Annotated in this window: 129 protein-coding genes and 2 riboswitches (2 of these 131 only partly in view); of the genes, 99 read left to right on the forward strand and 30 right to left on the reverse strand. The window is 43.2% G+C overall.

Annotated features, from left to right (window positions below):
- Positions 1–896, reverse strand: the 5' portion of a protein-coding gene (gene comGA / locus H0266_RS01760; RefSeq protein ID WP_425484288.1) for a competence type IV pilus ATPase ComGA. It extends 118 nt beyond the left edge of the window; the window shows 896 of its 1,014 coding nt (coding positions 1–896); its start codon is at positions 894–896; its stop codon lies beyond the left edge, outside the window.
- Between the two features lie 103 nt (positions 897–999).
- Between comGA and H0266_RS01765 the strand changes: the two genes are divergently transcribed.
- On the forward strand, positions 1,000–1,485 hold the full coding sequence (locus H0266_RS01765; RefSeq protein ID WP_181470662.1) for a shikimate kinase: 486 nt from the start codon (positions 1,000–1,002) through the stop codon (positions 1,483–1,485).
- A 47-nt stretch (positions 1,486–1,532) separates the two neighbouring features.
- Complete coding sequence (locus tag H0266_RS01770) at positions 1,533–1,715, forward strand: YqzE family protein (protein WP_181470663.1); 183 nt, start codon at positions 1,533–1,535, stop codon at positions 1,713–1,715.
- 104 nt (positions 1,716–1,819) lie between these two features.
- Here the strand turns inward: H0266_RS01770 and H0266_RS01775 are convergent, their stop codons facing one another.
- Together H0266_RS01775 and H0266_RS01780 are read right to left on the reverse strand one after the other, a co-directional pair.
- The gene (locus tag H0266_RS01775) at positions 1,820–2,587 is read right to left on the reverse strand and encodes a YqhG family protein (RefSeq protein WP_343063186.1); all 768 of its coding nucleotides are present in this window, start codon (positions 2,585–2,587) and stop codon (positions 1,820–1,822) included.
- 20 nt (positions 2,588–2,607) lie between these two features.
- The gene (locus H0266_RS01780; RefSeq protein ID WP_181470665.1) at positions 2,608–4,251 is read right to left on the reverse strand and encodes a DEAD/DEAH box helicase; all 1,644 of its coding nucleotides are present in this window, start codon (positions 4,249–4,251) and stop codon (positions 2,608–2,610) included.
- Between the two features lie 170 nt (positions 4,252–4,421).
- Positions 4,422–4,511, forward strand: a riboswitch (glycine riboswitch).
- A gap of 3 nt (positions 4,512–4,514) precedes the next feature.
- A riboswitch (glycine riboswitch) is annotated at positions 4,515–4,608 on the forward strand.
- 72 nt (positions 4,609–4,680) lie between these two features.
- Here H0266_RS01780 and gcvT point away from each other — a divergent pair.
- From gcvT to gcvPB, 3 genes are read left to right on the forward strand one after another with little or no spacing between them, the layout of a single operon-like run.
- On the forward strand, positions 4,681–5,781 hold the full coding sequence (gcvT, locus tag H0266_RS01785) for a glycine cleavage system aminomethyltransferase GcvT (RefSeq protein ID WP_181470666.1): 1,101 nt from the start codon (positions 4,681–4,683) through the stop codon (positions 5,779–5,781).
- A 20-nt stretch (positions 5,782–5,801) separates the two neighbouring features.
- Positions 5,802–7,151 (forward strand): aminomethyl-transferring glycine dehydrogenase subunit GcvPA, encoded by a 1,350-nt coding sequence (gene gcvPA / locus H0266_RS01790; protein ID WP_181470667.1) that lies wholly within the window; start codon positions 5,802–5,804, stop codon positions 7,149–7,151.
- Positions 7,144–8,601, forward strand: coding sequence for an aminomethyl-transferring glycine dehydrogenase subunit GcvPB (gene gcvPB / locus H0266_RS01795; protein ID WP_181470668.1), 1,458 nt, complete (start codon positions 7,144–7,146; stop codon positions 8,599–8,601). Before gcvPA ends, gcvPB begins: the two co-directional genes overlap by 8 nt.
- A gap of 88 nt (positions 8,602–8,689) precedes the next feature.
- Here the strand turns inward: gcvPB and opp3b are convergent, their stop codons facing one another.
- Both opp3b and H0266_RS01805 read right to left on the reverse strand, forming a co-directional pair.
- Positions 8,690–9,607: an oligopeptide ABC transporter permease gene (gene opp3b, locus H0266_RS01800; RefSeq protein ID WP_181470669.1), complete on the reverse strand. Its 918-nt coding sequence runs from the start codon at positions 9,605–9,607 to the stop codon at positions 8,690–8,692.
- A 210-nt stretch (positions 9,608–9,817) separates the two neighbouring features.
- Positions 9,818–10,198, reverse strand: coding sequence for a rhodanese-like domain-containing protein (locus H0266_RS01805; protein WP_181470670.1), 381 nt, complete (start codon positions 10,196–10,198; stop codon positions 9,818–9,820).
- A gap of 361 nt (positions 10,199–10,559) precedes the next feature.
- Between H0266_RS01805 and H0266_RS01810 the strand changes: the two genes are divergently transcribed.
- The 3 genes from H0266_RS01810 to H0266_RS01820 all read left to right on the forward strand — a co-directional run bounded on the left by H0266_RS01810 (position 10,560) and on the right by H0266_RS01820 (position 14,777).
- The gene (locus H0266_RS01810) at positions 10,560–13,133 is read left to right on the forward strand and encodes a vitamin B12-dependent ribonucleotide reductase (RefSeq protein ID WP_181470671.1); all 2,574 of its coding nucleotides are present in this window, start codon (positions 10,560–10,562) and stop codon (positions 13,131–13,133) included.
- Between the two features lie 128 nt (positions 13,134–13,261).
- Entirely contained in the window at positions 13,262–13,696 is a 435-nt protein-coding gene (gene mntR / locus H0266_RS01815; RefSeq protein WP_181471696.1) for a transcriptional regulator MntR, read from the forward strand.
- Between the two features lie 193 nt (positions 13,697–13,889).
- Positions 13,890–14,777: a patatin-like phospholipase family protein gene (locus H0266_RS01820; protein WP_181470672.1), complete on the forward strand. Its 888-nt coding sequence runs from the start codon at positions 13,890–13,892 to the stop codon at positions 14,775–14,777.
- 17 nt (positions 14,778–14,794) lie between these two features.
- Here H0266_RS01820 and H0266_RS01825 read toward each other — a convergent pair whose 3' ends face one another.
- Positions 14,795–15,199, reverse strand: a complete 405-nt coding sequence (locus H0266_RS01825) for an SA1362 family protein (protein ID WP_181470673.1) — start codon at positions 15,197–15,199, stop codon at positions 14,795–14,797.
- 357 nt (positions 15,200–15,556) lie between these two features.
- Here H0266_RS01825 and H0266_RS01830 point away from each other — a divergent pair, with 357 nt between their 5' ends.
- The 27 genes from H0266_RS01830 to spo0A all read left to right on the forward strand — a co-directional run bounded on the left by H0266_RS01830 (position 15,557) and on the right by spo0A (position 38,915).
- Entirely contained in the window at positions 15,557–16,048 is a 492-nt protein-coding gene (locus H0266_RS01830; protein ID WP_181470674.1) for a YqhR family membrane protein, read from the forward strand.
- Between the two features lie 72 nt (positions 16,049–16,120).
- Positions 16,121–16,573 (forward strand): type II 3-dehydroquinate dehydratase, encoded by a 453-nt coding sequence (aroQ, locus tag H0266_RS01835; protein ID WP_181470675.1) that lies wholly within the window; start codon positions 16,121–16,123, stop codon positions 16,571–16,573.
- 3 nt (positions 16,574–16,576) lie between these two features.
- Positions 16,577–17,638: a M24 family metallopeptidase gene (locus H0266_RS01840; protein ID WP_181470676.1), complete on the forward strand. Its 1,062-nt coding sequence runs from the start codon at positions 16,577–16,579 to the stop codon at positions 17,636–17,638.
- A gap of 20 nt (positions 17,639–17,658) precedes the next feature.
- Positions 17,659–18,222, forward strand: coding sequence for an elongation factor P (gene efp / locus H0266_RS01845; RefSeq protein ID WP_181470677.1), 564 nt, complete (start codon positions 17,659–17,661; stop codon positions 18,220–18,222).
- A gap of 360 nt (positions 18,223–18,582) precedes the next feature.
- Positions 18,583–19,560 carry a stage III sporulation protein AA gene (gene spoIIIAA / locus H0266_RS01850; protein ID WP_181470678.1) on the forward strand — a complete coding sequence of 326 codons (978 nt, stop codon included), beginning with the start codon at positions 18,583–18,585 and terminating at the stop codon, positions 19,558–19,560.
- A complete protein-coding gene (gene spoIIIAB, locus H0266_RS01855) occupies positions 19,505–20,014 on the forward strand; it encodes a stage III sporulation protein SpoIIIAB (RefSeq protein WP_181470679.1) in 510 nt (169 codons plus the stop codon). The genes spoIIIAA and spoIIIAB overlap by 56 nt, the downstream gene beginning before the upstream one ends.
- 18 nt (positions 20,015–20,032) lie before the next feature.
- Positions 20,033–20,239 carry a stage III sporulation protein AC gene (gene spoIIIAC, locus H0266_RS01860; protein ID WP_181470680.1) on the forward strand — a complete coding sequence of 69 codons (207 nt, stop codon included), beginning with the start codon at positions 20,033–20,035 and terminating at the stop codon, positions 20,237–20,239.
- A 5-nt stretch (positions 20,240–20,244) separates the two neighbouring features.
- Entirely contained in the window at positions 20,245–20,643 is a 399-nt protein-coding gene (gene spoIIIAD / locus H0266_RS01865) for a stage III sporulation protein AD (protein ID WP_181470681.1), read from the forward strand.
- A gap of 16 nt (positions 20,644–20,659) precedes the next feature.
- Entirely contained in the window at positions 20,660–21,823 is a 1,164-nt protein-coding gene (spoIIIAE, locus tag H0266_RS01870) for a stage III sporulation protein AE (RefSeq protein WP_181470682.1), read from the forward strand.
- A 10-nt stretch (positions 21,824–21,833) separates the two neighbouring features.
- Complete coding sequence (spoIIIAF, locus tag H0266_RS01875) at positions 21,834–22,439, forward strand: stage III sporulation protein AF (RefSeq protein WP_181470683.1); 606 nt, start codon at positions 21,834–21,836, stop codon at positions 22,437–22,439.
- Positions 22,432–23,055, forward strand: a complete 624-nt coding sequence (gene spoIIIAG / locus H0266_RS01880; protein ID WP_181470684.1) for a stage III sporulation protein AG — start codon at positions 22,432–22,434, stop codon at positions 23,053–23,055. The genes spoIIIAF and spoIIIAG overlap by 8 nt, the downstream gene beginning before the upstream one ends.
- A 12-nt stretch (positions 23,056–23,067) precedes the next feature.
- Entirely contained in the window at positions 23,068–23,619 is a 552-nt protein-coding gene (locus H0266_RS01885) for a SpoIIIAH-like family protein (RefSeq protein ID WP_181470685.1), read from the forward strand.
- A 162-nt stretch (positions 23,620–23,781) separates the two neighbouring features.
- The gene (gene accB / locus H0266_RS01890; RefSeq protein WP_181470686.1) at positions 23,782–24,282 is read left to right on the forward strand and encodes an acetyl-CoA carboxylase biotin carboxyl carrier protein; all 501 of its coding nucleotides are present in this window, start codon (positions 23,782–23,784) and stop codon (positions 24,280–24,282) included.
- An 18-nt stretch (positions 24,283–24,300) separates the two neighbouring features.
- Complete coding sequence (gene accC, locus H0266_RS01895) at positions 24,301–25,659, forward strand: acetyl-CoA carboxylase biotin carboxylase subunit (RefSeq protein ID WP_181470687.1); 1,359 nt, start codon at positions 24,301–24,303, stop codon at positions 25,657–25,659.
- Positions 25,660–25,672: 13 nt separating this feature from the next.
- Positions 25,673–26,077, forward strand: a complete 405-nt coding sequence (locus tag H0266_RS01900; protein ID WP_181470688.1) for an Asp23/Gls24 family envelope stress response protein — start codon at positions 25,673–25,675, stop codon at positions 26,075–26,077.
- A gap of 194 nt (positions 26,078–26,271) precedes the next feature.
- Entirely contained in the window at positions 26,272–26,649 is a 378-nt protein-coding gene (gene nusB, locus H0266_RS01905; protein ID WP_181470689.1) for a transcription antitermination factor NusB, read from the forward strand.
- A gap of 22 nt (positions 26,650–26,671) precedes the next feature.
- Positions 26,672–27,526 carry a bifunctional methylenetetrahydrofolate dehydrogenase/methenyltetrahydrofolate cyclohydrolase FolD gene (folD, locus tag H0266_RS01910; RefSeq protein WP_181470690.1) on the forward strand — a complete coding sequence of 285 codons (855 nt, stop codon included), beginning with the start codon at positions 26,672–26,674 and terminating at the stop codon, positions 27,524–27,526.
- Positions 27,527–27,538: 12 nt separating this feature from the next.
- Entirely contained in the window at positions 27,539–28,888 is a 1,350-nt protein-coding gene (gene xseA / locus H0266_RS01915) for an exodeoxyribonuclease VII large subunit (protein WP_181470691.1), read from the forward strand.
- Positions 28,881–29,117 (forward strand): exodeoxyribonuclease VII small subunit, encoded by a 237-nt coding sequence (locus tag H0266_RS01920; RefSeq protein WP_181470692.1) that lies wholly within the window; start codon positions 28,881–28,883, stop codon positions 29,115–29,117. The genes xseA and H0266_RS01920 overlap by 8 nt, the downstream gene beginning before the upstream one ends.
- A 2-nt stretch (positions 29,118–29,119) precedes the next feature.
- Positions 29,120–29,998 (forward strand): polyprenyl synthetase family protein, encoded by an 879-nt coding sequence (locus tag H0266_RS01925; RefSeq protein ID WP_343063187.1) that lies wholly within the window; start codon positions 29,120–29,122, stop codon positions 29,996–29,998.
- A 704-nt stretch (positions 29,999–30,702) separates the two neighbouring features.
- Complete coding sequence (locus tag H0266_RS01930) at positions 30,703–31,302, forward strand: hypothetical protein (RefSeq protein WP_181470693.1); 600 nt, start codon at positions 30,703–30,705, stop codon at positions 31,300–31,302.
- A gap of 18 nt (positions 31,303–31,320) precedes the next feature.
- Entirely contained in the window at positions 31,321–33,213 is a 1,893-nt protein-coding gene (dxs, locus tag H0266_RS01935; RefSeq protein ID WP_181470694.1) for a 1-deoxy-D-xylulose-5-phosphate synthase, read from the forward strand.
- 3 nt (positions 33,214–33,216) lie between these two features.
- Positions 33,217–34,044, forward strand: a complete 828-nt coding sequence (locus H0266_RS01940; RefSeq protein WP_181470695.1) for a TlyA family RNA methyltransferase — start codon at positions 33,217–33,219, stop codon at positions 34,042–34,044.
- An 80-nt stretch (positions 34,045–34,124) separates the two neighbouring features.
- Positions 34,125–34,574 carry a transcriptional regulator AhrC/ArgR gene (ahrC, locus tag H0266_RS01945; protein WP_181470696.1) on the forward strand — a complete coding sequence of 150 codons (450 nt, stop codon included), beginning with the start codon at positions 34,125–34,127 and terminating at the stop codon, positions 34,572–34,574.
- Positions 34,575–34,591: 17 nt separating this feature from the next.
- Positions 34,592–36,316: a DNA repair protein RecN gene (gene recN / locus H0266_RS01950; protein WP_181470697.1), complete on the forward strand. Its 1,725-nt coding sequence runs from the start codon at positions 34,592–34,594 to the stop codon at positions 36,314–36,316.
- A gap of 290 nt (positions 36,317–36,606) precedes the next feature.
- Positions 36,607–37,848 (forward strand): SpoIVB peptidase, encoded by a 1,242-nt coding sequence (gene spoIVB / locus H0266_RS01955; RefSeq protein ID WP_181470698.1) that lies wholly within the window; start codon positions 36,607–36,609, stop codon positions 37,846–37,848.
- A gap of 287 nt (positions 37,849–38,135) precedes the next feature.
- Positions 38,136–38,915, forward strand: a complete 780-nt coding sequence (gene spo0A, locus H0266_RS01960; protein WP_181470699.1) for a sporulation transcription factor Spo0A — start codon at positions 38,136–38,138, stop codon at positions 38,913–38,915.
- Between the two features lie 41 nt (positions 38,916–38,956).
- On the opposite strand, the gene H0266_RS01965 is transcribed toward spo0A, so the two are convergent.
- Positions 38,957–39,235, reverse strand: coding sequence for a hypothetical protein (locus H0266_RS01965; RefSeq protein ID WP_181470700.1), 279 nt, complete (start codon positions 39,233–39,235; stop codon positions 38,957–38,959).
- A 191-nt stretch (positions 39,236–39,426) separates the two neighbouring features.
- Here H0266_RS01965 and H0266_RS01970 point away from each other — a divergent pair, with 191 nt between their 5' ends.
- Positions 39,427–40,776 carry an aspartate kinase gene (locus H0266_RS01970; RefSeq protein WP_181470701.1) on the forward strand — a complete coding sequence of 450 codons (1,350 nt, stop codon included), beginning with the start codon at positions 39,427–39,429 and terminating at the stop codon, positions 40,774–40,776.
- A 59-nt stretch (positions 40,777–40,835) separates the two neighbouring features.
- Here the strand turns inward: H0266_RS01970 and H0266_RS01975 are convergent, their stop codons facing one another.
- From H0266_RS01975 to H0266_RS01985, 3 genes are read right to left on the reverse strand one after another with little or no spacing between them, the layout of a single operon-like run.
- Complete coding sequence (locus tag H0266_RS01975) at positions 40,836–41,582, reverse strand: 3'-5' exonuclease (protein ID WP_181470702.1); 747 nt, start codon at positions 41,580–41,582, stop codon at positions 40,836–40,838.
- On the reverse strand, positions 41,582–43,489 hold the full coding sequence (locus tag H0266_RS01980; protein WP_181470703.1) for a DUF294 nucleotidyltransferase-like domain-containing protein: 1,908 nt from the start codon (positions 43,487–43,489) through the stop codon (positions 41,582–41,584). The genes H0266_RS01975 and H0266_RS01980 overlap by 1 nt, the downstream gene beginning before the upstream one ends.
- 26 nt (positions 43,490–43,515) lie before the next feature.
- On the reverse strand, positions 43,516–43,752 hold the full coding sequence (locus H0266_RS01985; RefSeq protein WP_181470704.1) for a DUF2627 domain-containing protein: 237 nt from the start codon (positions 43,750–43,752) through the stop codon (positions 43,516–43,518).
- 134 nt (positions 43,753–43,886) lie between these two features.
- On the opposite strand from H0266_RS01985, the gene H0266_RS01990 reads away from it, so the two are divergent.
- The 12 genes from H0266_RS01990 (at position 43,887) to H0266_RS02045 (ending at position 56,349) form a co-directional block, all read left to right on the forward strand.
- Positions 43,887–45,959, forward strand: coding sequence for a sigma 54-interacting transcriptional regulator (locus H0266_RS01990; protein ID WP_181470705.1), 2,073 nt, complete (start codon positions 43,887–43,889; stop codon positions 45,957–45,959).
- 97 nt (positions 45,960–46,056) lie between these two features.
- Positions 46,057–46,959, forward strand: a complete 903-nt coding sequence (gene yqiS, locus H0266_RS01995; protein ID WP_181470706.1) for a phosphate butyryltransferase — start codon at positions 46,057–46,059, stop codon at positions 46,957–46,959.
- Positions 46,960–46,971: 12 nt separating this feature from the next.
- On the forward strand, positions 46,972–48,066 hold the full coding sequence (gene bcd / locus H0266_RS02000) for a branched-chain amino acid dehydrogenase (protein WP_181470707.1): 1,095 nt from the start codon (positions 46,972–46,974) through the stop codon (positions 48,064–48,066).
- A gap of 19 nt (positions 48,067–48,085) precedes the next feature.
- Positions 48,086–49,171: a butyrate kinase gene (buk, locus tag H0266_RS02005; protein ID WP_181470708.1), complete on the forward strand. Its 1,086-nt coding sequence runs from the start codon at positions 48,086–48,088 to the stop codon at positions 49,169–49,171.
- 14 nt (positions 49,172–49,185) lie between these two features.
- Complete coding sequence (gene lpdA / locus H0266_RS02010) at positions 49,186–50,607, forward strand: dihydrolipoyl dehydrogenase (RefSeq protein ID WP_181470709.1); 1,422 nt, start codon at positions 49,186–49,188, stop codon at positions 50,605–50,607.
- Between the two features lie 20 nt (positions 50,608–50,627).
- Positions 50,628–51,620, forward strand: a complete 993-nt coding sequence (locus tag H0266_RS02015) for a thiamine pyrophosphate-dependent dehydrogenase E1 component subunit alpha (RefSeq protein WP_181470710.1) — start codon at positions 50,628–50,630, stop codon at positions 51,618–51,620.
- A 15-nt stretch (positions 51,621–51,635) separates the two neighbouring features.
- Entirely contained in the window at positions 51,636–52,619 is a 984-nt protein-coding gene (locus H0266_RS02020) for an alpha-ketoacid dehydrogenase subunit beta (RefSeq protein ID WP_181470711.1), read from the forward strand.
- 15 nt (positions 52,620–52,634) lie between these two features.
- On the forward strand, positions 52,635–53,960 hold the full coding sequence (locus H0266_RS02025; RefSeq protein ID WP_181470712.1) for a 2-oxo acid dehydrogenase subunit E2: 1,326 nt from the start codon (positions 52,635–52,637) through the stop codon (positions 53,958–53,960).
- A 157-nt stretch (positions 53,961–54,117) separates the two neighbouring features.
- A complete protein-coding gene (locus tag H0266_RS02030; RefSeq protein WP_181470713.1) occupies positions 54,118–54,237 on the forward strand; it encodes a Spo0E family sporulation regulatory protein-aspartic acid phosphatase in 120 nt (39 codons plus the stop codon).
- Between the two features lie 109 nt (positions 54,238–54,346).
- Positions 54,347–54,784: a BrxA/BrxB family bacilliredoxin gene (locus tag H0266_RS02035; RefSeq protein WP_181471698.1), complete on the forward strand. Its 438-nt coding sequence runs from the start codon at positions 54,347–54,349 to the stop codon at positions 54,782–54,784.
- 62 nt (positions 54,785–54,846) lie between these two features.
- The gene (locus H0266_RS02040) at positions 54,847–55,797 is read left to right on the forward strand and encodes an aromatic acid exporter family protein (protein WP_181470714.1); all 951 of its coding nucleotides are present in this window, start codon (positions 54,847–54,849) and stop codon (positions 55,795–55,797) included.
- A 66-nt stretch (positions 55,798–55,863) separates the two neighbouring features.
- Complete coding sequence (locus H0266_RS02045) at positions 55,864–56,349, forward strand: L,D-transpeptidase (RefSeq protein WP_181471699.1); 486 nt, start codon at positions 55,864–55,866, stop codon at positions 56,347–56,349.
- 43 nt (positions 56,350–56,392) lie between these two features.
- Here the strand turns inward: H0266_RS02045 and prli42 are convergent, their stop codons facing one another.
- Positions 56,393–56,509, reverse strand: coding sequence for a stressosome-associated protein Prli42 (gene prli42, locus H0266_RS02050; protein WP_246363590.1), 117 nt, complete (start codon positions 56,507–56,509; stop codon positions 56,393–56,395).
- Between the two features lie 178 nt (positions 56,510–56,687).
- On the opposite strand from prli42, the gene H0266_RS02055 reads away from it, so the two are divergent.
- From H0266_RS02055 to H0266_RS02100, 10 genes are all read left to right on the forward strand, one after another.
- Entirely contained in the window at positions 56,688–58,337 is a 1,650-nt protein-coding gene (locus H0266_RS02055) for an acyl-CoA mutase large subunit family protein (RefSeq protein ID WP_181470716.1), read from the forward strand.
- A 15-nt stretch (positions 58,338–58,352) separates the two neighbouring features.
- Positions 58,353–59,159, forward strand: a complete 807-nt coding sequence (gene mce / locus H0266_RS02060; RefSeq protein WP_181470717.1) for a methylmalonyl-CoA epimerase — start codon at positions 58,353–58,355, stop codon at positions 59,157–59,159.
- Between the two features lie 6 nt (positions 59,160–59,165).
- A complete protein-coding gene (locus H0266_RS02065; protein ID WP_181470718.1) occupies positions 59,166–60,713 on the forward strand; it encodes a carboxyl transferase domain-containing protein in 1,548 nt (515 codons plus the stop codon).
- Positions 60,714–60,782: 69 nt separating this feature from the next.
- On the forward strand, positions 60,783–61,907 hold the full coding sequence (locus tag H0266_RS02070; RefSeq protein WP_181470719.1) for a M20/M25/M40 family metallo-hydrolase: 1,125 nt from the start codon (positions 60,783–60,785) through the stop codon (positions 61,905–61,907).
- Between the two features lie 324 nt (positions 61,908–62,231).
- Positions 62,232–63,479, forward strand: coding sequence for a DNA polymerase IV (locus H0266_RS02075; RefSeq protein WP_343063189.1), 1,248 nt, complete (start codon positions 62,232–62,234; stop codon positions 63,477–63,479).
- A gap of 46 nt (positions 63,480–63,525) precedes the next feature.
- The gene (locus H0266_RS02080) at positions 63,526–63,654 is read left to right on the forward strand and encodes a YpzI family protein (protein WP_181470721.1); all 129 of its coding nucleotides are present in this window, start codon (positions 63,526–63,528) and stop codon (positions 63,652–63,654) included.
- A gap of 13 nt (positions 63,655–63,667) precedes the next feature.
- On the forward strand, positions 63,668–63,817 hold the full coding sequence (locus tag H0266_RS02085; protein WP_181470722.1) for a small acid-soluble spore protein P: 150 nt from the start codon (positions 63,668–63,670) through the stop codon (positions 63,815–63,817).
- Positions 63,818–63,977: 160 nt separating this feature from the next.
- Entirely contained in the window at positions 63,978–64,202 is a 225-nt protein-coding gene (locus tag H0266_RS02090; protein WP_181470723.1) for a DUF3892 domain-containing protein, read from the forward strand.
- Positions 64,203–64,385: 183 nt separating this feature from the next.
- Positions 64,386–65,087, forward strand: coding sequence for an ABC transporter ATP-binding protein (locus H0266_RS02095; RefSeq protein ID WP_181470724.1), 702 nt, complete (start codon positions 64,386–64,388; stop codon positions 65,085–65,087).
- Entirely contained in the window at positions 65,084–67,321 is a 2,238-nt protein-coding gene (locus tag H0266_RS02100) for an ABC transporter permease (RefSeq protein ID WP_181470725.1), read from the forward strand. The genes H0266_RS02095 and H0266_RS02100 overlap by 4 nt, the downstream gene beginning before the upstream one ends.
- Before the next feature lie 66 nt (positions 67,322–67,387).
- Here the strand turns inward: H0266_RS02100 and H0266_RS02105 are convergent, their stop codons facing one another.
- Together H0266_RS02105 and rnz are read right to left on the reverse strand one after the other, a co-directional pair.
- Positions 67,388–68,749, reverse strand: a complete 1,362-nt coding sequence (locus H0266_RS02105) for an aldehyde dehydrogenase (RefSeq protein ID WP_181470726.1) — start codon at positions 68,747–68,749, stop codon at positions 67,388–67,390.
- Between the two features lie 12 nt (positions 68,750–68,761).
- Complete coding sequence (gene rnz, locus H0266_RS02110; RefSeq protein WP_181470727.1) at positions 68,762–69,688, reverse strand: ribonuclease Z; 927 nt, start codon at positions 69,686–69,688, stop codon at positions 68,762–68,764.
- A 135-nt stretch (positions 69,689–69,823) separates the two neighbouring features.
- Here rnz and H0266_RS02115 point away from each other — a divergent pair, with 135 nt between their 5' ends.
- The 6 genes from H0266_RS02115 (at position 69,824) to H0266_RS02140 (ending at position 73,328) form a co-directional block, all read left to right on the forward strand.
- Positions 69,824–70,282 (forward strand): NUDIX domain-containing protein, encoded by a 459-nt coding sequence (locus H0266_RS02115; protein ID WP_181470728.1) that lies wholly within the window; start codon positions 69,824–69,826, stop codon positions 70,280–70,282.
- Positions 70,248–70,931 carry an HAD family hydrolase gene (locus H0266_RS02120; RefSeq protein WP_181470729.1) on the forward strand — a complete coding sequence of 228 codons (684 nt, stop codon included), beginning with the start codon at positions 70,248–70,250 and terminating at the stop codon, positions 70,929–70,931. Before H0266_RS02115 ends, H0266_RS02120 begins: the two co-directional genes overlap by 35 nt.
- A 9-nt stretch (positions 70,932–70,940) precedes the next feature.
- Entirely contained in the window at positions 70,941–71,564 is a 624-nt protein-coding gene (locus tag H0266_RS02125) for a LysE family translocator (protein WP_181470730.1), read from the forward strand.
- Between the two features lie 455 nt (positions 71,565–72,019).
- Positions 72,020–72,439: a nuclear transport factor 2 family protein gene (locus tag H0266_RS02130; protein WP_181470731.1), complete on the forward strand. Its 420-nt coding sequence runs from the start codon at positions 72,020–72,022 to the stop codon at positions 72,437–72,439.
- A 10-nt stretch (positions 72,440–72,449) separates the two neighbouring features.
- Complete coding sequence (locus H0266_RS02135; RefSeq protein WP_181470732.1) at positions 72,450–72,728, forward strand: hypothetical protein; 279 nt, start codon at positions 72,450–72,452, stop codon at positions 72,726–72,728.
- A 231-nt stretch (positions 72,729–72,959) separates the two neighbouring features.
- Positions 72,960–73,328: a SecDF P1 head subdomain-containing protein gene (locus H0266_RS02140; RefSeq protein WP_181470733.1), complete on the forward strand. Its 369-nt coding sequence runs from the start codon at positions 72,960–72,962 to the stop codon at positions 73,326–73,328.
- Positions 73,329–73,743: 415 nt separating this feature from the next.
- On the opposite strand, the gene namA is transcribed toward H0266_RS02140, so the two are convergent.
- The 3 genes from namA to H0266_RS02155 are packed head-to-tail and all read right to left on the reverse strand — an operon-like array spanning position 73,744 to position 76,685.
- Positions 73,744–74,760 carry an NADPH dehydrogenase NamA gene (gene namA / locus H0266_RS02145; protein WP_181470734.1) on the reverse strand — a complete coding sequence of 339 codons (1,017 nt, stop codon included), beginning with the start codon at positions 74,758–74,760 and terminating at the stop codon, positions 73,744–73,746.
- Between the two features lie 3 nt (positions 74,761–74,763).
- The gene (locus H0266_RS02150; RefSeq protein ID WP_181470735.1) at positions 74,764–75,912 is read right to left on the reverse strand and encodes a glycosyltransferase family 2 protein; all 1,149 of its coding nucleotides are present in this window, start codon (positions 75,910–75,912) and stop codon (positions 74,764–74,766) included.
- A 26-nt stretch (positions 75,913–75,938) separates the two neighbouring features.
- A complete protein-coding gene (locus tag H0266_RS02155) occupies positions 75,939–76,685 on the reverse strand; it encodes a glycerophosphodiester phosphodiesterase (protein WP_246363593.1) in 747 nt (248 codons plus the stop codon).
- A 70-nt stretch (positions 76,686–76,755) separates the two neighbouring features.
- Between H0266_RS02155 and H0266_RS02160 the strand changes: the two genes are divergently transcribed.
- Positions 76,756–78,384: a M20/M25/M40 family metallo-hydrolase gene (locus tag H0266_RS02160; protein WP_181470736.1), complete on the forward strand. Its 1,629-nt coding sequence runs from the start codon at positions 76,756–76,758 to the stop codon at positions 78,382–78,384.
- Positions 78,385–78,548: 164 nt separating this feature from the next.
- On the opposite strand, the gene H0266_RS02165 is transcribed toward H0266_RS02160, so the two are convergent.
- From H0266_RS02165 to H0266_RS02185, 5 genes are all read right to left on the reverse strand, one after another.
- A complete protein-coding gene (locus tag H0266_RS02165) occupies positions 78,549–79,685 on the reverse strand; it encodes a Ger(x)C family spore germination protein (protein WP_181470737.1) in 1,137 nt (378 codons plus the stop codon).
- Entirely contained in the window at positions 79,675–80,772 is a 1,098-nt protein-coding gene (locus H0266_RS02170) for a GerAB/ArcD/ProY family transporter (protein ID WP_181470738.1), read from the reverse strand. Before H0266_RS02170 ends, H0266_RS02165 begins: the two co-directional genes overlap by 11 nt.
- Positions 80,765–82,159 carry a spore germination protein gene (locus tag H0266_RS02175; protein ID WP_181470739.1) on the reverse strand — a complete coding sequence of 465 codons (1,395 nt, stop codon included), beginning with the start codon at positions 82,157–82,159 and terminating at the stop codon, positions 80,765–80,767. Before H0266_RS02175 ends, H0266_RS02170 begins: the two co-directional genes overlap by 8 nt.
- Before the next feature lie 124 nt (positions 82,160–82,283).
- Positions 82,284–82,463, reverse strand: coding sequence for a hypothetical protein (locus H0266_RS02180; RefSeq protein WP_181470740.1), 180 nt, complete (start codon positions 82,461–82,463; stop codon positions 82,284–82,286).
- Between the two features lie 170 nt (positions 82,464–82,633).
- Positions 82,634–84,160, reverse strand: coding sequence for an AbgT family transporter (locus tag H0266_RS02185; protein WP_181470741.1), 1,527 nt, complete (start codon positions 84,158–84,160; stop codon positions 82,634–82,636).
- A gap of 228 nt (positions 84,161–84,388) precedes the next feature.
- On the opposite strand from H0266_RS02185, the gene H0266_RS02190 reads away from it, so the two are divergent.
- The 4 genes from H0266_RS02190 (at position 84,389) to H0266_RS02200 (ending at position 86,874) form a co-directional block, all read left to right on the forward strand.
- Positions 84,389–85,354 (forward strand): MBL fold metallo-hydrolase, encoded by a 966-nt coding sequence (locus tag H0266_RS02190; RefSeq protein WP_181470742.1) that lies wholly within the window; start codon positions 84,389–84,391, stop codon positions 85,352–85,354.
- Positions 85,351–86,154 (forward strand): SDR family NAD(P)-dependent oxidoreductase, encoded by an 804-nt coding sequence (locus tag H0266_RS02195; RefSeq protein WP_343063190.1) that lies wholly within the window; start codon positions 85,351–85,353, stop codon positions 86,152–86,154. The genes H0266_RS02190 and H0266_RS02195 overlap by 4 nt, the downstream gene beginning before the upstream one ends.
- Positions 86,155–86,246: 92 nt before the next feature.
- Entirely contained in the window at positions 86,247–86,372 is a 126-nt protein-coding gene (locus H0266_RS19565) for a hypothetical protein (protein WP_281374202.1), read from the forward strand.
- Between the two features lie 160 nt (positions 86,373–86,532).
- Positions 86,533–86,874, forward strand: a complete 342-nt coding sequence (locus H0266_RS02200; protein WP_181470743.1) for a DoxX family protein — start codon at positions 86,533–86,535, stop codon at positions 86,872–86,874.
- A 63-nt stretch (positions 86,875–86,937) separates the two neighbouring features.
- On the opposite strand, the gene H0266_RS02205 is transcribed toward H0266_RS02200, so the two are convergent.
- Entirely contained in the window at positions 86,938–88,194 is a 1,257-nt protein-coding gene (locus H0266_RS02205; protein ID WP_181470744.1) for a DNA polymerase IV, read from the reverse strand.
- Between the two features lie 160 nt (positions 88,195–88,354).
- Here H0266_RS02205 and H0266_RS02210 point away from each other — a divergent pair, with 160 nt between their 5' ends.
- The 11 genes from H0266_RS02210 (at position 88,355) to H0266_RS02260 (ending at position 94,867) form a co-directional block, all read left to right on the forward strand.
- Entirely contained in the window at positions 88,355–89,905 is a 1,551-nt protein-coding gene (locus tag H0266_RS02210) for a hypothetical protein (RefSeq protein ID WP_181470745.1), read from the forward strand.
- A gap of 36 nt (positions 89,906–89,941) precedes the next feature.
- Positions 89,942–90,775 (forward strand): GNAT family N-acetyltransferase, encoded by an 834-nt coding sequence (locus H0266_RS02215; protein WP_181470746.1) that lies wholly within the window; start codon positions 89,942–89,944, stop codon positions 90,773–90,775.
- A gap of 117 nt (positions 90,776–90,892) precedes the next feature.
- Positions 90,893–91,225: an iron-sulfur cluster biosynthesis family protein gene (locus H0266_RS02220; RefSeq protein WP_181470747.1), complete on the forward strand. Its 333-nt coding sequence runs from the start codon at positions 90,893–90,895 to the stop codon at positions 91,223–91,225.
- Positions 91,222–91,446: a YqkE family protein gene (locus H0266_RS02225; protein ID WP_181470748.1), complete on the forward strand. Its 225-nt coding sequence runs from the start codon at positions 91,222–91,224 to the stop codon at positions 91,444–91,446. Before H0266_RS02220 ends, H0266_RS02225 begins: the two co-directional genes overlap by 4 nt.
- A gap of 136 nt (positions 91,447–91,582) precedes the next feature.
- The gene (locus H0266_RS02230) at positions 91,583–92,053 is read left to right on the forward strand and encodes a hypothetical protein (RefSeq protein WP_181470749.1); all 471 of its coding nucleotides are present in this window, start codon (positions 91,583–91,585) and stop codon (positions 92,051–92,053) included.
- Between the two features lie 28 nt (positions 92,054–92,081).
- Positions 92,082–92,243 carry a hypothetical protein gene (locus tag H0266_RS02235; RefSeq protein ID WP_181470750.1) on the forward strand — a complete coding sequence of 54 codons (162 nt, stop codon included), beginning with the start codon at positions 92,082–92,084 and terminating at the stop codon, positions 92,241–92,243.
- A 60-nt stretch (positions 92,244–92,303) separates the two neighbouring features.
- Positions 92,304–92,726 carry a DUF1801 domain-containing protein gene (locus H0266_RS02240; RefSeq protein ID WP_181470751.1) on the forward strand — a complete coding sequence of 141 codons (423 nt, stop codon included), beginning with the start codon at positions 92,304–92,306 and terminating at the stop codon, positions 92,724–92,726.
- A 127-nt stretch (positions 92,727–92,853) separates the two neighbouring features.
- On the forward strand, positions 92,854–93,624 hold the full coding sequence (locus H0266_RS02245) for a class I SAM-dependent methyltransferase (protein ID WP_181470752.1): 771 nt from the start codon (positions 92,854–92,856) through the stop codon (positions 93,622–93,624).
- Between the two features lie 4 nt (positions 93,625–93,628).
- A complete protein-coding gene (locus tag H0266_RS02250) occupies positions 93,629–94,045 on the forward strand; it encodes a hypothetical protein (protein ID WP_181470753.1) in 417 nt (138 codons plus the stop codon).
- A gap of 18 nt (positions 94,046–94,063) precedes the next feature.
- Positions 94,064–94,450 (forward strand): VOC family protein, encoded by a 387-nt coding sequence (locus tag H0266_RS02255; protein ID WP_181470754.1) that lies wholly within the window; start codon positions 94,064–94,066, stop codon positions 94,448–94,450.
- A gap of 57 nt (positions 94,451–94,507) precedes the next feature.
- Positions 94,508–94,867: a glyoxalase superfamily protein gene (locus H0266_RS02260; protein ID WP_181470755.1), complete on the forward strand. Its 360-nt coding sequence runs from the start codon at positions 94,508–94,510 to the stop codon at positions 94,865–94,867.
- Positions 94,868–94,950: 83 nt separating this feature from the next.
- On the opposite strand, the gene H0266_RS02265 is transcribed toward H0266_RS02260, so the two are convergent.
- Positions 94,951–96,084 (reverse strand): DUF2515 family protein, encoded by a 1,134-nt coding sequence (locus tag H0266_RS02265; protein ID WP_181470756.1) that lies wholly within the window; start codon positions 96,082–96,084, stop codon positions 94,951–94,953.
- 270 nt (positions 96,085–96,354) lie between these two features.
- Between H0266_RS02265 and H0266_RS02270 the strand changes: the two genes are divergently transcribed.
- From H0266_RS02270 to H0266_RS02310, 9 genes are all read left to right on the forward strand, one after another.
- Complete coding sequence (locus tag H0266_RS02270) at positions 96,355–97,230, forward strand: hypothetical protein (protein WP_181470757.1); 876 nt, start codon at positions 96,355–96,357, stop codon at positions 97,228–97,230.
- 35 nt (positions 97,231–97,265) lie between these two features.
- On the forward strand, positions 97,266–97,538 hold the full coding sequence (locus H0266_RS02275; RefSeq protein WP_181470758.1) for a hypothetical protein: 273 nt from the start codon (positions 97,266–97,268) through the stop codon (positions 97,536–97,538).
- 96 nt (positions 97,539–97,634) lie between these two features.
- Complete coding sequence (locus H0266_RS02280) at positions 97,635–98,093, forward strand: SRPBCC family protein (protein ID WP_181470759.1); 459 nt, start codon at positions 97,635–97,637, stop codon at positions 98,091–98,093.
- Positions 98,094–98,122: 29 nt separating this feature from the next.
- Positions 98,123–98,356: a hypothetical protein gene (locus tag H0266_RS02285; RefSeq protein ID WP_181470760.1), complete on the forward strand. Its 234-nt coding sequence runs from the start codon at positions 98,123–98,125 to the stop codon at positions 98,354–98,356.
- A gap of 13 nt (positions 98,357–98,369) precedes the next feature.
- Positions 98,370–98,771, forward strand: a complete 402-nt coding sequence (locus tag H0266_RS02290) for a hypothetical protein (RefSeq protein WP_181470761.1) — start codon at positions 98,370–98,372, stop codon at positions 98,769–98,771.
- Positions 98,772–98,838: 67 nt separating this feature from the next.
- Positions 98,839–99,363, forward strand: coding sequence for a GNAT family N-acetyltransferase (locus H0266_RS02295; protein ID WP_220127087.1), 525 nt, complete (start codon positions 98,839–98,841; stop codon positions 99,361–99,363).
- Positions 99,356–99,958: a kinase gene (locus H0266_RS02300; protein WP_181470763.1), complete on the forward strand. Its 603-nt coding sequence runs from the start codon at positions 99,356–99,358 to the stop codon at positions 99,956–99,958. The genes H0266_RS02295 and H0266_RS02300 overlap by 8 nt, the downstream gene beginning before the upstream one ends.
- A gap of 29 nt (positions 99,959–99,987) precedes the next feature.
- Entirely contained in the window at positions 99,988–100,749 is a 762-nt protein-coding gene (locus H0266_RS02305) for a class I SAM-dependent DNA methyltransferase (RefSeq protein ID WP_246363595.1), read from the forward strand.
- A gap of 47 nt (positions 100,750–100,796) precedes the next feature.
- The gene (locus H0266_RS02310) at positions 100,797–101,405 is read left to right on the forward strand and encodes a hydrolase (protein ID WP_181470764.1); all 609 of its coding nucleotides are present in this window, start codon (positions 100,797–100,799) and stop codon (positions 101,403–101,405) included.
- Positions 101,406–101,435: 30 nt separating this feature from the next.
- On the opposite strand, the gene H0266_RS02315 is transcribed toward H0266_RS02310, so the two are convergent.
- A complete protein-coding gene (locus H0266_RS02315; protein WP_181470765.1) occupies positions 101,436–101,618 on the reverse strand; it encodes a hypothetical protein in 183 nt (60 codons plus the stop codon).
- 213 nt (positions 101,619–101,831) lie between these two features.
- Here H0266_RS02315 and H0266_RS02320 point away from each other — a divergent pair, with 213 nt between their 5' ends.
- Complete coding sequence (locus H0266_RS02320; protein ID WP_181470766.1) at positions 101,832–102,269, forward strand: hypothetical protein; 438 nt, start codon at positions 101,832–101,834, stop codon at positions 102,267–102,269.
- 56 nt (positions 102,270–102,325) lie between these two features.
- Here H0266_RS02320 and H0266_RS02325 read toward each other — a convergent pair whose 3' ends face one another.
- Positions 102,326–103,291: a sodium:calcium antiporter gene (locus H0266_RS02325; protein ID WP_181470767.1), complete on the reverse strand. Its 966-nt coding sequence runs from the start codon at positions 103,289–103,291 to the stop codon at positions 102,326–102,328.
- A 76-nt stretch (positions 103,292–103,367) separates the two neighbouring features.
- Between H0266_RS02325 and H0266_RS02330 the strand changes: the two genes are divergently transcribed.
- From H0266_RS02330 to H0266_RS02350, 5 genes are all read left to right on the forward strand, one after another.
- Entirely contained in the window at positions 103,368–103,511 is a 144-nt protein-coding gene (locus H0266_RS02330; protein ID WP_181470768.1) for a hypothetical protein, read from the forward strand.
- An 87-nt stretch (positions 103,512–103,598) separates the two neighbouring features.
- On the forward strand, positions 103,599–104,633 hold the full coding sequence (locus tag H0266_RS02335) for an ArsR/SmtB family transcription factor (protein WP_181470769.1): 1,035 nt from the start codon (positions 103,599–103,601) through the stop codon (positions 104,631–104,633).
- Positions 104,634–104,698: 65 nt separating this feature from the next.
- Positions 104,699–105,907: an MFS transporter gene (locus H0266_RS02340; protein ID WP_181470770.1), complete on the forward strand. Its 1,209-nt coding sequence runs from the start codon at positions 104,699–104,701 to the stop codon at positions 105,905–105,907.
- Positions 105,908–105,970: 63 nt separating this feature from the next.
- Positions 105,971–106,195 (forward strand): hypothetical protein, encoded by a 225-nt coding sequence (locus H0266_RS02345; RefSeq protein WP_181470771.1) that lies wholly within the window; start codon positions 105,971–105,973, stop codon positions 106,193–106,195.
- Positions 106,196–106,261: 66 nt separating this feature from the next.
- Entirely contained in the window at positions 106,262–106,759 is a 498-nt protein-coding gene (locus tag H0266_RS02350; protein WP_181470772.1) for a GNAT family N-acetyltransferase, read from the forward strand.
- Here H0266_RS02350 and H0266_RS02355 read toward each other — a convergent pair.
- Positions 106,737–107,375, reverse strand: a complete 639-nt coding sequence (locus tag H0266_RS02355; RefSeq protein WP_181470773.1) for a FusB/FusC family EF-G-binding protein — start codon at positions 107,373–107,375, stop codon at positions 106,737–106,739. The genes H0266_RS02350 and H0266_RS02355 overlap by 23 nt on opposite strands.
- A 130-nt stretch (positions 107,376–107,505) precedes the next feature.
- Between H0266_RS02355 and H0266_RS02360 the strand changes: the two genes are divergently transcribed.
- Together H0266_RS02360 and H0266_RS02365 are read left to right on the forward strand one after the other, a co-directional pair.
- Positions 107,506–108,354, forward strand: coding sequence for an alpha/beta fold hydrolase (locus H0266_RS02360; protein ID WP_181470774.1), 849 nt, complete (start codon positions 107,506–107,508; stop codon positions 108,352–108,354).
- 131 nt (positions 108,355–108,485) lie between these two features.
- Complete coding sequence (locus tag H0266_RS02365) at positions 108,486–108,746, forward strand: hypothetical protein (protein ID WP_181470775.1); 261 nt, start codon at positions 108,486–108,488, stop codon at positions 108,744–108,746.
- 69 nt (positions 108,747–108,815) lie between these two features.
- On the opposite strand, the gene H0266_RS02370 is transcribed toward H0266_RS02365, so the two are convergent.
- A complete protein-coding gene (locus tag H0266_RS02370; RefSeq protein ID WP_181470776.1) occupies positions 108,816–109,964 on the reverse strand; it encodes an FtsW/RodA/SpoVE family cell cycle protein in 1,149 nt (382 codons plus the stop codon).
- A 468-nt stretch (positions 109,965–110,432) separates the two neighbouring features.
- Between H0266_RS02370 and H0266_RS02375 the strand changes: the two genes are divergently transcribed.
- Positions 110,433–111,239: an alpha/beta fold hydrolase gene (locus tag H0266_RS02375; protein ID WP_181470777.1), complete on the forward strand. Its 807-nt coding sequence runs from the start codon at positions 110,433–110,435 to the stop codon at positions 111,237–111,239.
- 48 nt (positions 111,240–111,287) lie between these two features.
- Complete coding sequence (locus tag H0266_RS02380; protein WP_181470778.1) at positions 111,288–112,061, forward strand: class I SAM-dependent methyltransferase; 774 nt, start codon at positions 111,288–111,290, stop codon at positions 112,059–112,061.
- Here the strand turns inward: H0266_RS02380 and H0266_RS02385 are convergent.
- The 3 genes from H0266_RS02385 to H0266_RS02395 all read right to left on the reverse strand — a co-directional run.
- Positions 112,045–112,191 carry a hypothetical protein gene (locus H0266_RS02385; protein ID WP_181470779.1) on the reverse strand — a complete coding sequence of 49 codons (147 nt, stop codon included), beginning with the start codon at positions 112,189–112,191 and terminating at the stop codon, positions 112,045–112,047. The genes H0266_RS02380 and H0266_RS02385 overlap by 17 nt on opposite strands.
- The gene (locus H0266_RS02390; protein WP_181470780.1) at positions 112,166–112,411 is read right to left on the reverse strand and encodes a hypothetical protein; all 246 of its coding nucleotides are present in this window, start codon (positions 112,409–112,411) and stop codon (positions 112,166–112,168) included. The genes H0266_RS02385 and H0266_RS02390 overlap by 26 nt, the downstream gene beginning before the upstream one ends.
- A gap of 163 nt (positions 112,412–112,574) precedes the next feature.
- On the reverse strand, positions 112,575–113,299 hold the 3' portion of the coding sequence (locus tag H0266_RS02395) for a DmpA family aminopeptidase (RefSeq protein ID WP_181470781.1). It continues 337 nt past the right edge of the window; the window shows 725 of its 1,062 coding nt (coding positions 338–1,062); its start codon lies beyond the right edge, outside the window; it ends in the stop codon at positions 112,575–112,577.

Raw genomic sequence — 113,299 nt, forward strand, 5'->3', positions numbered from 1 at the left:
TGTTCGAGTAGTTCACCGTCGAGGAGCTCGAGAATCGCTGCTCTTTTGGGAAGGAGATCATGCCCTTCGAGGGGAAGGAGTTGCTGAGCTGCTATGGCGATGAGTGTTTGTTCCATGTCGGCTTGTTTGATTTTCATTTCATGTAATCGCCGTATTGTACCGAAAGCGTCTTTCGCATGAATGGTACTAATGACCAGGTGCCCACTGAGGGCAGCCCGGAAAGCGAATTGTGCTGTATCTTGGTCGCGGATTTCCCCCACCATCAATAAATCAGGGTCATGACGCAGAGCGGCTTTTAAGCCTGTGTCATACGTAATACCAGCTCGCTCATTGACTTGTACTTGTATAATGTTATTCAAGTTCTTTTCAATGGGATCCTCAAGTGTGATAGCTTGAAAAGAGCGTCTATTCATGAGGGATTGAAGTAAGGCGTAGAGGGTGGTTGTCTTTCCGCACCCTGTAGGACCGGTGAATAGAATCATTCCACTCTTATTACGTAGCCATCGTTCGATTTGTTTCAGTTGATCTGGAAAAAGGAATAATTGTTCTAAGGGAGTGTGGTCCATAGGGGTTAAGATGCGAATAGCCAAACTTTCTGTTCCCGTAATGGGTAGGGTGGATAAGCGTAGGTCAAAGGTGGTTTGGTCATTCCGGTGTTGTAATGTGCCGTTTTGAGGACGTTTCATTTCGCCGATGTCCATACCTGATGTGTATTTAAAATAAGAGAGAAGTTTTTTGTACAGCGGTAAGGGTAAAGTGGAATGAAAGATACGTTCACCGTGGATGCGGAAGTAAATGTTCGTGTGTTCGGCAAAAGGGGAAAAGTGGATATCGGAAGCGGTTTGTTGAATAGCGGATACAAATAATTCGCGAGCAAAATTAGCAATCGACTTCAAAAATACAATCACCTCGTATTCAAATTGATTTACATAACACATATTCGACAAAAGGAAGGATATTCCTTCTTTTTCACTAATTATTTTTTTGGAGGCATGTATAATGATTTTTTTAGTTGGGTTCATGGGGAGTGGAAAGTCTACAGTAGCTAAGGAATTAGGGAAACAACTGGCTATGCCGGTGATCGAGATGGATGAGGCTATTGAGGAAGAAGAAGGGATGACCATTAAGACGTTATTCGAGAAGTTTGGGGAGTCGTATTTTCGAGAGAAAGAAACGACTTTTCTCAAAACGATCAAGGCTGATTCTGTCGTCTCGACAGGCGGTGGCATTGTTGAAAGAGAGGAAAACGAAATTCCTTTAAGCACAGGGAAAGTTGTCTACTTACAAGCATCATGGGAAACCATTGTAGAGCGATTGCAGCAAGATACCACCCGTCCTCTCTGGAATGGGGATGACGAGCAGAAAAAGAAACGATTTGAAAATCGGCAAGGAAAATACGAGCGGGTTGCAGATGAAACCGTTGTAGTAGACGGGAAAGATTCGGATCAAATTGTGAGTGAAATTATCCATCGTTTAAAAGGATGATGAAAGGGACATACTAAAACTAAAAGTATGGACAAAGAAGGGATTTAATGGATCGTAACGATTATGTTAAATTTTTGACAGAAGAAATGGTTAAATACATGCAACTTTCTAAACAAGAAAAGAAAGAACGTAAAGCCCGTAAACCTTCAAAAAAATCATCCTTTTACTGGTTTGGTGTGCTTCCGCTTGCTATTAAGATGATGCGGAAACGGTGGAAAGCCAACCATTAGGGTAAAGTTGTCATGTGGACACAGGCGAAATAATAGAATCATAAAAGGTAGAGGTCACCTGTTGCAACTACGGTGTCCTCTACCTTTTATGATTCTACAGTTTTCTAACTCGTTAACATTTCTTGACTTGTTTGCTGGGACAGATAAAACAATCCCCCGTTCACAACTTCCATCTCGATACGTGGGCGGTACCGTTTAAATAATTGCTCGTGTTCTTTGTTGAATTGATCTTCACTCATGTCGCCGGATTCATAAAACGATTGTAGCAATTGCTCTTCCTGCTCCAATTGTTGATGCGAATCGCGAGCCCAGTTATGATTTTGAGATGATGTATGATTTTCGACATACCCTTCAATCCGTTTGTAAGCACTTTTTAACTGAATAATGGGCGTCATAGGAAAAGTGTAGTCTGAGACGGTCATATTAAAAGCGTAATTCGAAATTCGCTCCATCATACGAGGAACGAAGGTTCCATGCAGCAATTGTAGACCTACCGATACTGGTTCGTCTTTTGTCTGCTTCCCACGATAATGAAGCAGAGCATTTACAACAAGCCATGGGGTCAGTGCTCCGTTAGCTTGTGGTTCGTCCACCGCCTCATAAAGCCTGGTTAGTTTCCCTTTCTTCATTGCTGTTTCATAAATGGTGTGCAACTTTGGTGTTCCGGCATGTAAATAAATGCCGGGCTCGTCGGTGTTTTCTGTGAAGGTAAGTTGCATCGGCTCTCCTTGTCGATTCATTTTCTTCATATAATGCCAGTAGAAAGGGCGGTTCATAATCTCTTCATCCATAGCATTCGTTAGTTGAATGTTCATATGAGAAGGACTTTCCTCTGTTATTGTACAGCCATTCGTGTTAAAAAAATCCTTCACGAAATCGAAATGGGGGCTCGTCAACTTAACTCTCTCCCTTCGTTCACCGTATACTCTACATAGCTCACTAAATTATTGAGTTTGATGTCTATTTCTCCGCGACTATCGGATTCTTTCAAGATGGACTGAAGTTGCTGATCGAATGACCCTCCGGGAATTTTTTCTAAAATGTCGTCTAAGTCACCGACTGCTTTTTTGAACATTTCGATTTTCTCATACAGCATGTTCATAATGTGATCTTCAATGGTCCCTTCAATGGCAAAATTGTACACACGGATATCTTTCTCCTGACCGAAACGATGGATTCGTCCGATCCTTTGTTCGAGGCGCATCGGGTTCCAAGGCAAGTCGTAGTTGATCATTTGGTGGCAGAATTGCAAGTTGATGCCTTCTCCCCCCGCTTCTGTAGCCACCATGACTTGTGCTTTATTTTTGAACAACTGTTTCATCCAATCTCTCTTGCTTTTGTTGAATTTTCCACTGAAAGGAACAGAAGAAATACCGTGCTGCTGTAAATACCATTGTAAGTAAAATTGAGTGGCCCTGTATTCAGTGAAAACAATGAACTTTTCATCAGATTGTTGGATTAATTCCACCATTCGTTTTGCTTTCGTGTGGTGGGGAAGTTGCTCCAGTTGTTCCATCAGTGAAATGTATTTTTGTGCCTTGCTTTCATCCATTTTCTTGGCCATTTCTTTAAGAGACATGAAACACGCTTCTCGAGAAGAGCAGATCTCCTTTTCAAGCGTCAGCCACGCAAAGGAGTTATGGTCGGATTTTAACGCGGTTAACTGGTTGTACCATTCACTTTCTTTTTCTGTAAAAGCTAAGCGTTCATTGACAACATGGCGCTTGGATTCATTTAATCCTGTATCCTTCCTCCGGTTCCGGATCATCAGTTGACCAACAAGGGAGTGAATGTGTTCGACGCCTTTGGTGTCATCTTTATGATAGCGGTACTTTTTCTTGAAGTCTGTTAAATTCCCTAGGTACCCAGGCTTCAAGATGGAAACCAGATTGAAGAGATCGCTTAGTTTATTTTGAATGGGGGTAGCTGTTAGTAAGAGACAATACGTTTTCTGCAAGGATTGAACAAATTGATAGTTCTTCGTTTGGTGATTCTTTAATTTGTGAGCCTCGTCAATGATGACCATGTCATAAGGAATCGATAAAATCTCTTCGCGGTGGGATTCCCGTTTGGCCATATCTATAGAGGTGACCGTAACCTCCCAGTCTTTCCAGGACGCTTGTTTCTTTCTCGGCGAAGCGGCTTGGATATAGAATTTTTCGTTCAACTCTTGGACCCACTGATTGACCAACGAGGCAGGAGTCAGGATCAGGACTTTTTTGGCCACACCCCGAATCATATATTCCTTCAGAATAAGGCCTGCTTCTAAGGTTTTGCCGAGTCCTACTTCATCTGCCAGAATGGCGCGTCCATTCATTTCGTGCACCACCTTATTCGCAGCGTCCACCTGGTGGTCCAAAAAATCCACATGTGGCAAATGTTCTAAGGCTAGTAATCCGTCGAACCTGGGGATTGTCTGAAATGATGATGCTTGATAGGCAAGTTTAAAACTCTCCCAACTCGACAATTCCTCAGGATGATCTAAGCTGTCACTCAGTTTTTGGATAAACGTTTCGTCCGGATGAATATCGAACATCGCTATGCCTCCATCTATCAATACATATCCGTAAAAGTATTGTGAATGATTTGTAAATTTTAATAGTCAGTCCCTGAAACCCGTGATATAATGTAGCTGAATCACGATGTAACCTATTAAATCGTTATGAAATAGTATGTCCAGACGAATCTAATAAAATACGACAGCGAACGACTGCAGGGGGAGAGACTACATGACGTAGCGCCGAAGGAGCAAACAACATTTGTGAATCTCTCAGGCAAAAAGACCTCTGTAGGACGCAGCTCTGGAGAGTGTCTACGTATGTAGGCCACCCAAGAAGCAAGCGGTTTTGGAAGCGGTATCGAATCGTGAAACTTTCTGGTGAAAAAGACAGAGACTTCCCCCTTATAGTGGAGAAGTCTCTTTTTTTATGGACTTATGGACAGTAAGGAAAAGGAGTGGAAGTGGATGTCAGGTTTAAAACGTACCCCTTTATTTGATGAGTACAAAAAAGCAGGAGCGAAAACCATCGATTTTGGTGGGTGGGATCTCCCGGTACAGTTCTCGAGTATTAAGGAAGAGCATGAGGCAACTCGTACGCAGGCAGGCTTGTTCGATGTTTCGCACATGGGAGAAGTGATTGTCGAGGGTCAGCGTAGCCTGCCGTTTTTGCAAAAAATGTTGACGAATGATGTATCTAAGTTAGAGCCTGGAAAAGCTCAATATACCATCATGTGTTACGAAAATGGCGGTACGGTCGATGACTTAATCGTCTATCAATTAGAAGACTCTAAATACTTACTCGTTATCAATGCAGCGAACCGCGAGAAAGATGTCCAATGGTTGCGGGATCACCAGGAGGAAGAAGTTGAGATTAGCGATGTGTCGGATGAGTACGTCCAGTTAGCCCTTCAAGGCCCTAGGGCAGAAGAAACATTGCAAACGTTGACCGAAATTGATCTATCGGCTATACGATTCTTCCGTTTTGAACAGGGAGTTGTGCTTAAAGGAGTAAGTAAGCCAGCCATAGTTTCTCGTACGGGATATACCGGTGAGGATGGGTTTGAAATTTATTTGCCTAAAGAGGCTGGTGCCGAGTTATGGCAAGCCATTCTTCAAGCGGGTGAACCTTTCGGTGTCCGCCCAATCGGACTCGGAGCTCGCGATACATTACGTTTTGAAGCGAACCTAGCTTTATATGGCCAGGAATTAACGGCAGACATCACACCGATAGAAGCTGGTTTAGGATTTGCCGTAAAAGCGAAAAAAGAATCCGATTTCATCGGGAAAGAAGTTTTGAAGAAACAAAAAGAAAATGGTCCACCTCGTAAATTGGTCGGCATAGAGATGATCGATAAAGGAATTCCGCGCACCCATTACGAAGTGTACGATGGAGAAAAACAAATAGGTTTTGTTACGACTGGTACGCAGTCTCCAACACTCGGTAAAAATGTAGGGCTCGCATTAGTCGAGGCCGCTTATGCCGAACAAGGTACAGAAGTCATGATTCAAGTGCGGAAGAGACGTTTACAAGCGAAAGTTGTCGCTACACCATTTTACAAACGATAAAGAACGAGGGGGAAGTATGAATGGAGTTTCGTTATCTACCAATGACCGAAACAGATAAGAAGGAAATGCTTGATCGCATTGGGGTTCAATCGTCCAATGAACTGTTTTCTGATATACCGGAAAGCGTCCGATTTAAGGGTGATCTGAACATCAAAGAGCCTAGAAATGAATTTGAACTAACCAAAGAACTCATCCAAATGGCTGCAAAAAACGTGAACCTAAAATCGCACGCCTCTTTCTTGGGCGCAGGTGTGTACGATCATTATATTCCGTCGATCGTCGATCACATTATTTCACGTTCTGAATTTTACACGGCGTACACGCCTTACCAGCCGGAAATTTCTCAAGGCGAGTTGCAAGCCATCTTTGAATTTCAAACGATGATTTGTGAATTGACAGGCATGGATGTAGCGAACTCCTCTATGTACGATGGAGGTACGGCGCTAGCTGAAGCAGTCAACTTGTCTGCCGGTCAGACAAAGAAAAAGAAAGTGCTCGTATCAAAAGCGATTCACCCGGAATCGCTAGCGGTCATTCGTTCATATGTGAAGGGTCCGGGAGTAGAGGTCGTGGAGATCGACCATAAAGATGGACGAACAGACCTTGATCAACTCGAGAAAGAATTAGACGAAGATACGGCTAGTGTGGTCGTGCAATACCCGAACTTCTTCGGTCAAATTGAACCATTGGAAGATGTTCGTAAACTCGTAGATACACAAAAGAAAGCGATGATGATCACATCCAGCAACCCTCTGGCATTAGGATACCTGACGCCACCTGGGGAATTTGGTTCTGATATCGTTGTCGGGGACGCGCAGGTGTTTGGAATCCCAACTCAATACGGTGGACCTCATTGTGGTTACTTTGCAACAACGAAGAAATTAATGCGGAAAGTTCCAGGAAGGCTTGTCGGTCAAACGGTTGATGAAGATGGCCGTCGAGGGTTCGTCTTAACATTACAAGCTCGTGAACAGCACATTCGTAGAGACAAAGCGACATCCAATATCTGCTCAAACCAAGCTTTGAATGCCCTGGCATCTTCTGTGGCTATGTCTTCCTTAGGTAAACAAGGAATCAAGAAAATGTCGAAAATGAATATTCAGAAGACGGCTTATTTGAAGCAACAACTACTGAATAGTGGATTGTCGATTGCTTTTGAAGGATCTTTCTTCAATGAAATTGTTGTAGAGTTGAACCAAGACGTGTCGGAAGTGAATCGAAAGCTATTAGACAAAGGATTTCTAGGTGGCTACGATTTAGCTCAAATCGATGAGCAGCTTAAAGGCCATATGTTGGTCGCTTGTACAGAAATAAGAACGAAGGATGAAATCGATCAATTTGTGAAGGAATTGGGGGATCTACATGACTAATCAGGACTTTCCGTTAATTTTTGAATTGAGTCAAGAAAGTCGTACAGGGTTCAGCCTGCCGACTATGGACGTTCCGGAAATTGATGTTGATGAACAAATCGGGAACATGTACGTCAGGCAGAGTGAACCTGACCTTCCAGAGGTGAGTGAACTTCAAATCATCCGCCACTATACAGCATTATCTACACGAAACCACGGGGTCGATTCAGGTTTCTACCCTCTAGGATCTTGTACCATGAAGTACAATCCTAAAGTGAATGAAGATATTGCCCGTTTGACAGGCTTCAGTCATATCCATCCCTATCAATCAACAGAGACCGTCCAAGGTGCGCTTGAATTGATGTATGATCTGCAGGTTTCCTTAGAAGAAATCACTGGTTTAGATACCGTGACCCTTCAGCCTGCAGCAGGTGCACACGGAGAGTGGACCGGTCTGATGATGATTCGTGCGTTTCATGAATCAAATGGAGACCATAATCGTACGAAGGTGATTGTACCGGATTCAGCACATGGAACAAACCCTGCGTCTGCAACTGTCGCGGGATTCGAAGCTGTCACCGTTAAGTCTGATGAACGTGGTTTAGTCGACTTAGAAGACTTGAAGCGAGTCGTGGATGACCAGACGGCTGCACTGATGTTGACGAATCCGAATACACTCGGCCTGTTTGAAGAAGATATCGAAGAGATGGCAGCCATTGTACACGAAGCGGGAGGGAAGCTTTATTACGATGGGGCTAACCTGAATGCGATCCTCGGGTATGCACGTCCGGGAGACATGGGCTTTGATGTCGTACACTTGAATCTGCATAAAACCTTTACAGGACCTCATGGTGGGGGCGGCCCTGGGTCAGGACCTGTCGGTGTAACGGCTGAACTTGAGCCTTACTTGCCAAAACCTATCCTCAAAAAAGAAGGGGAACAGTTCACCTTCGACTATGATCGTCCTCATTCTATCGGTCGTGTCAAACCTTATTACGGAAACTTTGGAATCAATGTCCGTGCTTACACGTACATTCGTACAATGGGGCCAGAAGGGCTGAAGAAAGTTAGTGAGTATGCGGTCATCAACGCCAATTACATGATGCGCCGTCTACAAGAAGAATTTGATTTACCATTCGATCGCCACTGCAAGCACGAATTCATTTTGTCTGGAAAACGCCAGAAAAAGTTAGGTGTGCGGACGCTAGATATGGCCAAACGTCTCTTAGACTTTGGTTATCACCCACCAACCATCTACTTCCCTATTAATGTGGAAGAGGCTTTGATGATTGAGCCTACGGAGACGGAGTCTAAAGAAACGCTAGATGCGTTTATTGACGCGATGATCCAAATATCCCATGAAGCCAAAAATGATCCAGAAAAAGTACAAGAGGCGCCTCACACCACCATTGTTAGTCGAATGGATGAAACGCAAGCTGCACGTAAACCTGTATTACGTTATCAAAGATAAAACAAACCCCAAGTCCTTTGAAAGGGCTTGGGGTTTTTAAGTGTTAGGAAAAAGCAATATTCTACATGCGACGATTAGGGTATTCAGATTAGTTTAAACGGATTCTGGGATCGATGACACTGTATAGTAAGTCTATGATCAAAATGATCACCACGAAAGCGAAAGAAGCAAGTAACGTCGTACCCATGATGATCGGGAAGTCATTGGTGTTAATGGATTTCACGAATTGCTCACCCAAACCTGGGACTGAGAAAATGGTCTCGATTACGAAGGTACCCGTCATCAAACCGACAGCTAATGGGCCGAGAATCGTGATGACAGGAATGAGAGAGTTCTTTAGAGAATGCTTGAAAATGACGACGGGTTTGCTTAGCCCTTTAGCTTTTGCTGTAGTAATGAAATCCGACCCTAACACTTCCAGCATTTCTGTTCTCATGAACCGTGCCGTGATGGCCATGGGGAAGATGGCGAGTGCGATTGTCGGCAGCAGTGTATGGGCAAAGGTTCCCCATAAAGCTACAGGCAGCCAGCCGAATTTAACCCCGATAAAGTATTGAAGAATCCCGGCAAATATAAAACCAGGTATGGATTGGCCTAATACGGCAAAGATCGTAGATGAGGTATCTAGAGCTCCATTATGATAGACGGCTGCAACTACCCCGAGCAAAATTCCAATAATGGTCCCGATTACCATAGCCTGAGCCCCAATTTGCATAGAAGGACCAATGCGTTCAGCGATAATCGCTGTCACATTTCGGTTATCGAACTGGAACGAAACACCGAGATCCCCTTGGGCAAGGTTCGTCATGTAGTTGAAATATTGGACGGGTATCGGATCATTTAAGTTATATTTCTCTAATACAATGGCTTGTTGCTCCTCAGATAGCTTGTCCTGAGCAGTCAGGGGCGTTCCGGGTAACAATTTCATTAAGAAAAATGTGAAAGAAGCGATCATGAACAATGTAAGAATCAAATATACGATTCTCATCCCTATGTATTTAACCATATTTTCCCTCCTCATGGATATAAAAATATAATACACATTATATTTTTAAATTTCAAACAATTTTAAAAATAAAATTTCTCTGAATTAGAGTTTGTCTTGAAGGTAGGCTATTTACAATGGCAAAAGAACTCTTATACCTTGAGAATAGATAGAATATGTTGTGTTTGAAATAAAAAAAACATCGAATCAATATTGATTCGATGTCTCTTTCTAATTCTTCGTTTTAATTTTTCCTGTCCACTTCTTGAATCCACCCTCGAGCATGTACAAATTGTTGTAGCCTTTTTTATGAAGCATCATGGCTGCACGAGTAGATCTTGCTCCACTTTGACAATATAGATAAACCGGCTTATCTTTGCGGAGCTCAGCGAGACGATTGCGAAGTTGTGATAAAGGGATATTACGCGCACCTAGAATGTGACCGCCGTCATATTCTTTCGGCTCTCTTACATCAATTAATTGTGCTTTGCGGTACCCTTCTCTGAATTCTTCTTCGGACAATGTGTTCAATATTTTTCTGGCTTTGAAGAATCTATACAAACCAATTGCAATAAGAATTACAACCGCTGCGATTAAGATCCATAATTCCATCAAATTCCCCCCATTTCTCTATCCTCTATCTATTATAGGAGGGAATCGGTTTCATTTCAAAAATATTTTTCCGTTCTGTTGAAATAAATATTGTCCTGAACGTGTTTCGGTTCTTCTCAGAATTGCAACTGATGAAAAAAGCGGCCAGCATTTCTCAATCCCCTCTTTTCGTCAATTTTCTTCAAATATCCTCGCTTTACGCTTGTTTTATAGATTGACAAAATGAATTTGATTCGTTCAAAACACAATATATAGAAAACTTTTTTCAATCAAACACAATATATTGATTAAAAATTTGGTGATGTGGTATGTTACTAGTACAATACAAAAAGGGAAACCTTTTGTAAGGGAGAGATGTACAATGCAGACCACAACATCTAGTCAAACACTCAAAAAAATCAACGTGGAACGTCTAAATCAAGATATCAGGCAGTTTCCACAAGTTCATGAAATTAAACCGGAAATGAATGTAACGCACAACGGTGTATCAAGACTCGTGATGCTCGATCGTTATGCATTTAAGGATACAGAGAAATTGACGCTCTCAGTAGGGGATTTCGTCGTACTGACAGTAAAAGATGACCCGAAATTTCCAGCAAGAGGTTTTGGTTTCATTTACTCGATTGACTGGGAGAAGCATGAAGCGGTCGTTCAAGTTGAGGACGAATTTGTCACTGTTCTTGAACGAGAAGAGGAAAGAGATACAGGTCGGATCACAAGAAACTTAGATACTATAGATAAACCACTAGAAGTGTTTTATGAACAGATTGCCCTCAGAAATGCGACGGGACTTGCGGAGGTGGAGGTAGATCCAGCACGTAAGCAACAAAGCTTTGAGGAGTTTTATGAGGAATTATCAGGTATGAATTTCATCCCGGCAGGCCGTGTTCTTTACGGGGCTGGTTCGAATACGGATGTAACGTACTTCAACTGTTACGTCATGCCCTATATCCAAGATTCGCGTGAAGGGATATCGGACCACAGGAAGCAAGTCATGGAAATTATGTCGCGTGGTGGGGGTGTTGGAACGAATGGTTCGACACTGAGGCCTCGTAATACTTTAGCTCGAGGAGTGAACGGGAAATCTTCTGGGTCCGTATCCTGGTTGGATGACATTGCTAAACTGACTCACTTAGTTGAGCAAGGTGGATCAAGACGTGGTGCACAAATGATTATGCTAGCCGATTGGCACCCAGACATTGTAGAATTCATCATTTCTAAAATGCAGAACCCTCGTATTCTACGTTTCCTTATTGAGAATACAGAGGACGAGCAAATCAAGCAGTTAGCTAAAGACAAGCTGAAATTCAGCCCTCTTTCTGAAACAGAGAAAGATCTGTATCAAAGCGTGACGAATTATAAACACATGCCCGGTATGGGAGGCTTCACTGAACAAAGCTTGCAGGAAGCTGAGGATAAATTGAATACAGGAGGAAACTACACCGTTCACAATCCTGAATTCCTGACGGGTGCTAATATTTCAGTTTGTATTACAAAAGACTTTATGGAAGCGGTAGAAAACGATGAAGAATATAACCTTCGCTTCCCGGATGTTGAAAACTACACAGCTGAAGAAATGGCTATTTACAATGAAGAGTGGCAGGAAAGTGGAGACGTTCGTGAATGGGAAGAACGCGGGTTTGGAGTCCGGACGTATCGTACAGTCAAGGCGAAAGAATTGTGGAACTTGATTAACATTTGTGCGACGTACTCTGCAGAACCTGGAATCTTCTTTATTGATAATGCGAACGAAAAAACGAACGCCACGGCATATGGACAAAAAGTCGTCGCGACAAACCCATGTGGAGAGCAGCCGTTAGCACCATACTCTGTTTGTAACCTGGCCGCTGTGAATTTGGCTTCTGTTGCAAACAAAGAAGAGAAAACGGTCGATTTCACTAAACTGAAGCGTATTGTTCAGACAGGTGTCAGAATGCAAGACAACGTCATTGATGCGACTCCTTATTTTCTTGAAGAAAATAAAAAGCAAGCGCTGGGTGAGCGGAGAGTTGGCCTTGGCGTGATGGGCTTGCATGATCTGTTAATCTATTGTGAAACCGAATATGGTTCTACAGAAGGAAACCAACTCGTAGATGAAATTTTCGAGACGATTGCCACAACGGCCTATCGCACATCCATTGACTTAGCGAAAGAGAAAGGCAGCTTCCCATTCTTGCAAGGCGGGACAACCGAAGAGACGAAAGCCTTGAGAGAGAATTTTGTAACTACAGGCTTCATGCAGGGAATGCCAGAGGATATCCGTGAAGGCGTGCTAGAACACGGAATTCGTAACTCTCATTTATTGACGGTAGCGCCAACGGGTAGTACAGGTACTATGGTCGGTGTCAGTACGGGACTTGAGCCGTATTTCTCCTTTTCCTATTACAGAAGTGGTCGCCTAGGGAAATTCATTGAAGTGAAAGCAGATATCGTGAAAGAATATCTAGAAAACAACCCAGAACAAGACCCTGATCACTTGCCTGAATGGTTTGTTACCGCTATGACATTATCACCTGAAGCGCACGCAGATACCCAGTGTGTCATTCAACGGTGGGTGGACAGCTCTATTTCTAAGACGGTCAATGCTCCTAAAGGGTATGCAGTCGACCAAGTAGAGAGCGTCTACCAACGCTTATACAAAGGCGGGGCCAAAGGTGGAACGGTGTACGTAGATGGAAGCCGTGATAGTCAAGTATTGACGTTAAAAGCGGAAGATAACGATTTTGACGGAGAGCAGACGGAACTCGAGTTCGAAGAGGATAAGAAACCGCGTGTAGTGTTGATGGACACCGTTCACGAATTAGGCAAAACAAAAGTGACAATCGGCTCTGAAGTGGGCGATACATGCCCGGTTTGTCGTAAAGGTACCGTTGAGGATATTGGCGGGTGCAATACATGTACAAACTGTAATGCTCAACTTAAGTGTGGTTTATAAGGGATAAAAGAGACACTAGGACGATTTCCTAGTGTCTCCTTCATCATTTCTGCGTTTCCTTGTCACAGGGGTTAAACTAGTGTAAACTTTTTATGAAACACGTACATAAGGTTACATGGGGGTTTAACATGCCGACACCAAGTATGGAAGATTATATTGAGCAAATTTATTTATTAATAGAAGATAAAGGATACGCACGAGTATCTGATATAGCGGAGAACTTACAAGTCCACCCATCATCCGTTACCAAGATGGTGCAGAAACTGGATCGTGATCAGTATTTGAATTATGAAAAATACCGCGGTCTGATTCTAACACCAAAAGGCAAAAAAGTCGGAAAACGCCTCGTTTATCGTCATGAACTGCTTGAGCAGTTTCTAGCGATTATAGGAGTGGACAGCGATAAAATTTACGATGATGTCGAAGGGATCGAACACCACTTGAGTTGGAACTCGATTGATCGCATCGGTGATCTTGTTCAATATTTCGAAGAGACAGAGGATCGTGTGCGAGCTCTGCGTGATGTACAAAAGAAAAACGAAGTTCAAAATGAAGAAGAATAAATAATAAAAAAGACGTCCTCTGGACGTCTTTTTTATTATTTCAGAAATGATGAATAGGATTTTGGGTCTGATATGAACGAGATCAGCTGTAAACAGGCCTATTCCCGAGTGATTGGTAGCCGTTCTGCTGTCGTGTTTTCGGTTCTAATCGGTCCCGCACTTGTTTATAAATGAATAAAGTGGGGTGATCGGAATGAAAGTCGATGGCGTTTTTTCCGGGGGAGGCGTTAAAGCGTTAGCCTTTATTGGAGCTATGGAAGAGTTGGAAGACAAAGGCTATGAGTTCAGGCGGGTAGCAGGCACGTCTGCAGGAGCAATTCTCGCTAGTTTAACTGCGGCAGGATATTCAGCCAAAGAGCTGCGTGAAAAGCTTAAACAGCTCTCTTTTGAGAAGCTTGTTGACGTTCCTCTTGCTGATCAATTGTTTCCGTTTATGAAGTGGCTCCTTCTATATTATCGGCTTGGATTGTACAAAGGAAATCGTCTGGAAAATACGTTAGAGCAATGGTTGGAGGAGAAGGGCGTACGGACTTTTGCAGATTTACCTCCTCGATCTTTGAAAGTCATTTGTAGTGACTTAACGTTAGGGCGAATGGTTGTCATTCCTGATGACCTTAGATCTGTATATGGAATCGATCCGGCTACATTTTCTGTTGCGAAGGCCGTACGGATGAGTTCCGGTCTTCCTTACTTCTTCATCCCAGTAAAACTACATGGGAAAAAAGGGAAGTGTGTCATTGTTGATGGGGGTGTGCTTAGTAATTTTCCTATTTGGATTTGGGAGGACACCAAAGGATGCCGGACTAGACCGATTATAGGGATGCAGCTCAGTGATCCACCTGACCAATTACCTGAAAGGAAGATTAGAAATTCCATCCAAATGTTTCATGCGCTATTCAAGACAATGCAACAAGCTCATGATGCGAGACACATTTCGCCTTCCACTAGTAAAGACGTGATATTCATTCCTGTGACAGGGATTGATACGACGGATTTCAATATGAGTGAGAAAGAAAAGGAAAAAATCATGGAAGTCGGGAGAGAGCATGCTGCTGTATTCCTGGATCGCTGGAAGAAGTAAAAAAAAACCGAGCCTAATTAAAAGGAGGCTCGGTTTTTATCTTTGCTTTTATTTCCTTCTATGACCCGTAAATGAGGGGCATTCATACGCTTGCGATTTCGTTTTGGATTCACGGAAGGTTTAGGTGCTACTTTAGATAAAGAGGATTTTTTAACCGTTGGAGTCGGTTGTTTGTATTTCTGCTTGGATTGTTTTACAGCTTGTTTATACTTCTTCATTTCATTTTTGTTGCCGCCTCCACCACCAAAACCTCGGTTACGAAGGAAAAAGAAGTAGATTGCTCCGTAAATCAGAACAGCGATTCCAATCATGAGAACAATAGAAGTGAGAAAACTCATCGTGTTCGTGAACAGTTGTAGACCAATGTACATAACAGCGAGGCCCATAAGCGTGTATATGATAGGAGTCATCCAGTTGCGCATAGGTGTTTTCCTCCTTTCTTTAATGATAATGCAAAGTTCTTATTGATGTATATACCACTAATGGAGTAGTTTCTATCATCTATTCAAACTTTCTATAAGAAGAAGTTCACTATTTCAATTGTTTCCCTAATAAATCAATTTATGCGGTGTGAATATTAGATTTCTATGTGAATGGACTTGTTTCCTGCTTGTTCTCTTATATTCTTTCTTACGTATCTCTTTCCTGTTTCGTATGTGTGTAAACCCTCAGATATGTCAAAAATACGCATTGGTGCACAAATTGTCGTTTTGTAGCTAGATCCTTTTACAAGCATGAAATGAATTTCATTGGTAAAGAATAATAACGAGGTGATAAGCATGGCAGATAAGCCAAAAGAACAACATCAGCAGGAACCCCAGCAAAGTGTGTTTGGGAAAGCATTGGGTATCGGATTTACGGGAGGTATTTTGTGGAGTGCTCTTGGTGTGTTTACGTATTACTTCCACTTCTCAGAGCTATCCGCTGCCTCGTTTCTATTTCGTTCCTATCTTCAAACGGATTGGACAGGTACATGGTTAGCAGAGGTATTGGCTGTACTCATTGTCGGGGTCATATCTTTAGTTTCCGCAATGCTGTATTATTTCACCCTTAAAAAGCAGCAAGGAATCTGGCCAGGACTGGTTTTCGGGCTCGTTTTATGGGCGGTTGTGTTCTTTGTTCTGACCCCTTTGTTCCCTGCCATCCCGACGTTTACAGAGATGACTAGCGATACTTGGGTGACAACGGCATGTTTATTTATATTGTATGGTGTCTTTATTGGATATTCAATCTCTTACGAGTATGAAGAATTCAACCAGTCAGCTAATTAATATTCAAACAAACAAGGAGTATGATAAACTAACAGAGTATGACTATTTCGTGAACGGTGGGGATGTTCTATTATGGCAACAAAACGATTGTTTCTATTGAACGGACCGAATATCAACCTGTTAGGCAAAAGAGAGCCTGGCACATACGGGCATGCTAGTCTAGACGATGTCGTCCGTTTGGTCAGTGACACCGCAGCGGAAAAAGGCTACGATGTTGTGGCCTATCAATCCAATCATGAAGGCGATCTTGTCGATTATATTCAACAAGCAGGGGAAGAGGCTGATGGTATAATCATAAATCCGGCAGCGTACACACATACGAGCGTCGCGATTCGTGACGCGATCAGTGCGATTCACCCTCCTGTTATAGAAGTGCATATATCGAATGTGCACAGTCGTGAGTCTTTCCGGCACCAATCGCTGTCTGCGCCCGTTTGTGACGGCCAGGTTGTAGGGTTCGGTATTGATGGTTATCGTTTAGCCGCATTGGGATTAATAGAGAAGCTAGAGCGAAGGGAGAAATGAAACATGAGTAAATTAGAGAATTTAAGAAAAGCGATGAGTGAAGATGGTATTGATGGTTTGTTGGTGATGAGTCAGCAAAACAGGCGCTATATGTCTGGTTTCACAGGATCTTCAGGTGCATTATTGATCACCGCCAAAGAAGCTGTGCTGATTACGGATTTCCGTTATACAGAACAGGCGAATGAGCAAGCGGATCACTTCGAAGTGGTCACGCATAAGATCCCTTTACCTGAAGAAGTAGCTAATCAAGCGAAGCGTCTTCGGTTATCCAAAGTTGGATTCGAAAAGGATCATGTTACATATAGCTCATTCGAACAGTATCAGTCAGCCCTTGGAGCAGAGTTGGTTCCGACTTCAGGTCTTGTTGAAAAGTTACGCTTGATTAAGACAGACGAGGAGATTAGTATTATAAAAGACGCTGTCAAAATCGCTGATGACGCATTTCAACATATTCTTGGTTACATAAAGCCAGGTGTTAAAGAGATCGATGTGTCAAACGAGCTTGAATTCTTTATGAGAAAACAAGGTGCGACATCTTCGAGCTTCGATATCATCGTTGCTTCAGGCTATCGTTCTGCTTTGCCACATGGGGTTGCTTCAGAAAAAGAAATTCAATCAGGTGAACTGGTTACGTTGGACTTCGGAGCCATCTATAAAGGTTATTGTTCCGATATTACACGGACCGTTGCCGTTGGTGAAATCAGTGATGAATTAAAAGATATTTACGATACTGTCTTACAGGCTCAATTAAAGGGTATGGAAGGATTAAAAGCTGGGATTACAGGTGTAGAAGCAGATGCACTGACTCGTGATTACATCAAAGAAAAAGGCTATGGCGAGTACTTTGGACATTCCACAGGTCACGGCATGGGACTGGATGTACACGAAGGACCGGGCCTTTCCCATCGTTCTAACACGGTTTTAGAAGAAGGAATGGTCGTAACGGTAGAACCAGGCATTTACGTACCTAACGTAGGTGGTTGTCGTATTGAAGATGATGCAGTCGTTACCGTAGATGGCAATGAATGCTTGAGTCAGTCTACAAAAGAACTCATAACGTTGTAAGTTTTAAAGGAGGAAACACGATGATTTCAGTAAACGATTTTCGTACAGGATTGACCATCGAAGTTGATGGAGGTATTTGGCAAGTGATGGAATTCCAACACGTTAAGCCAGGAAAAGGAGCGGCTTTCGTTCGCTCTAAATTACGTAACCTTCGTAATGGAAACATTCAAGAGAAAACGTTCCGTGGTGGAGAGAAAGTAGAGCGTGCTCACATTGAAAACCGTAAGATGCAGTATCTGTATGCAAACGGAGATATGCACGCATTCATGGACATGGAAACGTATGAGCAAGTAGAGATTCCTACAGCTACAATCCAAGAACAACTGAACTACTTGAAAGAGAACATGGAAGTGCAGATCCAATCTTATCAAGCCGAAACAATTGGTGTGGAACTTCCAAAGAACGTAGAGCTAGAAGTAACGGAAACAGAGCCTGGCATCAAAGGGGATACCGCAAGTGGTGGTACGAAACCAGCGACACTTGAGACGGGTCTTATTGTTCAAGTTCCATTCTTCATTAACGAAGGTGAAATGTTAGTCATCAGTACAACAGATGGTAAGTACGTTTCTCGCGCTTCATCATAATTACACTTTTCTAGAGCACGCCTCCACATTAGGGGCGTGCTTTTTTAATGTCTATTTTGCAAATCATTCCACGTAAGAAAGGAATCAATACCCAAGAACTACCACAGGTATTCCTCAAAATATCTCTATTTCTATGCAAGTCCTCTTTATGTTCTTCCTCTTAAATTTAGTAGAGTGTACTAAATCCTTTTTCTTTCAATAGAGAGAAAAAGAACCATAAACCTTGCTGACCCTTCTATTGAACTCACCAAAGGATCTCTATTAATAACCTCTCTTTTTCATATCATTTTCTAGTTTTTGAGTCATAAGCGGTATCTCATTACATACATATGAAGTAAACCCAATAAAGGAGTCAGAGGGATGAAAGAGATTGTCCGATTATTCCCTGAACACCTTCAACCGCTCCTCAAAAAAGGTGTAGATTGGAGCACTGTTCAGGAGATGAGAATCCGTGTGAATCGCAAAGTTGAAATGCTAGATCGCATTGGTCACAGGATGTTGGGAGAACACGTAATGCAACCGTCAGACCTCTCATACATGCTTAACCAAATCAGTGAGTTTTCACTCTATCGTTTCAAAGATGAGTTACGAGAGGGGTTTATTACGGTAGAAGGGGGGCATCGTGTTGGACTGGCTGGAAAAGCCAACACAGTCAACGATCAGGTCGATACCTTAAAACATATTTCATTTATGAATATACGTGTTGCAAGATCTTCTTCAAGCCAAGCCGAGCAGCTGGTTCCATATTTATATGAGAACGGGAAGTGGCTGACTAGCTTGATTATAGGGCCCCCTCACTCTGGTAAAACGACACTTCTTCGCGGGCTGGCGAGTATCATCGGATCAGATTTTCATCTTCACCCTGCATCTAAAGTGGCGTTAGTGGACGAAAGATCTGAACTAGCTGCGAGTCTAAGAGGAGTTCCGCAACTCGATGTTGGAGAGCGGACGGATGTAATGGATGCCTGCCCTAAGGCAGAAGGCATGATGATGATGATTCGCTCTATGTCACCGGATGTATTAATCGTGGATGAAATCGGCGGAACAAGAGACGCAGAAGCGATACGTGAGGCGATGCTGACTGGAGTAGACGTCATGTGCAGTATCCACGGGGATTCCCTCGAGACATTGAAGAAGCGTCCTTCCGCTCAGTCTTTAGTGAGTGAAGGCGTATTTGAAAGATTCATCGTTCTAGACCGTATGCGTCCACATGTGCCCGGACGAGCGGTCGTTTACCGGAATGATGGACGAGTTCTGGCTGAATGTGAAAGGGGGGAACGGGATGCAATGGATCGGAGCGGTCATCGTGTTGACCGTCACCACGTGGGCAGGTTTTGATCTAGCCTCACGTTTTCAGAAACGGCCGGGGCATATTCGTCAATGGAAGAATGCCTTGCAAATGATTGAAGCGGAGATGGTGTACGGGCAGGCCTCACTTTGGGAGGTATGTGAAAGCCTATCCACACATTTACCGAAACCGATCGATCAATTCTTCAGAAGTATTGTTGAGACGGATGAACCGTGTGTAGACTTCTCAGAAAGATGGACGAAACTGTTGAAAAAGCATTGGAGTTGGAATGCGTTAAGTAAGAGTGAGTGGGAAATTTTGGACCAGTTTGGGAGAACCCTTGGTCAGCATGATTTAGAACAGCAGCAAAAGCAAATACAATTGACCCTCCACCACTTAGATCGTGAATTGGATGAGGCTTTAGAGGGCGCTGAGAAATACCAGAAGATGGCTCGAGGAATGGGGGTTCTGAGCGGACTCTTGGTTATTCTACTAATTATATAAAAAGGGGGAAGGTGCATTGTGCTGCAAGATGCAACGGTCCTATTTCAAATAGCAGGTGTAGGCATTATCGTCGCGATGATTCATAGCATTTTAAAACAAATGGGTAAAGAGGAAATTGCCCAAGCGGTAACGTTAACCGGGTTCATCATCGTTTTGTTTATCGTATTGTACCGACTCGCTGACTTATTTCAGCAAATCAAATCGGTCTTTCTCTATCAAGGGTAAGACTGATGGACATTATCCAAATCGTCTCTCTCGGTTTAGTGGCGGCTTTATTGATCATATTGCTGAAAGAACAAAAGTCGTCGATCGCTTTCCTGTTGTTACTGTTCACAGTAATCATCATTTTTCTCTCGATTCTTGACCAAGTGAGACACATTTTCACACTGTTATCCTATATGGCAGACCAGGCACAAGTAGAGCCCGTCTACTTTAAAACCATCTTGAAGATCATCGGGATTGCCTATATTGCTGAATTTGGCGCTCAACTAATACGTGATGCAGGGCTCAGCTCGCTGGCATCGAAGGTGGAACTAGCTGGAAAGCTTTTTATACTCATGTTGGCAATCCCGATTGTGACAGCAGTCATTGAGACGATATTAAATTTTATACCAGGACAGTTAGGATAAGATCGCGAGGTATTCCATGAAACGAATCCTATCTATAGGCTTGATGGTGCTCGGGTTTCTTTGTTTCCCTTTAACTGCGTGGGCCGAGCCTTCTCCGGAGGCCGTTCCCTCGCTTTTAGATCATGTGTCGACAGAAGAGTTGGAAGAGAGTTGGGAAGAAATCAACCGGGAGTATGGCGAGTACATGCCAGCGTTCAATTCGTACAACTTTAGAGAATTCATCAAAGAAGAAGGATCCGTGCAATCTTCTGATTGGTTCTCGGGAATTTTACGATATTTCTTCCACGAACTCATGTTGAACGGAAGGTTGCTGGCCTCCTTATTATTGTTGACTTTGTTCAGTACGCTCCTTCAGTCCGTACAATCATCTTTCGAGAATACAGCAGTTAGCAGGATTGCCTATTTGGTGGTGTACCTAGTATTGATGACTCTTGCTTTAGAAAGTTTTCATCAAGTGATTGATTACACGCTTGGTGCCATTGATCGAATGAGTAGCTTCATGATCGGGTTGTTACCGTTACTACTTGGGATCATGGCTTCATTCACCCACCTGATGTCGATTTCATTCTTTCATCCTATTATTGTAGCCCTAGTCCAATCGAGCGGATTATTGGTGAAGTATCTGCTTATTCCGTTATTTGCATCATCGGCCCTATTGTTGATTGTTGGTTCACTGAATGAAACGTACAAAGTCGATCAACTTGCGGAATTGTTGAGAAAAACGGGGCTTGCTGTCATGGGGATTTTCTTGACGATCTTTCTTGGAGTCATATCCGTACAAGGAACGGTTACCGCTGTGCAAGACGGTGTAACGATGAAAACAGCCCGTTTCGTCACGGGGAACTTTGTGCCCGTAGTCGGACGCCTTTTCACAGACGCTACAGATACGATCCTAGGGGCTTCCCTAGTACTGAAGAACACGTTAGGACTGGCAGGGGTAGTCATTTTACTTGGAATCGCTATATTTCCAGCTATGAAAGTATTCGCCATCGCTATTATTTATAAAATTGCAGCGGCACTGCTTCAACCCCTTGGAGATGGACCTGTAATCCAAGCGATGGACGTGGTCAGTCGTCATATTATGTACATCTTCGCTGCACTGTTAATGGTGTCCATGATGTTCTTTTTGGTCATCGTCATCATGGTAGCGGCGAGCAATATCACGATGATGGTCAGATGAGGTGGGGATGATGGAACTATTTGTTGAATGGATCACGCGAATCGTACTATTTCTTTTGCTAGCCATGGTGGCGGATACACTTCTACCATCAGGTCTTATGAAGAAATATGCACGTCTTGTCATGTCGATTCTGTTACTTCTGATTTTCTTAGGGCCCCTTCTTCAATTATTGCAAATCGACCCTGAAGAAATGATGAATGTGGCAAACAACCGTATGAATCAAGAAGTTCAAGTAGGCATGCTTGAGGATGATATTGAAAAAAAGAAAAGTGAAATACTTGAAGGACAAGGTGCATATAAATTAGAGCAAGTGACCCAAGCATTGAAAGAGAGATTGGAGGAACCTCTCTACGAGGAGCAAGGTCTCCAGCTCGTCGGAGTAGAGATGACCTTTTTCAACGAGGCCCAAGATATGGAGTCGTTGGACAGGCTGGTAGTGACGGTTAGTGAAGAGGAACAAGCCGAGTCGACAGTGGAGGACATCAATATCTCTATACAAGATGATCCTGTACCGAAAGATGATGAGAGAGGGGAACCCGTTCAGCTATGGATTGCCGAACACTTAGGTTTGGATCAGGAACAAATAGAAATCCGCTGGGAGGAAGAGGATGAATAAATGGTGGAATAGACTGCTGCAACCCTTGTCATCTAAAGAAGGAAAAAAAATAAATAAGCCTAAATATTTTATTGGTCTCGGACTCATTGGCGTACTGATCATACTGACGAGCAACTGGTTTCAGTCTGACCCTCCTCCATCCGTAGCACCGGATGAGGCGATGGAAAAATCCGAACAGTCGCAAGCGGCCGCTTCTTCAGGTGAACGAACGGATTCCATTTCTCAACTGGAAGTCGAGTATGAGAAACAATTGAAACCTTTACTCGAGAATATTGATGGCGTAAGCGCGGTCGATATCATGATAAACCTTGAGGCTACACATGAAAAAGTGTATGACAAAAATTTAATCATAAGTAAACAAACAACGAAGGAGACAGATAAGAGTGGAGGGGAAAGGGAGATTGAAGATTATTCGAGAGAACAGCAGCTAGTGTTGGTCAGGCAAGGGGATCGAGAAGTTCCGCTGCTGACCAAAACCACTAAGCCTGATGTAAGCGGTGTGTTTGTGACAGCGAAGGGTGTGGATTCTATGGAAGTGAGAAGTTGGGTCGTCGAGGCGATATCACGTGTCCTCGACGTTCCGAGTCATCGAGTGTCTGTTCTGCCTAAACAATAAGGAGGGGTTTTGATGGTTAAAAAACAAACGGTTTGGTTATTGACAATGTTGAGTCTCTTGATTGTACTTAGTGTGTATTACATGACATCACCGGACAATGGTGAGATGGCTTTCATTCAAGATGAAGAATGGGCAGAAATGACGGAAGAGGCAGAAGGCACTGAAGGAGTAGAAACGACTGGAGAAGGAACTGTGATCTCACAAATTTCTACAGAAGAGTTGTTTGCCACCATTCGTCTTCAGCAGCAGAATAAGCGTGATCAATTACAAGAACAGCTTTCAGAGATCGTCACTTCAAGTAACTTCACAGCCCAGGAGAAGAACGAAGCTCTAGAGCGTATGGAGACCATCAAAGAAACCCAATCAAAAGAAGCGATTCTTGAGAATACGATCAGAGCAAGTGCCCCTTATGAGGATGTTCTCGTAAGAGCGGAAGACGACATTGTCCACGTCACGGTCAAAGCAAGTGACTTATCGAAAACAGAAACGAATGAAATCATTCAAATGGTCTCGGATGAATTCGGTAAGAAGCGTGTTCAAGTCCAATTCCAACCAGCAAGTTGATGTAAACCCTCTGACCACTTATGGTCAGGGGGTTTTTTGGGTATTTAATAGAAGCGCTTTCATCAAGGAAGTTGCAGGGGAGTGCTTTCTGTCGTAGAATATTGTTAGGAGTTATTAGTACCAGTCATAAAAAACGATATTCTACATAAAGGAGTGCCACGCATGCTAAAGGTACAAGAAATTCGCGAAATCATTAAGTTAATCGATCAATCCAACATTGATGAGTTCAGTTACGAATCAGATGGTGCGAAAGTAAAGATGAAAAAACACCAGGGACAAGTCGTTACAACACCTGTCCAACAGGGGCAGCCTGTACAAGCAGAGCAGCCTGAGCCACAATCGGCACCGGCAGCACCTGCACGAGAACAACAGGTTAAAGAAACCCCCGAACCAAAAGAAGAACAACAAGGATCTCTTGACTATGATAAAGAAATCACTTCCCCGATGGTCGGGACGTATTATGCGTCACCTTCTCCTGATCAAGAAGCTTATGTGAAGCAAGGAGACCAGGTGAAAGAGGAAAGTGTAGTGTGTATCGTTGAGGCGATGAAATTATTTAACGAAATTGAAGCGGAAGTATCTGGAGAAATCGTCGAAATTCTAGTCGAAGACGGGGAATTAGTAGAGTACGGCCAACCGTTATTCCGCGTAAAGTCTAAGTAACGGGAGGTGCCTTTGACAATGATCAAGAAAGTATTGATTGCTAATAGAGGAGAAATTGCCGTAAGAATCATTCGTGCCTGCAAAGAAATGGGTATCGAAACCGTGGCTGTTTATTCAGAAGCTGATAAAGAAGCATTACATGTCCAGTTGGCTGACGAAGCCTATTGTGTGGGGCCGAAACTGAGTAAGGATAGTTATCTGAACTATGCAAACATCTTGAGCGTAGCGACGTTAACAGAAACAGATGCGATTCACCCAGGGTACGGGTTTTTGTCTGAGAATGCGGAGTTTGCTGAAATGTGTGAAGAGTGCAATATTACGTTTATAGGGCCCTCTGCTTATGCCATTCAGAAGATGGGTACGAAAGATGTCGCTCGTGAAACGATGAGAGAAGCAGGGGTTCCTGTCGTACCTGGATCAACCGGTATCATTCAAGATGAAGAAGACGGTTTAAAGATCGCAGATGAAATCGGTTATCCCGTCATCATCAAGGCCACAGCCGGTGGAGGCGGAAAAGGGATTCGAGTAGCACGAGATGAAGAGGACTTGAAAAAAGGGATCCGCATGACCCAGCAAGAAGCAGAGACGGCTTTTGGGAACCCTGGAGTGTACATTGAAAAGTTCATTGAAGACTTCAGGCACGTCGAAATCCAAGTTCTTGCTGATAACCACGGGAACGCCGTGCATCTCGGTGAACGAGACTGTACGGTGCAGCGCAGATTACAGAAACTAATCGAGGAGACGCCTTCTCCTGCCATTAGTCCTGAAATGCGTGAAACCATGGGTGATGCAGCTGTAAAAGCGGCATTGGCTGTTAATTACTCTGGTGCTGGAACGGTCGAGTTCATTTTTGATAAAGAAGAGCAGTCCTTTTACTTTATGGAGATGAACACGCGTATTCAGGTAGAGCATCCCGTTACAGAGATGGTAACAGGAGTTGACTTGATTAAAGAAATGTTGCTCATTGCGAATAATGAAAAGCTTTCGTTCTCTCAGGAGGAAATCACGTTTGAAGGATGGTCCATCGAATGCCGGATTAACGCAGAAGATCCCTTTAAGAACTTCATGCCCTCAGCTGGAAAGATTGATATGTACCTACCACCAGGCGGGCTAGGGGTGCGTGTCGATTCTGCAGCATATCCTGGGTATATGATTCCGCCATACTATGATTCGATGGTGGCAAAATTGATCACGTATGGTCGCGACCGTGATGAAGCCATCAGTCGTATGAAGCGAGCTCTAGACGAATTCGTGGTCGAAGGAGTCCACACGACAATTCCATTCCATCAGAGAATGATGGAACATGAAGTATTTGTCGGAGGAGACTTTAATACAAAGTTTTTAGAAAAATATACTATAATGAAAGATGAATCCTAAAAGGGGTGGTCATATGAGTGAAAAGCAATTGTTGAACGTAACAGCTGGGTCAACACTCGGGAATATTGAAATTGCTCCAGAAGTCATTGAGGTCATCGCAGGAATTGCTGTTTCAGAAGTAGCCGGTGTAGCGTCAATGCGCGGTAATTTTGCATCCGGTGTTGTAGAGCGCTTAGGTAAGAAGAACCATGGAAAAGGTGTTAAAGTTGAACTTACTGAAAATGGAATTCTTATTGACGCTTATGTCGTGATGGATTATGGAATTTCAATACCGGACACCGCTCAGAAGATCCAAGATAATACCAGGCAAGCGCTTAAAAATATGACAGCACTAGAAATTAACGAAATCAATGTCCATATTGTCGGTATTCAAATGGAAATGAAAGAAGAAGAAAATGAGTTTGAACAAGAGATGTAAAAGCTGATTAGTCAGAGTAGGGGGGGTCCCTACTCTGACTCTTTTTGTTTGCCTGTTTATCAACCGTTCCAATGGAAAATGAACTTTGTTAAATGGAATGAAAATGCGGAATTGTGTGACAATCCTTTGTTGAATAGCTTTTATTCCGCTAAAATGTTATTATTCTAACGGATATTACTTAAAGGAGAATGATCATGAAACGACGTACAGCCAGAGAAAAAGCGTTCCAAGCGCTTTTCCAAATGAACAATAGTGAAATGGATACGGATGAGGCGATTGAACATGTCGTTGAAGATCCGACGGTCGACAGTTTTTTATATGAATTAGTGCATGGTGTCATCGATCATCGTAAAGAGTTGGACGAGTGGATTGCGAGCCACCTTGATACTTGGTCGTTTGATCGCATACCAAAAGTAGAAAAGACGGCTCTACGAATGGCCGCTTTCGAAATGAAGCATAACGAGGAAGTGCCGAATCAAGTAGCAATCAATGAAGCCGTTGAGTTAGCGAAGATTTTTGGAGAAGAAGACTCTGGAAAATTCGTCAACGGTGTACTTTCAAAAATGTTGTAATCAAATTAGAGGGGGAGATCGAATGTCTGCGGAAGTCATTTATGGAAACGTGCTAGCCGAAGAACTACGTGAAGAGATGAAACAAGAAGTGGGGGAATTGAGTAAGCAAAACATACACCCGAAACTTGTAGTTGTCATAATTGGTGAGGACCCAGCATCGATGTCCTATGTAAAAGGGAAGCAGAAAGCATCTGAAAAAGTGGGTGTCGCATCTGACTTGATCGAGATGCCTGAAAGCACTTCACAACAAGAACTTCTCGACTTGATTGAAAAGCTCAACCTGGACGATACCGTTCACGGAATTCTCGTTCAGCTTCCTGTTCCAGATCACATCGATGATCAACTTGTTATTGAAGCCATCGACCCAAAGAAAGATGTGGATGGTTTTCATCCTAGCAACGTTGGAAAAATGATGACGGGACAAGACACTTTTTACCCATGCACTCCTTATGGCATCTTGGTGATGTTGAAGCGTGCTGAGATTGAACTTGAAGGGGCGAACGTCGTCATCGTAGGGAGAAGTAATTTAGTCGGTAAACCAGTAGGGCAGCTTCTTTTGAATGAACATGCCACTGTCACCCATTGTCACTCCAGAACGAAAGATCTTCGTGCCCACACTAAACAAGCAGATATCTTAATCGTCGCTGCTGGCCGCGCGGACTTGATTTCTGGCGAGGATATAAAAGATGGAGCTGTAGTGATTGATGTAGGTGTGAACCGAGTGGATGGGAAATTGACAGGAGATGTTGAATTCGAATCGGCTAAAGAGCGCGCTTCTTATATCACACCAGTTCCTAAGGGTGTCGGACCTATGACGATCACGATGCTTTTGCATAATACGATTAAAGCAGCTAAACAAATTCACAAGGCTCAATAAGGAGATTTTTGTGTGAACGATCAATATCTGACAGTTACTGCACTTACCAAATATATCAAAAGAAAATTATCCGGTGATCCCCATCTGAAGACGGTATGGCTCAGAGGGGAAATTTCCAATTTCAAACATCATAGTCGCGGTCATATGTATCTGTCTTTGAAAGATGAAAAAGCGAGGATATCCGCGGTCATGTTTGCCGGTCAAAACAGAAGCTTGAAGTTTGCCCCTGAGAACGGAATGAATGTCCTCGTAAAAGGTGAAATCAACGTGTACGAACCGATGGGGCAATATCAGCTGTACATTAAAGAGATGCAGCCGGACGGGATCGGCGCACTATATATGGCCTTTGAGCAACTGAAAGAAAAGTTGGAAAAAGAAGGACTATTCGCTGTAGAGCGGAAACAGGATATTCCTACATATCCGAAACACATCGGAGTGGTGACGTCGCCAACGGGAGCAGCTGTACGAGACATTTTGACGACGATCGAAAGAAGGTACCCAATTGTACCAGTCACCATTTTACCCGTAATGGTACAGGGAGAGCGCACCGCATCCTCTGTCTCAAAAGCGATTGAATACGCGAATCAACACTTAGATTGTGATGTGCTAATTGTTGGGCGCGGAGGTGGATCTATTGAAGATTTGTGGGGATTCAATGAAGAGCTTGTTGCTCGTACGATCGCTTCATCTGACATCCCCATCATTTCTGCTGTAGGTCACGAAACTGATACGACGATTAGTGATTTTGTTGCGGATGTCAGAGCAGCTACACCGACTGGAGCGGCAGAACTGGCTGTCCCTTCTATTGTCGAGTTGAAAGAACAAGCAAGAGCGCTAAAGCAGCGCTTATCACGTGTAGTTGAAACACAGAAGTCAGATAGCGAGCAACGGTTGATCCGCCTTCAAAAATCGTATGCGTTTAAATACCCTGAGCAACTGATGAAGCAGAAAGAACAGGACTTGGATCGATTAATGGAGCAACTCTCTAGACAAATGCGCCGTGTTCACACCCATACGCAAGAGCGCTGGACGAATATGAGGAATCGTTTGAAACAACAAGGACCTGAGAAGAAGATGAAAGAGCAGGAGGAAAAGCTCCAAGCACAAACGCGGCAACTGAATGCGCGCTTCCAAGAGGTTGTGGCTAAGAAACAAGAGCGATTCCGATCCAATTTAGATAAGCTTTCTCTACTCAACCCTCTAGAAATTATGAAGCGAGGGTACTCGATCCCTTTCACGCAAAATGGGAAAGTAGTCCGGCGAGTGAAGGATGTAACAGAAGGCGATGACCTTGCATTGAAATTAGAAGACGGTTCATTAGATGTTAAAGTCCTGGAAGTGAAGGAGGAAGATCATGCCTGAGAAAAATGAAGAACTGAGCTTTGAAGAAGCCATGAAGCAGTTAGAAGAATTAGTTGAAAAACTGGAAGCAGGAGATGTACCTTTGGAAAAAGCGATTCAATATTACCAAGAAGGTATGAAACTCTCAAAGGTTTGCAATGAGAAACTTGGACATGTTGAAAAACAGATGCAACAAATTTTGAACGAACATGGTGAATTAGAACCTTTTTCGATTCAGGAGGACGAGTAGCTGTGCAGCTTCAATCGTATCTAGAAGGTAAGAGAGAACTGATTAATGAGCAGCTCGAAACCTACGTTCGAGACTACTCTCAACCTGGAAGGCTTCAAGACGCCATGCTGTATTCCATCAAAGCAGGCGGTAAAAGACTACGCCCCATTCTTTTAATGGCAACGGCCGACGCTTTTGGTGCAAAGCCGGAAAAAACGATGGCTGTTGCGGCTGCTTTAGAGATGATTCATACGTATTCGCTCATACACGATGACCTCCCGGCTATGGATAACGATGACTTGAGAAGAGGAAAGCCTACGAGTCATAAGCAGTTCGATGAAGCGACGGCGATTTTAGCAGGAGATGCTCTTCTCACCTTGAGCTCGCAAATCATCACGGAGGATCCTACCCTGACTGATGCAGAACGTGTATTTCTCGTCCGTGAACTCTCGAAAGCAAGTGGAGCAAGGGGGATGGTGGAAGGGCAGATGCAAGATATGCTCAGTGAAGACAAAGCCATCACCCTTGAGCAGTTAGAGTGGATTCATACAAATAAGACAGGGCAGCTATTGAAGTTCGCTATTGTAGCTGGTGCTTACATAGGGGAAGGCTCCCCTGAACAATTGGCGGATATGACCAAGATGGGGGAAGCGCTTGGACTTATTTTTCAGATACAGGATGATATTTTAGACGTTACGGGCGATGCCGATAAGTTGGGTAAGCCGGTGGGAAGTGACGAAGGCAATCATAAGAGTACGTACCCTCAACTGCTTGGATTAGAAGGTGCCAAAAAACAAAAAGATCATTACGTTGAACTGGCCCAACGTACGCTTTTGAAAGTGAATATAAGTGAATCCGTCCTTTCGGAACTCATCTTCCATTTGAGCAAACGTGATCATTAAAATGGTTTTGATTGAGAGACGGTTCTTATTGTGATATATTAGAATTAGAAAAGGAATGGTGCAGTATTCTAGTCGGCCCTCCGTACCTGAAGGCGGGCCTAAAAATCCGCCAAAGGGCACATCGATGAAGTTCCTTGTGTTGGCTTGAGGCGCCCAGCCTTGGGTCGATGCTGGGAGTTAAGGTCGCAGGGCGATCCACAAAGGCATGTGGGCGTTGACCCTGCTTCCGCGGAGGCCCATTCTTGTAAGGATGTCTGAGCCAGAGATCCTTATGAAATGGGGTATGAACCTGCAGCATATGGAGTAATATCTATATGCGCAGCGTAGCCTGCCTTGAGTGGTTTTGAGGGGATTATAGTCATGTGAGCGTCAAGAGACTTTGGATGGCCACTGAAGTTCTGACGTGTTAACTATATGAAATCTGAACTGCAAAAGAGGCTAAGGAACGGCTAAAGGCTGTCGGGGAAATCCCCTAGACTGTTCACGTTCAGGACATGATTCAGGAATTATAGTGCGGACTAAGTGGTAATCTAGTCCAGTATTCGGAAACGATGCTGAGTCGAGTTTAATGGGGAACCGCCAGAGTGGTGACACTCGGTACTTGATTGGGAAAACCTACTAGACCTAAGCCGCAATTTTTACCTGTTTTGTGACCATTCCTTTCGTTACATAAAAATGATTAACAGAAGATATAGAGGTTTAAAATGGATAATAAATTAAAAAAATCAGTTCAATTTAGTATAAGCATTGCCGTTATCACATTTGTGTTAGCGGCTATTTTTTCAGTTATATCATCCTCCGTCTTAAGTGGCGTCATCTGGATTATCGGACTGATTATCGTTTTCATTATTGTTTTTACAGGCGTGTTTTTCGACATGTTGGGAATTGCCGCAACAGCAGCTGAAGAGAAACCCTTTCACGCGATGGCGTCCGAAAAAGTGTCAGGTGCAAAAGAGGCGATTGTCATCGTTCGAAACGCAGACCGATTCGCTAGTTTTTGTAATGATGTGATAGGGGATATATCTGGTATAGTAAGTGGTACAGCCTCTGCCATTGTCGTACTTCAATTAACGAACGTAATCGGATATAATGAAGGTTCGACCGTTCAAATAACCATATCTGTTTTATTGACGAGTGTTGTAGCCGCGCTAACTGTCGGAGGGAAAGCCTTAGGTAAATTCTTTGCGATTCATTCATCGACAAAAATTATCTTCTTCGCTGCCCGGGTCATTTCGTGGATTGAAAATAGGCTGAAGATCAACATCCTGCCGAAACCAACATCCTCCAATAAAAAATCAAGATAATTACAAGGGGGTCCTTTAATGGATCTGAGTAAAATTCAAGACCCTTCAATTCTGAAGGACATGACAACCAACCAATTAGAAGAATTAGCAGGAGAGGTCCGCCAGTTCCTTATTGAGAACCTTGCTACAACAGGAGGACATTTAGGAGCGAACTTAGGCGTTGTCGAACTGACATTAGCCCTCCACAAAGTGTACAAGAGTCCTGAGGATCGTTTTTTATGGGACGTCGGGCATCAATCGTATATTCACAAGATTCTAACTGGACGAGGCGACCAATTTGAATCCCTCCGCCAATATAAAGGGTTATGTGGATTCCCGAAACGCAATGAAAGCGAACATGATATTTGGGAAACGGGCCACAGTTCTACATCACTATCCGGAGCAATGGGAATGGCTATTGCCAGAGACCTGAAAAAAGAGAACCACTCAATTTTACCTATCATTGGTGATGGGGCACTGACAGGCGGAATGGCCTTGGAGGCCCTTAACCATATCGGACATGAGAAAAAGAATGTAACCGTTATCCTGAATGACAATGAAATGTCTATTGCCAAAAACGTAGGGGCCTTGCACGGAGCACTTGGACGTATGAGAAGCGCCGGTAAATATAATCGTGCCAAAGAAGATTTGGAATGGCTACTTAAGAAAATCCCCGCTGTCGGAGGCAAGTTGGCTCAGGCTGCTGAACGGTTGAAAGATAGCATGAAGTACTTCGTCGTACCCGGCATGTTCTTTGAGGAGCTTGGCTTTACGTATTACGGCCCAGTAGACGGCCATGATTTCCATGATTTAATGGAGAATCTTAACTATGCCAAGAAAACAAATGGACCCGTAATCGTACACGTTATGACGCAAAAAGGTAAAGGATACCACCCGGCTGAAACCGATGTGAAAGATAAGTGGCATGGAGTAGGACCTTATAAAATCGAATCAGGCGAAAAAATCAAACCGGTCAACGCTCCTCCTGCTTGGAGCCAAGTGGTTAGCGATGCACTGGCCAAAGAGGCAAGAACGGACGACCGAATTGTAGCTGTTACACCAGCCATGATTCTTGGCTCAAAGCTTGATAAGTTCGGGGAGGAATTTCCGGATCGACTATATGATGTGGGGATAGCTGAACAACATGCGACAACCATGTCTGCTGGCTTAGCTACACAAGGTATGAAACCATTCTTGGCGATCTACTCTACATTTCTACAGAGAGGCTATGATCAGGTCATCCATGATGTTGCGAGACAAAACCTAAATGTGATTTTCGGTATCGATCGCTCGGGGCTTGTAGGTGCAGATGGAGAGACTCACCAAGGTGTCTTCGATGTTGCCTTTATGAGATCTGTCCCGAATATGGTCATCACGATGCCTAAAGATGAGAATGAAGCGCAACACTTAGTCCACACAGCAGTCCAATATAATGATGGACCAATCGCTATTCGATATCCCCGTGGGAATGCCAAAGGTGTCGAGACGGATGCAGAAGCACGTACAATCCCGATCGGTAGTTGGGAAGTGTTAAAAGAGGGTACGGATGCCGTCATTTTAACCTTTGGAACGACCATTGATATGGCTATTGAAGCGAGCGAGCGTCTAGAGAAAGATGGACGTTCTGTACGCGTTGTTAACGCACGATTTATCAAGCCTCTCGACGATGCAATGCTTCATGACATTATGAAAAAAGATTTGCCGATCCTGACTGTTGAAGAAGCTGTGCTTCAAGGTGGCTTTGGATCGAGTGTGTTAGAGTTTGCGGAAGAACATGACTACACTTCCCAATCCGTGAAGAGAATGGGAGTACCAGATCGATTCATTGAGCATGGTAGTGTCAGCAAACTATGGGAAGAAATTGGTTTAACGACAGAGAACATCGTTTCACATATGAAAAAGTTGCTACCGAATAAACAGCAAAGGGCTTAACTCATGGGACAAAAAGTACGTTTAGATGTTTTGTTAGTAGAAAAAGGTTATTTTGAAACAAGAGAAAAAGCAAAAAGGACAATCATGGCAGGCCTTGTTTTCTCAGAGCAGTCTAGGTTAGATAAACCGGGCTTAAAAGTAGACGAAGACATCCCTCTTACCGTCAAAGGAAAAGCTGTTCCATATGTGAGTCGTGGCGGCTTGAAGTTGGAGAAAGCTTTGAAGGTGTTTGATCTGAATGTGAAAGACAAAATCATGATCGACATCGGCTCCTCTACAGGTGGGTTTACAGATTGTGCCTTACAAAATGGGGCAAAATTAAGCTATGCTATTGATGTGGGCTATAACCAATTGGATTGGAAATTACGGAATCATCCTCAAGTCGTGGTTATGGAACGGACGAACTTCCGGTACGTTACAAGCGATGACTTGACAGAAGGGGCACCTGCTTTCGCATCTATTGATGTGTCCTTCATTTCTCTACGGTTGATTCTTCCTGTACTAGCTGGATTACTAACCGTTGGCGGAGACGTGGCAGCATTGATTAAGCCTCAATTCGAAGCGGGACGTGAACAAGTAGGGAAAAAAGGAATCATCAAAGATTCTAAAATCCATAAACAAGTTTGCGAAGACATCCTAGCATTCGCTGTTCAGCATGGCTATTCTGTCGAGAATTTAACATTCTCACCGATTACCGGTGGAGATGGGAATATCGAGTTCCTCGTCCATTTGCGTCAAACTGGCGAAAAAGAGGGGAAAATAGCAGAAACTGTCGATGTGGAAGCGGTTATTGAAGAAGCGCATGTCGCGCACAAGAGAAAGGAACAATAACTCTTTCTTCATGATGCTCATAAGGCACAACAATGCTGAAAACACAGGTTTTTTGGTTAGGTTTGAAATGGAGGAAGGTCATGAATAAGGGACAACGCCATATAAAAATAAGAGAACTCATTACGAATGACGATATTGAAACACAAGATGAATTAGTTGATCGTCTCAAAGGAATGGGATACAACGTCACACAGGCCACAGTTTCAAGAGATATTAAAGAGCTTCATCTAGTGAAGGTGCCCATGATGGACGGGCGATATAAATATAGCTTGCCTGCAGATCAACGCTTCAATCCTTTCGAGAAGTTGAAGCGTCTAATGATGGATGCATTCGTCAGCATCGATCGGGCAGGGCATTTTATCATTTTAAAAACTCTTCCTGGAAATGCCAATGCTGTCGGTGCTTTAGTGGACAACTTGGATTGGGATGAAATCATGGGTACCATTTGTGGTGATGATACATGTCTAATCATATGCCGAAGCGAAGAGCAGACAGAAACCATAAGTGATCAACTGTTAAATATGCTATAACTGAGGTGGATCGTTTCATGCTTACTGAATTATCAATTCGTGATTTTGCTATCATTGAACATGTTTCAGTCAATTTTAAAGAAGGCTTGACTGTATTAACGGGTGAAACCGGCGCGGGTAAGTCGATCATCATTGATGCGATTCAATTGCTATCAGGTGGACGAGGTTCGGTTGAGTTTGTCCGTCACGGAACCAAAAAAGCGGAAATTGAAGGTTTGTTCACTATTGAAGACGATCACCCTATTTATCAAAAGGGTGAAGAGTTCGGTGTAGAAATCGCAGAAGATGGGATGGTCGTTCTACATCGGACGATTACTCATCAAGGTAAAAGCATCTGTCGAGTGAATGGAAAGCTTGTTACGCTCGGAATACTGAGAGAATTCGGTCATTCCCTAATCGACATTCACAGCCAGCACGAAACACAGTCACTGATGGATCCAGACCGGCATATTGAACTGCTTGATTTGTTCTCTGACCAAGAGCTCATCCATACACAAGAAGAATACCGTAATGTCTATGATAAATACCGAGCGATGGTGAAAAGATATAAAGAACTAAGTGAAAATGAACAAGAGATGGCGCAGAGGTTGGATTTATTGGAATTTCAATTTCGTGAACTGCAAGAGGCTGAACTAGTGCCTAAAGAAGATGAGGACTTGAGTGAAGAACGCAACAAGTTGATGAATTATGAGAAAATTTATCAAGGAATTCATGATGCCTACAACTCTCTTTATGGGGAGCAGAAGGGTCTCGATTGGTTAAGTCATGCTATGAGTTCTGTCGAAAGCATCGCTGACTTTGATGATCAAATCTCGAAGATGGCAGAAGAATTGTCGAATTCTTATTACATAATCGAAGAATTGACTTTTCAGCTGAGTAGTCAAATGGCAGATCTTGAGTTCGATCCCGAACGATTGAACCAAATTGAATCGCGGTTGAATGAGCTGAATCGCTTGAAAAAGAAATACGGCGCATCTGTTGAAGATATTATGGAATATGCATCGAAGATTGAAGAAGAAATTGATGAAATCCAAAACAAAGATTCTCGGTTGAATAAAATGGAACACGAAATTCAAGAATTGGGTCAGGATGCGGTATTGGAAGCTAAACATATTCACGACTTGAGGTTGCAGTCTGCTGAGAAGTTATCCGTATCTATACATGACGAATTGAAGGATTTGTACTTGGAGAAAGCGTCGTTCGCCGTTGATATTCAAATGAAAGAAGGAAAAGAGGGAGACCCTGTTCTCGACGGAAAACCAGTACAATTGCTTTCAAACGGCATTGATCTTGTGAAATTTTTAATTACAACGAACCCCGGTGAACCGCTTAAAGAAATACATAAGGTAGCTTCGGGAGGCGAAATGTCACGAATCATGCTTGCACTGAAGAGAATATTTTCAAGACATCAAGGTGTCACGAGCGTGATATTTGATGAGGTCGATACTGGAGTGAGCGGAAGGGTAGCTCAATCCATTGCTGAGAAAATATACGGGATTTCTGTTGGCTCTCAAGTGCTTTGTATTTCACACCTTCCGCAAGTCGCTGCCATGGCTGATACACATGTCAGAATAGAGAAGCAAGTTGATAATGATCGTACCTATACGTCGGTCGTTGAACTATCGGACGATGAAAAAGCGGATGAGCTTTCACGTATGATCACTGGCGCTGAAATAACAGAAACAACACTTGAACATGCACGTGAACTGTTAGAGATGGCGAAGCAACATAAACAACAATAGAATAATTAAAGTGGGATAAAATAAACGTAGATAAGGTTTCTGCGTTTATTTTTTTTGGTATGAAAGGAAAGATAAAGGATAAGAAATAAAAATAAATCTGAATAAATATCGGAAGCAGCAGATATGGATAGCTTGATTCACTAGGAAGGCATTATGCATGGGCATTCTTTCTTTACGTGGGAAACGGTACTATAATTACGCAGATTATGCTCGTTTAAAAAGTCGCTCTGAGGACCACATTAATAGTAAGCCACGTGAGTTGGTATTGGATGAATGAGGAGTGAGAACCTGTGATCCATGAGAAAACAGTTAAATATATATGTGGTTCTGTTCTCCTGCTGTTAATGCTTGCTTTACCTTTATTTAGCCCTGTTCAAAAGTATTTGTCGATCCCGGATGAAGTGAAAGTGATGGCTTCTGAGGATGTTCAAACTGTTTGGAACAATAACTCGGATGATGCAATGACAGCTTTCTCATCGAGTAATGATCATCAAATATTTTATGAATTCGCTGGGGTACCCTTAAAGAAAACGCAAATTCAAGCGATGAAGGATATTCGTTTAATTCCTGGCGGGCAATCCGTCGGTGTTGAATTGCATACGAAAGGCGTACTGGTCGTTGGTCATCATCTGGTGACAGGTGAAGGGGATGAAAAAGTGTCCCCTGGAGAAGAAGCCGATGTATTAGTGGGAGATATCCTATTAAAGGGAAATGGCAAAGAATTAAATAGTATGGAGGACTTGTCTTCGTTAGTTAAGCGTTCTGGTGAAGAGGGAAAGGCAATTGAGTTGACCATTAAACGAAATGATCAACAAATTACGACGTCTTTAGAACCGTCATTCAGCGAACAAGATCAGGAATTTCAAGTGGGATTGTATATTCGTGATTCGGCCGCTGGGATCGGAACGATGACGTTTTATCACCCAGATAGTAAAAAATATGGTGCGCTAGGACATGTCATCTCTGATATGGATACGAAGAAACCGATTGAGATTCATGAAGGTACGATTGTCGAATCTCATGTGACATCGATTGAAAAAGGAAGTCAAGGCATTCCTGGGGAAAAGAAAGCGCGTTTCTCGATGAGTGAAAATCGCTTAGGAACGATAACGAAAAACACGCCTTTTGGTATATTTGGTGAATTGGATGAAACGATGGATAATCAAGACTATCCTGAAGGTCTTCCTGTTGGATACTCTGATCAAATTAAAGAAGGCCCTGCGCAAATTCTGACGGTATTAGAAGGAGATAAGTTACAAACGTTTGATATTGAAATTGTCAGTAATATGCCAAAGAAATCACCCGTAACAAAAGGGATGATTGTGAAGATAACAGATGAAGAACTGCTAAGTGAGACAGGCGGAATCGTTCAAGGGATGAGTGGTAGTCCGATTATTCAAGATGGAAAAATTATTGGTGCAGTCACCCATGTGTTCGTTAATGACCCGACAAGCGGGTATGGAGTTCATATTGAGTGGATGCTACAAGAAGCCGGTATAGAAATATATGAAGATCAAGCAAAAGCAAGTTAGAGAAGAGCTCAGTAGTGGGCTCTTTTCTTTTTCTCTTATAAAGTAAACAAATTGATGCAAGTTGGCTGATGGGTCATTGCATCAATGCTGAATTTTATTCGACAAAATTCGACAAAACATAGTCAACCTATGTCGAATTAGTGCGAATTCTAGAGTATTTTTAAGCATTTTGAAGATAATCTCATTTTATGAAATTTTTTTGTTATAATAAAAAAGGGTTAGATTCCCTGATGTCGAATATATCTATTCAAGGGAAGAGAGAACCATACTTGTAAGGAGGAAAATAAATGGAAAAAGTTAAAGTGTGCTTGGCCGATGATAACCGCGAGCTTGTAAAGCTTCTTGAAGAATATTTTGAGGGTACACAAGATATCGATGTAGTGGGTGCTTCTTATAATGGCAAAGACTGTCTGCAAATGGTCGAAGAGAAAAAGCCGGACGTTCTTATTTTGGATATTATCATGCCTCACTTGGATGGACTAGCTGTCTTGACGAAGTTAAAGGATTTGGACAACCAGCCTGATGTCATTATGCTAACCGCATTCGGACAAGAAGAAGTGACGAAGAAAGCAGTCGAACTAGGCGCGGCATATTTCATGATGAAGCCTTTTGATTTAGATCATTTAGGAGAACAAGTTCGTCAAATCAAACATTCAGGGGACCCAATCAACCGTGCATTAGGGAGTAGCTATGTATCGACCAAATCGAAGAAGCCGGATTTGGATACAAGCATCACTCATATTATTCATGAAGTTGGAGTTCCAGCTCACATTAAAGGCTACCAATATTTACGAGAAGCGATTACGATGGTTTATCGTGACCTAGAGCTTCTTGGATCCATTACAAAAGTTCTCTACCCAGATATTGCGACTAAATATAATACTACGGCATCCCGTGTAGAACGTGCGATTCGTCACGCCATCGAAGTAGCGTGGAATCGTGGCAATATTGATGCTATTTCGTCTTTATTCGGTTATACCATTTCTAATACAAAAGCAAAACCTACGAACTCAGAGTTCATTGCAATGGTTGCAGACCGATTGCGCTTAGAACATAAAGCAAGCTAATGAAAAAAAGGAAGCCGAGGCATTTGTGCCTCGGCTTCCTTTTACTTTTTCATCCATTTGTGTATATACTGCGCCAGCTCTGGATCGTCATAGAAACCTTGATCAATGGCATCGAGGTATGGGGCAAGTAATCGGTGGAGGGGTTGTTCTAGGAGATCAATTCCTAATCGATTGAACAAACGGTAACAGAAAGGAAGGGCGGGATATTGGATAATGATATATCGGTGTCCGGATTCTTTATATGTACATACTAAGCTGAATTCATGCTGTTTTGGATAGTAACTATACCCTCCAAACCCATTCCTTCTACGTGTAAGCAAAGGAAGCTCCTCCTTTTATTCTAATAGAACCTGTCATCATTATACATGAATAATGTAACTTTATGTAATTTACTGTCCAATTTGTCCGATCAATTGGCATCTTTTCTTAAACATCCCTTCATATTCAGGTTGTTTTTGTGATACAATTCATAATTATTAAATACTTTAGGTCGTTAATGGGGTGTTGTGAAATGAAGGTTGTTAAATTTGGTGGAAGTTCAGTAGCAAGTGCTGGGCAAATTGATAAAATCACGAAAATCATCGTGTCTGATGCTTCCCGTCGAGTGATTGTCGTCTCGGCACCAGGAAAACGTTTTTCTGAAGATGTCAAAGTAACAGATTTGCTTATTCAACTAGGTGAGTCCGTTCGTATAGGCGTAGATAATGAAAAAGCTTATCAGCAGATTCTGGACAGGTTCGAAGGAATCATTCGTGACCTGGGTCTCGATCAAAAGGTGTTAGAACAGGTAGTGAAGAAAATTAATGATTCGATTTTCAGAATCAAGCAACAAGATCCAAGCGGATTAGATGCGCTTAAATCATGTGGTGAGGATGGATCGGCTCTGATTGTCAGTGCTTATTTAAATCATGAAGGATATGCGACTTCTTATGTAAATCCGAAAGAAGCGGGTATTCTTGTGCAAGATCAGCCGGGTGGAGCATTAGTGTTGGATGAAAGCTTTGATCATTTGTATCAATTGAGAAAAAGAGAAGAAATTTTGGTCATTCCGGGATTCTTCGGATTCACGAAAGAAGAGAAACTGGTGACTTTTTCTCGAGGAGGATCCGATATCACGGGTTCGATTGTAGCTGCCGGTTTGAAAGCCGAGTTGTATGAGAATTTCACGGATGTAGATTCGGTTTATTGTGTAAACCCAATGCTTGTCGATAACCCTCGTCAACTTACATCACTGACGTACCGTGAAATGCGAGAGTTGTCTTATGCTGGCTTCTCTGTTTTTCATGACGAAGCGCTTATCCCAGCGTTCAAACAAAAAATTCCTGTATGCATAAAGAATACAAATAATCCGTCTGCCCCAGGGACCATGATTGTCGCGGACCTTCCTGAGCGTGAACATCATGTTGTCGGGATTGCTAGTGACAACGGCTTTTTGAACCTCTATGTAAGCAAATACTTAATGAACAGAGAAATCGGTTTTGGTCGAAGACTTCTCCAGATTCTTGAAGACGAAGAAGTTTCCTTTGAACATGCGCCATCTGGAATAGATGATATGTCTGTAATTATTCGAGAGCATCAGCTTCCTAAGCAAAAAGAAGAAATCGTCATACAGCGGATCAAGGATGAACTGCAAGTCGATATGGTGTTAATTGAGAGGGAAATGGCTATGATTATGCTGGTGGGAGAAGGGATGAACCAGACAGTAGGTATTGCGAGCAGCGCGACATCTGCCTTCCACAAAGCGGGAGTCAATATTGAAATGATCAACCAAGGTTCCTCTGAGGTTTCCATGATGTTCGGTGTCAAGACTGAGGGTCTAGCAGCAGCTGTGCAATCACTCTATCGCACTTTTTTCGATTAGGCGTGATGGAGGGTGGAGCATGGAAGATCGGATTAGGCAAAAGAAGCGAAGTGGAGTGATTATTTCTCCTGCTTCGCTTTTTTGTGTTTTTGTAAAATCTTATCTAATTCGCCGAACGTTTCTATATGCCGGTTTAAGGTCATGTATAAGAGCTGTCTAAATAACTCAGCTGTCATGATGGCATCGTTTAAAGCGTGGTGTCGATCCCGCTTCTCAATTCCGAAATATTTGAGCAAAGGATCCAGTTGGTGCTTATCAGCTGGTAGTAGCCACTGTGCTAACAAATGGGAATCGATCACGGGTGGATAGTAGTCAGGGAGCTTCCAGCGCTTGAGCATCGCTTGTAGGAAGCGCATATCAAACTTAGCTGGATGAGCAACCAATACTGAACCTTCGCTATAATCCAAGAAGTTTTGAAATCCATCGATAAATGGACTGGCGTTGTTCAAACGTTCTCTAGTGAGTCCTGTCAATCTCAGTGTTTGGTTATTGACAGGACGAATGGGCCGAATGACTTGGTGGAACGTCTTTCTGGAGCAAGAAGAAAACCCTTGAATCCGTACAGCACCAATCGAAATGATTTCATGACCGATTTCTGGGATGAAACCAGTCGTTTCTAAATCAAATATGGTGTATTCTAGTTCTTCTAAAGGTTGATAAATCATACGTGGATCTCGCTTGTATTCATTCAGCTGCTCCTCAAGGCGCTGGTAATGACTCCACTTTAAATACGGCTTTATTTTATAATGGTAAATCGGCTTTTCGAAGAAGATATATTTTAATATTTGTAAGTCAACGGGGAGCATCAAACCACCCGATTCCGATTATAGCTTAATTCAAGAACTTGTTGGAGCCGCTTGGCTATGATCAAAGCTTCGCGGAGAGAACGCCTTTCGTCTTTTTTTAATTGCCCAAGTCTCAAATCGTTGGATAAAGTCTCGTTTTCCTTGAGTTGATTCAAGTTCTCTTTTAAACGGAACATCATCAAGCGGTGCAAGGCCGTCTTTGCATTCTCGACGTCCCTTGGGTGGAAACGTTCCTGCTCAGCAAGGGCATCAAGACGATTGACCGTATTGATTTCTTCGATGCCGTGTTTCATGCTGTAAATTCGAATGGCGTTCACAATTTGCATGATGGCTGATTTTTTCAAATTCAATGTTCGTTTTTTGCCGACACCTGAAATGCGTCCGAATGGTTGAACCGGCACACGGAAACGTAATGTATCTTTCATCAAGAGTTGATGTAAGTTCAAAGATTTTTGGACCCTTTTTGTGACGTATTTTTTCAAGTCATACGCTAGGGAGTAATCACCGAAAATCGGCCGGAAGTCCATGAAAATGGTGAAGTCACGAATCTCTTCAGCGTCCATTTGATTGATCCATTGATCGATGGTTTGATGCCAGTCGGTCATTTGCTTTCGCCATTTGTCTTCTTTGGCCATAATGCCCCCTTTACAATAAGGAAACCCGCAATCATCCAGCATAGCATTGATTTTTTCAGCAAAAATCACGAAATATGATTCGATTTGCTGTTTGTTTTTCGAAAGCTCGTAGTCAGATAAGATCATCCCGTTATCCTGATCGGTTGAGAATGCTTGCTCTTTCCTTCCTTCACTTCCCATGACTAAGAAGCAGTAGTTGACAGGAGGTGCACCGTAACCCTCAGCAATCATTTCGTCCTCTGCTATTTGCACAATCTGTTTATGAATACGATCATTATAGTTCGTTATCAACTCTGCTATATCATAAGCGAACATGTGATCATTGATTAAACTTGCCACGAACTGTTGAAACCGCTCATTGTGAATAGGGGATAGTTGTTTGATTTCGTTTGCGGTTGTGGCGTTGGAAATCCGGTATGTTAAATCGAAATAAACAGAATTTTTAATGGTGAAGAAGGAAGATTGTCTAAGAATCCCCACAATTTTGTCTTTGTGTAATACAGGGATGATTTCTGTTGGGTGGTGCTTCAAATAACTTAACGCATCATAAATGAATTCTTGTTCATTGATTTCATACGCCTCTTCAGACATATACGCACGCACAGGATTACGGTGATCATTCTCGAAGTAGGCCCGCAAAATTTCACCATAGCCGATCATGCCGAGCATCGTTTTTTGATCTTCACTGACAATCAGCGCTTCAATTTTCTGCTGTTGTAATAACCGAGCAGCCTGTTCAATTGACTCATCAGGATGAATGAAGGTCGGTGTTTCCATATACGCGTCAGCTCTTTTTTTGTAAAGTTCCCGGTCGTCTTGCTCATCAGTCGTCGAGCTTTTATATTTGACTTCATCATATAAACTTTTCATCAAATGACTGATGCCATCCATGACGACTTTTGAAAACTGGGTATTGTTCGACATGATTTCCAAGAACGATTCACGTTCGAAACATAGCGTCTTAATAGGCTCAAGTGCTTGAACAGAAAAGCGCATTTCTCCGCTTGTGAGGAGAATCATGACTCCGATCAAGTCACCAGGATAATAGAACCGGACTGAAAGTTGACGTCCATTCGAACGGTGCATGATATTTTTGGCGAGACCAGAGATTAAGAAGTGGATGTCAATCGTATCATCTGCTTGGTCTTCATGGATCAAAAACTCATTCTTACTGTATTCCTTAACGACAGCCTTACCGAATATCGCGTCAAACTCTTCTTCTGATAATAAATCAAAAGGGTACTGCTTTTTAAATAATTCAAATTCTTCCACAGATCAAAACTCCTTCATTATATGTGTCAGTCTTCATTCTTAAATCGACCTTTCGTCAAGTTCCTTTTTCGATCACGGTGAAGAATGAATCCTCCGATAAAAGCGAGTCCCCCAACAACGAAAAGAACCCCGGCGATCCCTTGTAAGACCATATGAAAAAATATAGGGTGAAACTCACCGAATAGAGCATCCCTGATCAGCTTAATTCCATAAACAGCAACGATTCCGGGTATGACTAAGATGAGCAAAGCAATTAATCTCATAAGCGAATATCTCCTTCATTTATTCCATCCTCAGTATATCAAATGGCGAAGGTAGAGGGAATACCATAAGGGTTGCTAAAACGTGCAGAATAGGATAGGATAAAGTTACGCAAAAAATTGCAGGGTGTGGTGAAATGAAACGTGTATTAATTGTAGGTGCAGGTAAAGGTGGTACAGCCCTGTTGCAGTTGTTGAATGAGACAGATCGCATGGAAGTCGTTGCGATTACAGATATCGATTCAAGGGCTGCTGGTTTTTCTCTTGCAAAGAAGTATGGCATCCCGACCCACAGAGATTGGCGAGATTGGATACATAAAGACATTGACATTGTGATTGAAGCGACGGGGAGCGATGAAGTGTTTGAGGAAATACGTTCCGAGCGAAAGCGCACAACGGTGTTGATTCCAGGATCAGTAGCCTATATCACTTCGGAATTGCTAGAAGAAAAAGAATCGTTAGTCCAAAAGTTAAAACAACAGACTGAAAACCAACATTTGATATTGAATAGTATCCATGACGGCATGATTGTCATCGCGGATAACGGAAACGTTTCATTTATGAATCGCAGTGCAGAACGGATACTAGAGATGGATCGAACGTGTGTTGTTGGGAAGCCGGTGAAAGGAATTATTCCAGGTTCGAGATTACCCCATTTATTACAGTCACGGGAGAAAGAAATCAACCAAAAGCTTGAGCTTGACAATGGGAAGAAAGTAATCACGACAAGGATTCCAATGATAGGACAAGACCAAAGGGTCATAGGGGCCTATGCCGTGTTCAAGGATATTACGGAAGTGGTGGATTTAGCTGAAGAAATCACAGACCTTAAAGAAGTCAAAACCATGCTCGAAGCGATTATCCATTCCTCAGATGAGGCGATTTCTGTCGTAGACGAAAATGGAAACGGTTTAATGATCAACCCTGCTTACACGAGAATTACAGGACTTAAGGAAGGAGACATTGTTGGCAAGCCGGCAACCGTCGATATTTCTGAAGGTGAGAGTATGCACATGAAGGTCCTGAACACCAGGAGGCCAGTTCGTGGGGTCAGGTTGAAAGTAGGGCCTTCCAAGAAAGATGTTCTGGTCAATGTAGCACCTGTCATCGTTGATGGGAAGTTGAAGGGGAGTGTGGGTGTTCTTCATGATGTATCGGAGATTCAGTCGCTTACAAGTGAGTTGAGAAGAGCGCGTCAAATCATCCGTAGCTTGGAAGCGAAATACACATTTGATGACATCATCGGAAGTTCGAATGAAATGACGCTTGCCCTTGAACAAGCGAAGGTCGGGGCGAAAACGCCAGCGACTGTTCTTCTTAGAGGTGAGTCTGGCACAGGGAAAGAGTTATTTGCTCACGCCATTCATAATGAGAGTGAGAGGCGACATAATAAGTTTATCCGTGTCAATTGTGCGGCTATAGCTGAGTCTCTTTTAGAGAGTGAACTGTTCGGCTATGAGGACGGAGCATTCTCTGGTGCGAAGCGGGGAGGAAAGAAAGGGCTTTTCGAAGAAGCGAATTATGGAAGTATTTTCTTAGACGAAATCGGGGAACTTACGCTTGCGATGCAGGCGAAGTTGCTTAGAGTTCTGCAAGAGAATGAACTGATCCGTGTCGGGGGAACGAAACCAGTTCATGTTGACGTTCGGGTCATAGCGGCGACGAACCTCAATCTAGAAAAAGCGATCATGATGAAAACTTTTCGAGAAGACCTTTACTACCGTCTCAATCGCTTACCCATTTACATCCCCCCTTTACGAGAGAGGGCGGGAGATATTGAACTATTAACGGACCATTTGATCCAAAGGTTAAATGATGACTATGGTCGAAACGTAACAAGTCTGGATGCTAAAGCCCTTGAAAAGTTGGAAGCGTACGATTGGCCAGGCAATGTGAGAGAACTAGAAAATATTATCGGGCGGGCTATGATTTACATGGATCATTTGGAAGAAACGATTCGTGCCGATCATATCCCGAGGCTGAAGGTTGAAACAGAACGCGAACTCGATCATTCTAAAGCAACGTGGTTGGGTGAGACATTGCAGCAAGCCGTGGATGACTTTGAGAGGAAATTGTTGGCGGACGCATTCAGGGCACATAATTTTAATAAGACACAAACAGCGAAAGCTTTGGGTATTTCCATACGGAACCTTTATTATAAGTTAGAGAAATATGGTTTAGACAAAGATAGCATGCAAGATTCTTCATAATGCAAGAAGTTGCATAGTAACGTCAGTCTCTATGCCCATGTATTTAGCTTTAGAATTGGCATGAAACTTGCATGTATGAAAGTGGAGAGGTGACATCATGAAATCATTAGACGAACTAATTCAACGGGTAGATCAGTCGAACGTGAAGACCGTGGCTGTCGCTCAGGCAGCAGATGAAGAAGTGCTTAAAGCCGTGAAGCAAGCTCTTGATAAGGGTCTTGCCTCCTTCTTACTCGTAGGAGAAAGCATACAGATTGAACAAGTTGCAAGAACGGCGGAGTTGGACCTTGACCAAGCAGGAGTCGAAATCGTCAGCTGTGAGGAAAGTAAGGCTGCGATGGAAGCGGTCAAATCGGTTCATGAACAAAAAGCTCATGTAGTGATGAAGGGACATATTGATACCAAGTCTTTGCTTAAAGCGGTTCTGAATAAGGAATTCGGTTTAAGGGGGAAAGGGGTTTTGTCACATGTAGCTTTATTTGAAGTTCCTGGACGCGACAATTTGATTTTCTTAACGGACTCTGCCATGAATATCGCGCCTTCGTTAGAAGAGAAGGTTCATATTTTGAATAATGCTGTTCATGTCGCAAGAAAAGCGGGGTGGAAACAACCTAAGGTGGCTCCTTTAGCTGCTGTAGAGGTCGTGAACCCTGCGATGCCAGCTACGCATGATGCGGCAATCTTGACTCAAATGAACCGTCGTGGCCAAATCAAAGACTGTCTAGTCGATGGGCCACTTGCTTTTGACAATGCAGTCGATCGAGACGCCGCAGAGCAGAAAGGCGTTCAGTCAGAAGTCGCCGGTCAAGCTGATATATTGTTGGTCCCAACTATTGAAGTGGCCAATGCTTTATATAAATCATTCATGTATTTTGCGAATGCGAAAGTAGCAGCCGTCATTAGTGGAGCGAAAGCCCCTATTGTTTTGACGTCCCGCGCAGATACAGCCGAGAGTAAAGTGTACTCACTCGCTCTAGCCTTACAATCTAGTAACTCATAGGAGGAATTTATAATGGAAATATTCAAGTATATGAAAGAATACGATTACGAACAATTGGTGCTTTGTCAGGATGAACAGTCAGGATTAAAAGCGATTATCGCGATTCATGATACAACACTAGGGCCGGCACTTGGTGGCACACGTATGTGGACATATGCTTCTGAAGAAGATGCGATTGAAGATGCTCTGCGCCTTGCCAAAGGGATGACTTATAAAAATGCGGCAGCAGGCCTGAATCTTGGTGGTGGAAAAACGGTTATCATCGGGGATCCTAAGAAAGACAAGAACGAAGAGTTGTTCCGTGCTTTCGGACGTTACATTCAAGGGCTCAATGGCCGTTACATCACAGCAGAAGACGTGGGGACTACTGTACAGGATATGGATTTGATTCACGAGGAGACGGACTATGTGACTGGAATCTCTCCAGCCTTCGGTTCATCAGGAAATCCTTCTCCGGTAACAGCTTACGGCGTTTATCGTGGGATGAAGGCAGCGGCTAAAGAAGGATTCGGATCCGATTCGCTTGAAGGCAAAACCATTGCTGTACAAGGTGTCGGAAACGTGGCATACAAGCTTTGCCGTCACTTACACGAAGAAGGCGCGAAGTTGATTGTTACCGATATCAATAAAGAAGCCGTTCAGCGCGCGGTTGAAGAATTTGGTGCCGAAGCGGTAGAACCTGATGAAATCTACGGCGTGGAATGTGATATTTATGCTCCGTGTGCACTAGGCGCGACCATTAATGATGAGACCATTCCTCAAATTAAGGCGAAAGTCATTGCAGGAGCTGCCAATAATCAGTTGAAAGAAACGCGTCACGGAGATATCTTACACGAGAAAGGCGTCGTGTACACACCTGATTACGTCATCAATGCTGGTGGAGTCATCAATGTCGCGGACGAGCTACACGGTTACAACAAAGAAAGAGCGATGAAGCGTGTCGAGACGATTTACGACAATCTTGCCCGCGTATTTGAAATCTCTCGCAGAGACAATATTCCTACGTATAAGGCTGCTGACCGCATGGCTGAGGAGCGTATCGAACGTATGCGTAAATCTCGTAGCCAATTCTTACAAAATGGTCAACACATCCTTTCTAGAAAATAAGTAACGGAGGTCAAAGACAGTGCATACTCATCGAATTCTAGTCATCAACCCAGGCTCCACTTCAACAAAGATCGGCGTCTTTGACGATGAAGAAGTCATATTTGAAAAAACGATCCGTCATCAACCGGATGAGGTGAATCAATATAAACGTATCATCGATCAATATGAGTTCAGAAAACAAGTAATTCTGGATGAATTGGATCAAGAAGGGATCAGCATCAGTAAGCTTAGCGCCGTGTGTGGACGCGGCGGCTTGCTTCGTCCCATCGAAGGTGGTACTTACGAAGTGAATGAAGCGATGTTAGAGGATTTGAAGAACGGATACAACGGAGAGCATGCCTCAAATCTCGGTGGAATGATCGCTCATGAAATTGCTCGAAGCTTGAATATCGGTGCCTACATCGTCGACCCGGTCGTTGTCGATGAATTACATGATTTAGCCCGTGTTTCGGGTGTTCCTGAAATTCCACGTAAAAGTATCTTTCATGCGCTCAATCAGAAAGCCGTAGCAAGACGTGCTGCCAAAGACTTAGAGAAACCATACAGGGATACACGCTTGATTGTTACTCATATGGGTGGCGGCATAACTGTTGGAGCCCATGCCGGAGGGCGCGTCATTGATGTGAATAACGGTCTTCATGGAGACGGCCCGTTTTCCCCGGAAAGAGCTGGAACAGTACCTGCTGGTGACCTAGTATCTCTTTGCTTCTCAGGGCAATACTACCGGGATGAAGTGATGAAGAAGTTAGTGGGACAAGGCGGATTGATGGCCTATCTCGATACGAACGATGCCCGGGAAGTTGAGAAAATGGTCGAGCACGGAGACCAAAAAGCATCACTCGTTTACGAATCGATGGCTTATCAAATCGCGAAAGAAATAGGTAGTATGAGTGCAGTGCTTGAAGGGAAAGTCGATGCTATCGCCTTGACGGGAGGACTGGCTTATGGCAAAAAGTTTGTCGAGGAGATTTCCAAACGTGTTCACTGGATTGCTGATGTCCTCGTCTACCCTGGTGAGAATGAGCTGGAAGCGCTCAATGAAGGAACGCTTCGTGTATTAAATAACGAGGAAGTACCTAAACAGTACCCGAATTTTGCAGAATAAAAAGGAGAGTACCTATGGCTGAAGAGTATGATCTAGTCGTTTTAGGAGGCGGAACAGGTGGCTATGTTGCTGCCATCCGTGCTTCTAAGTTAGGGTTAAAAGTCGCAATCGTGGAAAAGCGTGAGCTTGGCGGAACATGCTTGCACAGAGGATGTATTCCTTCCAAAGCGTTGCTTCGGAGTGCAGAAGTTTTCCGTCAAACGAAAGAAGCAGACGAATATGGCGTCACAACACAAGAGCCAACTCTGAACTTTGTGAAAGTTCAAGAGCGAAAACAATCGATTGTCGATACGCTACATAAAGGCGTTCAAGGATTGATGCAAAAAGGGAAGATTGATGTCTATGAAGGATTCGGACGCATCCTAGGGCCTTCTATTTTCTCACCGACAGCCGGAACGATTTCTGTTGAGATGAATAATGGAGAAGAAAACGAAATGCTTATTCCGAAGAACGTACTGGTTGCTACAGGTTCTAGTCCGAAGTCATTGCCTGGATTGGAAGTGGATGGTGAATTGATCATGACTTCCGACGATGCGCTATACATGGAGAGTCTACCTGAGTCGATCATCATCGTAGGTGGAGGTGTCATCGGAATTGAGTGGGCATCGATGCTTGCTGATTTTGGAGTCGGCGTGACAGTTCTCGAATATCTTCCTACCATCCTTCCAACAGAAGATCAGGATGTTTCCAAGGAAATGTTGAAGCAAATGAAAAACAAAGGTGTAAACGTTATCACGAGTGCGAAAGTGATGCCGGATACATTAGATAAGTCCAATGGGATCTCGATTCAAGCAGAAGTTGACGGTGAAACCGTTACGTATGAAGCAGATCGGATGCTTGTATCTGTAGGTCGTTCAGCGAATGTCACGAACATTGGTCTTGAAAATACAGATATTGTCGTCGAAAACGGATTTGTGCAAACAAACGACATGTATCAAACAAAAGAAAGTCATATTTATGCCATCGGAGACGTAATAGGTGGAATGATGCTCGCGCATGTCGCTTCACATGAAGGGATCGTAGCAGTTGAGCATATGGCTGATAAGAAGCCTCATCCCATCAATACGGAACAAGTGCCAACTTGCATTTACTCAAACCCAGAAGTTGCAAGCGTTGGATTGACGCAACAACAAGCCGAAGATCAAGGTTATGAAATCAAAGTTGGTAAATTCCCGTTCCAAGCTGTCGGAAAAGCGCTTGTGTACGGCGAGAAAGATGGTTTTGTCAAAGTCATTGCCGATAAAAATACCGATGATCTGTTAGGCGTTCATATGGTTGGACCTCATGTAACGGATATGATTTCTGAAGCGGGGCTCGCAAAAGTACTGGATGCTACACCATGGGAGATTGCTGAGAGCATTCATCCCCACCCAACGCTTGCCGAAGCGATTGGAGAGGCCGCTATGGCTGTTGATGGAAACCAAATTCATGGATAAAGATTAAAGGAGGGAATCTCATGGCTGAAAACCGCCATAAGTCTTTAGGATTAAGTGATGATGAAGTATTAGACATGTTCCGCACAATGCTGCTTGCAAGAAAGATCGATGAACGCATGTGGTTGCTGAACCGTGCTGGTAAAATCCCGTTCGTTATTTCCTGTCAAGGTCAAGAGGCAGCCCAAGTAGGGGCTTCTTATGCATTAGATCGAGATAAGGACTACGCACTACCATACTATCGTGATATGGGTGTCGTATTATCTTTCGGGATGACGGCTAAAGATTTGATGCTATCCGGATTTGCGAAAGCGGAAGACCCGAACTCTGGTGGAAGGCAAATGCCAGGTCACTTTGGGCAGAAGAAAAACCGAATCGTTACGGGCTCCTCGCCTGTTACGACGCAAGTTCCACATGCAGTGGGCATTGCGCTTGCAGGAAAAATGGAGAAAAAGGATTTTGTTTCACTGGTTACATTCGGTGAAGGCTCGTCCAACCAAGGTGATTTCCATGAAGGGGCAAACTTCGCTGGTGTCCATAAGTTGCCTGTCATTTTCATGGTCGAAAACAACAAGTACGCCATCTCCGTGCCTGTTTCCAAGCAGCTGGCTTGTGAAAAAGTATCGGATCGCGCCATTGGGTATGGTATGCCTGGGGAAACAGTAGACGGAAATGATCCACTTGCTGTATATGAAGTCGTGAAAGCAGCTGCTGATCGCGGACGCAAGGGAGAAGGACCAACGCTTGTCGAAACCGTTTCGTACCGTTTGACCCCTCACTCCAGTGATGATGATGACCGTACGTATCGTGAAAAAGAAGAAGTGGAAGAGGCGAAGAAGAAAGATTCGATCGTCACTTTTGCAAATTACTTACGCGAACAGAACATTCTAACGGAAGAAAAAGAAGAAGCAATGAACAAAGAAATTGATGATTTAGTCAATGAAGCGACGGATTATGCTGAGAATGCGGCCTATGCCGAAGCGGAATCAGCTATGAAATACGTATACGAAGAGTAAGGAGGGGGAAGAACGATGCCAGTTATATCTTATATTCAAGCAGTTACTCAAGCTTTAAAAGAAGAAATGCAACGCGATGAGAAAGTATTTGTTTTAGGTGAAGATGTAGGGAAGCGCGGAGGAGTATTCCGTGCAACAGATGGCTTGTACGATGAATTCGGTGAGGATCGTGTACTAGACACGCCCTTAGCAGAATCTGCAATCGCTGGAGTAGGAATCGGTGCAGCTATGTACGGGATGCGTCCTGTTGCGGAAATGCAGTTCGCTGATTTTATCATGCCAGCAGTGAACCAAATCATTTCTGAAGCAGCAAAAATCCGCTATCGTTCCAATAATGATTGGCAAGCACCGATTACGATCCGTGCCCCGTATGGTGGTGGCGTACACGGAGCCTTGTATCATTCCCAATCTGTGGAAGCGGTATTCGCGAACCAACCAGGTTTGAAAATCGTCATGCCTTCCACCCCTTACGATGTGAAGGGTTTATTGAAAGCATCCATCCGTGACAATGACCCTGTGTTGTTCTTTGAGCATAAGCGTGCTTACCGCTTGATCAAAGGAGAAGTTCCGGAAGAGGATTACACATTGCCAATCGGAAAAGCGGACGTTAAGCGTGAAGGCTCAGACATTACCGTCATTACGTACGGACTCTGCGTACACTTCGCTCTCCAGGCGGCTGAGAAGCTTGCTGAAGAGGGAATTGATGCGCACATCCTGGACTTGCGTACGGTTTATCCTTTAGATAAAGAAGGAATTATCGAAGCAGCATCAAAAACAGGTAAAGTCCTTCTTGTAACGGAAGACAATAAAGAGGGCGGTATCATTTCAGAAGTGTCAGCGATCATCAGTGAGAACTGCCTGTTCGACCTAGATGCTCCTGTACAACGCTTAGCTGGTCCTGATGTACCTTCTATGCCTTACGCACCGACTATGGAAAAACACTTTATGATGAATCCGGATAAAGTTGAAAAAGCGATGCGCGACCTCGCCGAATTTTAAGAAGGAGGGATTCCTGTGGGTTTAGAAAAAATCAATATGCCTCAGCTTGGAGAAAGTGTCACGGAAGGTACTATCAGCACGTGGCTCGTCCAACCTGGTGATTCTGTAAATAAATATGATCCGATTGCGGAAGTAATGACAGATAAGGTAAACGCGGAAGTGCCTTCTTCCTTTACAGGTACGATAAAAGAGTTAGTAGCCCAAGAAGGTGATACGATCGAAGTCGGCGATTTAATGTGTCACATTGAAGTTGAAGGGGCTGGATCCGTATCTGAAGAAGAGTCCGCGCCTCAGAAAGAAGAAAAAGCACCGGCTGAACCTTCTGGTGGAAAAGCTGATGCCAAAGAGCCTAAGAAAGAGTCTAAGCCTAAGAAAGACGAAGGCAATAAGAAGCGCTATTCACCAGCCGTTATGACGCTTGCTCAAGAACACGATATCGATTTGAATCAAGTCGATGGTTCTGGACGCGGTGGACGTATCACTCGTAAAGATATCGAGAAGATTATCGAGAGTGGCGACATTCCGACAAGCGACGAAGCTCCTGCTAATGAAGCAGAGGCTCAGAAACAAGCACCAGCTGCTCCATCTGAAGCACCAGCTGCACCTGCACAACCTTCCGCTCCAAACGTTCAAGCAGGAGAAGGGGACGTGGAGATTCCAGTTACGGGTGTTCGGAAAGCCATTGCATCGAATATGGTGAAATCGACAACCGAGATCCCGCACGCATGGATGATGGTTGAGGTCGATGTGACCAATCTTGTCGAACTTCGTAATGCGAAGAAGAATAAATTCAAACAACAGGAAGGCTATAGCCTGACGTATTTCGCTTTCTTCGTGAAAGCTGTTGCCCAAGCGCTCAAAGAGTATCCAGAGCTGAACAGTATGTGGGCGGGAGACAAAATCATCCAGAAAAAAGCCATCAACCTGAATATCGCTGTGGCAAAAGATGATCAACTGTTCGTCCCTGTCATCCGGGACGCCGACGAAAAAAGCATCAAAGGGATTGCGAAAGACATCACGGAACTTGCGGGCAAAGCCCGTCAAGGCAAGCTGACTTCAAAAGACATGGAAGGCGGTACCTTTACAGTCAACAACACAGGCTCATTCGGATCTGTGCAGTCCATGGGTGTCATCAACCACCCTCAGGCCGCGATTTTGCAAGTAGAATCCATCGTCAAGAAGCCTGTCTTCCAAAACGGCATGTTCGGTGCGCGTGACATGGTCAACTTATGTCTATCGCTCGATCACCGTGTATTGGATGGTCTTGTAGCTGGAAACTTCCTTGCGCGCGTGAAAGAAATTCTAGAAAAAATGTCTGAAGACCATACATCGATTTATTAATAGATGGATAGAAGCGTTCTGCCTAAGGCAGGGCGTTTCTTTTTTTGTCTTAATACATGTAGGTTCTAGACGGTTTTTCATTCAATTATTCAATAAAAGTGTGTTGAAAACCTGAGTCACAGCAGGTTTAATTGGACCAAAATGCGTTCGTTCAAAAATGTATGAAGCATACAATCAATCCCTTCACTATGAAAGGGTGCTGAAAATATCGGAACATCTAGATGAATTACTGAACAAACTAGAAGAGCTGAAAAATCGACATGATGATCCGGTTTGATTCATTGAATCCAAGATGAGGGCTACAACACGTTTCGAACTGATGTTTCTTTCCATTGAAAGCGAATGAAGAACTTGGTAGAATATTGATAGTACTTAATAAAGGAGCCATGTATATGGATTTCAATATTTATATGAACGATGTCGTATCGCAAGCACGCGATGAAATATCGAAAGCAGGATACGAGCAGTTAACAACACCTGAAGAGGTGGATCAAGCCTTAAATCAAAAAGGGACGACCCTTGTCATGATCAACTCCGTTTGTGGTTGCGCGGGAGGTATTGCACGACCTGCTGCTTCACACGCCATCCATTATGATAAGCGTCCAGACCATTTAGTGACAGTCTTCGCTGGTCAGGATCGTGATGCGACAAACCGTGCGAGAGAGTATTTCGAGGGATATCCTCCTTCATCTCCATCATTCGCCCTTCTGAAAGATGGAAAAATTCAAACGATGGTTGAGCGTCATGATATTGAAGGATTCGATCCAATGCAAGTAATTGGTAAGCTTCAGAAGAGCTTTGACGAGTATTGTGAAGAAGTATAAGAGATGCGGGATCTTTGTTTCATACAAAGATCCCCTTTTTGGTTGAAAGAGGAGAGAGACCTGTGAAAATTGGTTATCGAACAATCAAGACAGCGCTAGGGACGCCATTTGCTATTTGGCTAGCACAAATGTTACAGCTGGATAATTTCGCATCGGCAGGGATTTTGACGATCCTTTGCATTCAGATTACGAGAAAGAAATCCATTCTATCTGCCTGGCACCGGTTTGCAGCCTGCCTTATTGCGATGGCTCTTTCATATGTGTTTTTTGAACTGGTAGGATACCATCCGCTTGCTATCGGAATGATGCTCTTTGCCTTCATCCCCGTTACGGTATGGTTGAAGTTGACACCCGGTATCGTGACGAGTTCTGTTATCATTCTTCATTTATATGGTTCGGGATCCATTGGCTGGGACGTGATATGGAATGAACTGGTGTTGATTACAGTGGGAATCGGAACGGCGTTGCTTTTGAATTTGTATATGCCGAGCTTGGAGAATAAGCTGGACGAATACCAGCGGGAAGTGGAGTACAATTTCTCGATTATCCTGAAGGAGCTTGCTACTTACTTGAAAGAGGGTAACGAACAGTGGATTGGCAGAGAGTTGACCCATACAGCTGATGTCTTAGAGAAAGCGAAGTCTCTGGCCTTCCGAGATGTAGAGAATCATTTGTTACGCACACATAATCATTACTATCACTACTTTCATATGCGTACGAAGCAATTCGAATTACTTGAACGAATGCTTCCGCTCGTCAGTCAAATATCGGAATCGTATGCTCATGGCTTCACGATTGCTGACTTTTTTGAGGAGTTAGCAGAAGCGGTCCATTCAGGGAATACGGCTGTCATCTATTTGAGGAAACTAAAGGTAATGAAAGATGAGTTTCGCCAAGATCGGTTACCTGAATCCAGAGAAGAGTTTGAAGTTAGAGCGAGCTTGTATCATCTGTTGAATCAAATAGAGGAATACTTAATTATTAAACGTTCCTTTAAGAAAAGTGACGTATAAGCAAATAGCCAAGCAGGGAAACTAAGCAAAAAGAGGGTGTATGCCGTGCACGTAATTTTGCTGTTGATGTCCATCACTCTATTTCCCTGGTCGTTTCAAGAGGACACGGTTTTGTTCGTGAACAAAGAAACCCATGAGGTAGCTCTTTTTGAAAATGGAACAGAAACATTCAGAGCCCCAGCTGCCATTGGTAAAACCGATGACCTGACTCCTGAGGGAACTTTTAACATTCAAGTGAAAGCGAAAGACCCGTATTACAGGAAAAAAGATATTCCTGGTGGAGTCCCAGAAAATCCTCTCGGAAGTCGCTGGATCGGGTTTGATGCAAGGGATACGGATGGAAGGATCTATGGAGTACACGGGACGAATCAGCCTGAATCTATAGGGAAGTCTGTTTCGGCGGGCTGCATTCGTTTAACGAATGAAAAAGTAGAGCAACTTTACGATCTCATTCCTAAAGGAGCAGAGGTTGTCATTGTAAAGAGTGGAGAGTCCATGGACAAGCTTTATGAACAATGGGACAAACAAAAATGGAAACTTCATTTAACGTAAGAAAAGCCGAGGATGGCCATCCTCGGCTTTTTTGCTGCTTTTTTTATAAGAAGTAAGTGGCGCCCATCAATAGAGATGATAGGACCATGGAAAGAATCATGATATAGATGATCACTTTCATACGGCGTTCGCGCTTTGATCTTTTCTTCTGTGTTGCCAAGGTATAAAACCTCCTTCTCACTCGGATCCTACCAAACATTCTACCGAAAAAACATCATTTGGACAAGGGAGCAAAATGAATTACAATAGTATTGTGAAAACAATTAATTTTTAAACAAGTAAGCGCTTAGATTTGGTATGCTAGAAGGGCAGAGATAAAGAGAAGGGAGCTTAAATAAATGACAAAACCCTATGATGAACTGAAACAAGAGTGGGAGAAGGATGTTGAGATGACGACCCAACGGTTCCCAGAGCGAAAAGAAGCTTTCCAAACAAGTTCAGAGCTTCCTATCAATCGCATTTATACGCCTGATCAAGGAAATGCAAGCTATGAAGAAAAGATCGGGTTTCCTGGTCAATATCCCTACACGAGAGGAATCCAACCTACTATGTATCGCAGTAGGTATTGGACGATGCGTCAATATGCAGGCTTTGGGTCTGCTGAGGAAACGAATGAGCGTTTCCGTTATTTATTAGATCAAGGGCAGACGGGTCTGTCGGTGGCATTCGACTTGCCGACACAAATTGGATATGACTCTGATGACCCTATGGCTGATGGGGAAGTCGGGAAAGTTGGCGTAGCCATCGATTCCTTGCATGATATGGAACAGCTTTTCGATCAAATCCCGTTAGATAAAGTCAGCACATCGATGACGATCAATGCACCGGCATCGATTCTGCTGGCGATGTACATAGCGGTGGGGGAGAAGCAGGGTGTCTCTCCCGCACAATTAACGGGAACGATTCAAAATGATATCTTAAAAGAATATATTGCACGAGGGACATACATTTATCCGCCTAAACCATCGATGCGTTTAATTACCGATATCTTTGCGTATTGTCAGGAAAATTTACCGAAATTCAATACGATCAGTATTTCCGGTTACCATATCCGTGAGGCAGGATCCACGGCTGTTCAAGAAGTCGCTTTTACTATTGCGAACGGTATGGCTTACGTAGATGCCGCCATAGAAGCAGGACTTGAAGTGGATCAATTCGCACCGAGGCTCGCCTTTTTCTTCAATGCGCACAATCAATTTTTCGAAGAAGCAGCTAAATTCCGAGCGGCGAGACGGATGTGGGCGAGTATTATGAAAGACCACTACGGTGCACAAAATCCGAAGAGTTGGAAATTACGATTCCATACCCAAACGGGTGGAAGTACGTTGACCGCCCAACAACCTGATAACAACATCGTTCGCGTAACATTGCAAGCGCTTGCAGCTGTTATGGGAGGGACGCAAAGCTTGCATACGAATTCTCGTGACGAAGCACTCGCTTTGCCTACAGAGGAATCGGCACGAATCGCTCTCAGAACGCAGCAAATCATTGCAAACGAGAGTGGTGTAGCCGATACGATTGATCCTCTAGGTGGCTCCTATTATGTTGAAGCTCTGACTGACCAAATTGAACAAGAAGCAAATGCTTACATCGAACGGATTCAACAGATCGGTGGAGCTGTTCAAGCAGTTGAAGAAGGGTTTATGCAGCGTGAAATCCATGCGGCAGCCTATGAAGCACAGAAACGTATGGAATCAAATGAAGATATCGTTGTCGGGCTGAATGAATATCAAGTAGAAGAAGAGATACATGCGGACCTTTTACGTGTAGACGAGGCGTTGGAGAAATCCCAAATTGAAAAAACGAAACATGTGAGAGAGACCCGTGACCAACCGGCTGTTGACGAGTCACTTAGAAAACTGAGAGAAGCGGCTCAACTCAATCAAAACGTTATGCCACACATCGTAGAAGCTGTGAAAGTCTATGCAACGGTCGGGGAGATTGCAAACGTATTAAGAGATGAGTTTGGTGAATATACGGGAATGTAGGAGAGGATGATGACGATGAAACCAATTCGAGTTTTAATAGCGAAGCCAGGACTTGACGGACATGACCGCGGGGCACTCATTATAGCGCAAGCCTTACGTGACCATGGGATGGAAGTCATTTATACAGGACTTCGTCAGTCAGCCGTACAAATCGCTCGAGCAGCGATTCAAGAGGACGTAGATGTCGTTGGACTGTCTTCTTTGTCCGGTGCGCATAAGTCGCTTTTTCCAAAAGTGGTAGAAGCTTTAGAAAATGAAAATGCAGCGGATATTCCTGTAATCGGCGGTGGGGTCATCCCTGCAGAAGATATTCCTTATTTAGAGGAGCATGGCGTGAAGAAGATCTTCACGAGTGGTTCGCCGACGGATGCCATCGCTGTTTATATCAAGCAGTTGTTTGAGGGACAGGCTATTGAATCTCCAAAGAAAATTGCGCACATCGGAATTGCTGTTGAAAGTATCGATCTATCGCTGCCATTTTATCAACATACTTTAGGTTTATCGCTTGAAGCGGTAGAAGAGGTAGAGTCGGAACAAGTCAAAGTGGCGTTTCTGAAAATAGGGGAGACGATGTTCGAACTATTAGAGCCTCTGAGTGAGAGCTCGCCTATCCAAAGCTTTTTGACAAAAAAAGGACCAGGTGTCCATCATATTGCTTTAGAAGTCGATGATATTCATAAACGACTTGAGCAATATCAATCGCAAGGGATCAAGCTCATTCATGAGACACCGAAAGATGGTGCTCACGATAGTCAAATTGCCTTTCTACACCCGAAAGCAGCGAATGGGGTCTTGTTTGAATTAAGTCAGCCAAAGGAGTGAGTCGGAGTGGACATATTTGATAAAATCAATGAATTATATGATAAGCGGCGCCAAGTTCAGCTTGGCGGTGGCGATGAACGAATTGATAAACAACATGAAAAAGGGAAATGGACGGCACGGGAGCGGATCGATTATTTAGTCGATGATGGCTCATTCGTGGAATTGAATCCTTTTATTGAACATCGACATGATGCGTTTGGTATGGACGGAAAACAAGCCCCAGGAGAAGGGGTTGTGACAGGATACGGAAAAGTCGGTGGACGTCCGATTTACTTATTCGCCCAGGACTTTACTGTTTACGGCGGAGCGCTTGGTGAAATGCATGCGAAAAAAATCGCGGCTGTGATGGACCTTGCGGCTAAAAATGGGACGCCTTTCATCGGACTGAATGATTCTGGCGGTGCGCGGATACAGGAAGGCGTGTCTTCACTGGATGGATATGGACAAGTCTTTTACCGAAATTCCATTTATTCAGGGGTGATTCCGCAAATCTCTGTCATATTGGGGCCATGTGCTGGTGGTGCCGTGTACTCTCCTGCAATAACCGATTTTGTGATCATGGTGGAGAAAACGTCCCAAATGTTCATTACGGGTCCAAAAGTCATTGAAACGGTGACAGGTGAACAAATTTCCGCTGAAGATCTCGGAGGAGCTGGTGTTCACAATAGTCTTAGTGGAAACGCCCATCTGAAGACGCCGGATGAAGCAAGCGCATTAGATGCCGTGAAGGACCTCGTCAGTTACCTACCTGCAAACAACAAGGAACAGCCACCTCGTCTTGAAGTGGAAGAGGAAGACGATTATCGCCCAGACATAACGGACCGAATTCCGTTTGATCCGATCCGTCCTTATGATGTACGCATCATAATTGATGAAGTCGTCGATCAGGATTCATTCTTTGAGATTCATCAAGACTTTGCTAAAAACATCGTCGTAGGTTTTGCCCGTATCAAAGGCCGTACGGTCGGTCTTGTGTGCAACCAACCGAAATATATGGCTGGTGGTCTCGATATCGACTCTAGTGATAAAGCGGCGCGTTTCATCCGTGTGTGTGACTCGTTCAATATTCCACTGATTACGTTCGAAGACGTGACAGGTTTCTTCCCTGGAATCAAACAAGAACACGGGGGTATCATAAGACACGGAGCGAAGATCCTATATGCCTACTCAGAAGCGACGGTACCTAAACTCACCGTGATTACGAGAAAAGCCTATGGCGGGGCTTATGTTGCATTAAATAGTAAATCGATCGGTGCAGACCTCGTGTATGCTTGGCCGAATGCCGAGATCGCTGTAATGGGTCCAGAAGGTGCTGCCAATATCATTTTTGCCAAAGATATCAAGAATAGTGAGAATCCTGAAGAAATGCGACAAGAAAAGATCAATGAATACCGTGAGCGGTTTGCAAACCCATACGTTGCAGCAGGACTCGGAATGGTCGATGATGTCATCGATCCACGCGAGACCCGTCAGACGTTGATCAAGTCGCTTGAAATGCTTGAAAACAAACAAGAAGATCGTCCATATAAGAAGCACGGGAATATCCCTCTGTAATTGACACGCCGGCTTAGTTCCGCTAACGTACTAAGAGGTAGTGTTTACATATGAAGGAGGACATATATCATGGTAGCGATTAATAAAGAGCGTCTATTAGAAGGGTTTTTAGAACTCGTTCAAATTGATTCTGAAACGAAAGAAGAAGCAACGATAGCAAAGGTCCTGAAGGAAAAGTTCGAATCACTCGGTCTTGAGGTATTAGAAGACAACGCCAAAGAAGTGACAGGGCATGGAGCCAACAACCTGATTTGTAACTTGAAAGGTTCGAAAGATGGAGCGGATCCCATCTACTTTACATCGCATATGGACACAGTAGTTCCCGGCAATGGAGTGAAGCCTTCCATTGAGGACGGCTACATTGTCACAGACGGAACAACGATTCTGGGTGCTGACGACAAAGCGGGTGTTGCTGCTATTTTAGAAGCTATCCGTTCATTGAAAGAACAGAATATAGAGCACGGTGACTTGCAATTTGTCATCACAGTAGGAGAAGAGAGTGGCCTTGTAGGGGCAAAAGCACTGGACAGCTCCTTATTGAATGCGAAATACGGCTACGCACTTGATAGTGATGGGAAAGTGGGCAACATCATTGTCGCTGCTCCAACACAGGCAAAAATCAATGCGATCGTAAAAGGTAAGACCGCACATGCTGGTGTGGCTCCCGAAAAAGGAGTCTCCGCTATCACATTAGCTTCAAAAGCTGTTGCGAAGATGCCGCTTGGTCGTATTGATGATGAAACGACAGCGAACATCGGACGTTTTGAAGGTGGTCAAAAAACGAATATCGTTTGTGATCACGTCGAAATATTAGCAGAAGCCCGCTCATTGGTTCCTGAGAAGATGGAAGCGCAAGTCGAGAAAATGAAAAAGGCTTTCCTCGAAACGGCTGAAGAAATGGGAGGCGAAGTGGAACTGGATGTTGCCGTTATGTATCCCGGCTTCAAACAGCAAGCTGGTGACCAGGTCGTTGAAATCGCAAGAACCGCCGCTTCAACGATCGGTCGTGATAGCGAATTGCTGACGAGTGGTGGTGGAAGTGACGCCAACATCATTGCTGGCTTCGGTATTCCGACAGTGAACCTGGCCGTTGGATATGAAGAAATTCATACGACTAACGAACGCATGCCTGTTGCTGAACTCGAGAAAGTCGCAGAACTTGTCACGGCAATCGTGGAAGAAGTAGCGAAATAAAATAGTCACGTGCGAGCACTCTGCATATTTGCAGAGTGCTTTTTTACGGATTGATCGGGCGTTCATGACGGTTTTGGATCTAAAGATCATAATTCAGACATTTAGATGAGCGATTCGGACATCACAAGCATGATTTCAGACATCCATCTGCGCAATCCGGACAAGCGACCATTTAAATCGGACATTTCATTATAATTCGGACAAGCTATGCACTTTATCGGACATTTGCTCAGCCTATTCTATGGGAAAAGCTCTCAGTGCTTATCAAGTTGTGGGTTCGTGTTATACTTATAGAACAAGAGTTCGAGAAAAGGACGGATGATCGTGTCAAAGTGGTACCCGAAGAATGGCCGCGTCATTTTTCATGTTGATATGAATAGTTTTTATGCCTCTGTCGAAATGGCGTTCGATCCTTCACTGAAAGGCAAACCTCTCGCCATCGCAGGTAATCCGGAAGAACGGAAAGGAATCGTGGTGACAAGTAGCTATGAGGCACGTAAGTATGGTGTCAAGACAACGATGCCTTTATTTGAAGCGCGTCGTCTTTGTCCAGATCTTATCGTCATGCGTCCGAACTTTGAACGTTATCGTACGGCTTCAAAAGAGATGTTCAAAATTCTTGCCGATGTGACGGATACGATTCAACCTGTTTCGATTGATGAGGGATATATGGATGTGACAAGTTGCGCTGAACAGGGCTCTCCTCCAGAAATTGCTGAGCGTATTCAGCAAAGGGTTTATGAAGAACTCGACCTTCCTTGCAGCATAGGCATCGCACCGAACAAGTTTCTAGCCAAAATGGCATCTGATATGAAAAAGCCTATGGGCATCACGATTTTACGAAAGAGAGATCTTTCGAATAAGTTATGGCCACTTCCCATCGGTGAAATGTACGGGGTTGGGGAGAAGACGGCAGAAAAATTGAAGAAACTTGATATTGAAACGATTGGTGATCTGGCTAACCGTCCTGTTCTTGATCTGAAACGATTATTAGGTATAAATGGAGAGCGACTTCAGAATCGTGCCAACGGAATCGACGATCGACCTGTCGATCCGGATGCGGTCCATGAATTCAAGAGTATCGGTACTTCCACGACGCTTGCACAAGATACAACGGATGATGCGGAAGTGAGAACCGTTTTACGTAGGCTCTCCAAAAAAGTGGAGGCGCGTATGCAAAGTAAAGAAGTATTAGCGAGGAATGTCCAACTGATGATTCGCTACCACGACCGAAAGACCGTTACAAGAAGTAAGCAACTAAGTGAGTTTATCCAACATGCAGATGACTTATTTAATGTAGCGATTCAGCTTTTCGATCAACACTGGAATCAAGTTCCCGTCCGGTTACTAGGGGTGACGGCAACAGATTTAGCAGAGAAGTCAGAAGTGACCCAGCAGCTTGATTTATTTAATTATGAGGAGTACGCGGGTAAAGAAAAATTGTACAAAGCCATTGATGATTTGACTGAGAAATATGGCCATAACCCATTTAAAAAACTTTCTTCTCCTAAGGATGCACAAGTTACAACGAGCTTTCAAAAGGACTTTTTAGACGATTTTAAAAAGGAATAATGAACCGCTTTTCATCCATACTAAGGATGAAGGGAGGCGATGTTTCATGGGTAAAGATCGTCAAGAAAAGAAGCTGAAGCGATCAGGGAAAGTTGAATCCGATCGTGATCAGAGCCTGAGTTATCCTGGTGCAACGAAAATGGAAGGACCAGAAGCTGCGCGAAAGCGACGATAGGAGGCGATTGACCATGGGTAAGCGCATGGGACCGAAACAACAAAAAGCTCCCCATTTACCGAAATCCCCTCAAATGGGATACGGTGAATCAATGGAAGGCTCACATAAAGTGAAAACTGCCAACCATTCTAGAAACAAACAAAAATCATCTCACGATATGTAATGCAGGAGGCAATCGGCGACAGCCGGTTGCTTCTTTTTTTGTATTAGAAGCTATTTTGATATGCAGGGGAAGTAAATGTCCGAAAAAAGTTGTACGACCATCCTTTAAGTGCATAAATGCTCTTTTTTGCATAACACTAACAACTAAAGGAGGTCTAAGTATGCCAGAGCAAATAGTCGCTGTAAGAAAAAATGAAGCCGGTAGCATCATTGAGATGCAACTGTCATCCGGACGCGTTGTAGATTATAAACAAGCGCATGAGTTAGCACGTAGCGGAGAAATTGAGCACGTCCAATTAATCCGGGGAAAAGACGGTGAGGACCACCTCCGCAGTCAGCCAGATGGCGTTCAATCGAATAACTTAGATCAATTACCGACATTTTAACATTAGCCGGAGCGATGAAAGTATCGCTCCGGTATTTTTAGTTCTACAGTTCGTATACCTAAGAAATGAAATTCCTGCATATACATAGTTCAAAAAATCATTGTAAGTCTCAGGAGCCTATAGTACACTAATAATGAAATATATTATTGTTTTTATTACAAAACTTTCACTGGAGCTGATGATATGACCATTGTTGTCGAGAGAGTCAACAAAGTGTACCAAAGCGGAGAAGTCGATATCCATGCATTAAGAGAGGCATCTTTAAACGTACCTGATAACAAAATCGTAACGATCCTCGGACCTTCAGGATCTGGAAAATCGACGCTTCTGAACGTCATCGGAGGAATTGATCGTTTTGATGGAGGTTCCGTACGTGTAGCGGGTCAATCCTTAGAAAACTTAAAAGATGGACAATTGACAGAATTTCGTCGCACGTATGCAGGTTTTATTTTTCAGCAATATAACCTTATTCCTACCCTTACTGTTGAGGAAAACGTAGAAGTCGGCAAGGAACTGAGTCAGAACCCCCTCGATATGAAAGACACACTCGAAAAAGTCGGAATGTGGGATAAAAAGGATAAGTTCCCTTACCAACTCAGTGGTGGGGAACAGCAGCGGGTGGCGATCGCCCGGGCATTGATCAAAAACCCGACATTTCTTCTTTGTGATGAACCGACCGGTGCTTTAGATGAGGAGACGGGGAAGAATATTTTGCGATTATTGAAGTACGTTAATGAAACATACGGAACGACCGTTTTGATTATTACTCACAACCAAGGCATTGGAGATATGGCGCATAAAGTCATTCGTATGAGCAGTGGTGAGATTGTCGAAGAGTATGAAAATGAAAATCCGATCGAACCGGAGAAGGTGACGTGGGCATGATTCTACGCAAAACCATCTCAAGAACAATTAAAGAGAAAAAGTTTCAGTACGCGGGGGTCACGTTGTTATTGGTCCTTGCCGTTATGCTTTATGTTTCGCTTTCCATGGCGATTACGACTCTCGAAGAGCGAAACGATACCTTTACACGAGAGTACAAACAAGAAGCGTTTCATTGGATGTCGAGCGACCCTCTACCAGACGAAGAATTACAAGCACTGGAAGAGCAATTTGAGGTTACGTTAGAAAGGCGTGCTTATCAGGATATTTCCACAGATGAGAATTCATCGCTTCGATTATTTGAGCCAACAACAGAAGTTAACCTTCCTTTTATATCGCAAGGTGAGATGCCAGAGAATGAAGGTGAAATTGCTATCGCGGAAACCTTCGCAGATCGTAATGGATTTAACATCGGTGATGTGGTTTCTATGGGAGGTTTGGAAGCCAAAATAACGGGATACGTTTTTCTGCCTGATTATATTTATATGATTGAGCAACAAACCGATCTTCTGGCGGATGCTTCAATATTCGGTGTTGGGGTGACAACCTCTGAAACGCTTGCCGCACTCAGTGGAAATGAACAACAGCAAATTCTTGGGTGGACGAATTCAAACGAAGTTCCAGAAGGTTTGCGATCAGCCGTTAACACGATAAGTACCTTACTGCAGTTCATTTCTTCCGAGGACAATGCGCGAATCCAATTTGTCGAAAGTGAAATTGAAGGGGCACAATCCTTAATTACCACACTTCCATTATTCATACTAGGCTTATCTATTGCTATGGTACTGATGCTGATGAAGCGGAGGCTGGAGCTTCAGAGGAAAGAAATCGGTACACTTATGGCCCTCGGCTATAGAAAGAGAGAATTACGAAGGCATTACTTAGGCTACGCTTGGATCGTAGGTCTTATAGGGACCATGACTGGTCTTGTCTTAGGAGCGGGATTATCCTTACCTCTTTCGGATCTTTACGCGACGTATTTCAATTTACCCGCATTGTCGATGTTTGATTTTGATCCGGTTGTACTTGTAGTCGGATTCGTTATTCCACTCGTATTGCTGTTGTCCCTTACGATGCTGGTCGTCAACCGAACACTGAAAACAGAACCTCTGACGTTGTTGAAGCCGAAGGAAATGTCGAGTGGAAAGAAATCTTGGTTGGAAAAGTTACCCTGGCTCAATAAAGGCAGCTTTATCCGTCGCTTTCGTCTTCGTCTGCTCGTTCGAAGCAAAGCGCGTAGTTTTTACATCTTCTTAGGTGTGATGTTCTCTACCGTATTGCTGCTTTTCGGTTTAATCACCTTCAACTCAATGGATCGACTGGTCGAAACGACATATGAAGATATACAAAAGTATGAGTACGCGGTCCACTATTCTTCCATACAAACAGAGGACCGTGATGATGATAGTCCTTACACAATGGCGGAAGTAACGATAAACGAAGAAAAAGTCTCCTTATATGGGATCGAACCGGACACTGATGATTTACACTTAATGTCTGAGGGAGAACGGTTGAATGATCAGTTAACGGAAGGAGTAGTCATAAGCAGACCCTTAGCTGCAATCCAGAAGGTCGGTGCAGGTGATGAGTTGACGTTGACAAACTCTTTTAATGACAAAAAATGGACGGTTCAAGTCGCAGGGGTAGCAGATGTGTTCATCGGTAGCAACGTTTATGTACCGAGGACGGAAGCGAACGACTTCTTAGGATATCCTGAAAGTGCTTATACCTCCGTTTGGCAGGACGATAAACCAGCAAGTATGGAAAACGTGTTTATGGTAGAAGATAAGCAAAAAGTGATGGCAAGCTTCGAATCGACCTCAGGTGCGACGAGGAACTCAGTCCTTGGGATGTCTGTTTTCGCTGTACTCATCGGGGTGATTGTCTTGACGTTGCTCACTAATCTGATTGTGGAGGAAAATTCTCCGTCCATCTCATTATTCAAGGTGATGGGGTATCATGAAAAAGAAGTTTCTAAGTTAGTTCTCAATGTCTATACACCGATCGTGGTCGTGTCTTACTTTATCTCCATACCGTTTGCGAGTCTCGGAATCGAGCAAACGATGAATACGCTCGTCCAACAAACAGGCTTCATTTTTCCGACAGATGTCACCTGGTGGATGGTGCTGATCGGATTTCTAGTGATCATGATGACGTATGGCATCTCGCTTTCGTTATCTAAGCGAAAACTGAAGAAAGTCTCGCTTCAGGAAGCTTTGAAAAAACAGCAAGATTGAGGTTTTTGTGAGTAATATGAAAAAGAACCACGTTCCCTGAAAATAGGAGAGCGTGGTTCTTTTTGGTTATCCTAACAACCGTTTGATAATCTTCAGTCCCAGTTCTGAACCGGGATAACGGAAGTTTTGATCGAATTTCGTGGACTGCTTTGTAATGCTTTTATCATGTGTGAACGTGTCAAAGCTTGATTGACCATGATAATTCCCGATTCCACTTTCTCCGACTCCACCGAACGGGAGGTGAGGGTTGAGGATATGGTAAAGGGTGTCGTTAATGCATCCACCGCCAAAGCCGATAGAACCGATGATTTTTTCTTGATCCTTTTCATCTTCCCCGAAATAATAAAGAGCGAGAGGCTTAGGACGAGCATTGACTTGCTCGATCACTTCATCGAGAGTGTCAAATGTGAGAACCGGTAGGACAGGTCCGAAGATCTCATCTTGCATCACTTGATCTGCCCATTTGACTTGGTCTAGTATCGTTGGTTCGATTTTCTGACGCTCTTCGTCTACACGTCCACCAGTCAAAACGGTTCCTTCTTCAAGGTATTGAGAAATTCGATCGAAATGCTGTCCGTTTACGATTTTGACGTAATCAGAACTTTTCAGCGGCTGCTCTCCGTGAAACTCATGAATGTATTTCTTCATAGCCTGAATGAGCTCGGCCTTCACCTCGTGATGAACGAACAAATAGTCAGGAGCGATACACGTTTGTCCACTATTTGTGAATTTCCCCCAGACGATGCGCTTGGCTGCAAGATCGATATTGGCATCTTTATGAACAATCGTAGGGCTTTTCCCACCGAGCTCAAGGGTTACAGGAATCAATCTTCGGCTTGCCTTTTCCATAATAATCTTTCCAACAGGCACGCTCCCCGTAAAGAAGATGTAGTCTAGTGGAGAATCTAGTAGTTCTTGGGTGACCTCTTTATCCCCTTCTACAACAGCAATGTATTCAGGTGAGAAGTATTGTTCGATCATTTTCTTGATCACCCATGAAACCGTCGGGGTGAGTTCAGATGGTTTTATGATGACCGTGTTTCCTGCAGCTATGGCTCCTATGACAGGTGCAAGAGCGAGTTGAATCGGATAATTCCAAGGTGCGATGACGAGAACGGTCCCATAGGGCTCTTTATAAATATAGTTCTTTGACCCGATGTGAGTGAGTGGCGCTTTTACCTTATGCGGTTTCATCCACGTCTTCAATTCTTTCAAATGATGACTGATCTCACTTTTTAAGAAGGCGATCTCTGAAGCATAGGCTTCGTATTCAGACTTATTCAAATCGAAACGAAGGGCGTCAATAATCGGTTTTTCAAAGGTGTTCAGCATTTTCTTCATTCGTTCTAACTGTTCTTTTCGAAACGCGTAACTTCTTGTGTGTCCTTCTTCGAACCATGCTTTTTGTTGATCGACAATCTGATGCATCATGTTTCCTCCTTATTGAGTTCGCTCAATCGCATGCTGGTAAAAATCATGAGCAACCGTCGTATTAGGGAAAATAGACCTCGCTTCTGTTTCCAACTGCTCAATAGCTGTACCATGGTAGCGTGAAGAGATGTGATTCAAAATGAGCTCCTTTACGTTCGCTTCTTTGGCTAGTGTGGCAGCCTGTTCAACCGTCGAATGGTAGTAATCATGAGCCATCTCTTTTTCTTCACTTGCAAACGTCGCTTCGTGTACAAGAACGTTGGCGTCTTTCAATTGATCTTTCAAGTCGGGGAGATAGCGTGTATCCCCCAGGATGGCCACTTTTCTACCTTTTTTAGCTGGCCCGATCACATCCGCCCGGTCAATGACGCGTCCATCTTCAAGGTGTGTTCGATGCTGATGTTTAATCTTTTGATAAATCGGACCTGGCGGAATGCCGAGAGCTTTTAGCTTGTCAGGCTGCAATTCCCCGAGTTTATCTTTCTCTGTCATTATGTAGCCGTAGCTATCTAAGCCGTGCTGTAGTTTGACGGCCTCGACAAGGAACTGTTCATCTTCAAATAATATTCCTTCTTCGACTTCCTCTACATAGAGAGGGTACCTCAAATGGGTGCCGCTTAACCGTAAGCTGATATCAATATATTCTTTAAGACCTCGAGGTCCATACACGGTTACAGGTGTTTCGCCCCCTTGGAAAGACCGGCTACTTAACAGTCCAGGCAGTCCGTAAATATGATCACCATGTAAATGTGTAATGAAGATGACTTCAATACGTCGGGGTCTGATGTTTGTATTTAAGATTTGATGTTGGGTTCCTTCGCCACAATCAAATACCCACGTCGTTCCGCGTTCTTCAAGCATGCGAAGGACGAGAGAAGAGACGTTGCGTTCCTTGGAAGGGACGCCGGAGCCCGTGCCTAGAAAAAATAGTTCCATGTTCATACCCTCCTACTTTTCTTATCATACCATCTGATGGTCGAATGCACACTTGAAAAGCAATGAAGTGATGATTGTCATTATATGTTAAAGTGTTAACAAGTCAATATTTTCTGAAAAATAGGAGGGTGTATGGTGGCGATTTTAGTGAGCAATAAAGGGCATGCGTTTCTTGAATTTTTACGTGTTGAAGAAGAACAAATAGACTCTTATACCAATGATGCCCCCTTAACACATGCGCTGGTGGTGGTTACCTATCAAAATAAGAAGTTGGTAATCTTCAATAAGTGGCGTCAAAATTGGGAGTTACCTGGTGGCATGATCGATCGAGGTGAGACACCACGTGAAGCTGCCATTCGTGAATTAGAGGAGGAAACCAACCAAATCCATGAAACCATGAGCTTCAGTGGTCTAATGAAGTTTCGGTTGAAGCCTGATGATCGATTAGAATATGGTGCCTTATATAGTTGTGATCTAGATCATGTTCGTTCTTTTGTCGAAAACGAAGAAGCTTCTTCGATTCATTTTTGGGACGAAAGCGAAGACATCGGTGATGTGGATGAAATCGACAGGGAGTTGCTCCATTATGGTTAGTGTCGTCATTTTTGATTTTGATGGTCTTGTTTTTGATTCTGAAACTTATGATTTACAATCCTTTGAACACCTATATCAAACGTACGATCTATCGTTTCTGAAGGAACAATGGACGGAATCGATTGGTAGTACTTTGAGTTTCGATCCCTATGCCAAGCTGCTTGAAACCAAAGCAAAATTAAGTAGAGAAAAAGTGAGAAATGAGCGTCAAGAACTCTACCTTGCGTTTTTAAATGACAGTAGTCCGCGTGAAGGGGTTGAAGATTATATACTCCACGCAAAGTCTGAAGGAATTCACGTAGCCCTTGCTTCAAGTTCGACAAGGTCATGGATTGATCATCATTTAAAACAATTGGGTATGGAGGAGAGTTTTGACTACCTTTGCACAGCCGATGATGTAGAAGAAGTGAAACCAAGTCCAGAATTATACGTAAACGTATTGGAGCATTTCTCGGTCTTACCAGAAGAAGCGTTAGTATTTGAAGATTCTCCGAACGGTTCTCTGGCAGCCATTCGTGCAGGCATTCCTTGTGTAGTCATTCCGAATGAGACGACAAAGGATTTAATTTTTGATGAACGGATTGCATTGCGTTTAGAAACGATGGGCGAATTTCGACTGAGCGAATTGCTCAAATTTTTGAAGGAATGAGGGGGAACCATGGATCTTTTACTAGTGCTCTCCTTTTTAGGAGTAGCGATCATGCTGACATTGATGCCAGGGCCAGACATTCTATTCGTCATTGCTCAAAGCATTTCTCAGGATAAACAAGCAGGAATCATGACAGCCCTCGGGCTTTGTACAGGACTTCTTTTACATATTACAGCGGCTGTTGCAGGGTTGTCAGCTCTGATTTATCAATCCGCTCTCGTGTTTTCCATTGTAAAGTATGCAGGGGCTGCTTACTTGCTTTATTTGGCTTTTCAAGCTTTTCGTAGTCATCAAGATAACCTCTCTTTTGTAGAGCAAAAGCCAGTCAGCTATAGGTCGCTTTATAAAAAAGGAATCATTATGAACGTGCTGAACCCGAAGGTATCCTTGTTTTTCTTAAGCTTGCTTCCCCAGTTCGTCCATCAACATAGTGGCTATGTAGCTGGTCAGATGTTCGTGCTCGGCTTTGTGTTTCTCGTTCAGGCTTTTGTTATTTTTACGTGTGTCAGTCTGTTTTCCGATAAAGTCGGGAACTGGATTAAGCGACATCAACGATTGGCTCGTCGTATTCATTTGGTTGAGGGAGCGCTGCTTACCTTAATTGGCATTCAAGTGGCGTTTAGTGGGAAATAAAGTCTCACTAACACACAGTAAAAAGGACTGAAATATGATTTCAATTAATGAAAGCAATGAGCAAGATGAAGCGGTTTTATTTTTGCGCAATTACGTGTTTTATAGGATTGACCACAAAACTTCTCAAGTAGGTGATAGATTATGAGGCTTTATGAAATCGCTAGCTTGTTTCTCTCGCTATCTACACTTGGTCTATACATATGGAATCCATCAGTACCTTTACTCACCCTCTTTATCATTGCATCTTTTACCTACGGAACGTTGTATTGTGTGAGAAACTATAGCAAAAACAAAGAAAAGATTTTGGGGCACCCTGATGCCAAATATGATGATCACAAAAATAAGTACATTCATCGTTATGACGGTGGTGGAGATGTGGATGGTTTTGATTGAGCAATTGAATACATATCTAGCGAGCAATCTTCTGTAAGAAATACATAAGGATGGTGCAATAAATGAACCAACAGCTTATTCAACAATTAAAGGTATTAGAAAAGAGTCATATTTCTCTAGAAGTCCGAACTTCTAAAGAAGCAATGAATGAAATATTAGCCGATGAGTTTTGGGAGATTGGCAGTTCCGGAATCATCTACGATAAAGAGTACTGTCTGGAGCAAGGGGTCGTGCTAACGGACATGTCCTTGCACCATTACCATGTTCAAGAGTTGTCAGAAGGAGTTGCTTTGGCGACGTATTTAGTTGTGGATAAAACGAGACAACGAAATACGTGGCGCAGTTCGATATGGAAGTTTATCGATGATCGTTGGCAATTGTATTTCCATCAAGGAACTATAACAAAAGACTCACCTGAATTAGAATCTCTCAATGGACGAAGCGATGTAGGATTACGTTCATTCTCTTCGAATGAGAAATAGTGGAGGGATCATGAAAAGAATAACTCTGTTTTTATTTATTCTAATCCTCATCGGTTGTCAGCAAGAATTAACTTTGCCTCCTCAACCACATATAACGGTTGAAGGAGAAAGCGTTACTTACATTCAAGGGAATTTCTCATGGGATGGAGATGGTCGCATGAGCCCAGATCCGTTTGAAAAAGCGGGAGAGTTAGAGCCGATTTCTGTAGAACCTCATTCAAAGTTGAGTATAGTTTTCGAAGATGCGCCTAAACACATCCAGGCGGGCATCTATGACATAATTCATTGATTAACATGCCTAAAGAAGAAGGCAAGTATCTCTATTTCCTGCATGTACAGTACAGTGAGCAAGAAGAAGCGGACTTTATGTTTCACATAAAAGTAGTAGAAGATAAAGGATAAATTTTATTTTTTGGAAAAAATTGAAACGTTTCACTGATTGAGACGTATTCGAAGTAGAAGAATAGAAGACTGATGATTTGCTCAATAGATATCTTTAAATAGAAGGGAGGTATTCTGAATGAAATTTGCAGTAAGTGCCATCATGGCTCTCCTTGTAATGGTGGGGTGTCAGAATAGTGCTCAAAGCTTTGAAGAAGTTTCTTTGAAGAATGAGCAGGGAGAAGTGCTCGCGACCGCTGAGGACTTCGCTGGTGCAAGTTTAAATGAGCGTGAAGGCGATACGCTCATTACTGTAAAGTTCGAGGATGAAAGCAAAGCAAAAGAATTGACAGAGCGCCACTTGGGCGAAACCATTTCTGTGTATTTAAGTGAAGAAGTTGTTTCTTCTCCTGCAATCCAGACCGTGATTGATAGCCGCTCATTGGAAATCAATGGCGATTACACGAAAGAAGAAGCAGAGTTATTTGTTGATTCAGTGAATCAGTAAGTTTCTCTTAGAAAAGGAATTACCAGTTTATTCTGGTAAGTCCTTTTTTTAGCTTTTTGCAGGCTGTTGAATAAGTCTGTGCAGAGATTCTGTTTGATCATATAAGAATACCGTGGGATTAGCTGGAACAGAACCTCACCAAGTATTGTGCTGTCATCAGTAGAGCTCTACCCTGTAGTTGAATTAATAGAGGAACAGCCTTCCTGTAGTGAGGTGGCGTGGAAACGGCGACACTCCTGCAGGATCCTGAGGCTTGGGTGAGATCCCGCAGGTCGCATAGCGACTGAGGAAGCTCACCGCCTCCTGTGGAAAGGGAGTCGTTTCCGCGCCACCGGTCCCTTCTTAACTTGGAAGAACCGAAAGTAGCCTTTTCAACATACTGAAACAAGCTGGAGGCACCCTCCAGCTTGTTGTATTACCATGCCCGGTTGTATTGTCTTGGTCCTTCTAGTTCATATCCAAGCTCATCAGCGGCTTGTTTCGGCCAGTATGGATTTTTCAATAAAGCTCGTGCTAGGAAGATCAAATCCGCACGATCGTTTTGCAGTATTTCTTCTGCTTGGTTTCCAGAAGTAATGAGACCGACGGCTCCAGTGTCGATATCAGCGCCGCTTTTGATTTGTTCAGCATAGCTGACTTGATAGCCAGGATAAGGTTCGATGGATGCCGGCACAACTCCTCCTGAACTGACATCAATGAGGTCGACACCTTGTGCTTTCATTTCCTTTGCGAAATAGACAAAGTCCTCCATCGTATTTCCTTCCTCATGGTACTCTTCACCAGAAATACGGACGAAAAGAGGTCCGCTCCATACACTGTTTATCGCGTCGATCGTCTCACGTAGGAATCGGTAGCGCTTGTCGCGTGAACCGCCATATTCATCCGAACGATCATTCGTAAGTGGTGAAAGAAACTGATTGATTAAGTATCCGTGTGCGCCGTGCAGTTCTATAACATCAAATCCAGCTTGTTTGGAACGGATTGCTCCTTGGCGAAACGCTTCAATTGTACGTTTTATATCTTCTTGCGTCATTTCCGTCGGCACTTTGAACGAATCTGTGAATGCTTTGGCGCTCGGAGAAAAGATTTCATCCCGCAAATTCGCCTTCCTTCCAGCATGCGCAAGTTGGATGCCCGCCTTTGCACCATGGCGATGGATGCCTTCCGTGATGTTCTGCAAGCCTTCGACTTGTGCGTCTTCCCAAATACCAAGATCCTCATGTGAGATTCGGCCTTCTGGTAGAACACTTGTCGCTTCGGTCATCACTAAACCGACTTGTCCAGCTGCACGGCTTTCATAGTGGGCCAAGTGGAATGGCTGCGCATGCCCGTCTTGGTCATGTGAAGAATACATACACATCGGTGACATGACAATACGGTTTTTTAACGTTACATCTTTGATCGTATAGGGTGAAAACAATTGGTGTTTCAAATGTTAGTCCTCCTCAGAGTCTTTGAAATGCTTCTTCAATTCTTTTAACGAATAACGACTGCCTCTCCAATCAATACCGCCTCGAATCCATGTCAGAATTAAAGCTCTCGTGAGCATATACACAAATAGCAGGGCGAATAAGGGAAGGCCAAGCACGTACACAATTGAATACATGGTCAGACTTCGAATCGTCAAGGCATATAAACAAAATAACAAAAGGATGTTCACTCCGCTAATGATTTGAATTTCGAAAGGCGAAATAAATAACAGAACGAACGGAGCGACCTGCGATAGTAATACGCCTGAAATAGCTACAAGAGCAAGTGGAACAGAATAATTTAAGCCGGCAAATGCATTCTTTTCGAACCCTCGAAGCGCGGCAGGCAAGGATGGGTACCATTCTACAGATAAATGGTCCAAGGCTGTAATCAACCGTTGCTTGAACCCATGTCGCTTCACTCGCTGCCCGAGCTCTAAGTCGTCATCAGGTCGAAAGCGAATCGCTTCATGACCGCCAATGGATTCGTAACATTCCTTACGAATCAAATTGAAAGCCCCGATCCCCATGCCCCCTTTATGGTTGGTCTGATTAGCTGTCCAGGGACGTTTTAAGTAACCGAAACCGAATAGGAAGAAGGAAATCAATCCCCGCAACCAGAAAGAATCGGCACGCAAATCAGGAGCGGCTGTCACGTGATCAGCACGCTCCTGGACTAAGTAACCATAAGCCTTGGCCAACGCATCTTTCTCAAAAAGAATGTCAGCATCTGTAAAAAGGTAGTATTCTCCCGATGCGTGCTTCACACCTTGGTGCAATGCATGATTCTTTCCCAACCATCCTTCTGGAAGGTGGGGAATGTTTACATACTTAACTCTCGCATGATCGAGCGATAACCGGTGCAAAATGTCAGGTGTTCTGTCTGAGGAACGATCATTCACAGCGATGATTTCTACATGGATGTGTTCTTGTGCAAGTAAAGATAGTACGGTCCGTTCCACATCTTTCTCCTCGTCCTTAGCAGCGAGAATGATAGAAATGGTTGTTTGATCAAGTGTTACGTTGTCTATATTTGGCTTGATCTTCTCTAAGCGAGGGATTTTTTTATAGCCGACCCAATAATCCACGAGAATCCCAGCCCAAAAAAGTGACAATATGAAATACAGCCAGAACATGTCTTTTATCCCTTTCTCTTATGATAGAGTTGCCTGTATTCTAACGCTTCATAAGGGACGTCAGAAAAAATGGCGTCAACTCCCAGCTTGTAGCATTTCTTCATCATCGTCGGCCGGTTGACCGTATAAATACGCAAGTCTAGTTTAGATTTCTGGCAATCTTTCACAAGCTTTTTATCGAGCAGCCGGTGTTTGACATGGAGCGCATCCGCACGAAGCGATTTGGCATACGCCACGAGGTCCCGCCTGTTTGTTGAGGTTAAGAATGCCGTCTTCACCGAAGGGTTGATTTCTTTCATGCGCAAGATGCTGTCTGAATTGAAGCTTGAGATGACAGTTCGATCAAGGACGTAATTGCGTTTCAAGGAATCATAAACAATTCGTTCAATGTCCTTGTATTCAATCACGTTTGTTTTTAATTCTACATTCAGAAACATAGGTTGATGTTTAAACCACTTTAAAAACTCGTCCAGTGATACAATAGATATATCAGAAAATTTAGGAGAAAACCAGCTTCCCGCATCAAGCAAGCTTAGCTCTGCATATGTATAATCTTGAACAAAGCCGGTTCCATTCGTCGTCCGGCGTAGGTTTTCATCATGAATCAGAACGGGCACATTGTCTTTTGTTAATTGGACATCGGTTTCAATACCTTCTGCTCCAGCCGCTGCGGCGAGTTCGAATGCAGACATCGTATTCTCGGGTGCCAGCTTGCTGGCTCCGCGGTGTGCATAAATCATTGTTTTACCCAAGGATCATCACCTCTTTGGTTGGTTTTTACATCTATTATACAGAAAATTTGAAGGTTAAGGGGGGCTATCCATGAATCATTGGCAAACGAAGGATCAGCTTACTGAGTTGCTGTGTGCGTTAGTTGAATACCCGAGTATTACGGAAAGTAACGCGGAAATCGCAATCATGGAATACTTATATTATATTTTGGAAGACCGTAATTATTATCAAAACCATCCGGAATACTTGAATCTTCATCCGTTGAAGGATGGCAGACAGCTACTCACCGCCCTCGTGAAAAAAGGAGATGCGAGGGAAACGATCGTGCTGATCGCTCATGCAGATGTCGTTGGTGTCGAGGACTATGGATCTTATGAGAACCTGGCGTTTTATCCCGTTGAACTGACGAGTGAGCTACAGAAGAACATAGCTGATTTACCAGATAGTGCAGCTCGGGATTTATTAACGGGAGATTGGTTGTTCGGCCGCGGTACAATGGATATGAAAGCGGGTTTGACGGTTCATCTCTCCATGCTGGAGAAAGCGATGAACGGGGAATTTGATGGAAATCTTCTGCTCGTCGTCGTGCCTGATGAAGAAGTCAATTCGGAAGGGATGCTCGCCGCCGTCCCCGTGCTAGCCGAAATGAAGGAAAAAGAGCGGTTGGATTTCAAAATCGCTTTCAACGGCGAGCCGATGTTCAGTAAGTACCCCGGGGATCCCGCTTATTATTTGTACACGGGTTCAATTGGAAAAACGCTGCCCGGTTTTTTATGTTATGGAAAAGAGACACACGTAGGCGAACCGTTTGCGGGATTGAATGCCAACTTGATGGTGAGTTATCTAGCTCAAGAAATGGAACTCAACGAAACGTTCATCGAGCAAGTCGATGGAGAGCGCACACCTCCTCCAATCAGCCTGATGCAGCGTGACTTGAAACAAGAATATTCCGTGCAGACACCCCAAGCGGCTGTGGCTATGTATAACGTATTATACATGCAGCAGACCGTACAGGATTTGAATGAGAAACTGCTAAAGGCAGCCCAGCGGGCCCGTGCTAAAATCATCAACCATTACCATCATCAGGCATCCTTTTATTTAGAGGGAACTCAAACATCGTCGTTTTCTCCAGAAATTCGGATTTTGACCTATGATCAGTTATATAAAGAAGCAGTCGACCGATATGGAAAGAGGGAAGTGGATAGAAGACAAAACCGACTGATCAATCAACGCGATCAGGGGGATCGTGACTTCTCGACGCAGCTCGTTCAGAGTTTAGCGGCTCTTTGTAAAGACATCAGCCCGATGATTGTCCTGTTCTATAGTCCGCCCTTTTACCCGTCCGTCTCCTCTCACCATGATCCTTTTGTTCAAGAAGGAGTGGCATTGGCGGTCGATTTAGCCAAAGATGCATTCAACATCGACCTTGAAGAAGTCGAATACTTTACGGGATTATCAGATTTGAGTTTCATTGGGCCGATGTCGATGAAAGCGTCGATGGATGATTTATTGAAACAAATGCCGATCCAAGGAAATGGCTATGAGCTGCCCGTTGATTCCATGGAGGCGATTACGATGCCCGTTATCAATATCGGTCCTGTCGGGAGAGATCCACATCAATGGACTGAGAGGCTGGAACTGAACTATAGCTTTGAAACGTTACCGAAAATCCTGACTAAGACGATTAACCACTTTTTTGAAAAGTCTAAAGAAGTATAGGTCATTCATCATTCTATTGTACTGACGGCGAAATGTTCAGTGCTGTAGAAGTTAAGAGAATGTTGGTGAAGGTTTCGTTTTGTAGACTTTCTAATGGCGAGGTGTTTACGGACAGATAGATGTGGTGTTCGGTACAAGGTTTACATCTTGTACCGAATCAATTATTACTTTAAATTTTGAGTTCCAAAGTCAGTGATCGTTGTTTTTGCCTCAACGGTCACTTCCATTTCTGCAAATACCTGATTCCAGTTCTTCTTATTCTGACTCCAAAAATCTGGTTGATAAATACGGATCCAGTTCGACAGGTTCAGAAAGTCGGTCTTGTATTCTTCTTGAGCGAGCTTTATGACTTCAAGTATAGATTTTTCAATTCTGGAATTGGAAGCTTCCTCGATCTCTTCTTTCCACCCTTCACGGAAGTGGGTCCTGTAGTTGCCCCAATCTTCACCGAGCGAAGTGGTGGCCTCGATGCGCAAATGCATGATTACTTTTCCATCTTCTACGTTAACTTCATATGTCGTATTGGACCCTTTCAACTCGAGAACGAGTGGTCCGTCGGATATCTCTTCTTTACTGAAGTTGATATACCCCCCTTTGATATCATTGAGGATGAACCGTACGCCTCCCATTTTCGATTTGTCTACCCATCCTAGGAATTGAAATGTGTCACTTGAAATGATCCCCGCTCCATCAGACAGGATTTTCCCTTCTTCTAGCTTCAAGCCTGGTAGCAGAAAGCTTTTGTTTTCAGAGATATATTTGGACATGTCACCGATACTCAAGTTTTCTGGAATGAAGAAGTTTCTTCCGGCATTTTCACTCAATGCCTTGATTTGGATTGCCGGAAACAGCTCCTTTGTCGGTTGCGTGCTAAAGACATCGTTGACACTTTCTTCTGTTATAAACACAGGTGTCGTTCTTCTGAATTCATGGTCCCTCATAAATAGATCGATCAACTCATCTGCCCGCTCGCTCTTTAATAAACTTGACGAAAACAATATGGTCTTTAGGTGAGTATAATTAGGTGGGCGATTGCTTTCAAATGAGTTGTTCCGAATAATTTGAAAAAGCGTGTCTCCTGATAGGGAGATGTTCTGGAACGGGATTTTATTCGAGTCTCCCCCATGTGCAGAAGGGATTTGACTTGGAACCACGTACTGGTTGACCATCTCAACATTGCCTTCTTCACTTTTCTCAAGTCCAATTCCCATAATAATCCCGATATCCTCAATCTCTCTGCTATCCCAACAACCAGTCAATAGAAATAGAATTAACACAGCAATCATGACTTTATTCCGCATAGTTTTGTCTCCTTACAAAAGAAAGGATCAATAACAGAGTCGGGAATCCGATAATGGCTACACAAGCGGCATAATTTACATAGGTTGCGTATTCGAATACCTCTGTCAAACCTGATGGATACAGCGATACCCCTAGAATTAAGGCGGCGACGATCCAGACCAACGGCTTAGCATGTATTCTAAAGGTTTGGTTAACCCCTTTCCACATGGCGAAGTAATAGGCGGAAAAAGAGGTGAAAGCGGTGATGATCCAACCGAATAAGAAAATCAATTCGAACCGTTCAAAGAAAAAGCCTTGAAATTCGATGCTTTTTGCCATCTCAACCGTTGGAAAAGTGATTTGTTTCAATTCCGCTATTCCTAATATTCCAACGGTGAGCGCCATAAATACCATGTAGATCAGCGCGGTAACCCCGATACTAGCCCACATCCAAATCCTGAGGCTTTTCGCTTTTTGTTTTGAGAACGTTTTGCTGAAGATCAAAAGGAACTCGAATCCTAAAAAGGAGAAAAACGTAACGTTCGCCCCCATTAATGGGGGCACAATGCCTTCCCCGAAGACCGGTCTCAATTCATTGATATCAACATCCTTCAAACTCAGTAATCCTAAAGCGATGAACATAAACATCATGATCGGGAAATAAAGTTGGAAAAAGCGCACAACGTCACCTACACCGTTAGATATCAAATACGTGCTGACTATGATAAATGAACCAATCACTACGAATAGGGGAGTGGTGTCCAATAAGTAATTTTTAATAATTCCCGCTGTCACGCGAAGAATATAGGCAGCTACTAGCAGTGTGTAAAGGATATAGCAGATGTTCAATAAGAATCCGAGATACCTTCCACAAATCAATGGTGAAAGCTCAAAGAATGTATGACCTGGATAGCGACTGACCAGTTGGACGATAATCATAGCACATGCTCCTACGATAAGCGCCCCACATATGATACTGAACCATATATCGGGCGTATCTACTTCATTCGCAAGCGGTCTCGGCATCAGGATAATACCGACTCCTATCATGGTAGATACAAACACTACGATAAATTGAAGACTTGTTAATTGCTTGAGATCACTCACTCTGTCCACCTCTTTTCTTGAACTTGAAACGAATGAGGGAATCCTTCCAGCGTTTGTGGTAATAAGGAGCATATGGCTCTAAATAGGGGATGTTGAAGCTTCTGAATCTTGTCAAGTGGATGCTCAAGAGAAACACAGCTAAGATCAACCCGTAAATACCTAATACCGCAGCTGATAATAATAGAAAGAAGCGTAGTGTTCGCAACGCAAGGCTAAGTGCGTAGTCGGCAACAGTGAAGGAGCAAATGGCAGAAAAGGCAACGACAATGACCATTAAAGGACTGACTATTCCTGCAGTTACCGCCGCTTCCCCGAGCACAATCGCTCCTACAATGCTGACAGCTGGTCCGATTGGTTTTGGCAATCTTACCCCGGCTTCACGTAACACTTCTATCGTAAGCTCCATTAACAAAGCTTCCATGAATGATGGGATCGGCACGCCTTCTCTTGTTTTGGATATGGACATCGCGAGGTCGGTTGGAATCAGCCCATGGTGAAACGAAATCAATGAAATGTACACAGCAGGCAGAATAACGGAGATGAAGGCAGCAAAGTAACGTAAAATCCGAATCATGGAAGCGGGGATCCATTTGAAATTGTAATCGTCCGTTGAGTGAAATAAGGCGTTTAACGTTGCCGGAGCAATGATTACGGAAGGAGAGCCATCAACAAATATGGCTACACGACCTTCCACAAGGGAGTTCGAAACTTTCGTCGGTCGTTCTGTTTCATGCACTTCAGGGAAGAGGGAATGCGGGTTGTTCTCAATGAGCTGCTCGACAACACCACCGTCTGAAATATAATCGGATTGAATATTCTCGACACGCTTGATGACTTCTTGTACAAGTTCGGGATTCGCCTCATTCTTCAAGTAAGCAACCGATACATTTGTAAATGCTTTTTGACCTATTGTGAATTCTTGGAATGTTAGATCGTTTGTTCTTAAGTGCATGCGTAGCATCGAAATGTTCTGTTCCATCGATTCGATGAATCCGTCACGTGCCCCTCTTAACGTTACCTCTGTCACCGGTTCTTGGACTTGTCGAATGGAAAACTTCGTGGTGTTCACCACATAGAAATTCCCATTCTCAATAAGGAGCGTAAAACCATTTAAGATGTTTCTCATCATTTGGTCAGACTGTCCAACTTTTACTACATGATCTAGAGGTAACTGTTGGATAACGGGTGTCTCTTTGCTCTTCTCGAGGTTTAGATCAAGAAGCGGCTTTACAATAAATTCCTGAATTTTATTGACATTACAAATGGATGCTATATATATCACGTAAATGGGGGAGTGCTGGACCATTAACGTTTTTACGGTCACTTTGTCATTCCCCTCAATCATTCTTACGAGATCATCGACAATCGGACTGTTGGTATTTTTCATGACATCCCACCCCTTGCGTACATTCCTTTTATTATGTGCAAGAAATGATGGTTTAACCGGTATGTAATGGGTGAGAAAGCAGAAAAAAAGAGACCGTCTGCCAGAACGGTCTCTTCCTTCATCTTTATCTATCTGCTTGTGTTAGATTCGTATCGTTATTCCCGCATTTGGGGCATTGAGTCCAAAATACATAAGCGACTTTCTCGCTGAACTCTTTTGAGTCTATTTTAATGATTTTCAATTCATCATGAAAACAACGCGTACATCTTTTTTGAATAAGTTGTCCGATTGCTAATTGGTTCATACTCTCTCCTCCTAACTTCTAAATAACTTGTCAGAGAGTACCGAAGCTCCTAAAGTTATTCTAGAATAACGTATAAAAGGGGGAGGAGGCAATAGTTTTTCACTAATCTATATCTGAAGCCCTATTAGAAAAGAACGAACCGCGGTTTTACGGTTCGTCCAGATAAATGACTATCCATTATAGAAAAATCCAGCATTTGGTCCGATCGGTAATCCAGTCAGCATCCATATCAACAGCATCATCACCCAAATGACAAGGAAAATGATAGAGTATGGAAGCATCGTGGAAATAAGTGTTCCAATGCCGATGTTTCGATCATATTTTTGCGCAAAAGCAATGACAATAGCAAAGTAAGGCATCAACGGTGAGATGATGTTTGTCGTTGAATCTGCTATACGATAAGCGAGTGTCGTCAACTCAGGTGAATAGCCGAGCTGCATCATAATCGGAACGAATACAGGGGCCATAATCGCCCACTTGGCTGAAGAGCTTCCGATGAACAAATTGATGACGGCTGCTACAAAAATGAAGGCGATAATCAGTCCGATGCCTTCAAACCCAATGGAGTCAAGGAATTCAGCACCACTTACAGCAATCGCTTTACCTAAGTTGGTGTGGTTGAAATAGGCGACGAATTGTCCAGCTGTAAAAGCCAGAACGATATACATGCCCATCGATGCCATCGTATCAGATAACTGATTGGCAACGTCTTTATCATTTTTGATCTCATTTGTCATACGTCCGTACACATATCCTGGTACGAAGAACATGATGAGCAGTACAGGTACTAAAGCTTGGAAAAATGGCGATGCAATAAATTCATTCGGGTCTCTTAATGGACCCCATTCAGGCACAACGAGAAGGGAAAGTAAAGCTCCTGTTCCGATAAAGGAGAACAGAGCGCCCCACAGACCCTTTTTCTCGACCGCTGTTAAATTATTCACTTCTCCATCGTTGGTTCCACCTTTATATTCACCAAGGCGGGGTTCAACGATTTTCTCTGTGATGATTGTTCCGACAACGGTGAGAACAAGAACAGAAACAACCATAAAGTAATAGTTCATCAAAATATTGATTGATTCTGCGTACTCAGGGTTGATGGTTGCTGCGGCTTGTTTTGTCAGTTCACCCAAAAGAGGGTCAAGTGACGTAGGCAGTAAGTTTGCGCTGAACCCAGCGGATACACCGGCGAATGCTGCTGCCAGCCCTGCAAGAGGGTGGCGACCGAGACCGGCAAATAAAACAGCTCCGAGCGGTGTCAAAACAACGTACCCAGCGTCAGCAGCCATGCTTGACATAATGCCCCCGAATACGAGTGCCGCGGTCATTAAGAATTGAGGTACAGAGGTTACCAAGCCACGAAGCAAAGCACTGATCAGACCTGATCGCTCTGCAATCCCGATACCGAGCATTGTGACAAGAACGGTTCCTAAAGGCGCAAACCCGACGAAGTTGTCGACCATGCTTTCAAAAATGTATTTAATTCCTTCACTAGACAATAAGTTGACAATTTGCAACGTTTCGCCTGTAGCGGGATCTTCCACTTCTAAACCGATAGTAGCGAATACCCAAGAGGCAAGAATGACGAGTAAAGCAAATAGGGCAAATAATGTGACGGGGTGTGGTAGTTTGTTCCCGACTTTCTCAATCCAGTCGAGTACCCTCATCGTCAGCCCTTTTTTCTCTTGATGTTCCATGATTTTCCTCCTTTATCCAATCGACAAATACATACAATTTCTACAATAACGCGTTAAAGTATAAGCGATGAAAAATCCGTTTTAAAGTCTTTTTGAAAAAGTGCCACTAGTAAAATTTTTTTGAAATCATCGAATATACGGACTTATCATAGGGAGGAGGAGATAAATGCAGTGAACCATGCTACAATAAAGATATTGAATGATCATTCAGTTTGGAGGACAGAGAGGATGCAGACGTTGAAAGATACGATAAAACAAATGACCGTTCCCACCCCATATGCCGTGGGCGATGTTCATGTGTACTTACTAATAGGTGAAGAACTTACATTGATTGACGCAGGTGTGAAGACGGAGGATGCCTGGAAGGCTCTACAACACCAATTGAGCGAGATTGGATATCAGCCTGAGGATGTCACTCAAGTTGTTCTCACACACCATCATCCTGATCATATGGGCCTTGTCGATCACTTTCCGAATGTCTCACTGGTAGCCGGACATCCGAAAATCCGTCCATGGTTTGAACGGGACGATGCGTTCTTTGAGCACTATGAGGAATTTTTCTATAACATGTACGTCGAATCAGGTGTGCCAGACCAATATTATGCTTTATTAAAGGCGTTGCGTAAGCCTTTGAAGTGGACTTCGGAAGGGATATTGACGAAGGAGCTGACTGAGGGAGAGCCAATACCGGGGCATGAGGAGTGGGTCACGATTGAGACCCCCGGTCATGCTCAAAGTCATATTTCCTTCTATCGTGAATCCGATGGTGCGTTAATCGGGGGAGATCATTTGCTTCAACACATCTCTTCCAATCCCCTATTGGAGCCACCTTTTAAAAAAGGAGAGGCGCGCCCTCGGCCATTACTGCAATATCGAGACTCGATGAAGAAGTTACTCGATAAACATATAGGTGTCATTTACCCTGGACACGGGAAAGTGTTTGAAGGAGCCCATGAATTGGTTCGTGACCGGTTAAGAAAACAAGAACTAAGGTCCGAAAAAGTTCTTCAGATGTTCGAGCGTGGACCATTGACCGCTTTTGAAGTGTGCTCGAAGCTGTTTCCAAAGCATATGGAGTCCCAGTTTGGTCTGACGATGTCAGAAACGATCGGACAACTCGATTATTTGGAATACACGAATCAGTTGAATGCCTATTGGCAGGGGAAGAAAAAAATATACGATGTAGTCAGGTGATCAGAGTGAATGAACGAGTGAAGGGAAAAAAGATTTTAATTACCGGGGCGTCTAGTGGGATTGGTCAATACTTAGCCATTCATATAGCACGACAGGGTGGCATCCCAATTATGGTAGCCAGGTCGACAGCAAGACTCGAGATTATGGCTGATAAAATTTATGATACTTTCGGAGTGAAAAGCTATTGGTATGAAGCGGACCTCACAAATGATGCCAATTGGAAAGATATCATCGACCAAATTTGTTATGACCATGGATCATTGGATGCGCTCATCAACAATGCCGGAATGGCCGTTTTCGGACTTGTTTCAGAGTCTAAGTGGCAGGATATCGATCGAATGATTTCGGTGAATGTGAAGTCATTATTCCGAACGACTCACCAGCTACTGCCGCATTTTCTACAACAAAGAAGAGGCCATATTGTGAACATTGCTTCTCAAGCTGGGAAAATCGCCACTCCCAAATCTGCAGTTTACGCAGCGACAAAGCACGCTGTGTTAGGGTTTACGAATGCTTTACGGATGGAGGTCGAGGAAAAGGGTATATTTGTCACGTCTGTCAACCTTGGGCCCGTACGTACAAACTTTTTCAAACAAGCGGACCCCACTGGGAATTATGAACGTGCCGTTGATCGCATCATGTTAGAGCCGAATGAAGTAGCCTTAACGGTTGTGAATGCCTTATTTACAAAGCAGCGGGAAATTAATTTGCCAAGCTGGATGAACTCTGGAAGCAAAGTGTACTCGATTGCTCCTGTTTTGATGGAAAAAGCTATGCAAGGGCAATTCAGCAAAAAATAAGACGTTGGCATACTGTTCGTACTGTTGGATAAACAGAATGGATTCGGAAAAACTAAGGGTGTTCGATTACTTTGTAGAGGAGTTGGATACCGATGAGTAAAAATTCGAAGTCTAAACGGACCATTCAAAAAGGCAGAGATGCGGTACAGCCAAGTACAGGTGAAGAACGCATAACTATTTCGAAATCTAATCCTTTCAGAAACAATCGTACAAGGTAGTTTCTTTTGACAGAAGCAGTTTCCACCATTGTGGAAACTGCTTTTTTAGGTGATTTCGAGCAATGAACAGAGAGATGACGAGACCTTTGGCATCAAAAGTGATTCTTTGGAATAAAATGGACAGATGGATGTTCTTTGCTGAAGAGAGAGGGTGTCTAATATGGAGTGGTTCGTCTATCTTTTACAAGGAATGCTGGCTTTGATGTTTCTCATGGCAGGGGCCGGGAAGCTTATTGGCTTGAAAATCCATGTAGATGGCTTTGAACATTGGAAGTTACCCCAATGGTTTCGTGTGGTTACGGGAGTTGTCGAGCTACTTGGATGTGCGTTTTTAATCATCGGGTTTTGGTTATCAGATTATGCCGTTTGCGGAGCGCTGATCCTTGGGGTGACTGGGATAGGCGGGATCTTAACACATATCCGCGTCAAAGATTCATTCAAAAATACGCTGCCGATTACGATTCTTGCTCTTCTTTCTTTTCTTTTATTCTTCCTCTTATAGTAAGAAACTCATAAGGACATCAAAAAGCAACTTCCTTCGAGGGAAGTTGCTTTTTCTATGAAGTCAGGCGTAATGTCCACCGATTTTCTTGCTTCGTTCCGGAGTGACACCGGATTTCGTGAAGCTGCTTGCACGTAAAATGGCGGTCGATCCATATTTGTCACGGATTTGATCCATCACACTGCCGACATCTTTCTTTTTGGGACGATCATCGAAAAGGGTGAGTTGGGTTGCAATATCTTCATCAAGGTTTGTAAGCGTCACGGATATACGGCGAATCATACTGAAGCCGTCGTAAAACTTGTAGAAAAGCTGCAAACACAATCGGTACATATCCATTGTGATGTTCGTCGGTAAATCGATCGAAGTGGAACGACTGAAGCCTCCGCCTGTTTCTTTCGCATATCCGATCGAGAGGTGAACCGTTCTTCCGGCTCGCTTCGCTTTTCTTGCGCGTCGACATGCTTCCTCACAAAGATCAAGCATGACGATTGGTACTTCTTCTTTTGCATAATTACGGAGTAAGGTGATTCCGTGACCGAAGCCTTTTTGATCGGTCTTCGTAAAATCGCCCATGACTGGGCTGAGGTCGATACCCCAGGCGTGCCAATAGAGTTGCTCACCGATAATACCGTAATGCTTCTTTAAGTACTTGAGTGGATAGTTGGCGAGTTGTCCTAAACGAACAATACCGAGGCGATTGAAATTACGTGTCATCCTTGATCCGATTCCCCATATGTTTTCGATGGGAGTAGGCCATAATAAACGTTCAACATCTTCATAGCGACATTCCGCAATGCCATCTTCCGCTTTTTTCGCATGGATATCCATCACCACTTTGGCAAGGAATTTGTTATCACCAATTCCAATCGCGCATTCTACGCCAAACTGTTCGAGTATGCGGTCCTGGATCATCCGCGCAATCGTATAAGGAGAGCCGTATAGTTTTTCCAACCCGTCAACCGTTACCCATAATTCGTCGACGGAATATATGTGGATGGCTTCGGGTGGAACAATTTGCTTCATCATCCGCGCGATCTCTACAGACACTCTTACATATTCGCCCATCCGTGCTCTTGCAACGACTAACTCAGGATCGTTTGGTAACTCGAAATAACGGCTGACGTTGCTGACACCATGCTTTTTCTTCAAGGCAGGAGAAGCAGCCAATACGATACTGCCATTACGGTCCGGGTCCCCGACCACGGCCAGCAACGCGGTCTTCGGGTCCAGCCCTCGCGTCGCCATTTCAACACTCGCGTAAAAACTGCGCATGTCGATACAAAGGACGTCATGGCGAGGATAATTTGAATAGTCCACAATCATCACTCCAAACAGAACATTTGTTCTCATTATACACCAACTGCGGTCGTTGTCATACATGAAAAATTTGTTTAATGTATATTTTTCAAATTTTAGAAACTTCTGTATAATGTGCTCAGAAGAGAATTTGCACACCTACATATTTTGGGGGATACGTATGAAAAAACTGCAGTGGATATTGCCGGGAATTGTTATCGTAATAGGAATAGCAATATTAGCGTTTATTAACTACAAAGAAGTCACCGCCGTACCAAATGATCAATGGGGGCGAGAGGTAGAATTGACGTCTACACCTGTTCAATCTGATTTAACAGTCAGTCGAAAAGAAGATGGGCATTTTGCGGTATCTTATTTCGACGAGGAAGGGTTTGTAAGTAGTGAATACGATGAAAACTTAGAGAAAGTCGACGAAGAGACGTACGATATCCCATACACGAGGTGGACGGAAGTCTATCATGGAGAGGGGCCCTACATATATGCTGATTATTACGGGATGCATTTGTTAGAAAATGAAGAAAAGATTGCCGGTATTGAAGAGTTCCTGCCATTACAAAGCGGTGTTGTGCATCAAACAGGGAGCACAGTCTATTACCTGAACCCGAATACACTGGAGAAGACCGTCTTGGCTGAAGGGTTAACGGATCAATCTACGATTTATGCGAAGGAATCGGGTGGCTCGACGTATCTCCTCATTGAAGAAACGAATGAAAATGTGATTGATTATGCAGTCAAAGAATGGGATGGGGAGAAGGTTAGCCAAATTTCAGAAGGAATGTTCGAATTGGCTATAACGCTTAAACTCAATGATCTAAGCTTTAACGTTAGTGGAGGGGAGCTGACACTATTAATCAATGCGCTGCCAGCTAGTAAGCGATCGCCTTTACCAGAACAAAATTTCTACCTTTCGCAACAACCTTTGAGTGAGGAAGCACAGCTGAATGAGCTTACGTTCAGCGACCCAAATAGCGATATGAAATTGATGAACTTAGATGATATTCAATTGTTGACCATCGATGATACGACACATGCGCTTTTCAGAGCCGTAGGGAGTACAAATACAAAATTTCGGGACAACACCGAATACAATGTTTTTAAGGCCACATTTGCTGAGAATGACATAACATCATTGTCACGCTTAACGAACACACCTTGGTTGTCCAAACACCCGGAATGGGTCGATGAAGGAATCATTGCTTGGATGGATGTAACAGGAAAAGTGAATCAGGTATTCATGAGTTCTTCAAATGAAGTGGATGTGTTGCCAGAACCAGAAATGAGTGGAGATACCATCTTGCGGATGGCAGGAAAGTCCATTGTCATGTTGACCGGGGCGTCTTTAACGTTTGCTGTCACTATGGTTTGGTATGCGGTCCCGATGGCTTTCATTGGATTTATGATGTTTGGTTCGAACAACGCCTTGGATAAGGGAAAAGAATGGGTGTTTTACGGGCCTGTCATCCTGTATGTAGCTATAGCGCTTCTTCTGCACAATCATCTCTTCAGTCAAAGCGTGATGGCGAAAATACCCGATTACTTGCAATTCCAAGGGAGTCCCTTTCTATTGATCGCTGGATTCGCGCTCATCATTTACTTCATCATGTCGTTGACGAAAGTAAATCAGAAGTGGACGATTTCGATGCGGGTGACCTATTTTGTAGCAGCACATTTGTTGTTTCTCGCTGTCTTTGTAGGTCCATACTTATTATAAAAAGAGGACCATGAGCGAGAAAGGAGGGGAAAAGAGATGTTGTGTGTGTTAAAGAAAGAAGATGAACAAAGATTGTCTACTTTTCTTACGGAACATAAACTGGCAATTGACCCATATCAAGAACAATGTTTTCTCTATAAACAGAATGGCGAGATCAGAGGGGTCAGTTCTGTTCGTATATTTTTCAATGATGCAAAAGAGAAAGAAACACAAACACAGGTTTATGTAGCCCCGAATTATAGAAATGTCGGAATAGGAAAATCACTCTATGATCATGTAGAGAAGGTGAGTCGAAATTCGGGAGCAGACCTGATAACAATCTATATGACAACAGACTTCTGTCACTCCTATCAATTCTGTGAAAAGATGGGTTTTCAGAAGTGGTGGGGATCTCCAGAACTTCTATATGAGGGAGAAGAGTTCGATGCAGTGGCATTACCCTTCATCGTATATGAGGATAAATATTTTGATCAATACGTGAAGATGGTTCAGGACGCTTTCTATGAAATTCAAAAGTTCAATGACTTGAAGCCCTACATCGCAACAGAGAAGATTGTAAATACGTACCAATTGAACAATAAAGAAAATGTGTATCTTCTGTTGGATGGGGAAGAGCTGCTGGCATCTGTAACCGTTGGAGAAGAGACACTTGAGAATTTAATGGTATCCCCAAGATACCAAGGAAAGGGCCTTGGCCGGAAAGCTTTGCAGTTCGGAATGAATCGGTTGCATAAGAAAGGTGTGCGCAGAGTCTCTATTTGTTACATGGAAGGGAATATGGCTGCCGAACAACTATATGAGAGCGTTGGCTTCAAACTCGTAAAAGAGACGCATGTCTACAGGAAGTACATCCGAAAAGAGAGCTCATGAGAACGCGCGTGTTCTTCAACCCGCCTACCCTATTCATCTAAGGTACGCTAATTAGAGTGCATATAGATTGCCACAGTAAAGGGATTTTTCTACAATAGAGGGTAGGAGGGATGCCTCATGAAACTAACGCTGACGGAAGATGCAAAAGCACAAGTTCAATATATGCAAGATGAACAACGTCCACTTCTACGATTGTTTTACGATACGGAAGGGTGTGGATGCGGCGTAAACGGGTTGCCGACCGTACGTCTGGAACGTGAGCAACGCGAAACAGACCAACTAGTTGATAATGACGACTTTACGGTTGTCATCGATAACCAGCAGGCGGTCTTTTTCCGAAAAGAAATGAAGCTCGATTTTAAAAAGGGTTTATTTCGTCTTTCTAGCCCAGAAGGTGTCTTGAACCCGATTATTCCTATAAAAGATGTGAAAGAAGGAGCGACGAAATGAGTAAGAAAAAGCAAGAAGCTGGCACGTTGGGAGATCAGTTGAATGCAGATTTATTGTCGAAACTTCAATCCAAGAAAACAGAGCTCAAGAAGCAAGAAGCGGATCGTGAAGAGTCGGAACGATTACAGCGGATAGAAGAACGCAAGCGACGAGAGGCGAACAAGAGCTTTGAAGAATTATTGAATGAAAGTGAGCTTGATTGGAAGTCGTTCAAGAAATAAGCATCCATGCCTATGGGTGCTTATTTTTTGTTTTAATGGAAAAATATGAAACGAAAGCTACGCTTATTCGTAAGCATAGTAGTATGTACATATCATTCGTAACGATGAATAAGGAAATAAGAAAGAGGTGATGGATATGACGTTCAAATATGCGCCGATCCATAAATGGAAGAAGCAGGCCCGTAGCGCTTTTTATAACATCCTTTCTCAATTGTTTGTGATCTTCTTTATGCTTTATGTTAACTCAGAGGTGACGGAGGTGATTGCGTATGTTTCGTTTGTGGTCATTGTATCTTCTGTCTTTTATATGCTCTATTCGCTCAACATGCCTCAAAGAGACTATATCCGGTTAGAGGAGGATTACTTCTCAGTGCATAGAGGTTTTCTTGATTCACGTAAAAAGGTTTCATATCGCGACGTCACACAAATGTCCAGGGTTCATGAGGTGCTTTCTATCCGCACGTCGAATGGGGATGGAGAAGATATTTACACCAACCAATTATCCGATTACGATTTACCTCAGTTGTTACAGATTTTAGAGAAAAGAACAGGGATCAGGATAGGTGGAATTGATGGTGCGAAGGAAGAAGTGGAACAAAGAGGATAGCGCAAATCTTTGATATGTAGGGTAGGGTATGGCTGATATCATCTTGTTGTTACTGGGGGCTATAGGTGGAGGAATCGTCATATTTTTTGGAACCATCATATTGGTGGGAAGAAAAATATTCGAACCTTCAAAGGAATGGCGTGAGAAGGTAGAGAGATTAGAACAAGAGGTAAGAGATTTGAAAAAATAGGGAATTGGCAGGAAATCGTGCAGGTTTGTCGAATGAACAAAGAAGGAAGGAGGCCGATTGATGTATGAACTGAAGACGAAAGAAAATGATCGAAGTGTCATAGAGTTTATAGAAACCGTGGAAAAACCAAAAAAGAAGGAAGACGCCTATCGTTTGTTGGATATCTTCACCCAAGCATCAGGATATGATGCCAAAATGTGGGGAACCAGCATCATTGGATTTGGGTCTTATCACTATAAATATCCCACAGGGCATGAAGGGGATGCACCATTAGTAGGTTTTTCTCCTAGGAAAGCGAACTTCAGCCTCTATTTTGCAACAGGTGAAGATCGTGAGGAACAGTTGAGCCGTTTCGGTAAGCACAAATCTGGTAAGGCATGCGTGTACATCAATAAAGTGGATGATATCGACACAAATGTGTTAGAAGAAATGATTCACTCCTCCATAGAATTTTTGAACAAAACGTATCCAGATCAGTCGTAATAGGATGAAGTGCAATATCCAGTGGATAAGCGATCGGGAAAGCGCCCTATCGCTTTTTATATAGCACCTGAATTCAGTTCATTCATTACAACGTTGCCATTCATCAACTAGAAGGGAAAGATTACATATGGTAAAAGCAACAGAACACAATAGTCAAGCGTGGGATCAAAAAGTAAAAGAAGGCTCTCCTTACACGCGAGCGGTGAGCAGTGAAACGATTCAACATGCGAAGAGTGGGAACTGGGAGATTGGTGTAACGGCTGATAAGCGAGTACCGAGGGAGTGGTTCCCGCGCTCATTAAAAGGGAAGAAGATCCTTTGCTTGGCTTCTGGCGGTGGGCAACAAGGGCCGGTTCTTGCGGCGGCCGGGGCAGAGGTGACGGTTGTTGATATTTCAAAAGAACAGCTTAAAAAGGACGAAGCGGTAGCAGAACGTGACGAGCTTGTGTTGACGACAATGGTCGGGGAAATGGCCGACTTGTCTATGTTTCCAGATGGTTCATTTGATATGATCATCCATCCTGTATCGAATGTTTTTGTAGAAGATGTCAGGCCGGTTTGGAAGGAAGCTTCTCGCGTACTGAAGGACCAAGGAATACTTATCTCTGGATTCATGAATCCGGTTTTGTTTCTATTTGATGACGAAAAAGAGCAACAAGGGATACTAGACGTAAAATACAGCATCCCCTATTCTTCTTTAGAACAAGAAGGAGCACAAGAAGGGCAGACGCTTGAGTTTGGTCATACTTTGGAAGATCAAATCCAAGGCCAAACCGATGCAGGCTTCGTCTTGACAGGCTTTTATGAAGATGATTTTGGTGGAGGTCGAACGGTTGATCAATACATGAAGACGATGATTGCAACGAAAGCAGTCAAGCTCTCCATCCAGGAGTGGTAAGTGGATGACATTTACAAGTGCTTTTCATAGGTACCCAATGTTGGTCCTTGCTTTTTTCGTTAGCTACCTGCTCATAGTGTCACCGGGCATTTTTCAAACCATCGTGCTAGCCTATATTATATTTGCCATGAATACGAGTTTTCAACTGGACATTGAAGATGGTCGATTGCTATACAAGGTCATTCTTTTTCGAAGTGTCCTGTTTACAAGACAGGCGCGTCCGGAAGAGATAGAAGAAATTCAATTCAAACTTCACGGGTTTGCTCAGCGACTGATCAAAGTCCGGAAGAATAAAGGCCTTTCGCTCCGTTTGCTGCACTTCAAGCCAACGAATATCGATCGTCACATATTAACGTTTGCCAAGCGGCATCAGGTCCCTGTAGATACTGGGAAAAACTACGGTAATATAAGCTTAGATTAATAGAATGGAGGAACTGTTGTGACTCATCTAAGAAGAGTAGGAACGACGTATTTACCTGTGCAAAATGTGAAAGAAGCGGCAGATTGGTATGAATCAAAGCTTGGGGCGAGGTTGAACTACATGGATGACGAGAAAGCCATCGTCGATATGGCAAATCAGAGCTTTTTTCTCGTATGCGCGGAAAGCGGGGCAACAGCAAATTTCAATGATTCAAAAGGGCGCCGTCAATTTTCCATGACCTTCGAGGTCGATGGCATTGAAGAAATGAACGAGCTACGAACATATTTAAAAGAAAAGAATGTTCGAGTCGGGGAAGTGGAGGATCGTGGTCATTTGGGAAACAATTTTGTTTTTTATGACTTGTGCGGGAATCTGTTCGATGTCTGGAGTGAACTGAGTCCTTGACGCTCGATTTGAAAAATGGATAAACATTTAATGGTTAGCCATAAAGGAGATAATGCTGTGATTACCCCAGTCTTTAGGATTTTCGACGTTAATAAAGCAAAGGACTTCTATGAGGAGTTTCTTGGTTTCCAAAAGGATTGGTCGCACACGTTTGATGAGAATAATCCATCTTATATACAAGTTTCTCTTCACGGGATCGCTCTTCATTTATCAGAACATCATGGTGACGCTTCTCCAGGAAGCTCCGTTCGATTGAAAATGGATGGGATTGAGGCATTCCATAAAGAGTTGTTGGAGAAAGACTACCCGTATATGAACCCTGAACTAGAGGAAGCACCGTGGAATACAATAGAGTGTAAAGTGGTGGATCCATCTTATAATACGTTCATTTTCTACGAAGATATAACAACTAAATGACGTAGTTTGACAAAAGTATGTTAGCTGTTAAGCCTTTTTTGGTTCAACGAAAGGCCATTTTTTACTAATGTTATCCAATCCGCTTAGACCTTTCGCTGATCGCTAGCGTCTTCTTTTTCTCTTAAAGTGTTTTTGGCAAATACAGCAAATTCTAGTTTTTCAATCGTGTCACAGTACGAAGCGAGAATATCGCCGCTTTGTTTTTCGATATGACTCGTAAGGTTGTGCACCTGATTTAAGTGGTTGAACCAATCCCCTTTTTCAGAAGATTGGTGTTGCTGGTCGCCCCATGAGTACGACAGTGGTGGACTGAAAAACTTCTTCTCATTCTCGTTGATTCCACAAGGTTTTTCGCGCGGTTTTCTCGACTCATTGGGGATGCGCTCACGAATATCATTGAACAATTGAGGCCAATAATCCTTTCTTGAACCAGTGTGAGGGTGGTGGGTTGCCCAGTCCTCAACCTGTGTTAATCGACTTTTTACACTGTAGAGTAGGTCGTACAGTTCTTTTCCGAATTTGATTCGTTCATCAACCGAAGAAAAATGATGGACTGTATGACCAAAAAGCTTACGTTGTTTTAAAGACGGCGTTGTGTAGGGAATGAGAATGTGGTTTAAATTCAATAAGTCTTGCAGTTTAAACAGAGCGGTATCCGTTACTGTTTTTTTGTACGTCTGGTTTTGGATGACGCGAGATTCGATATACTGTTGCTCATTCATAATCAAGGCCTTAGTCAAAAAGGAAGAGTCACCACTCTGATCGTAATACTGCCAGACAGGCGTCATAAAGGTAGATACACCGAAAGCAGGGAGCAGATGAGTCAGTGAACGCTTTTGAACTTTCCCTTTTTCATAAAGCAACAGTTGAGGGTATGCATCCTGAAAAATCAGCCAGTTTCCCCGCTCCAAAAACTGAAAGAAGTCGACCCTTTCTTTATCATTCAATAAATGAGGCAAGTGCTCCCCTTTGAGGTCGGTCATCGTCCATCCGGCGTTGCGTGAAACGAGGTGGGCAAGAAGAGACCAGTGTATTTCGGGGTGTTTGGTGTAGAAATCCCAATAGGCTTGTGTCCTTGTCACATTATTTCGGTTTTTTTCTCTTGTACGGATATCGATTTGTTTAATGATCATTTGATCATCACCAGTAAAAACAGGATGATCCTTTGATTTAAGAGCTTTCTTAAACTGCTTTTTTAATGGGAAACGTGGCCACATACACCCACCTCCTTTATGTATAACTAGTCAGCAATGGACGAAAACATTCCTGTCATTCTAGTTTGCTTGACGATTGGAAAAGTTATACAAGGTGATTGACATCTTTGTGATTTGAATTAGACTGAATATTACATAATTATTCCAGAAGAGTTTACTGGACACACTTTCCTAGTTAACTGGATTTGAATCCTGTTTAAAGGCTGGGTGAATTTTTCGTAAAATGCAGAACGATTACCAAGAATTTGTGGTGATCGTCAGAGGAGTGTCATGATGAGAACCACGATAGAGCCCACAGAAATTCAAATCCTCTCATGGATGGAGACATTTGTTCCTAATAAAGACTTCTTTTTCTTGAGCAAGAAGCACCTTCGGAAATTCGACAAGTACATAGAAGAAATTCTGATTGTTCCAGAAAAAGAGTTTTTTCAACATGCTGCTTATAAACAAGTGCAGTTAGTTAACAGCTATGCCTATTGGAATCTTTCTGACGAGGTTCAGTTGGTTATGATCGCTCCCCCTGAGTGGATAGAGTCTTTACCTTATCCGTTAAAGCAAGAGTTGTTAACCACTCAAGTCGAAATGAAGCGTGGACTTGTGCTTTCTAACTTTGATTCAACAGTGGATCGTGAATACCAAATCCGAGAAGGGGATGATCACTATCTTGTGTTACAAAAAGCGATGTGGAGTAGATTTTCTTATTCTACGAAGAAAGACCTCCTCCTTAGATATGCTCTATTGTGGGACGACTTTGAAGCTTGTACACCCCCTGAGAACACCCCTGATTTAATTAAGCGTTATGCGAATAGCTTCCCTTCAGAAGCAGGTAGTAACTGTTTATCAACTACTTTATTTGCTCTTAGAGAACAAGAGTGGATGATACGAGAATGGGTCCATCCTGAAACATTTAGAATTCAATTGCAAAATACTCACGTAAAAAAGACAGACATGAATCTGAAAGCGGGAGACGTATTGGTTTGGGAGGATCATAAAGGTCTACTACAACATGCTTCTTATTATTTGGGGGAAGATAAGTGTTTTAATAAAAATGGACAAACGTTCTTTAACCCGTGGAAAGTTGTGCAAGCAGAAGACTTGTTTCAAAAGTGGGACTCATACAACAGGCATGTCTACAGGAAATTGGGGTAAAGCAGTAAAAAGTTTTAGAAAGGAGGGTCATGCTTATGAAGAGATGGTTATTAATTGTGTTGGTCGTCATGAACGCTCTCTATATTTACTCCACCTTTGTTGATTGGAACATAAGATGGGGGAACGTATGGACAATGTTTATGGCGGTTCTTTTGCTAGGTAGTATGGTTCTGTCAGGGTGGTTTCTATTACGATCAAGGAAGAGGTCTGGGTATCATCCCTATTTGTCTGTCGTACTCCTTTCGTTAAGCATTGCGTCTTTCGGTTGGTTCGCCTTCCTCAATTACTTGTCCTTCATTATGGGATAAAGTGAAGGTGGTGGCTTGCATGAACCTCATGGAAGTCACCATCTGCACTAACTCCAAACGATTCAATTTTTTACTATACATATAAGGGTGATTCCATTGCCGACCATTGTCCATCATCAAATAATCAATGCGCCACCGCCCGTCTGTTTTGACTTAGCAAGAGATGTGTTGACTCATACCGAGACAACTTCACAAACGAATGAAGTAGCCGTATCCGGACGTACAAAGGGGTTAATGGAAGTGGGGGAAATCGTGGCTTGGCAAGGCACCCACTTCGGTGTACGTCAACATTTGACGGCGAAAGTCACGAGGATGGAAAAATATCATTTTTTTGAGGACGTCATGGTGAAGGGAGCCTTCCAGTCTTTCACACATACTCACGAGTTCAAAGAAACGCTGGACGGCGGGACGGTTATGACCGATGTCTTTGAGTATCAATCACCATTCGGTTTACTAGGACGACTAGCTGATCTTCTTTTCCTTGAGAAGTATATGAAAAAGCTGCTCACAATTAGAGCGAATGAACTGAAGGTAAAAGCAGAGAGACAGAGGTGAGAGAAGTGGAGTGGAAATGGAGAATTCCGATGTTGATTATTATGTTCAGTATGACCGGAGGGCTTGTGCAGCTTCTTCCTGGTGCGATGTTATTTCCGGAACAACGCTTTCTTCTGTCCCCTTTTTATATAGGGGGCGTAGTCTTGCTGTTCCTGACGCTCGAACGGCTTGGTATCAATGAAAAAAGCGTTCATCCTGCTTTAGCTTTGTCAGTCATAGCAATTGCAGTCGGGTTTGATTTTGTCACCGGAAACCAGTTCTAGAAAGGATGTTTCTTTGAGGTCGGAATATCGCTATGTTCTCTTGTTCGTCATATTCTCCTTTTTGAATGGGATCGGCGTCTGGAGTATTGAACTTATCATAGGTAGTCAAATCACTACTTCAGAATACATAGGAGGAGACAGTATAGGGTACCTCCTATTTGTTATGACAGTCGTTGTAGGTTCCTTCGTGTTGCTGATAACGATTCTATTGCATAAATTTCTAAACAACATAGCAATCAAACTCATAGTTTTTGGATGCCTCGGCTATGGGCTGGGGAATCTTTATGCAGCGTTTCATTTTGGGGATTTTCTACAAACCTATAAGCTGAATGAGACCGTTCCTATCATGATCTATGTCATGGTTTCTCTGTTATACGCAGTAGCTGATGTGATTCTTGAAAAGAAATTAAAATAAGAGTGTGCTATACCTTGAAATATTTGCATGCTACTAGATAGAAAGGAAGATCCTAGTGAATAAAGACTTGAGATTGATAGAACCAGCCATAGAATGGCAAGAAAACTATTTAAGCTTTTATCAAGAATGGGTCGACAGTGGAGAACAAATGACCCCATGGGTAATTGAAAAAGATCCCTCTGATTTCAGCGCGATGGTTCAATACTTGGAAAATAACTCAAAAGGAATCAATATCCCTGATGGGTTCGTGCCGGATTCGACTTTTTGGTTGATCAATGAACAAGGCCGCGTTCTCGGTGCCGTGAATATTCGTCACGCATTAACAGAACTGCTTAGAAACGCAGGCGGACACATCGGGTACGGTATACGACCTTCAGAACGACAGAAGGGCTATGCGACACAATTATTGAGATTAGCTTTAGGCAAAGCGAAAGAACTGGGGATTCAGCATTCTCTCGTTGTTTGTGATCAAAGTAACACCGCTTCCATGAAAACCATCCTAAACAATGGTGGAGTGGAAGACGAGGATTTTGTTGAAGAAGACGGCAATGTCGTGAAGCGCTTTTGGGTCAATGGTGGGTTGGATGACTGAACCATTTCCTATGGCACCACTTAGAGAAGCCAAAGCATCGGGAAATCGCTACCTCTTAGGTGTAGATGGGCTCAGTCGTTCTGGTAAGACAACGTGGGCGGAAAATTTGTCTTGCCTGTTGAACGAGGAAGGGCTTAAGGCGGTGACTTTCCACTTGGATGACCATATCACCACACGCCGTGAACGATATCATACATCCTATTCACAATGGGAGGAATATTATCGTCTTCAATGGAATGTCCAACGTTTAGCCAAAGTTTTATTTCAACCACTAAGGGAAGCATCTACCATTTGCTTACCATACTATGACCAGGATTCAGATGCTCACCAATGGCAAACACGGTCATTAGAAGAAGCCGATGTCGTCATCGTAGAAGGGGTATTCCTGCAGCGGGATGAGTGGCGGGGTTCATTTGACCAAGTCGTTTTTCTGGATTGTCCGAGAAGCGTGCGTTTTAGTAGAGAAACAGACATAACTCAACAAAAACGTGACAAATTCGAACAGCGGTATTGGAAGGCGGAGGATTACTATTGCAGGACGTGTCAACCAAAGCTTGAAGCGGATCTTGTAATAAAAGGATCACATGGATGCTAATCGTACACCTTGATGTATGAGCTGGGACAATGCTAGAAAGAGAAGGGAACGATTATATGGGACATAAAGGTGCTTCAGCTTATGATCAGGAAAGGTTTTTTGAGAGTTTTCTAGCTAGGAGAAACCGTTCGGAAAGTCCGAATAACATCATTGAAAAACCTGTGTTGCTAGAGTTGCTCGATCCGGTTGTAGGGAAGCGTGTCGTTGATTTAGGATGCGGAGATGGCTTGTTTGGCTGTGATTTGAAGGAGAGAGGCGCGTCCTATTATGAAGGGGTAGAGGGCTCCAGAAACATGGTGCAGAAAGCGGAAGGAAATCTAGGTGAATCGAATGTCGCTATCGTTCATACTCCAATAGAAGAGTGGCAATCAAGGAAAGAATCTTTTGATATTGTCGTGTCCAGAATGGTTTTTCACTACATAGAAAACCTGCCACTTGTTTTTCGAAAGGTCTATGAAAGTATGAAAGAAGGTGGGCAATTCGTTTTCAGTGTGCAACATCCCGTCCTCACATCATCCATGGAGAGTGCCGCCAAGTCTGGTAAACGTAGCAGCTGGCTCGTTGATGATTATTTCAGATCGGGAGAACGACAAGAGCCATGGCTGGAGGAAGAGGTCACCAAATATCATCGAACCATGGAGCAGTACTTTCAATTAATTAAACAAGCCGGTTTTGCAGTAGAAGACTTGAGAGAGTGTGAGCCAAGGAGAGAATACTTCAAAAAAGACGAAGAATATGACAGAAGACAGAGAATCCCTTTATTCTTATTGTTTGCTTGTCGAAAGTCGTAACGAACAGTACAACCTATAAAAGTTATTTCTACTAGAAGGAGGTTAACATGGGGTCCAGACTTATGCATTTGATTATAGCTTATAAGATTGCAGAACGTTGTAAAATCACCGACCGGGATTCGTTTGTGCTTGGTGGGCTAGCTCCTGATGCAGTATCTCCCAAGGACTTATCTCATTACTATGAAGGACACATTCGTGACAATTCGAGAAGAATTAATGGCAGGGGTTTTTTACATAAATATAGTAGTATGTATCAGCCCTATATCTTAGGTTATTACACACATCTAGTGGCCGATCAATTATGGCTTTCCGGGTTTTATTTTCCATGGTTAAAAAAACGAATGGAATCTGATCCCTCTATTCACACTTTGTACCATGAAGATTTCCGGATGTTGAATCCATGGTTGATTGATTATTATGATATTCGTGACGTGCTTGTGGAGGTTTTGGAAAGTGAAGGCCGGATAGAAGATCTGGAAGAAGTGGCTTCAGGTGACGTCATCGATTTCTTGCCAGCTGCTTTAGAGGATCTTCGTCAACAGAGTGGTGGAAAAAAAAGACTTGATGTATTTTCCTTCGAGCAAATCATCGGCTACATAGAGACGAGTGTTGATAAAGGTGCACAAGCGATTCAAGAGGTTGGGAGACATCAATAAGAGCGGCGCAAAGCCGCTCTTATGCAGTCATTAGAAGTTTTTCGAGTTCTTGGGGTCGGCTGCTTTATGGGCTGTGCTTTCAGAAGAATAGATTTCCTTGATATTATCTTGTTCGTCATGATAAAACGCTTGTTTTTTTCTGCGACGCTCAAAGACTACGGAAAGAACGATGAATACGACAGCAGCTAGTATCAAAAGGGAGATCCAAATCATTTCAATTCCTCCTTTATAGCGGAATGCTAAACACTATTTCTATTCCCTTTTTTTCCATTTTTATTCATGAACCTGTAAATTATATGTATGCAATACTCGGAATAATCCTCGTTCATAATGTTCTGTTCTTGGGTTAATACCGAGTGATTTTTGTATTATAAATGGACGAGTAGATAGAAGAGCGATCCATAGTTTTTCAAAGGAGGCGTTCTGTTGAGGCGTTGTATCGTGTTTATTTTACTGTGGTTTCTTCTTCCTACAACAGCGGTCTATGCCTTGGATTGGGGACCCTTTGTAGTGTGGGAAGGAAAGGTCTATGATGTGACGTATGAGAAATTACGTGAAAGTCAGATCGGTGATCAGATTGGTGAAGTGAGAACAAAACCAAATGATAGGTCAGGTTCCTTCTATGGAGATGCTTCTAATGTTTATCCTAAAGGAACCCCTTACTATACTATCACTTCTACGTCGACGGAGTCCGCGATTGCAGTTCGTGAGGGGGAAGGTGTTTGGGTGAAGGCACATTATTCGCATCAGGCTCCGTTTCATGTGATGAATATCATCACAAATCTTTGGTTCATCTTAGTCATGGTCGTCTTCTTTACAGCAGGCGTATTGGTATACGGTAAGAGGAAATGGATCACTGGGTAAAATGAGAAAAGGAACTTCCACTTTTGAGGAAGTTCCTTTTTTTGTTAGATTTTGTTTTAATACAAAGCGAACGTTACGACAAAGTACAGAACCGTAATGATGAGAGACGGAGTGGCATATCTCCACTGGCTTCGTGCCGCACTGGCTTGAGGTCGTACAAGTAAATAAATCATGATAAGCGTCATCATAATCCCGAGAAGCGCCGTGAACAGGTGTGAGGTCCCCACAGCTGCGAGGATCGGGCCTTCTCTATACAAGACATCCGTGATGACTAGTAACTGCATGTTGAATAAGTTACTTCCTAGTATAGAACCAATAGCCATGTTGTAGTTGGCTAGTTTAAAGGCAGCAATGACTGTTACGAGTTCAGGCAGTGATGTAGAAGCAGCGATTAGGAAACTTCCGATGAAGCTTGCATCCATTCCGGTCGCATTCGCTAAACGATCACCCGAAATCGAAAGAGCACTACCCGCTAGGAAGACGATGAACGCAGCTACAATGAATCCTATAACTCCTGTGCGTAATGAGTAATCTTTGGCTAAAGGAGCCTGTTCTTCTTCTTCACTGTTTGATATAACTTTGACGGCTACAATATAAATACCGACAATGACAAGCATCTCAAGGCCTACATTAAATAGACTTTGTGAGCCTGGAATAAGCATCGCAGAAATGAGGATCGCAAGAAAGACGAGTCCAACAACGGCTGAAGGAATATTTTCTTTATGGTTGATTCGTTGAAATAACCGTCGTTTACGGTAATAAATATCGACGGCGGCCAAAATCAGCAGGTTGAAAACATTGCTTCCAAGCATATTTCCAACGGCGATATCTGGATTATCAATGAATACGGCCGTCAAACTGGTAGTCAATTCAGGAAGAGAAGTCGCCCCGGCAATCAAGAATGTTCCAACAATGGCTCCACTTAGAGATGATTTCTTACTAATGACATCACCGAAACGGTTCAAATAGATAGCAGCTATGACAACGATGACGGCAGCTAAAGTGAAAATGAGATAAAGCATGAACGGTCTCCTCCTTCTAGTAATAGTCCCTTACCCTTTTTTAGGCATATAAAAAAGACCAAGGCACACTTAAAAAATGAGCCAAGGTCTTGCGTACTTCGAAAATGAGTCTTATGAACCAGGTGAACGTGTCACCGTAATGACGATTCATAAGCCGGAAACCGGTCGCTACTCCCCTTGTTACTTCTATTTTCTCCATTCGATGAAAAAAAGTCAATAGATAAATATCCCATAAAAGATGAACACTAGTTCTAAATAATTTGAATTTATCATTCAATAATATTAGAATATATAATGAGGTGATAGCATGGAAGTTTTTAACACAAGTTTCGGTAATAGGGAGACTTATAAAGTTGAAGTGAAGAGTTCGTTGCTCTTTGAAGCTGCTCTGGGCATCGCGGCGATTACAAATGAAGCATTAAGAACAACGTTAAATAAGGACGTGGTCAAAGACTCTTCAGCAATATCGGAAACGCTGACCAAAGAATTAGAGATTGTACAGACTCATAACACATGGAAAACGTTGTTACAGTTGACTCATGAGACTTCAGCAGAAAGTCTAGAAGATTGGATAGACTTTGTTGAGAAGCTATGCAATGTTGAATTGCGGCGGATTGCTATTCCTTTTGTAGGAAACCAATGGGAGGAAAAGCGTAAAGAAGCGGCTCATGGGTCGGAAAAAGCCAAACGTGAATTAATAAAGTGGACGAAAGAGCACGCCTTTTTCCCGGCCTATATTCAATATATTTGTGAATCTGACACTGAGACATTGAAAAGGCACTTGATAACCGTTTTGACAAAATGGTGGAAAGAGGTGATTGAGCCACAAACCGAGTGGACTTCCGAGGTCCTAAGACGTGACGCGGAATCGAAGAGGAAGGCACAGGGGCATATGCACCCTGAAGCATTTGTCGAGTGGGCCACACAGGGGAGGGCGTATCCACCTGAGCCGAGTGTGCACCAGGTTCTACTCATTCCGCAGTATGTTTATCGTCCGTGGAATGTTGAAGCGGACTTATCAGGTGTGAAAGTCCTCTATTATCCAGTCTCAAAATCGAGCATTGATCCCCTCACAGAGGACGAACCGAACGAACAGTTAGTGCAGCAATATAAAGCGTTGGGAGACATGACTCGAATGAGGATGTTGAAGAAGTTGAGTGCACGTTCGATGTCGCTGAAAGAATTGACGGATGTTTTTGGCATGGGGAAAACGACCGTGCATCATCACTTGAAACTGCTGAAGGCAGCGAGAATCTTGAAGCAAGAAGGGCAGCACTATTCCGTCAACCAAGTTGTGGTTTCAGAAATGGGGAAAGAATTGGAAAGGTTTCTAGAAACGTAGATTCAGGTCCTATTAAACTTAATAGGATGCGCTATTGTTTCAGCGCAGTTGAAAAGAGGGGTTAAATGGAAGTTGAACAGCGTCAAGATATAAAAACAGACTGGAAAAAGAATAAGCTAGCCTTCCGCTTGTTAGGTAGCAACTTTGTCTCTTTTTTTGGGGACCAAATTTATATGGTCGCCCTTCCGCTGATTGTACTTGGTTTGACAGGTTCCCCGTTACAAATGGGGATTGTCGCTGCACTTGAGCGAACACCTGTAATGCTGCAGCCTTTCGCTGGTGTGATGGCCGATCGCATGAGTCGGAGACGTCTGCTTCTCATCTGTGATGGTGGACGTTTTCTTCTGATGGGATCGATGGGGGTGCTGGCTCTATCGAGTTTGTTGGAGATGTATATGATTTACATAGGTGCACTATCCGTAGGTGTGCTTACACAACTCTATCAAACGGCACAATTTGCAACCCTTCCGAGGCTCGTACATAAAGAACACTTAGATTTATTCAACTCGATCAATACAGGTATGCTTCAGTTATCGCTTATGCTCGCCCCTGGACTTGGCGGAATGATTATCAGCCTATGGGCACCAGGTATCGCGTTGATGATCAACAGTGTATCGTTTCTCGTAGGTTTCCTCTTCATGTTATCCATTCCTCAAAGTGGAAGAAAGAATAAGGTGGGAGGAAATGTCTGGAGAGAAGTTTTGGAAGGGGCTCGTTTTGTCTTCAATGAAAAACCTATATTCTTTACGAATGTTGCGATGTTCTTTTCTATTTTTGGCACGACATTGTTTTTGACGATGATGATCGTGCATGTGAAGCTATTGTCCTTTACCGCACTGGAGATTGGCTGGTTTCTATCTATTGGAGGGGTAGGAGCCATTTTAGGCGCTACCTCCTTGAATGTTATTAAGCCTCTTGTAACTGCGCGAACGTTACTTTTCTCAGCAGGTGTTGTGGGGGCTATATCGATCATGATGTTCAGCTTCTTTGAATCCTTTTGGATGCTTGCACTCATGAATGCTATTGGCACAGCGATGGCAGCATTGAAAAGCCCGGCAATCGTCACCATTCGCCAGAGACTTACACCTGATTATTTGTTGGGCCGTGTGCAAGCGACAAGTCGGTGGATGACGTGGATTTTGATGCCTGTTGCCGCATTGGTTTCAGGAATACTTGCAGAATCGATAGGGACGGGCACCACGATTTTGATTGGTGGGTCGATTGCTTGCCTAGCTTCCTTCATTTATTTACATCCCTCATTATCAAAGGTCTGATGTGAAACGTTCTCTCTGGTGATTCGTCTAATGATAAAGATGGAAAAATAGGGAGGGAGAAATGTGATCCTACGCACCTTATTTGTGACGGTTTCATTCAGTGTGCTTACGATAAGTGGTGTCCAAGACAACTCTATAGAAGCACAACGTTCTACCAACCCTTCCAAGCTTACAGAAGAGAAGATTTTCGAGAATGGATTGCTTCCTTTACCAGGCTTAGAAATGGAGCCCGTCGAACCGCTGCCTGTTCCTAAAGATGATTCGCTATATCCGTTGCCACTCAAATAAGGTAAGGAATCGTATTTTGATTATATACAGGAAAGACTATGAAAAATATTATATAAGGAGATTCTTATGAATATAAGGTTGATTTCGTTCGAAAAAGACAAAGACAAACTACTGGAGTTTCGGAAAGATGCTCAACTGGTGAGTGAAGGGACACTAGAAAACTACGACTTTGCAGCATACTTGCAAAGGATGCGACGACGAATCGAAACCAATACCAATGGACAGGTATTCATTATTGAAAATAGAAAAGTTATAGGACAGATTGGTGCAGAATTACGGGGGGGTGAAGGGTATGTGAATCTATTTTATCTCGTCCCAGAATTTCGCGGGAGAGGCTATGGTAGGAAGATGGTTGCTTTTGCAGAAGATTTTTTTATAAAACAAGGGGTACGTACTTACCGGTTGAGGGTTGCTCGATCAAATAAGCAAGCTCTAAACCTTTATAAGAAATCAGGACTGGAAATCGTCGAAGAGGATGAGCAAGAGTGTACATATATTATGAAAAGAAAAATCCCCTCTACGGTAACGAGAGGGGAGAAGACTAGGCTTGTAGACGATCGATGAATTGGTGCAGGGAATAAGCGTCCGTCAAGTTGCGGTTGCATTGGTCGCTGTCTTGGCAAATGTAATTCCCACGTGTGATGGTTTGTTCGGGTCCCTTTCCTTTTTTCGTAATGGCGAACATCCCGACATCTTCTGTTTCATGGCAAATGGTACAGATGCCTGGTTGGCTGGAAGGTGTGAAGCTGCCTTGTAATCCAATCAAGTCTCCGTTACGACGTGTCACGATGTACTTCTTAAGGGAGCCTGGGTCATTCCATCCTAAATAAGAAAGTTGGTTCCAGGAAACGTCCTCTAGGTTTGGGACATTGATTTTTTTGGCTTTCGGGAACAGCTGCTTAATTTCGTTTTCTGTAATAGATGGGAAGGGCAGGATGTACTGTTTCAATCTGGATAAAAAGAAAAGGGCATCTGCTTCATCTTTAACTTGGTCGATTTGGGCGATCATTTGTTTTTGGTCTTCTGTTAGATTATGAAAAAGATCGATAACCTTCTCTTGGGTCATCGCTTTGATAGCGGATGTAACGTCTTGGTCATTCGTTGAAGAACGGCTGTTGACCAATGTTCTCGCTTGTTCTTGGATGTAATGATACTGATCGGTGCGAATGAATGATTGCATGTGAGGTACCTCCGTTCTTAGATTCTTTTTCACATTATTGCAGACAATGGGGGTGTGTTCAAGTATCAAGTACTGGGCAGTGCTTTTGTACTGATTTCATCATTTAAAAAGCGCGAATGGGAGTGATTGTATGCTTTGGGAGCAGCAGATAGTAAATACAGAACGAGGCAGCTTCGAAATGTTTGTGAGGGGAGAAGGGCCACCACTGGCGGTGACTCATTTGTACTCGGAGTTCAATCAAACCGGAGATTATTTTGCTCAGTCCTTTACGGAATATAACCGCGTCTTCTTGATAAACTTACGTGGATGTGGCGAGTCTGAAGAGCCGCATGAGACTTATCAGTTTAGTATGTTGGAATCAGTACTGGACTTAGAATCGATCAGACGTGCACTTGGATTTAGTCAATGGTCATTTGCCGCCCATTCGACAGGGGCTATGCTTGGCGTTTTGTATGGAGTTCATGCATCACCCTTTATTCGTGATATGATCCTTGTAGGAGGGGGGGCGAGGGAGTACATGTCTGATACACCAAGCTGCATCTACCACACTGGACATGCAAAGTACGAACAAATGCAACGATACTTGGAGCTTCTGAAACGTGAAGATTTAAGTGAAGAAGAAAGAAAAGAAGTAAAGCGAAGTCGCACACAATTGTCCCTCTATCGACCTGAGCTTCACGATGCTTATTTTTCTAGTGGTATTGAAAAGGGATTGTCTGCGAAACGCTTGAATTTCTTCAGCCGTGAGTTACATATTTTTGATCTTACCCGTAAACTCCCTCTCATCGACTGTGATGTCTTGATCGCATGTGGCCGCCATGATGTGCAATGCCCATTACTATTTTCTGAAGAAATGAAGGATAGGATTCCAAAAGCAAGGCTTATAATCTTTGAAGAAAGCAATCATTATCCTTTCCTTGAAGAGAAAGAAAACTTCCGTCGGACAGTTAGGGATTGGAGATTGCGTAAAGAGAAATAGAACTAAAAGTCTATTAACAAGTATTCTGATATATTCAACGTAGGACTCTAACCGTACTTGTATGTCTTGGTTTTGACGAAGGCACTCTTATTCTCTATGATGGATAAGTATTGATTGTAGGGAGAGGAGCTATGAAGATGCTCTTGGTAAGCATGACAATGGTAACGATATTAATCGTAGGATACTCAGGATATATTGTATATAAAAAAAGAAAGAAGCTTACGGAGGACAGTGATATGAAGAGCTGGGTGACCCCTGCTTGTCTTCATCTTGCGCCAATCGTGGCACTCGTGACCTATGCCTTTGACTGGGCTGGTGGGCTGGGTTTCTTTCTATTAGGCGTTCTGTTTATCTCAGCCGCCTATTTTTCCAAATATCAGCCCCAAACCTAAAAAAGATCCTCTTCCATTAGAAGAGGATCTTTTTGGTGTACGATTGAATACGATGCCTTACTTAAGTGACTAATCACCGAACATGTATGTTTTTTGATGGAATGATACGGAAAAGGCAAAGCCAAGAGCCATAAGACTTCCGAGCAATGCGCTGCCTCCATAGCTAATGAAGGGTAGTGGTATACCTGTGATCGGCAGCAATTGGATAGACATACCTATGTTCTGAAATACGTGGAAAGCAATCATACTAATGATACCGACCATCGCATAAGAACTGAATGCGTGATTGGCATTGAAAGCAATCGCTGTAAAACGATAAATCAGGAAGAAAAATAGTACGAGTACAACGCAAGAACCGACGAATCCGTACTCTTCTGCAATGATACTGAATATGAAATCGGTCTGGCTTTCGGGTAAGTACACTTCACGATCTCCGAATCCCTTTCCGTATAGTTGACCGGAACCGATTGCTCTCATCGCTTTGACAAGCTGGTAACCGGATGAATCTTCAAATTTTGTGGGCTGTAGCCACGAATAAATTCTGGCCAGTTGATATTGCTTAACGCCTAAGTACTCATCTAAAACTTGGGGGGCTTTCAAGGCTAACCAGATTAAACTAGAACCGACAGTAGTTAATAAAATAAAAATCGGCAAAATGATTTTCCATTGAATTCCTGAAACAAGAATCATTCCCCCGAGAATCGCTACGAATACGAGACTCGTACCTAAGTCGGGCTGCTGCATGATGAGAGCTAAAGGCAATGCCGTTGCGGCGACTAGTTTACTCAAAAGAGCGAGGTCGCTTTTAAATGATTTTTTATTTTTCTCATGATGCTGAGAAGTAATTCTGGCCAGTACGAGAATGGTGAAAATCTTCATGAACTCAGACGGCTGTAAGGATGCACCTGGTAAGTTGAACCAACTCTTCTGTCCTTTGATGACAGGAGCAATAGAAGATGGGGCAACTATGAGTGCGATGAGCAACAGAATGCCGAAGAAATATAAATACCAGCTTATTTTCTTAAAGTCTTCAGGATCAACAAGCAACATCAATCCGATCATGACAGCTCCAAGAGCATAGAAAACCAATTGCTTGATAGCAAAGTTCGAAGCATACTGAGGGCTTTGCTGTGCGCTATATAAGGCAACAACGCTGACTGCGATAAAACAGCACATGATAAATAACAGTTGCCAGTCAAATTTCTCTTCAAATTTCATGATGTGACCCGTTCCTCTCTAGCTACAATGTACCTCTCTTAGCATACCAACATTTAGATTAAAAGAAAATGTTTCTTCACGAATTTGCCATATTATGAAACTTACTGAAAGAAAAACTCGTATAATTGGTAACAGAAACTTCACAATTTGGAGGAGGCACATCATGGGAGGCTTATTTTCAATCCTTGGCATTATCGCATCTGTATTGGTCATCTATTCATTTGGTAAAGCGGGCATGGACTTTGATGGAAGAAATGAGGAGGATGAATAATGGGTGTTGTGATCAGTTTAGGTGTTCTATTCATTGTGGGGGGATTAGTCCGAGCATTCTTTCTAGGGACAACGGTCGTTCGTCCAACTAAACAAGGGGAATCCAGGTGGTATTAAGGATGTGACATGACAATTTTGAATGTATAGGGGTGTGATCAATAAAAAGGGACTTATCTCTTGAAGGAAGGAGCTTTTCAAATGAAACGTGGACGAATACAAATAAATGAGAAAATAGTCGAAATTCACTACATAACCAACGATTCGAAACCGGTGATGATTCTTCTTCATGCACTCGGTAGTACAGGTGCCAGTTTCCGTAGTCTTATGGAGCGGCTGTCTACAGATTTTTCTGTGATTTCCGTCGATCTTCCTGGGCACGGTGGAACAGACAACTTGGTTGAGTGGAATCAACATTCGGTAAATGAGTGGTTGGAAGACGTCATTCGATCGCTGGAAATCAATAACGCTCACATAGCTGGACACTCCATTGGAGGTGATGTGGCGCTGCAGTTTGCTGCTCGATTTCCAGATCAAGTAAATTCAGTGATTTTATTAGACGGGGGCTATTTGCGAGGGGAAGCATTTGGTTTGAGTTTGGAAGAAGAAATCAACCACACAGTAACGCACTGCCGCACCTTTCACTTTTCTTCATGGAAAGAATTCGATAAGCAACCAGAAGCTGATATGATCCGCTCGTCCATGCATGAGAATAATGGCCGAATTGAATTGAAAGTAGATGTAGAAGCCGCGAAAGAACTTGTAGGCTTAATGTCTAATCAACCTACGCAAGAGTTGTTACAGCAGCTTTTTGTACCGGTGTTACTATTGCGAAGTACCAAACCAGAGAACATCAATCCGATTAGGCTGAGAGAAATCGAACGCATGGAAAAGTTTTTAAAGATAAACGTCATCGACATTCCTCAGGCTACCCACGACCTTCCCGTTGATCAGCCTGAACGGGTTGCTGAACAAATAAAAAAGGTCTATGTAAATGAAACATCCTAGTTGAAAGCTAATAAAAGCAGTCCATAAGAAGCAAGTGGAGGTGAGGAAATGTCAGAACAGGAATTATTCAAGGGTACCGCTTATTATTATGCTAACTATCGACCAGGCTACCCTGATGGACTAATCTATCAAATTCGCGAGTTTGCAAACAAGCAAGACACCTTACTGGACTTGGGCTGTGGTACAGGGGAATTAACTTTTCCTTTGTGTAAATATTTTTCTATGTGTATAGGTGTAGACCCTGATAGTGAAATGATTCAGTGGGCGGATAAAAAGAAGAACAAATATGGTAGAGAAAACTGTACTTTCCTTAATAGGAGCGCAGAAGAATATGAGGCCACCCCTTCTTCCTATTCCATGATTGTTAGTGGAAATGCTTTTCATTGGATGAACCGAGAGATGGTCCTAGATCAAAGTTACAATCTTCTTGAAGAAGATGGACGAATGGTGATTCTTGCAGGGGGAAGTTTATGGAGCGGTAAGGAACGTTGGCAAAAGGACGTTAAGAAGCTCATCCAATCATACTTAGGACAGAAAAGGCGTGCGGGAACAGGAATTTATCCCAAAGGAAAAAAGCGTCATGAAGATTACATTCAACAATCCCGATTTAGGTTATCAGAGAAAAGCGACTATACTTTCACCTATGAATGGACAGTGGATTCCTTGATCGGCTATTTATATTCTACTTCGTTTTGCCGGCAAGGTAGTCTCGGTGAGGACCTAGAATGGTTTGAAAAAGAACTACGTCACCTCTTGGCAGACAGGCATCTCTTCGAAAAGATGGAAGTGACGTGTTTTTATTTAGTCAAAAGTAAGCACTGATCAAGTATAGTACGATAACAATGGCTGCGAAGATTAGGACCTCAATGGTACTGGAGCGAGCAATAGAATTCTTGTTCATCTGTTTTCGGTAATTGACCTGTGCTTTACGCTTCTTTTGCCCTGGTTTCATAGAACCTCCTCAGATGCTTGCGTTTCTTCTTCGCTTGTACGATGTGATACATCCCTGTATATAAGGTAAGCCCGCATACAGCAATTGTCAGCAAGCTATCTACGGCGCCTTCTAAGAAGAAATTAATAGAAAGGCCAACGAGCATACATAATCCGATGATAAGAAAAATTAGTGAGATTTGGGTATGTTCTTTGGCAGGAAACGTCCTTAGTTTAACCATTTTCATTGATCGCATGATCTCCTTTTTCCATAATTCAATACGAGTCATTCTTGTTCTTATCTTACCATATGAGAGAAAAAAATTTACATACATGAGGGTAGAAGTCTTTATATAATCAAAATGCCTATATATAAATCTATTCGTTATCATACCCCCTCCATTGTTAGAGAGTGATGGAGAAGGTGTCCAATAAGTCCTTGAAAGCTGGACGTTCATGCCCATCGCGTCCTGTAACTTCTGTTGCTGTGACGAGGGAATTCAGGACAGCTTCTTCTGTTGCTTCTCCGACAGCTCGAAAGGCAACATCGAGATCTTCTTCGTGTAGGGTCGGAATAACGATTGGGCTCTTAGGTTTTTGGTGCGGAATAGTCGTGGCAGTTGAAAACCCGACAACCATTTCTCCACTGCCGTGAGTAATAATGGATCCTGTGCGTGACAGTCCTGTTACAGATCGCTTAATGATCCGGTTCAGTTGTCTTTCTGAAACAGGTAAATCCGTTGCGATGATCACCATGATAGAGCCCTTGTCTTTTTCTTCCCACGAGTCGAGCAGTGCTTCTTTCAGTTCCTTACCTATAGGACGTCCTTGTATTGTCAAATCCCTTAATATTCCGAAGTTTGATAATACGAGCGCTCCGAGTGTATAAGAACCATGGTCAAGCCCTACGATTCTCGAAGAGGTTCCGATGCCTCCTTTTAAAGAGTAACAAAGCATACCTCTTCCAGCTCCTACGCTTCCTTCTTCGAATGTCTCTGAGGCATTACGTAGTGCTTCATGCACGTGTTCTTTTGTAACAAATTGGCCTCTGATATCATTTAACAACATGTCATTACATTCTCCTACTAGAGGATTCACGGTACCTGTTGTTCGCCCGATTTCCGGGTTTT

It is taken from the genome of Halobacillus locisalis, assembly GCF_013694105.1.
Classification (GTDB): domain Bacteria; phylum Bacillota; class Bacilli; order Bacillales; family Halobacillaceae; genus Halobacillus; species Halobacillus locisalis.

Bases quoted from the DNA above. Each gene is read 5' to 3' on its own strand.
- H0266_RS02055 (WP_181470716.1), top strand. From the start codon at position 56,688: ATGACAAAACCCTATGATGAACTGAAACAAGAGTGGGAGAAGGATGTT.
- H0266_RS02120 (WP_181470729.1), top strand. From the start codon at position 70,248: ATGAAATCGACAGGGAGTTGCTCCATTATGGTTAGTGTCGTCATTTTT.
- H0266_RS02070 (WP_181470719.1), top strand. From the start codon at position 60,783: ATGGTAGCGATTAATAAAGAGCGTCTATTAGAAGGGTTTTTAGAACTC.
- H0266_RS02375 (WP_181470777.1), top strand. From the start codon at position 110,433: ATGAAACGTGGACGAATACAAATAAATGAGAAAATAGTCGAAATTCAC.
- H0266_RS02175 (WP_181470739.1), bottom strand. From the start codon at position 82,159: ATGAAAAATACCAACAGTCCGATTGTCGATGATCTCGTAAGAATGATT.
- H0266_RS02325 (WP_181470767.1), bottom strand. From the start codon at position 103,291: ATGCTTTATCTCATTTTCACTTTAGCTGCCGTCATCGTTGTCATAGCT.
- H0266_RS02305 (WP_246363595.1), top strand. From the start codon at position 99,988: ATGCTAGAAAGAGAAGGGAACGATTATATGGGACATAAAGGTGCTTCA.
- H0266_RS01930 (WP_181470693.1), top strand. From the start codon at position 30,703: ATGGATAATAAATTAAAAAAATCAGTTCAATTTAGTATAAGCATTGCC.
- H0266_RS02095 (WP_181470724.1), top strand. From the start codon at position 64,386: ATGACCATTGTTGTCGAGAGAGTCAACAAAGTGTACCAAAGCGGAGAA.
- H0266_RS02250 (WP_181470753.1), top strand. From the start codon at position 93,629: ATGACATTTACAAGTGCTTTTCATAGGTACCCAATGTTGGTCCTTGCT.
- gcvPB (WP_181470668.1), top strand. From the start codon at position 7,144: ATGACTAATCAGGACTTTCCGTTAATTTTTGAATTGAGTCAAGAAAGT.
- H0266_RS01805 (WP_181470670.1), bottom strand. From the start codon at position 10,198: ATGGAATTATGGATCTTAATCGCAGCGGTTGTAATTCTTATTGCAATT.
- H0266_RS02190 (WP_181470742.1), top strand. From the start codon at position 84,389: ATGCAGACGTTGAAAGATACGATAAAACAAATGACCGTTCCCACCCCA.
- accC (WP_181470687.1), top strand. From the start codon at position 24,301: ATGATCAAGAAAGTATTGATTGCTAATAGAGGAGAAATTGCCGTAAGA.
- H0266_RS01985 (WP_181470704.1), bottom strand. From the start codon at position 43,752: ATGAGATTAATTGCTTTGCTCATCTTAGTCATACCCGGAATCGTTGCT.
- lpdA (WP_181470709.1), top strand. From the start codon at position 49,186: ATGGCTGAAGAGTATGATCTAGTCGTTTTAGGAGGCGGAACAGGTGGC.
- H0266_RS01885 (WP_181470685.1), top strand. From the start codon at position 23,068: ATGGTTAAAAAACAAACGGTTTGGTTATTGACAATGTTGAGTCTCTTG.
- H0266_RS02340 (WP_181470770.1), top strand. From the start codon at position 104,699: ATGGAAGTTGAACAGCGTCAAGATATAAAAACAGACTGGAAAAAGAAT.
- H0266_RS01970 (WP_181470701.1), top strand. From the start codon at position 39,427: ATGAAGGTTGTTAAATTTGGTGGAAGTTCAGTAGCAAGTGCTGGGCAA.
- H0266_RS02285 (WP_181470760.1), top strand. From the start codon at position 98,123: ATGTTGATTATTATGTTCAGTATGACCGGAGGGCTTGTGCAGCTTCTT.
- H0266_RS01820 (WP_181470672.1), top strand. From the start codon at position 13,890: ATGAAAGTCGATGGCGTTTTTTCCGGGGGAGGCGTTAAAGCGTTAGCC.
- H0266_RS02180 (WP_181470740.1), bottom strand. From the start codon at position 82,463: ATGAACCAATTAGCAATCGGACAACTTATTCAAAAAAGATGTACGCGT.
- H0266_RS01975 (WP_181470702.1), bottom strand. From the start codon at position 41,582: ATGCTCCCCGTTGACTTACAAATATTAAAATATATCTTCTTCGAAAAG.
- H0266_RS01825 (WP_181470673.1), bottom strand. From the start codon at position 15,199: ATGCGCAACTGGATGACTCCTATCATATACACGCTTATGGGCCTCGCT.
- H0266_RS01765 (WP_181470662.1), top strand. From the start codon at position 1,000: ATGATTTTTTTAGTTGGGTTCATGGGGAGTGGAAAGTCTACAGTAGCT.
- H0266_RS02235 (WP_181470750.1), top strand. From the start codon at position 92,082: ATGGCTGATATCATCTTGTTGTTACTGGGGGCTATAGGTGGAGGAATC.
- H0266_RS02270 (WP_181470757.1), top strand. From the start codon at position 96,355: ATGAGAACCACGATAGAGCCCACAGAAATTCAAATCCTCTCATGGATG.
- H0266_RS02215 (WP_181470746.1), top strand. From the start codon at position 89,942: ATGTTGTGTGTGTTAAAGAAAGAAGATGAACAAAGATTGTCTACTTTT.
- H0266_RS02140 (WP_181470733.1), top strand. From the start codon at position 72,960: ATGAAATTTGCAGTAAGTGCCATCATGGCTCTCCTTGTAATGGTGGGG.
- spoIIIAD (WP_181470681.1), top strand. From the start codon at position 20,245: ATGGACATTATCCAAATCGTCTCTCTCGGTTTAGTGGCGGCTTTATTG.
- H0266_RS02300 (WP_181470763.1), top strand. From the start codon at position 99,356: ATGACTGAACCATTTCCTATGGCACCACTTAGAGAAGCCAAAGCATCG.
- rnz (WP_181470727.1), bottom strand. From the start codon at position 69,688: ATGGAACTATTTTTTCTAGGCACGGGCTCCGGCGTCCCTTCCAAGGAA.
- ahrC (WP_181470696.1), top strand. From the start codon at position 34,125: ATGAATAAGGGACAACGCCATATAAAAATAAGAGAACTCATTACGAAT.
- H0266_RS02135 (WP_181470732.1), top strand. From the start codon at position 72,450: ATGAAAAGAATAACTCTGTTTTTATTTATTCTAATCCTCATCGGTTGT.
- recN (WP_181470697.1), top strand. From the start codon at position 34,592: ATGCTTACTGAATTATCAATTCGTGATTTTGCTATCATTGAACATGTT.
- H0266_RS02035 (WP_181471698.1), top strand. From the start codon at position 54,347: ATGTATATGGATTTCAATATTTATATGAACGATGTCGTATCGCAAGCA.
- spoIIIAE (WP_181470682.1), top strand. From the start codon at position 20,660: ATGAAACGAATCCTATCTATAGGCTTGATGGTGCTCGGGTTTCTTTGT.
- H0266_RS02330 (WP_181470768.1), top strand. From the start codon at position 103,368: ATGAGCCAAGGTCTTGCGTACTTCGAAAATGAGTCTTATGAACCAGGT.
- spoIIIAF (WP_181470683.1), top strand. From the start codon at position 21,834: ATGGAACTATTTGTTGAATGGATCACGCGAATCGTACTATTTCTTTTG.
- mce (WP_181470717.1), top strand. From the start codon at position 58,353: ATGAAACCAATTCGAGTTTTAATAGCGAAGCCAGGACTTGACGGACAT.
- H0266_RS01840 (WP_181470676.1), top strand. From the start codon at position 16,577: ATGAGTAAATTAGAGAATTTAAGAAAAGCGATGAGTGAAGATGGTATT.
- H0266_RS01810 (WP_181470671.1), top strand. From the start codon at position 10,560: ATGCAGACCACAACATCTAGTCAAACACTCAAAAAAATCAACGTGGAA.
- H0266_RS02030 (WP_181470713.1), top strand. From the start codon at position 54,118: ATGTATGAAGCATACAATCAATCCCTTCACTATGAAAGGGTGCTGAAA.
- H0266_RS02210 (WP_181470745.1), top strand. From the start codon at position 88,355: ATGAAAAAACTGCAGTGGATATTGCCGGGAATTGTTATCGTAATAGGA.
- H0266_RS02315 (WP_181470765.1), bottom strand. From the start codon at position 101,618: ATGATTTGGATCTCCCTTTTGATACTAGCTGCTGTCGTATTCATCGTT.
- dxs (WP_181470694.1), top strand. From the start codon at position 31,321: ATGGATCTGAGTAAAATTCAAGACCCTTCAATTCTGAAGGACATGACA.
- H0266_RS02200 (WP_181470743.1), top strand. From the start codon at position 86,533: ATGGAGTGGTTCGTCTATCTTTTACAAGGAATGCTGGCTTTGATGTTT.
- H0266_RS02240 (WP_181470751.1), top strand. From the start codon at position 92,304: ATGTATGAACTGAAGACGAAAGAAAATGATCGAAGTGTCATAGAGTTT.
- H0266_RS01990 (WP_181470705.1), top strand. From the start codon at position 43,887: ATGAAACGTGTATTAATTGTAGGTGCAGGTAAAGGTGGTACAGCCCTG.
- folD (WP_181470690.1), top strand. From the start codon at position 26,672: ATGTCTGCGGAAGTCATTTATGGAAACGTGCTAGCCGAAGAACTACGT.
- H0266_RS02245 (WP_181470752.1), top strand. From the start codon at position 92,854: ATGGTAAAAGCAACAGAACACAATAGTCAAGCGTGGGATCAAAAAGTA.
- H0266_RS02165 (WP_181470737.1), bottom strand. From the start codon at position 79,685: ATGCGGAATAAAGTCATGATTGCTGTGTTAATTCTATTTCTATTGACT.
- H0266_RS01940 (WP_181470695.1), top strand. From the start codon at position 33,217: ATGGGACAAAAAGTACGTTTAGATGTTTTGTTAGTAGAAAAAGGTTAT.
- efp (WP_181470677.1), top strand. From the start codon at position 17,659: ATGATTTCAGTAAACGATTTTCGTACAGGATTGACCATCGAAGTTGAT.
- H0266_RS02185 (WP_181470741.1), bottom strand. From the start codon at position 84,160: ATGGAACATCAAGAGAAAAAAGGGCTGACGATGAGGGTACTCGACTGG.
- H0266_RS02350 (WP_181470772.1), top strand. From the start codon at position 106,262: ATGAATATAAGGTTGATTTCGTTCGAAAAAGACAAAGACAAACTACTG.
- H0266_RS01830 (WP_181470674.1), top strand. From the start codon at position 15,557: ATGGCAGATAAGCCAAAAGAACAACATCAGCAGGAACCCCAGCAAAGT.
- H0266_RS01920 (WP_181470692.1), top strand. From the start codon at position 28,881: ATGCCTGAGAAAAATGAAGAACTGAGCTTTGAAGAAGCCATGAAGCAG.
- H0266_RS02380 (WP_181470778.1), top strand. From the start codon at position 111,288: ATGTCAGAACAGGAATTATTCAAGGGTACCGCTTATTATTATGCTAAC.
- H0266_RS02090 (WP_181470723.1), top strand. From the start codon at position 63,978: ATGCCAGAGCAAATAGTCGCTGTAAGAAAAAATGAAGCCGGTAGCATC.
- H0266_RS02365 (WP_181470775.1), top strand. From the start codon at position 108,486: ATGAAGATGCTCTTGGTAAGCATGACAATGGTAACGATATTAATCGTA.
- H0266_RS02355 (WP_181470773.1), bottom strand. From the start codon at position 107,375: ATGCAATCATTCATTCGCACCGATCAGTATCATTACATCCAAGAACAA.
- H0266_RS02100 (WP_181470725.1), top strand. From the start codon at position 65,084: ATGATTCTACGCAAAACCATCTCAAGAACAATTAAAGAGAAAAAGTTT.
- H0266_RS02085 (WP_181470722.1), top strand. From the start codon at position 63,668: ATGGGTAAGCGCATGGGACCGAAACAACAAAAAGCTCCCCATTTACCG.
- nusB (WP_181470689.1), top strand. From the start codon at position 26,272: ATGAAACGACGTACAGCCAGAGAAAAAGCGTTCCAAGCGCTTTTCCAA.
- H0266_RS02045 (WP_181471699.1), top strand. From the start codon at position 55,864: ATGTCCATCACTCTATTTCCCTGGTCGTTTCAAGAGGACACGGTTTTG.
- H0266_RS02370 (WP_181470776.1), bottom strand. From the start codon at position 109,964: ATGAAATTTGAAGAGAAATTTGACTGGCAACTGTTATTTATCATGTGC.
- H0266_RS02385 (WP_181470779.1), bottom strand. From the start codon at position 112,191: ATGAAACCAGGGCAAAAGAAGCGTAAAGCACAGGTCAATTACCGAAAA.
- H0266_RS02125 (WP_181470730.1), top strand. From the start codon at position 70,941: ATGGATCTTTTACTAGTGCTCTCCTTTTTAGGAGTAGCGATCATGCTG.
- H0266_RS02130 (WP_181470731.1), top strand. From the start codon at position 72,020: ATGAACCAACAGCTTATTCAACAATTAAAGGTATTAGAAAAGAGTCAT.
- H0266_RS02360 (WP_181470774.1), top strand. From the start codon at position 107,506: ATGCTTTGGGAGCAGCAGATAGTAAATACAGAACGAGGCAGCTTCGAA.
- H0266_RS02105 (WP_181470726.1), bottom strand. From the start codon at position 68,749: ATGCATCAGATTGTCGATCAACAAAAAGCATGGTTCGAAGAAGGACAC.
- yqiS (WP_181470706.1), top strand. From the start codon at position 46,057: ATGAAATCATTAGACGAACTAATTCAACGGGTAGATCAGTCGAACGTG.
- H0266_RS19565 (WP_281374202.1), top strand. From the start codon at position 86,247: ATGAGTAAAAATTCGAAGTCTAAACGGACCATTCAAAAAGGCAGAGAT.
- spoIIIAB (WP_181470679.1), top strand. From the start codon at position 19,505: ATGCAATGGATCGGAGCGGTCATCGTGTTGACCGTCACCACGTGGGCA.
- accB (WP_181470686.1), top strand. From the start codon at position 23,782: ATGCTAAAGGTACAAGAAATTCGCGAAATCATTAAGTTAATCGATCAA.
- spoIIIAA (WP_181470678.1), top strand. From the start codon at position 18,583: ATGAAAGAGATTGTCCGATTATTCCCTGAACACCTTCAACCGCTCCTC.
- H0266_RS02335 (WP_181470769.1), top strand. From the start codon at position 103,599: ATGGAAGTTTTTAACACAAGTTTCGGTAATAGGGAGACTTATAAAGTT.
- H0266_RS02230 (WP_181470749.1), top strand. From the start codon at position 91,583: ATGACGTTCAAATATGCGCCGATCCATAAATGGAAGAAGCAGGCCCGT.
- H0266_RS02220 (WP_181470747.1), top strand. From the start codon at position 90,893: ATGAAACTAACGCTGACGGAAGATGCAAAAGCACAAGTTCAATATATG.
- H0266_RS01900 (WP_181470688.1), top strand. From the start codon at position 25,673: ATGAGTGAAAAGCAATTGTTGAACGTAACAGCTGGGTCAACACTCGGG.
- gcvT (WP_181470666.1), top strand. From the start codon at position 4,681: ATGTCAGGTTTAAAACGTACCCCTTTATTTGATGAGTACAAAAAAGCA.
- gcvPA (WP_181470667.1), top strand. From the start codon at position 5,802: ATGGAGTTTCGTTATCTACCAATGACCGAAACAGATAAGAAGGAAATG.
- H0266_RS02020 (WP_181470711.1), top strand. From the start codon at position 51,636: ATGCCAGTTATATCTTATATTCAAGCAGTTACTCAAGCTTTAAAAGAA.
- opp3b (WP_181470669.1), bottom strand. From the start codon at position 9,607: ATGGTTAAATACATAGGGATGAGAATCGTATATTTGATTCTTACATTG.
- bcd (WP_181470707.1), top strand. From the start codon at position 46,972: ATGGAAATATTCAAGTATATGAAAGAATACGATTACGAACAATTGGTG.
- H0266_RS02265 (WP_181470756.1), bottom strand. From the start codon at position 96,084: ATGTGGCCACGTTTCCCATTAAAAAAGCAGTTTAAGAAAGCTCTTAAA.
- H0266_RS01770 (WP_181470663.1), top strand. From the start codon at position 1,533: ATGGATCGTAACGATTATGTTAAATTTTTGACAGAAGAAATGGTTAAA.
- aroQ (WP_181470675.1), top strand. From the start codon at position 16,121: ATGGCAACAAAACGATTGTTTCTATTGAACGGACCGAATATCAACCTG.
- H0266_RS01780 (WP_181470665.1), bottom strand. From the start codon at position 4,251: ATGTTCGATATTCATCCGGACGAAACGTTTATCCAAAAACTGAGTGAC.
- H0266_RS02080 (WP_181470721.1), top strand. From the start codon at position 63,526: ATGGGTAAAGATCGTCAAGAAAAGAAGCTGAAGCGATCAGGGAAAGTT.
- spo0A (WP_181470699.1), top strand. From the start codon at position 38,136: ATGGAAAAAGTTAAAGTGTGCTTGGCCGATGATAACCGCGAGCTTGTA.
- H0266_RS02015 (WP_181470710.1), top strand. From the start codon at position 50,628: ATGGCTGAAAACCGCCATAAGTCTTTAGGATTAAGTGATGATGAAGTA.
- H0266_RS02225 (WP_181470748.1), top strand. From the start codon at position 91,222: ATGAGTAAGAAAAAGCAAGAAGCTGGCACGTTGGGAGATCAGTTGAAT.
- spoIIIAG (WP_181470684.1), top strand. From the start codon at position 22,432: ATGAATAAATGGTGGAATAGACTGCTGCAACCCTTGTCATCTAAAGAA.
- mntR (WP_181471696.1), top strand. From the start codon at position 13,262: ATGCCGACACCAAGTATGGAAGATTATATTGAGCAAATTTATTTATTA.
- H0266_RS02390 (WP_181470780.1), bottom strand. From the start codon at position 112,411: ATGGTTAAACTAAGGACGTTTCCTGCCAAAGAACATACCCAAATCTCA.
- H0266_RS02160 (WP_181470736.1), top strand. From the start codon at position 76,756: ATGAATCATTGGCAAACGAAGGATCAGCTTACTGAGTTGCTGTGTGCG.
- H0266_RS02310 (WP_181470764.1), top strand. From the start codon at position 100,797: ATGGGGTCCAGACTTATGCATTTGATTATAGCTTATAAGATTGCAGAA.
- H0266_RS02275 (WP_181470758.1), top strand. From the start codon at position 97,266: ATGAAGAGATGGTTATTAATTGTGTTGGTCGTCATGAACGCTCTCTAT.